This window comes from Streptomyces sp. NPDC058335, assembly GCF_042723915.1.
Lineage (GTDB): Bacteria > Actinomycetota > Actinomycetes > Streptomycetales > Streptomycetaceae > Streptomyces.
Genome location: NZ_JBHXHX010000022.1, coordinates 1 through 113,086 on the forward strand (window position 1 = coordinate 1; position 113,086 = coordinate 113,086).

General features: G+C 71.9%; 103 protein-coding genes, 1 tRNA gene and 2 pseudogenes (1 of these 106 cut by a window edge). 42 read left to right on the forward strand and 64 right to left on the reverse strand.

All coding sequences use genetic code 11. The features are described from left to right. Positions 1 to 40 precede the first annotated feature (40 nt). The 3 genes from ACFWJX_RS33195 to ACFWJX_RS33205 form a co-directional block, all read right to left on the reverse strand. Positions 41 to 853 (reverse strand): SAM-dependent methyltransferase, encoded by an 813-nt coding sequence (locus ACFWJX_RS33195; RefSeq protein WP_383250036.1) that lies wholly within the window; start codon positions 851 to 853, stop codon positions 41 to 43. A 101-nt stretch (positions 854 to 954) separates the two neighbouring features. Next, on the reverse strand, positions 955 to 1,230 hold the full coding sequence (locus ACFWJX_RS33200; RefSeq protein ID WP_086771366.1) for a DUF397 domain-containing protein: 276 nt from the start codon (positions 1,228 to 1,230) through the stop codon (positions 955 to 957). Beyond that, on the reverse strand, positions 1,231 to 2,091 hold the full coding sequence (locus ACFWJX_RS33205; RefSeq protein WP_383250037.1) for a helix-turn-helix transcriptional regulator: 861 nt from the start codon (positions 2,089 to 2,091) through the stop codon (positions 1,231 to 1,233). 228 nt (positions 2,092 to 2,319) lie between these two features. Between ACFWJX_RS33205 and ACFWJX_RS33210 the strand changes: the two are divergent. The 3 genes and pseudogenes from ACFWJX_RS33210 to ACFWJX_RS33220 all read left to right on the forward strand — a co-directional run. Continuing rightward, positions 2,320 to 3,039: pseudogene (locus ACFWJX_RS33210) on the forward strand (ATP-binding protein); the annotation flags it as partial. Between the two features lie 359 nt (positions 3,040 to 3,398). Beyond that, a complete protein-coding gene (locus tag ACFWJX_RS33215; protein ID WP_383250038.1) occupies positions 3,399 to 3,842 on the forward strand; it encodes a hypothetical protein in 444 nt (147 codons plus the stop codon). Between the two features lie 255 nt (positions 3,843 to 4,097). After that, on the forward strand, positions 4,098 to 5,972 hold the full coding sequence (locus ACFWJX_RS33220; protein WP_383250159.1) for an ABC transporter ATP-binding protein: 1,875 nt from the start codon (positions 4,098 to 4,100) through the stop codon (positions 5,970 to 5,972). A gap of 8 nt (positions 5,973 to 5,980) precedes the next feature. Here ACFWJX_RS33220 and ACFWJX_RS33225 read toward each other — a convergent pair whose 3' ends face one another. The 6 genes from ACFWJX_RS33225 to ACFWJX_RS33250 all read right to left on the reverse strand — a co-directional run bounded on the left by ACFWJX_RS33225 (position 5,981) and on the right by ACFWJX_RS33250 (position 11,839). Continuing rightward, on the reverse strand, positions 5,981 to 6,154 hold the full coding sequence (locus ACFWJX_RS33225; protein ID WP_355918309.1) for a hypothetical protein: 174 nt from the start codon (positions 6,152 to 6,154) through the stop codon (positions 5,981 to 5,983). A 157-nt stretch (positions 6,155 to 6,311) separates the two neighbouring features. After that, a complete protein-coding gene (locus tag ACFWJX_RS33230) occupies positions 6,312 to 7,001 on the reverse strand; it encodes a DUF899 domain-containing protein (protein ID WP_383250039.1) in 690 nt (229 codons plus the stop codon). Positions 7,002 to 7,112: 111 nt separating this feature from the next. Beyond that, positions 7,113 to 8,486: an amidohydrolase gene (locus ACFWJX_RS33235; RefSeq protein ID WP_383250040.1), complete on the reverse strand. Its 1,374-nt coding sequence runs from the start codon at positions 8,484 to 8,486 to the stop codon at positions 7,113 to 7,115. Positions 8,487 to 8,605: 119 nt separating this feature from the next. After that, positions 8,606 to 10,486 (reverse strand): FUSC family protein, encoded by a 1,881-nt coding sequence (locus ACFWJX_RS33240; protein WP_383250041.1) that lies wholly within the window; start codon positions 10,484 to 10,486, stop codon positions 8,606 to 8,608. 199 nt (positions 10,487 to 10,685) lie between these two features. Then, on the reverse strand, positions 10,686 to 11,453 hold the full coding sequence (locus ACFWJX_RS33245; protein ID WP_383250042.1) for a nucleotidyltransferase family protein: 768 nt from the start codon (positions 11,451 to 11,453) through the stop codon (positions 10,686 to 10,688). After that, positions 11,453 to 11,839, reverse strand: coding sequence for a hypothetical protein (locus ACFWJX_RS33250; protein WP_383250043.1), 387 nt, complete (start codon positions 11,837 to 11,839; stop codon positions 11,453 to 11,455). Before ACFWJX_RS33250 ends, ACFWJX_RS33245 begins: the two co-directional genes overlap by 1 nt. Positions 11,840 to 12,063: 224 nt before the next feature. Between ACFWJX_RS33250 and ACFWJX_RS33255 the strand changes: the two genes are divergently transcribed. Further along, on the forward strand, positions 12,064 to 12,381 hold the full coding sequence (locus tag ACFWJX_RS33255; RefSeq protein ID WP_383250044.1) for a hypothetical protein: 318 nt from the start codon (positions 12,064 to 12,066) through the stop codon (positions 12,379 to 12,381). A gap of 5 nt (positions 12,382 to 12,386) precedes the next feature. On the opposite strand, the gene ACFWJX_RS33260 is transcribed toward ACFWJX_RS33255, so the two are convergent. Continuing rightward, positions 12,387 to 13,106: an aspartate/glutamate racemase family protein gene (locus ACFWJX_RS33260; protein WP_383250045.1), complete on the reverse strand. Its 720-nt coding sequence runs from the start codon at positions 13,104 to 13,106 to the stop codon at positions 12,387 to 12,389. Positions 13,107 to 13,111: 5 nt separating this feature from the next. Next, on the reverse strand, positions 13,112 to 14,590 hold the full coding sequence (locus ACFWJX_RS33265; RefSeq protein WP_383250046.1) for an NCS1 family nucleobase:cation symporter-1: 1,479 nt from the start codon (positions 14,588 to 14,590) through the stop codon (positions 13,112 to 13,114). Between the two features lie 163 nt (positions 14,591 to 14,753). Between ACFWJX_RS33265 and ACFWJX_RS33270 the strand changes: the two genes are divergently transcribed. Next, positions 14,754 to 15,464 carry a GntR family transcriptional regulator gene (locus ACFWJX_RS33270; RefSeq protein ID WP_383250047.1) on the forward strand — a complete coding sequence of 237 codons (711 nt, stop codon included), beginning with the start codon at positions 14,754 to 14,756 and terminating at the stop codon, positions 15,462 to 15,464. A gap of 40 nt (positions 15,465 to 15,504) precedes the next feature. Here the strand turns inward: ACFWJX_RS33270 and ACFWJX_RS33275 are convergent, their stop codons facing one another. From ACFWJX_RS33275 to ACFWJX_RS33285, 3 genes are all read right to left on the reverse strand, one after another. Further along, positions 15,505 to 16,215: a uracil-DNA glycosylase gene (locus ACFWJX_RS33275; protein WP_383250048.1), complete on the reverse strand. Its 711-nt coding sequence runs from the start codon at positions 16,213 to 16,215 to the stop codon at positions 15,505 to 15,507. 44 nt (positions 16,216 to 16,259) lie between these two features. After that, positions 16,260 to 16,721 carry a DoxX family protein gene (locus tag ACFWJX_RS33280; RefSeq protein WP_383250049.1) on the reverse strand — a complete coding sequence of 154 codons (462 nt, stop codon included), beginning with the start codon at positions 16,719 to 16,721 and terminating at the stop codon, positions 16,260 to 16,262. Positions 16,722 to 16,807: 86 nt separating this feature from the next. Continuing rightward, positions 16,808 to 17,485, reverse strand: a complete 678-nt coding sequence (locus ACFWJX_RS33285) for a class I SAM-dependent methyltransferase (RefSeq protein ID WP_383250050.1) — start codon at positions 17,483 to 17,485, stop codon at positions 16,808 to 16,810. Positions 17,486 to 17,677: 192 nt separating this feature from the next. On the opposite strand from ACFWJX_RS33285, the gene ACFWJX_RS33290 reads away from it, so the two are divergent. Beyond that, a complete protein-coding gene (locus ACFWJX_RS33290) occupies positions 17,678 to 17,953 on the forward strand; it encodes a DUF6343 family protein (RefSeq protein WP_383250051.1) in 276 nt (91 codons plus the stop codon). Positions 17,954 to 17,964: 11 nt separating this feature from the next. On the opposite strand, the gene ACFWJX_RS33295 is transcribed toward ACFWJX_RS33290, so the two are convergent. The 4 genes from ACFWJX_RS33295 to rpsA form a co-directional block, all read right to left on the reverse strand. Then, positions 17,965 to 18,345 (reverse strand): tetratricopeptide repeat protein, encoded by a 381-nt coding sequence (locus ACFWJX_RS33295; RefSeq protein ID WP_073498261.1) that lies wholly within the window; start codon positions 18,343 to 18,345, stop codon positions 17,965 to 17,967. Positions 18,346 to 18,395: 50 nt separating this feature from the next. Next, positions 18,396 to 19,025 carry a dephospho-CoA kinase gene (coaE, locus tag ACFWJX_RS33300; RefSeq protein WP_383250052.1) on the reverse strand — a complete coding sequence of 210 codons (630 nt, stop codon included), beginning with the start codon at positions 19,023 to 19,025 and terminating at the stop codon, positions 18,396 to 18,398. A gap of 60 nt (positions 19,026 to 19,085) precedes the next feature. After that, the gene (locus ACFWJX_RS33305) at positions 19,086 to 20,024 is read right to left on the reverse strand and encodes a PAC2 family protein (RefSeq protein ID WP_383250053.1); all 939 of its coding nucleotides are present in this window, start codon (positions 20,022 to 20,024) and stop codon (positions 19,086 to 19,088) included. Between the two features lie 471 nt (positions 20,025 to 20,495). Beyond that, positions 20,496 to 22,007, reverse strand: coding sequence for a 30S ribosomal protein S1 (rpsA, locus tag ACFWJX_RS33310; RefSeq protein ID WP_383250054.1), 1,512 nt, complete (start codon positions 22,005 to 22,007; stop codon positions 20,496 to 20,498). 380 nt (positions 22,008 to 22,387) lie between these two features. Between rpsA and ACFWJX_RS33315 the strand changes: the two genes are divergently transcribed. Further along, positions 22,388 to 23,212, forward strand: a complete 825-nt coding sequence (locus ACFWJX_RS33315) for a class I SAM-dependent methyltransferase (RefSeq protein ID WP_383250160.1) — start codon at positions 22,388 to 22,390, stop codon at positions 23,210 to 23,212. A 126-nt stretch (positions 23,213 to 23,338) separates the two neighbouring features. Further along, complete coding sequence (hrpB, locus tag ACFWJX_RS33320) at positions 23,339 to 25,864, forward strand: ATP-dependent helicase HrpB (RefSeq protein ID WP_383250055.1); 2,526 nt, start codon at positions 23,339 to 23,341, stop codon at positions 25,862 to 25,864. On the opposite strand, the gene ACFWJX_RS33325 is transcribed toward hrpB, so the two are convergent. From ACFWJX_RS33325 to ACFWJX_RS33335, 3 genes are all read right to left on the reverse strand, one after another. Next, positions 25,854 to 26,846: a DUF3068 domain-containing protein gene (locus ACFWJX_RS33325; RefSeq protein ID WP_383250056.1), complete on the reverse strand. Its 993-nt coding sequence runs from the start codon at positions 26,844 to 26,846 to the stop codon at positions 25,854 to 25,856. The two genes, hrpB and ACFWJX_RS33325, sit on opposite strands and share 11 nt — an antisense overlap. Before the next feature lie 21 nt (positions 26,847 to 26,867). Further along, entirely contained in the window at positions 26,868 to 27,002 is a 135-nt protein-coding gene (locus ACFWJX_RS33330; RefSeq protein WP_383250057.1) for an SPW_0924 family protein, read from the reverse strand. 191 nt (positions 27,003 to 27,193) lie between these two features. Next, the gene (locus ACFWJX_RS33335; protein ID WP_383250058.1) at positions 27,194 to 28,972 is read right to left on the reverse strand and encodes a lytic transglycosylase; all 1,779 of its coding nucleotides are present in this window, start codon (positions 28,970 to 28,972) and stop codon (positions 27,194 to 27,196) included. Positions 28,973 to 29,311: 339 nt separating this feature from the next. Between ACFWJX_RS33335 and ACFWJX_RS33340 the strand changes: the two genes are divergently transcribed. Continuing rightward, on the forward strand, positions 29,312 to 30,148 hold the full coding sequence (locus tag ACFWJX_RS33340) for a DUF4184 family protein (RefSeq protein ID WP_383250059.1): 837 nt from the start codon (positions 29,312 to 29,314) through the stop codon (positions 30,146 to 30,148). Between the two features lie 15 nt (positions 30,149 to 30,163). Here ACFWJX_RS33340 and ACFWJX_RS33345 read toward each other — a convergent pair whose 3' ends face one another. Together ACFWJX_RS33345 and polA are read right to left on the reverse strand one after the other, a co-directional pair. After that, positions 30,164 to 30,541: a hypothetical protein gene (locus ACFWJX_RS33345; protein ID WP_383250060.1), complete on the reverse strand. Its 378-nt coding sequence runs from the start codon at positions 30,539 to 30,541 to the stop codon at positions 30,164 to 30,166. A 261-nt stretch (positions 30,542 to 30,802) separates the two neighbouring features. Then, a complete protein-coding gene (gene polA, locus ACFWJX_RS33350; protein ID WP_383250061.1) occupies positions 30,803 to 33,529 on the reverse strand; it encodes a DNA polymerase I in 2,727 nt (908 codons plus the stop codon). A 1,104-nt stretch (positions 33,530 to 34,633) separates the two neighbouring features. Between polA and ACFWJX_RS33355 the strand changes: the two genes are divergently transcribed. The 9 genes from ACFWJX_RS33355 to ACFWJX_RS33395 all read left to right on the forward strand — a co-directional run bounded on the left by ACFWJX_RS33355 (position 34,634) and on the right by ACFWJX_RS33395 (position 44,618). Then, positions 34,634 to 36,913 carry an FdhF/YdeP family oxidoreductase gene (locus ACFWJX_RS33355; protein ID WP_383250062.1) on the forward strand — a complete coding sequence of 760 codons (2,280 nt, stop codon included), beginning with the start codon at positions 34,634 to 34,636 and terminating at the stop codon, positions 36,911 to 36,913. 69 nt (positions 36,914 to 36,982) lie between these two features. Continuing rightward, positions 36,983 to 37,465, forward strand: coding sequence for a PaaI family thioesterase (locus ACFWJX_RS33360; RefSeq protein WP_383250063.1), 483 nt, complete (start codon positions 36,983 to 36,985; stop codon positions 37,463 to 37,465). A gap of 212 nt (positions 37,466 to 37,677) precedes the next feature. Continuing rightward, the gene (locus tag ACFWJX_RS33365; protein ID WP_383250064.1) at positions 37,678 to 37,998 is read left to right on the forward strand and encodes a hypothetical protein; all 321 of its coding nucleotides are present in this window, start codon (positions 37,678 to 37,680) and stop codon (positions 37,996 to 37,998) included. After that, complete coding sequence (locus tag ACFWJX_RS33370) at positions 37,989 to 38,627, forward strand: Tat pathway signal sequence domain protein (RefSeq protein ID WP_383250065.1); 639 nt, start codon at positions 37,989 to 37,991, stop codon at positions 38,625 to 38,627. The genes ACFWJX_RS33365 and ACFWJX_RS33370 overlap by 10 nt, the downstream gene beginning before the upstream one ends. Before the next feature lie 272 nt (positions 38,628 to 38,899). After that, on the forward strand, positions 38,900 to 40,126 hold the full coding sequence (locus ACFWJX_RS33375; protein ID WP_383250066.1) for a branched-chain amino acid ABC transporter substrate-binding protein: 1,227 nt from the start codon (positions 38,900 to 38,902) through the stop codon (positions 40,124 to 40,126). A gap of 109 nt (positions 40,127 to 40,235) precedes the next feature. Further along, the gene (locus tag ACFWJX_RS33380) at positions 40,236 to 41,168 is read left to right on the forward strand and encodes a branched-chain amino acid ABC transporter permease (RefSeq protein ID WP_383250067.1); all 933 of its coding nucleotides are present in this window, start codon (positions 40,236 to 40,238) and stop codon (positions 41,166 to 41,168) included. Between the two features lie 5 nt (positions 41,169 to 41,173). Then, complete coding sequence (locus ACFWJX_RS33385; RefSeq protein WP_383250068.1) at positions 41,174 to 43,000, forward strand: branched-chain amino acid ABC transporter permease; 1,827 nt, start codon at positions 41,174 to 41,176, stop codon at positions 42,998 to 43,000. A 5-nt stretch (positions 43,001 to 43,005) separates the two neighbouring features. Then, the gene (locus ACFWJX_RS33390; RefSeq protein ID WP_383250069.1) at positions 43,006 to 43,905 is read left to right on the forward strand and encodes an ABC transporter ATP-binding protein; all 900 of its coding nucleotides are present in this window, start codon (positions 43,006 to 43,008) and stop codon (positions 43,903 to 43,905) included. Continuing rightward, entirely contained in the window at positions 43,902 to 44,618 is a 717-nt protein-coding gene (locus ACFWJX_RS33395; RefSeq protein ID WP_383250070.1) for an ABC transporter ATP-binding protein, read from the forward strand. The genes ACFWJX_RS33390 and ACFWJX_RS33395 overlap by 4 nt, the downstream gene beginning before the upstream one ends. 83 nt (positions 44,619 to 44,701) lie before the next feature. Here ACFWJX_RS33395 and ACFWJX_RS33400 read toward each other — a convergent pair whose 3' ends face one another. Beyond that, positions 44,702 to 45,358, reverse strand: coding sequence for an ANTAR domain-containing response regulator (locus ACFWJX_RS33400; RefSeq protein WP_073499424.1), 657 nt, complete (start codon positions 45,356 to 45,358; stop codon positions 44,702 to 44,704). A gap of 102 nt (positions 45,359 to 45,460) precedes the next feature. On the opposite strand from ACFWJX_RS33400, the gene ACFWJX_RS33405 reads away from it, so the two are divergent. Beyond that, positions 45,461 to 45,533 (forward strand) — tRNA-Leu (locus ACFWJX_RS33405). A 105-nt stretch (positions 45,534 to 45,638) separates the two neighbouring features. Here ACFWJX_RS33405 and pyk read toward each other — a convergent pair. Further along, positions 45,639 to 47,075: a pyruvate kinase gene (pyk, locus tag ACFWJX_RS33410; protein ID WP_383250071.1), complete on the reverse strand. Its 1,437-nt coding sequence runs from the start codon at positions 47,073 to 47,075 to the stop codon at positions 45,639 to 45,641. A gap of 474 nt (positions 47,076 to 47,549) precedes the next feature. Between pyk and ACFWJX_RS33415 the strand changes: the two genes are divergently transcribed. Next, positions 47,550 to 49,355, forward strand: coding sequence for a bifunctional metallophosphatase/5'-nucleotidase (locus ACFWJX_RS33415; protein WP_383250072.1), 1,806 nt, complete (start codon positions 47,550 to 47,552; stop codon positions 49,353 to 49,355). A 61-nt stretch (positions 49,356 to 49,416) separates the two neighbouring features. Here ACFWJX_RS33415 and ACFWJX_RS33420 read toward each other — a convergent pair whose 3' ends face one another. The 5 genes from ACFWJX_RS33420 to ACFWJX_RS33440 all read right to left on the reverse strand — a co-directional run bounded on the left by ACFWJX_RS33420 (position 49,417) and on the right by ACFWJX_RS33440 (position 55,934). Continuing rightward, on the reverse strand, positions 49,417 to 50,835 hold the full coding sequence (locus tag ACFWJX_RS33420; protein WP_383250073.1) for a lysine N(6)-hydroxylase/L-ornithine N(5)-oxygenase family protein: 1,419 nt from the start codon (positions 50,833 to 50,835) through the stop codon (positions 49,417 to 49,419). Next, positions 50,832 to 52,190, reverse strand: coding sequence for a pyridoxal phosphate-dependent decarboxylase family protein (locus ACFWJX_RS33425; RefSeq protein WP_383250074.1), 1,359 nt, complete (start codon positions 52,188 to 52,190; stop codon positions 50,832 to 50,834). Before ACFWJX_RS33425 ends, ACFWJX_RS33420 begins: the two co-directional genes overlap by 4 nt. A 94-nt stretch (positions 52,191 to 52,284) precedes the next feature. Continuing rightward, positions 52,285 to 54,777 carry an aminopeptidase N gene (gene pepN / locus ACFWJX_RS33430; RefSeq protein WP_383250075.1) on the reverse strand — a complete coding sequence of 831 codons (2,493 nt, stop codon included), beginning with the start codon at positions 54,775 to 54,777 and terminating at the stop codon, positions 52,285 to 52,287. A 119-nt stretch (positions 54,778 to 54,896) separates the two neighbouring features. Further along, on the reverse strand, positions 54,897 to 55,421 hold the full coding sequence (locus ACFWJX_RS33435; RefSeq protein ID WP_383250076.1) for a two-component system response regulator: 525 nt from the start codon (positions 55,419 to 55,421) through the stop codon (positions 54,897 to 54,899). Between the two features lie 171 nt (positions 55,422 to 55,592). Further along, positions 55,593 to 55,934, reverse strand: coding sequence for a chorismate mutase (locus ACFWJX_RS33440; RefSeq protein WP_383250077.1), 342 nt, complete (start codon positions 55,932 to 55,934; stop codon positions 55,593 to 55,595). Positions 55,935 to 56,107: 173 nt separating this feature from the next. On the opposite strand from ACFWJX_RS33440, the gene ACFWJX_RS33445 reads away from it, so the two are divergent. Next, a complete protein-coding gene (locus ACFWJX_RS33445) occupies positions 56,108 to 57,004 on the forward strand; it encodes a hypothetical protein (RefSeq protein ID WP_383250078.1) in 897 nt (298 codons plus the stop codon). A 125-nt stretch (positions 57,005 to 57,129) separates the two neighbouring features. On the opposite strand, the gene ACFWJX_RS33450 is transcribed toward ACFWJX_RS33445, so the two are convergent. Both ACFWJX_RS33450 and ACFWJX_RS33455 read right to left on the reverse strand, forming a co-directional pair. After that, positions 57,130 to 58,035, reverse strand: a complete 906-nt coding sequence (locus ACFWJX_RS33450; protein ID WP_383250079.1) for an SDR family oxidoreductase — start codon at positions 58,033 to 58,035, stop codon at positions 57,130 to 57,132. 1 nt (position 58,036) lies between these two features. Then, positions 58,037 to 58,798, reverse strand: a complete 762-nt coding sequence (locus ACFWJX_RS33455) for an SDR family oxidoreductase (protein WP_383250080.1) — start codon at positions 58,796 to 58,798, stop codon at positions 58,037 to 58,039. A 53-nt stretch (positions 58,799 to 58,851) separates the two neighbouring features. On the opposite strand from ACFWJX_RS33455, the gene ACFWJX_RS33460 reads away from it, so the two are divergent. The 4 genes from ACFWJX_RS33460 to ACFWJX_RS33475 are packed head-to-tail and all read left to right on the forward strand — an operon-like array spanning position 58,852 to position 62,191. Continuing rightward, a complete protein-coding gene (locus ACFWJX_RS33460; protein ID WP_383250081.1) occupies positions 58,852 to 59,595 on the forward strand; it encodes an enoyl-CoA hydratase family protein in 744 nt (247 codons plus the stop codon). Continuing rightward, positions 59,596 to 60,432, forward strand: a complete 837-nt coding sequence (locus ACFWJX_RS33465) for a CoA transferase subunit A (protein WP_383250082.1) — start codon at positions 59,596 to 59,598, stop codon at positions 60,430 to 60,432. Then, entirely contained in the window at positions 60,429 to 61,148 is a 720-nt protein-coding gene (locus tag ACFWJX_RS33470) for a CoA-transferase subunit beta (protein WP_383250083.1), read from the forward strand. Before ACFWJX_RS33465 ends, ACFWJX_RS33470 begins: the two co-directional genes overlap by 4 nt. Further along, a complete protein-coding gene (locus ACFWJX_RS33475) occupies positions 61,148 to 62,191 on the forward strand; it encodes an NAD(P)H-dependent flavin oxidoreductase (protein WP_383250084.1) in 1,044 nt (347 codons plus the stop codon). Before ACFWJX_RS33470 ends, ACFWJX_RS33475 begins: the two co-directional genes overlap by 1 nt. Positions 62,192 to 62,368: 177 nt before the next feature. Here ACFWJX_RS33475 and ACFWJX_RS33480 read toward each other — a convergent pair whose 3' ends face one another. From ACFWJX_RS33480 to ACFWJX_RS33490, 3 genes are read right to left on the reverse strand one after another with little or no spacing between them, the layout of a single operon-like run. Then, complete coding sequence (locus ACFWJX_RS33480) at positions 62,369 to 63,526, reverse strand: acetyl-CoA C-acetyltransferase (protein ID WP_383250085.1); 1,158 nt, start codon at positions 63,524 to 63,526, stop codon at positions 62,369 to 62,371. A gap of 40 nt (positions 63,527 to 63,566) precedes the next feature. After that, on the reverse strand, positions 63,567 to 64,202 hold the full coding sequence (locus tag ACFWJX_RS33485; RefSeq protein WP_383250086.1) for a TetR/AcrR family transcriptional regulator: 636 nt from the start codon (positions 64,200 to 64,202) through the stop codon (positions 63,567 to 63,569). Between the two features lie 22 nt (positions 64,203 to 64,224). Further along, positions 64,225 to 65,016: an SDR family oxidoreductase gene (locus tag ACFWJX_RS33490; RefSeq protein WP_383250087.1), complete on the reverse strand. Its 792-nt coding sequence runs from the start codon at positions 65,014 to 65,016 to the stop codon at positions 64,225 to 64,227. Between the two features lie 48 nt (positions 65,017 to 65,064). Between ACFWJX_RS33490 and ACFWJX_RS33495 the strand changes: the two genes are divergently transcribed. After that, positions 65,065 to 66,204: an acyl-CoA dehydrogenase family protein gene (locus ACFWJX_RS33495; RefSeq protein ID WP_383250088.1), complete on the forward strand. Its 1,140-nt coding sequence runs from the start codon at positions 65,065 to 65,067 to the stop codon at positions 66,202 to 66,204. Next, on the forward strand, positions 66,204 to 67,145 hold the full coding sequence (locus ACFWJX_RS33500; protein WP_383250089.1) for an acyl-CoA dehydrogenase family protein: 942 nt from the start codon (positions 66,204 to 66,206) through the stop codon (positions 67,143 to 67,145). Before ACFWJX_RS33495 ends, ACFWJX_RS33500 begins: the two co-directional genes overlap by 1 nt. A gap of 39 nt (positions 67,146 to 67,184) precedes the next feature. Here ACFWJX_RS33500 and ACFWJX_RS33505 read toward each other — a convergent pair whose 3' ends face one another. The 4 genes from ACFWJX_RS33505 to ACFWJX_RS33520 all read right to left on the reverse strand — a co-directional run bounded on the left by ACFWJX_RS33505 (position 67,185) and on the right by ACFWJX_RS33520 (position 75,234). Next, positions 67,185 to 67,913: a vWA domain-containing protein gene (locus tag ACFWJX_RS33505; protein ID WP_383250090.1), complete on the reverse strand. Its 729-nt coding sequence runs from the start codon at positions 67,911 to 67,913 to the stop codon at positions 67,185 to 67,187. A gap of 156 nt (positions 67,914 to 68,069) precedes the next feature. After that, the gene (locus tag ACFWJX_RS33510; protein ID WP_383250091.1) at positions 68,070 to 69,533 is read right to left on the reverse strand and encodes a glutamate synthase subunit beta; all 1,464 of its coding nucleotides are present in this window, start codon (positions 69,531 to 69,533) and stop codon (positions 68,070 to 68,072) included. After that, positions 69,526 to 74,121, reverse strand: a complete 4,596-nt coding sequence (gene gltB / locus ACFWJX_RS33515; protein ID WP_383250092.1) for a glutamate synthase large subunit — start codon at positions 74,119 to 74,121, stop codon at positions 69,526 to 69,528. Before gltB ends, ACFWJX_RS33510 begins: the two co-directional genes overlap by 8 nt. A 381-nt stretch (positions 74,122 to 74,502) precedes the next feature. Beyond that, a complete protein-coding gene (locus tag ACFWJX_RS33520) occupies positions 74,503 to 75,234 on the reverse strand; it encodes a VIT1/CCC1 transporter family protein (protein ID WP_383250093.1) in 732 nt (243 codons plus the stop codon). A 295-nt stretch (positions 75,235 to 75,529) separates the two neighbouring features. On the opposite strand from ACFWJX_RS33520, the gene ACFWJX_RS33525 reads away from it, so the two are divergent. From ACFWJX_RS33525 to ACFWJX_RS33555, 7 genes are all read left to right on the forward strand, one after another. Then, complete coding sequence (locus ACFWJX_RS33525) at positions 75,530 to 76,534, forward strand: ADP-ribosylglycohydrolase family protein (protein WP_383250094.1); 1,005 nt, start codon at positions 75,530 to 75,532, stop codon at positions 76,532 to 76,534. A gap of 302 nt (positions 76,535 to 76,836) precedes the next feature. Then, the gene (locus tag ACFWJX_RS33530) at positions 76,837 to 78,126 is read left to right on the forward strand and encodes an ADP-ribosylglycohydrolase family protein (protein ID WP_383250161.1); all 1,290 of its coding nucleotides are present in this window, start codon (positions 76,837 to 76,839) and stop codon (positions 78,124 to 78,126) included. A gap of 8 nt (positions 78,127 to 78,134) precedes the next feature. After that, positions 78,135 to 79,337: an ADP-ribosylglycohydrolase family protein gene (locus tag ACFWJX_RS33535; RefSeq protein ID WP_383250095.1), complete on the forward strand. Its 1,203-nt coding sequence runs from the start codon at positions 78,135 to 78,137 to the stop codon at positions 79,335 to 79,337. Beyond that, positions 79,337 to 80,707 carry an ADP-ribosylglycohydrolase family protein gene (locus ACFWJX_RS33540; RefSeq protein ID WP_383250096.1) on the forward strand — a complete coding sequence of 457 codons (1,371 nt, stop codon included), beginning with the start codon at positions 79,337 to 79,339 and terminating at the stop codon, positions 80,705 to 80,707. Before ACFWJX_RS33535 ends, ACFWJX_RS33540 begins: the two co-directional genes overlap by 1 nt. Next, the gene (gene rbsK, locus ACFWJX_RS33545) at positions 80,704 to 81,597 is read left to right on the forward strand and encodes a ribokinase (RefSeq protein WP_383250097.1); all 894 of its coding nucleotides are present in this window, start codon (positions 80,704 to 80,706) and stop codon (positions 81,595 to 81,597) included. The genes ACFWJX_RS33540 and rbsK overlap by 4 nt, the downstream gene beginning before the upstream one ends. Beyond that, positions 81,594 to 82,835: a CaiB/BaiF CoA transferase family protein gene (locus ACFWJX_RS33550; protein WP_383250098.1), complete on the forward strand. Its 1,242-nt coding sequence runs from the start codon at positions 81,594 to 81,596 to the stop codon at positions 82,833 to 82,835. Before rbsK ends, ACFWJX_RS33550 begins: the two co-directional genes overlap by 4 nt. Next, entirely contained in the window at positions 82,832 to 83,653 is an 822-nt protein-coding gene (locus ACFWJX_RS33555) for an HpcH/HpaI aldolase/citrate lyase family protein (RefSeq protein WP_383250099.1), read from the forward strand. Before ACFWJX_RS33550 ends, ACFWJX_RS33555 begins: the two co-directional genes overlap by 4 nt. Positions 83,654 to 83,715: 62 nt before the next feature. Here ACFWJX_RS33555 and lgt read toward each other — a convergent pair whose 3' ends face one another. From lgt to hisI, 11 genes are all read right to left on the reverse strand, one after another. Beyond that, positions 83,716 to 84,729: a prolipoprotein diacylglyceryl transferase gene (gene lgt / locus ACFWJX_RS33560; RefSeq protein ID WP_383250100.1), complete on the reverse strand. Its 1,014-nt coding sequence runs from the start codon at positions 84,727 to 84,729 to the stop codon at positions 83,716 to 83,718. 82 nt (positions 84,730 to 84,811) lie between these two features. Next, on the reverse strand, positions 84,812 to 85,588 hold the full coding sequence (locus ACFWJX_RS33565; protein ID WP_383250101.1) for a thioredoxin domain-containing protein: 777 nt from the start codon (positions 85,586 to 85,588) through the stop codon (positions 84,812 to 84,814). A gap of 89 nt (positions 85,589 to 85,677) precedes the next feature. Next, a complete protein-coding gene (trpA, locus tag ACFWJX_RS33570) occupies positions 85,678 to 86,499 on the reverse strand; it encodes a tryptophan synthase subunit alpha (protein ID WP_383250102.1) in 822 nt (273 codons plus the stop codon). An 11-nt stretch (positions 86,500 to 86,510) separates the two neighbouring features. Next, entirely contained in the window at positions 86,511 to 87,794 is a 1,284-nt protein-coding gene (gene trpB / locus ACFWJX_RS33575) for a tryptophan synthase subunit beta (protein ID WP_383250103.1), read from the reverse strand. A 55-nt stretch (positions 87,795 to 87,849) separates the two neighbouring features. Further along, positions 87,850 to 88,101 (reverse strand): tryptophan biosynthesis modulator TrpM, encoded by a 252-nt coding sequence (gene trpM / locus ACFWJX_RS33580; RefSeq protein WP_383250104.1) that lies wholly within the window; start codon positions 88,099 to 88,101, stop codon positions 87,850 to 87,852. 20 nt (positions 88,102 to 88,121) lie between these two features. Next, positions 88,122 to 88,931, reverse strand: a complete 810-nt coding sequence (trpC, locus tag ACFWJX_RS33585; protein ID WP_383250105.1) for an indole-3-glycerol phosphate synthase TrpC — start codon at positions 88,929 to 88,931, stop codon at positions 88,122 to 88,124. Between the two features lie 185 nt (positions 88,932 to 89,116). Beyond that, a complete protein-coding gene (locus ACFWJX_RS33590) occupies positions 89,117 to 89,569 on the reverse strand; it encodes a DUF2752 domain-containing protein (protein ID WP_383250106.1) in 453 nt (150 codons plus the stop codon). An 83-nt stretch (positions 89,570 to 89,652) separates the two neighbouring features. Then, positions 89,653 to 89,910: an HGxxPAAW family protein gene (locus ACFWJX_RS33595; protein ID WP_383250107.1), complete on the reverse strand. Its 258-nt coding sequence runs from the start codon at positions 89,908 to 89,910 to the stop codon at positions 89,653 to 89,655. 157 nt (positions 89,911 to 90,067) lie between these two features. Beyond that, positions 90,068 to 90,718 carry a TIGR02234 family membrane protein gene (locus ACFWJX_RS33600; RefSeq protein ID WP_383250108.1) on the reverse strand — a complete coding sequence of 217 codons (651 nt, stop codon included), beginning with the start codon at positions 90,716 to 90,718 and terminating at the stop codon, positions 90,068 to 90,070. 103 nt (positions 90,719 to 90,821) lie between these two features. Beyond that, complete coding sequence (locus tag ACFWJX_RS33605; protein WP_383250109.1) at positions 90,822 to 92,300, reverse strand: anthranilate synthase component I; 1,479 nt, start codon at positions 92,298 to 92,300, stop codon at positions 90,822 to 90,824. Between the two features lie 11 nt (positions 92,301 to 92,311). Further along, on the reverse strand, positions 92,312 to 92,704 hold the full coding sequence (gene hisI, locus ACFWJX_RS33610) for a phosphoribosyl-AMP cyclohydrolase (RefSeq protein ID WP_383250110.1): 393 nt from the start codon (positions 92,702 to 92,704) through the stop codon (positions 92,312 to 92,314). Positions 92,705 to 92,786: 82 nt separating this feature from the next. Between hisI and ACFWJX_RS33615 the strand changes: the two genes are divergently transcribed. Next, positions 92,787 to 93,422: a TIGR03085 family metal-binding protein gene (locus ACFWJX_RS33615; protein ID WP_383250111.1), complete on the forward strand. Its 636-nt coding sequence runs from the start codon at positions 92,787 to 92,789 to the stop codon at positions 93,420 to 93,422. Between the two features lie 11 nt (positions 93,423 to 93,433). Then, positions 93,434 to 93,832, forward strand: a complete 399-nt coding sequence (locus ACFWJX_RS33620) for a VOC family protein (RefSeq protein ID WP_383250112.1) — start codon at positions 93,434 to 93,436, stop codon at positions 93,830 to 93,832. Between the two features lies 1 nt (position 93,833). On the opposite strand, the pseudogene ACFWJX_RS33625 reads toward ACFWJX_RS33620, so the two are convergent. From ACFWJX_RS33625 to hisD, 9 genes and pseudogenes are all read right to left on the reverse strand, one after another. Next, positions 93,834 to 94,193, reverse strand: a pseudogene (locus ACFWJX_RS33625) (MFS transporter); the annotation flags it as partial. Positions 94,194 to 94,334: 141 nt separating this feature from the next. Next, positions 94,335 to 95,090: an imidazole glycerol phosphate synthase subunit HisF gene (gene hisF / locus ACFWJX_RS33630; protein WP_383250113.1), complete on the reverse strand. Its 756-nt coding sequence runs from the start codon at positions 95,088 to 95,090 to the stop codon at positions 94,335 to 94,337. Next, complete coding sequence (locus ACFWJX_RS33635) at positions 95,087 to 95,500, reverse strand: RidA family protein (protein WP_383250114.1); 414 nt, start codon at positions 95,498 to 95,500, stop codon at positions 95,087 to 95,089. The genes hisF and ACFWJX_RS33635 overlap by 4 nt, the downstream gene beginning before the upstream one ends. Then, positions 95,497 to 96,222 carry a bifunctional 1-(5-phosphoribosyl)-5-((5-phosphoribosylamino)methylideneamino)imidazole-4-carboxamide isomerase/phosphoribosylanthranilate isomerase PriA gene (gene priA / locus ACFWJX_RS33640; protein WP_383250115.1) on the reverse strand — a complete coding sequence of 242 codons (726 nt, stop codon included), beginning with the start codon at positions 96,220 to 96,222 and terminating at the stop codon, positions 95,497 to 95,499. Before priA ends, ACFWJX_RS33635 begins: the two co-directional genes overlap by 4 nt. Continuing rightward, on the reverse strand, positions 96,219 to 96,869 hold the full coding sequence (gene hisH / locus ACFWJX_RS33645; RefSeq protein WP_383250116.1) for an imidazole glycerol phosphate synthase subunit HisH: 651 nt from the start codon (positions 96,867 to 96,869) through the stop codon (positions 96,219 to 96,221). Before hisH ends, priA begins: the two co-directional genes overlap by 4 nt. Continuing rightward, entirely contained in the window at positions 96,860 to 97,024 is a 165-nt protein-coding gene (locus ACFWJX_RS33650) for a hypothetical protein (RefSeq protein ID WP_170109940.1), read from the reverse strand. Before ACFWJX_RS33650 ends, hisH begins: the two co-directional genes overlap by 10 nt. Continuing rightward, entirely contained in the window at positions 97,021 to 97,614 is a 594-nt protein-coding gene (gene hisB / locus ACFWJX_RS33655) for an imidazoleglycerol-phosphate dehydratase HisB (protein ID WP_383250117.1), read from the reverse strand. The genes ACFWJX_RS33650 and hisB overlap by 4 nt, the downstream gene beginning before the upstream one ends. Further along, complete coding sequence (locus ACFWJX_RS33660) at positions 97,611 to 98,717, reverse strand: histidinol-phosphate transaminase (protein WP_383250118.1); 1,107 nt, start codon at positions 98,715 to 98,717, stop codon at positions 97,611 to 97,613. Before ACFWJX_RS33660 ends, hisB begins: the two co-directional genes overlap by 4 nt. Next, positions 98,714 to 100,054 (reverse strand): histidinol dehydrogenase, encoded by a 1,341-nt coding sequence (gene hisD / locus ACFWJX_RS33665; protein ID WP_383250119.1) that lies wholly within the window; start codon positions 100,052 to 100,054, stop codon positions 98,714 to 98,716. Before hisD ends, ACFWJX_RS33660 begins: the two co-directional genes overlap by 4 nt. A gap of 168 nt (positions 100,055 to 100,222) precedes the next feature. Here hisD and ACFWJX_RS33670 point away from each other — a divergent pair, with 168 nt between their 5' ends. The 4 genes from ACFWJX_RS33670 (at position 100,223) to ybaK (ending at position 104,288) form a co-directional block, all read left to right on the forward strand. Continuing rightward, a complete protein-coding gene (locus ACFWJX_RS33670) occupies positions 100,223 to 101,800 on the forward strand; it encodes an oxidoreductase (protein ID WP_383250120.1) in 1,578 nt (525 codons plus the stop codon). A gap of 171 nt (positions 101,801 to 101,971) precedes the next feature. After that, positions 101,972 to 103,018 carry a hypothetical protein gene (locus tag ACFWJX_RS33675; RefSeq protein WP_383250121.1) on the forward strand — a complete coding sequence of 349 codons (1,047 nt, stop codon included), beginning with the start codon at positions 101,972 to 101,974 and terminating at the stop codon, positions 103,016 to 103,018. 11 nt (positions 103,019 to 103,029) lie between these two features. After that, positions 103,030 to 103,770 (forward strand): LON peptidase substrate-binding domain-containing protein, encoded by a 741-nt coding sequence (locus ACFWJX_RS33680; protein WP_383250122.1) that lies wholly within the window; start codon positions 103,030 to 103,032, stop codon positions 103,768 to 103,770. Between the two features lie 17 nt (positions 103,771 to 103,787). Continuing rightward, complete coding sequence (gene ybaK / locus ACFWJX_RS33685; protein WP_383250123.1) at positions 103,788 to 104,288, forward strand: Cys-tRNA(Pro) deacylase; 501 nt, start codon at positions 103,788 to 103,790, stop codon at positions 104,286 to 104,288. 146 nt (positions 104,289 to 104,434) lie between these two features. Here the strand turns inward: ybaK and ACFWJX_RS33690 are convergent, their stop codons facing one another. From ACFWJX_RS33690 to ACFWJX_RS33705, 4 genes are all read right to left on the reverse strand, one after another. Continuing rightward, entirely contained in the window at positions 104,435 to 105,115 is a 681-nt protein-coding gene (locus ACFWJX_RS33690; protein WP_383250124.1) for a hypothetical protein, read from the reverse strand. A 34-nt stretch (positions 105,116 to 105,149) separates the two neighbouring features. Further along, positions 105,150 to 105,974, reverse strand: a complete 825-nt coding sequence (locus tag ACFWJX_RS33695; protein WP_383250125.1) for an ABC transporter permease — start codon at positions 105,972 to 105,974, stop codon at positions 105,150 to 105,152. A 79-nt stretch (positions 105,975 to 106,053) separates the two neighbouring features. Continuing rightward, positions 106,054 to 107,028 carry an ABC transporter ATP-binding protein gene (locus ACFWJX_RS33700; protein WP_383250162.1) on the reverse strand — a complete coding sequence of 325 codons (975 nt, stop codon included), beginning with the start codon at positions 107,026 to 107,028 and terminating at the stop codon, positions 106,054 to 106,056. A gap of 108 nt (positions 107,029 to 107,136) precedes the next feature. Next, positions 107,137 to 108,351, reverse strand: a complete 1,215-nt coding sequence (locus tag ACFWJX_RS33705) for an NYN domain-containing protein (RefSeq protein ID WP_383250126.1) — start codon at positions 108,349 to 108,351, stop codon at positions 107,137 to 107,139. 224 nt (positions 108,352 to 108,575) lie between these two features. Between ACFWJX_RS33705 and ACFWJX_RS33710 the strand changes: the two genes are divergently transcribed. Next, on the forward strand, positions 108,576 to 108,743 hold the full coding sequence (locus ACFWJX_RS33710; protein WP_383250127.1) for a hypothetical protein: 168 nt from the start codon (positions 108,576 to 108,578) through the stop codon (positions 108,741 to 108,743). 88 nt (positions 108,744 to 108,831) lie between these two features. Here ACFWJX_RS33710 and dnaE read toward each other — a convergent pair whose 3' ends face one another. Further along, positions 108,832 to 112,371 carry a DNA polymerase III subunit alpha gene (dnaE, locus tag ACFWJX_RS33715; RefSeq protein WP_383250128.1) on the reverse strand — a complete coding sequence of 1,180 codons (3,540 nt, stop codon included), beginning with the start codon at positions 112,369 to 112,371 and terminating at the stop codon, positions 108,832 to 108,834. Positions 112,372 to 112,575: 204 nt separating this feature from the next. On the opposite strand from dnaE, the gene ACFWJX_RS33720 reads away from it, so the two are divergent. Beyond that, on the forward strand, positions 112,576 to 113,086 hold the start of the coding sequence (locus ACFWJX_RS33720) for a DUF2252 domain-containing protein (protein WP_383250129.1). 839 nt of this gene lie beyond the right edge of the window; the window shows 511 of its 1,350 coding nt (coding positions 1-511); the start codon lies at positions 112,576 to 112,578; its stop codon lies beyond the right edge, outside the window.

Below are 113,086 nucleotides of genomic sequence, written 5' to 3' on the forward strand. Positions count from 1 at the left end.
CGTCACGCGCGCGTGACGCCCCCCCCGGCACACCAGGCACCTACGGCTTGCGTGCCACCGCCCCGTAGCCGGGGATGACGCCGTCCTCCTGGCCCGGCACCGGCTCGCCGAGTTCGGGGTGCCACTCGGGCACCACCGCGACCCCGGGTTCGACCAGTTCCAGCCCGTCGAAGAAGCGGCCGAACTCCTCGCGGGAGCGCAGCGCCAGCGTGACACCGGCCGCCTTGAGCTTCTCCGTGGCCGCCGCGGACTCCTCCGGGGTGAAGTCGGCGGTGGCGTGGGTCATCATCAGGTAGCTGCCCGAGGGGATTTCGGCCAGCAGCCGGTCGACGAGTTCGTGCGCCCCGTCCTCGTCGGAGACGAAGTGCAGCAGCGCGATCAGCGACAGCGCCACGGGCCGCTCGAAGTCCAGGATCTTCCGGGCGCCTTCGACGATGGTGGCCGGGTCGCGGACGTCCGCCTGAAGGTACTCGGTGACGCCCTCGGGCGTGCTGCGCAGCAGGGCGGCCGCGTGGGCCAGGACGATCGGGTCGTTGTCGCAGTACACGACGCGGGCGTCGGGCGCGACCCGCTGGGCGACCTGGTGGAGGTTCGGCTCGGTCGGGATGCCCGTGCCGATGTCGAGGAACTGCCGGACGCCGTTGCCCGCGAGCCAGCGCGTGGCCCGGTGCATGAACGCCCGGTTGACTCTGGCCATCACCGGGACACGGGGATCGAGCGCCAGCATCTGCCGGCCCATCGCCTCGTCCACGGGGTAGTTGTCCTTGCCGCCGAGGTACCAGTCGTACATTCGTGCGGGATGGGGCTTGCTGGTGTCGATCCCGACGGCGCCGGTGGGGTCCTGCCCGGTCATGAGGAACTCCATGAGCATGTGACACGAATAATGATCAAGTCAGTACCAACATAAGGAAGTCGAACAAAGAGTGCGCAGAAAGAAGGGACACGTGGGTCGGTTCAGGACAACAGGAAGTCCGCCTCTCCCGCCTTCGCCCCCTCGATGAAGGCCGTCATCTCGTCGGAGGTGTAGATCAGCGCCGGCCCGTCGGGGTCGGTGGACTGACGAACGGCGATCCGGCCGTCGGCGAGCTTCATGGCCTCCAGGCAGTTGCCTCCGTTGCCGCCGCTCCACGGCTTGTGCCAGCCCTCGCTGCCCAGTTCCCTCGCGGGCATGCCGTTGTAGATCCGCTGAGCGCGGCCACGCGGCCTGGTCGGGGACTTGATGCGTTCCATTCACAGCTCCTTGCGGAGATCCCGGAGGATCTCCTTCGTGCGATGTGCCGTAGCGGCCTGCGCCGCCATGCGGTCCATGACCTCGAGGTGGGTCGCCACCTCCGTGCGCGCGTCCAGGTAGACGGCGCCGGTCAGGTACTCGCTGTAGACCATGTCCGGAAGTTCGGGCATGGCGAATCGGAACAGCACGAAGGGCCCGTACGTGCCGGGGTGCGGCCCCGAGGAGAACGGGGCGACCTGCAGCGTCACGTTGGGCAGCTTCGTGGCGTCGAGCAGTTTGTCGATCTGCGCGCGCATCACCTCCGGGCCGCCCACCGGGCGGCGCAGCACGGTCTCGTCCATGACGACCCACAACCGGGGCGCGTCCTCACGGGTGAGCAGTCCCTGGCGTTGCAGACGCAGGTCGACGTGGCGCTCGATGTCCTCCGGCCGGGTCTGGCCGATGGCCCCGGACCTCAGCACTCCGCGCGCGTAGTCCTCGGTCTGCAACAGGCCGGGGACGAAGTGCGGTTCGTACTGGCGGATCAGGGCGGCCGCGCCCTCGAGGCTCACGTGCATCGAGAACCAGCCGGGCAGCACGTCGTGGAAACGCTGCCACCAGCCGGGTTTGTTGGCTTCCTCGGCGAGCTGGACGAAGCCCTCGGCCTCCGCGTCGGTGACGCCGTAGGCCTTCAGCAGCAGCTGGAGGTACGGGATCTTGAGGGAGACCTCGGCCATCTCCATACGGCGGACCGTGGCGGGTGCGACGCGGAGGATACGGGCGGCTTCCTCGCGCTTGAGCCCGGCGCGTTCCCGCAGGTCCAGCAGGCGCCGACCGAGGACGACCTGTCCCACCGTCGGCGCGGACCGCGGTTCGCTCACGCTCCACCTCCACGAAGAGCCGACCGACGGGTCACTTGGCCCGGCCGACCGGTCACGAAAGACTCCCGACAGCCCTGCGGCGCCACGCGAAGACCCGAATCGAAGATGCGTACGAATAAATACGGATCTCCGGTGATCCCAACTGGCGCCGCTCGATGTGCTGTTGCGAGCAGTGTGCCACGGCGCTTCACCGCGTCACACAGCACTCTGCATTTTTCAGAGTGACACTTGCCAAGTGTTCACGGCGGGGCGATAGTGGCAAGCGTGATTCCGTCCGCGCCCTTAGGAACAGACGCCGCCGCAGGCCACCCCCAGGGTCTCGGTGCTGGTGGGGGTATCCCCACTCGAGCGCATTCGAGCGTGGGGGAGGCCGGCCCCGACCGGGCCGCCGCCGAGCGCCGGTTCCGGTTCGAACTGGCCGCACACCCGGGTTCCCCGGCGCAGGCCAGACGCCTGGCACGGGCCCGGCTGACGGGCTGGTCGGTGTGCGAGGACACCTGCGACACGGCTGCCCTCGTCATATCCGAGCTGGTCACCAACGCCATCGTGCACACCGCGAGCGGCGTGGTCGTCTGCGAGCTGTACGACGGCGGCGACCTCGTGCGCATAGCCGTACGCGACGAGGGCTGCGCGCCCGGTGAACCGCACCCCTCGCCGCAGCGGCCCGACGAGGAACACGGGCGGGGCCTGTTTCTCGTCGACGCCCTCTGTCACTCCTGGGGCGCCCAGGAACACGGCCCCGGCCTGCTGGTCTGGGCGGACCTGCCCCGGCAGGCCTCCCCCGAGGACTCCGCGGAACCGGCTTCCTGCGGACATCCCGCCGAGCGGTGTCAGGACGCCGCCGCCGAACCGGCCCCCGCGCCCCGTGCCGACCTCGGCTGGGGCGCCCGCCCGAAGCCGGGCCCGGCCGACGGCTCGGACGACGAGGGCGAGACCCCCGCCGAGCAGGGCGATCACGGCGACGCGGTGCACGGTGGCCCCGGGCCCGTCGAGCAGGCCCCCAGGGCGCACCCCGCGGAAACCCACCCGTCCGGCCACACGCACCGGCCCCACCACACCGCCGCCGACGGCCGGGGCGACCCCCGGTCGAGCGGCCCCCTCGGCCGGCCCCCGCGTCTGTCCGACGGCCCTCTGTCCCGCGTGGCGCCGCAGTGGCACCGCGGCCCGGGAACCGGCGGGCCCTCGACCCCGGCCGACCACGCCGACCGCACCGACCACGCCCTCGACAGGACGAGCGGGGTGCCCGCCCGGCGCCCGCACCCCGGCACGGGGCCACCGGTCTTCACCCCGCGCGACCGGGACACTGCGTGAGGGCCGCCCCCGGCCGGATCGGGGTGCTCACCCTGGACACGCTGGTCCGTCTGGGGCGCGGCCCCGGCGGCGACACCCCGCGGGCCACGCACCGGCTCGCGGTTCCCGAGGGCATGACCGCCCCGCTGGGCTGCGACGCCGTCGCCGTACCGGCGCGGCTGGGCCCACTGGTCATGCCCCGCCTGCCGCGCGTGGGCTGCGTGTACGCCGACACGGCGCACTGGTGGTGGCTGGTTCCGTCGGACTCCGACTACGCACTGGAGTGGCCCGCCCCCGCGCAGTACACCACGGGTGCGATCGTGCCGGACTCCGCGCAGGTGCCCGGCCTCATCCACCGGCCGGACGGCACGCTCCCGTACACCCCGCCCATCCCCCTCTACCTGGCCCTGTGCCTCCTCACGGACACACCGCCCACCTGGTCCCGGCCGATCAGCGCGTGACCGCGCGCGCCCGCGCGCCCAGTACCCACCCCCGATCGACACCTACCGTCGTCGACGGCCCCGGGCGCACGCCCGCGCGCGGCGCCCGAGCCCGTCCCGCGCCCTGCCCTCCCGCAGTCCCGCCCGCGATAGTGGCCATCCGTCCACGATCGGGGGAGGCCGAGGGTGCGGAAAGTGCCGGAACAGAAGGGTCCTGACGAACGCGACGTCTCGGAGTCGGAGCGCCTGCTCTTCGGAGGCCCGCTCCGCTACGACATGGGCTGGAACCAGCACCGGGACGCCTTCCTGGAGCTGAACTTCCGGGCCATGGTGACCCGGCTGCCCTCCCTCCTCACCGCCAGTCTCCGGCTGGCCCGCGAGGCCGACCCGCGCGCGGCCCGGATCGTGGTGGCGGCCGAGCTGGGCCGGGGCGTGGCGCAGGCGGTGAGCCTGCTCGCGGTGAACACCGTGCTGGGCCGGCTGATCGCCGGCGGCCCGATCGAGGACCGGCTGCGCGGCGCGGCTCCCGCGCTGGCCGTCGTGGCCGCCGTCCTGCTCGTCGCGGTGGTGCTGCGGGCCGCGTCGACGTACGCCACCGGGCGCCTGGAGCCCAAGGTGGAGCGGGTGGCGACCGAGCGGTACCTGGAGCGGGCGGCCGCCGTGGAACTGGCCGCGATCGAGGACCACGCCTTCCACAAGCTGCTGGACACCGCGCAGTACGGCGCCCGGTCCAGCCGGTACATGATCAGTCACGCCACGCGCGTGGTGAACGCGATGATCTCGCTGATCGCTGCGGCCGGCGTGCTGACCGTCCTGCATCCGCTGCTGCTGCCGCTGCTGGCCACGATGACGCTGCCGAGCGCCTGGAGCGCCCTGACGAACGCGCGGCGCCGGTACGAGTCCTTCCACACGTGGGTGCAGCACGCGCGCGCGGGTCATCTGCTCGCGGGTCTGCTCACCGAGCCGGCGGCGGCGCCAGAGATCCGTGTCCACGGAGTCGGCCCGTTCCTGCTGCGGCACTTCCGGGCGATGTCGGAGACCGCGGAGGCGGAGCAGGCCCGCCTGGCCGGGCTCGCCGCCCGCACCGGCCTGTTCGCGGCGGCCTGGACGGGCCTTGCGACACTGGCGACGTACGCCACGCTCGGCGGGCTGCTGCTCACCGGGACGATGGCACTGGCGGTGGCCGGTACGGCCGTCATCGCGATCCGCAGTGGTTCGGCGAGCCTGAACACGCTGGTCGTGGAGGTCAACCAGCTCCACGAGGAGGCGCTGTTCGTGGGCGATCTGCAACGCCTGTACGTCGAGGCGGCCGAACGGGCGATCCCGGAGGGCGGCTGCGCCCTGCCGGAGGATCCGCGGGAGATCCGGTTCGAGAACGTCTCCTTCGGCTATCCGGGCGAGTCGGCCCGGCCCGCCCTCGACGACGTGACGCTCACCCTGCCGCTGGGCCGGATCATCGCGCTCGTCGGGGAGAACGGTTCCGGCAAGACGACCCTGGTGAAGCTGCTGGCGGGGCTGTACCGGCCGGACCGGGGGCGGATCCTGTGGGACGGCGTGGACGCGGCGGACGCCGACCGGCACCTGCTGGCCGAGCGCATCGCGATGGTGGCGCAGGACTTCAAACGGTGGCCGTTCACGGCCCGGGTCAACGTGGCCGTGGGCCGGTCATCGGCGCCGCTGACCGAGGAGCGGCTGGCCGGCGCGGTCGGTGAGGCGGGCGCCGAGGAGGTGGTCGCGGATCTGCCGCGCGGCCTGGACACACTGCTGGCCCGCAACTTCAGCGGCGGGCACGAGCTGTCCGGCGGTCAGTGGCAGCGGCTGGGCATCGCGCGGGCGGCGTACCGGCGTGGGCGCATCCTGATCGTGGACGAGCCGACGGCGGCCCTGGACGCGCGGGCCGAGCTGGAGGTCTTCGAGAAGATCCGCGCGCTGGCCGACGGCGGCCAGACGGTCGTACTGATCACGCACCGGCTGGCGTCGGTCCGGCACGCCGACCTGGTGCACGTCCTGGACGAGGGCCGGCTCGTGGAGTCCGGCACCCCGGACGAGCTGCTGGCCGAAGGTGGGGTCTACGCGGAGCTGTACGCGCTTCAGGCGGGGCAGTTCACGAGCCCGCCGACGGGCAGGGTGCACGCCTCGAAAGCGGGCTGACCGCTGCGTCAGTCGGTGGCCTCGCCGCCCCGCACGACCACCAGGAACGTGTCGGTCGCGAGGTCCATGACAACCTCGGCGGCCAGTCCCTCCATGCGCCGCGCCTGTGCGAACTCCTCCGCGGGCCACGACCCACGCGGCCCGCCCGCGGGAAAGCGTTCGAGCACTGTTCGCCCGTTCACCATCTCGCACCTCCGATAAGCGTTGTACCTGTAGGAGTTAACGCTGTTCGGGGGCGGAACGCCTCGGCCAGTGACGTGACTGAGACGTAGTTGACACAAGTTCAACGCAGAGTGTGAGTATCCGGTCACCTTCTGAACGCGCCGACTACGGTCCGCGTCAGAATTCGTACTCGTCGTGATAGCGGATGCGCTCACTACCGGCCGGGGCGCCGAGGCCCGACGCCCTCCCCTTGGGCTCCTCCCACTCCTCCTGGCGCCCGAGGGCCGTCAGGTCGAGCAGGCTGGTGGTCGAGCCGAGCCCGTCGAGCCCGCGCTCGTACGTCGAGTAGGTGTGGAAGACGCGGTCGCCGTCCCGCAGGAAGCAGCTGAGGCCCGGCCGCTCCACGAGTTGCCCGGATTGTTCCAAGGTGACCTCGAAGTCCCGGTTGAAGTCGTTGTCGTACGAGGAGTACCAGGGCAGCGTCCAGCCCATGCGCGCCTTGAACGGCAGGATCCTCGGGAAGGGCGCCCGGGAGACCACGGCGAACGACGTGCCGCGCGCCTTCAGATGGGCGAGGTGGCCGATCTGGTCGAGGAAGGCGGAACAGCTGCGGCAGCCGGCCTCCCATTCGGGCGCGAACATGAAGTGGTGGACGACGAGTTGGTGGCGCCCCTCGAAGAGGTCCAGGAGGCTCGCCTTGCCGTCGCCGCCGTCGAAGACGTACTCCTCGGCGATCTCGACCATCGGCAGTCGGCGTCGCTCGGCGTTGAGCGCGTCACGCGCGCGTGTCACCACCTTCTCCTTGACCAGCAGTTCCTCGCGCGCGGCGTGCCATTCCTCGCGCGAGACGATCTCCGGAAGCGACATGGGCCCCTCCTGTTGCAGCGGTCCGTTCCGGGTGGTGACCTGTGCCGTCGGCGGAACTCATCGCCGCCCCGCGAACTTTTTCCTTTCCGGGTTCTTCGGGTTCCGGGCTCCTCAGGTGTCGTACTCCTGGATGCGCCGGCCGTGGCCGCGGTCCACGAGGGCGGGCAGGCGCTCGGCCAACTCCTCGACGACCGCCAGGAGGTCGAGGGTGAGCAGCTCGCGGTCGCGCATGAGGATCCGTCCGTCGACGATCGTGGTGCGTACGTCGGAGGAGCGGGCGCTGTGGACGAGGGTCGCGGCGAGGTCGTGCACGGGCTGGGTGTGCGGCCCGGTGAGGTCGACGAGGACGATGTCGGCGCGCCGGCCGGGGGCGATACGGCCGATGCGATCCCCCAGGCCGACGGTCCGGGCGCTCTGCACGGTGGCGTGGTGCAGGGCCTGACGGGAGGTCAGCCAGCGGGGGTCGGCCTCGGTGGACTTCTGGACGAGCGCGGTGAGAGCCATCGACTCCCAGACGTCGAGGGAGTTGTTGGAGGCGGCACCGTCCGTGGCGAGTCCGACGGGCACGCCGATCTCGCGCAGCGCCCGGATGGGAGTCGTCGTGGGCCAGGCGAACTTGAGGTAGCCGCGGGGCGCGCTCGCCACGGCCGTACGGCCACGCGCGCGTGCGAGGACGGGAAGGTCTCGTTCCAGGATGCCGGTGCCGTGGGCGAGGAGGACGTCGGTGTCGAGGATGCCGGTGCGTTCCAGTACCTCGATCGGGGTGACCCCGTGCCGGGCGAGTCCGGCGTCCGTCTGGGCGCGGTTCTCGGCGGCGTGCAGATGGACGGGCAGGCCGTGGTCGCGGGCGAGTTCGGCGGTCGCGGCGAGGTCGGCGTCGGTGACCGTGTAGGGAGCGTGCGGCGCGAGGGCGGTGGTGATGCGGCCGTCGGCACCGCCACGGTGCCGCAGCGCGAACTCCAGCGAGGCCTCGCGGCCCGGGACGCCCTGCGAGGAGAAGTAGGCCTGCCCCAGATGGGCGCGCATGCCGCATTCCTCGACGACGGCGGCGACCGTGTCCATGTGGAAGTAGTGGTCGGCGAAGCAGGTGACGCCGCCGCGGATCATCTCGGCGCAGGCGAGGCGGGCACCCAGTTCGACGTCCCGCTCGGTGAGGTTGGACTCGACGGGCCAGATGACGTCGTTGAACCACTCCTCGGTGGGCAGGTCCTCGGCGAGGCCGCGCAGGGCGACCATCGGCGCGTGCGTGTGGCAGTTGACCAGCCCAGGCATCGCGACCTGGCCGCGGGCGTCGATCCGTTGGACGGCCGCGATCCCCGCCGCGTCGGCGGCGGTGGTGACGGCGTCGACCACCCCGTCCCGCACGACGACGGCGGCGTCCTCGCGGAAGGCGATCCGCTCCCGGTCGTCGTGCACGAGGACGGTGCAGTGGGTGATGACGAGATCGGCGGGGTCGTCCCGTCCGGGGGACGTCTGGGAGGACATCGGAGGGGGCGTCATCGCGTCAACGTACGACGCCGTGGTCCCGTCGCGTGAGCCTGGGCGCGCAGGGTGTCCGGAACCTTTCGCCCGGCCCCACCCGCAGCCTCCGTGAGGACCGCTGGTCACACCGCGACGGCGTGACCTGTGACGGCGGTCGGCAGTCCCACCCGCTCGCGATGGGCGGCCAGTTCGCCGAGGAGTTCGGTGAGCCGGTCGCTGTGACGGCGGTCGAGCCGGCCGGTGTCGTCGAGGTGGACGGCGGCTGCGGTGGCCGTGTCGACAAGTCGTTCGAGGAGGGCGGCGACCTCGTCGGTGCCCTCGGTGTGCCGGGCGAGGGCGGGCAGTTCGGCGGCCGAGAGGGCGATGGCGGCACGGGCCTCGGAGAGCGCCCGGTAGGCGTCGCGGCGCAGCGTCCAGCGGGCGGCGCGGTCGTCGGAGCCGTCCAGTACGTGCACGAGGTAGGCGTGCGCGGCGCCCGCGGCTGACGCGAGCCGGGCGCGCACGTGCCCGCCGCGCTCCCCCGGCATCGGCAGATGCCCGACGATCAGCACGAGCGCACAGGCCAGCAGCGTCTCGCCGATCCGCCCGACGGAGGCCTGGGGTTCCCCGCCGACCATGACGAGCGACAGGACGAGGACGGTGACGACGGCGGTCTGGGCGGCGAAGTGCCGGGTGGAGACGGGTATCAGCGCCCCGCAGACCGCGACCAGTGCCACCAGCCCCTGCGGGTGGGGCAGCACGGCGGCGAACCCGGCGAACAGCAACGCCCCGAGGACCGTCCCCGCGGCCCGGCACAGCACGCGCGAGACCAGCGGCCCGAGGTCGGGCTTCACCAGGAAGACGGCGGTGGCGGGCAGCCAGTACCAGTGCGTGTGCTGCCCGTACCAGTGGGAGTGGTGCAGTGCCTGGGCGATGGCGGCGCTGGCGCCGAAGCAGAGGGCGACCCGCAGCCCGTACTCCCGCCCACCGGCGCCGAACGCGGTCCGCAGCAGGTCACGGGCGCCGCGTCGGCGTGTGTGCAGGTCGGAACCGCTCCCCTGGTCGAAGGCGTGGGCGGCCTGGAGCAGGGCGTCGTCGAGGGCGCGCAGCGCGGGCGCGGACCGGGCGGGCGCGGGCAGCGGCCCGGTGGCCGCGCTCTCCCGTACGGCGGCGGCGAGTCGCCGGGGTCCTTCGGCGGCCCGGCCGGTGAGGGGTTCACCGGCCCAGGCGAGGGCGGTGGCGGCCTCGGCCAGGGGCAGGGCGGCGGCGTACTGGGCGTGCAGCCGGCGTTCGGCCGCGGAGCTGGCGTAGCGCCGCAGCCGGGGCCCGGCGAGGGCGTCCTGGGCGTGGTCGAGAGCGGCGGTGAGGGCGGCGCGGCGAGCGGTGGCGTGCTCGGTGCCCGTGGCGTCCAGGAGGGCGGCGACGGCCTCGTAGACGGCGGCCACGGCCGCCCGCTCCCCGTCGAAGCGGAAGTCTCCGGCCAGCGCGCCGGGGGTGGGCAGCGCGAGCCGCAGCACGATCAGCCATCCGGCGCCGGTGAGGAAGGCGAGGGCCCGCGCCCAGCCGCTGTCGGGCAGCGGCATCCCGGCGCCGATGGCCGCCGCGACGAGGAGTTGGGTCCCGCCCCCGGAGGCGACGGGCCCGATGGCGCTCATCCCGCCGGCCAGGAGGCCCAGCGCGGTGAGGACGAGTGTCAGCGCGACCGCGCCGACGTGGTCCCCGGCGTACGTCCCGACGAGGACTCCGGCCGCTCCGGCGAGCGCGGGCGCCCCGAGTCGCCGGACCGCGGTGCGCCGGCTGCCGGGCCGGTCGTTGATCCCGGCGAGCATGGCGGCGATGGCGGCGACGACCCCGAGGGAGGTGTGGCCCGCGAGGACGGCGGTGAGCAGCAGCGGCCCCGCGGCGAGCGCGCCGCGCACGACGGCGCTCCATGGGACGGGCCCCCGCTGGGCGCGCAGCGCGTGCGCGAGCCAGGGCGGCAGGGCGGGGAGTGTGCGAACGGCAACGGCGGAACGCGGGGACACAAAGCTCCGTTCGGACGAGGGCGGGGGTGTGCCATCGGGCGACGGTGGCCGGGGCTGGTGCTCGGGCTGTGTCTCCACGGTACGGGGCGATCTTGGAGAAGGTGGGACGGTCGCGTTTCGGGAAGGTGACACCTGGCCCGGATCCGGGGTTCTTTATGAACGCAACTGCTGGGGCGGCCTCCGCGGGAGCCGCGACCTCTCACGCGCGCGTGGCTTCGGCCGCCGCCACCGTCTCCTCGAAGAGGACACGGGCCCGGTCGAGCGCCTCCGGGACGCTGTCGTGGGCGATCTGGGCGACAAGGGCGTCCACGTCTCGCAGCCCGGCCCGCTCCAGCAGCCGCTTCTCGTTGGTCACCCACTCCCCGCGCGCGGCAAGGACGGCGTGTCCGGCCTGGGTGGCGGCGACGGCCAGAGCACCCGCAGCCTCCGTGCGGCGGTCCCGGTCCGCGTGGTGGGCGGCCGCGTAGGCGAGAGTGGCGTTCGCCGTGCCGTACCAGCGGTCGCACGCCGTCCGGCGGAGCCTGTCGGGGTACGCGGCCGGGCGCGGCAGCTCTCCGTGCAGTACGCGGTTGATCGCCAGCTCGGCGACGACCAGGTAGCTCGGGATGCCCGCGAGGTGGAACAGCAGCGGCTCCACGCGGAACCGGCCCCGCTCCGCGTCCGCCAGTTCGTGGGTGACGACGTCCAGGTCGCGGTAGTGGACGTCGACGCGCCGTCCGTCGATCGTCAGCCAGGCTCCGCCGTTGAAGACGCCGCCGCCCCACGCGCCGATCTCGGACACCTCGCCCTCCCAGCCGACGGCCCTGAGGTCGGCCGGGTCGAAGGCGCCCCGGTAGTAGACGGCAAGGTCCCAGTCGCTGTCGGGGCGGTGGGTGCCCTGCGCGCGGGAGCCGCCGAGGGCGACGGCGCGGACGCCGGGGAGGGCGGCGAGGCGGTCGGTGGTGGTACGGAGGAAGGCTGCGTCCATCAGAAGTCCCAGATGTTGCGGTGGCGATGGCGGGTCGGCGGGTGGACCAGGTCCTCGGCGACGTCGAGGAGGGCGCCTGGGGGGGCCGCTCGCAGACGGTTGCGGGCGGTCGTACGGAAGACGGCCAGGGCGGCGCGGGCACGCGACTCGTACGGGCCGTCGACTCCCGCGTTCAGGGAGCGCGGGTACGTGTGGGCGGTGAAGGCGCACCGGACGGGGACGGGACGCGGGCGGCGGCCCTCGCGCGGCGCGCGGGCCGACTCCTGGGTGGTGACACGCAGTTGGACGAGGCGGTGCCCGGAGCGCAGACCGGCCCAGCGGGTCGACCAGGGGGCCGGGTGGTGGTTGCGGTGTCGGGGGCGGATGTGGTGGACGGTGCGGGACATGGCAGACCTCCGGGGGCCCGCCGGGATTTCCGGCGCAGCCCGCTAGAAGTCCGCCGCCGTGAAACGGCCCAGATGCTTGGTGCGCATGGGAGGAAGGGTGCCTCCGCGGCCCGCGCCCGTCCAGCGGTTAATCGCGGCGGGGGCGGGACGGGGGCGATTGTCAGTGGGGCGCGTTTCAATGGGAGGTGTCGTCACAGAGCGTCACGACAGAAGGGTTACGGGGGATGGGGACTGTGAGGTTCGCGGAGGACGAGCGGCGGTACGTGTCGCTGGCCGGACTGAGGATGCGGGGGTGGACGGGAGCGCTGGTGCACCGGCTCCTGGGCCCTCCGGACCGGCTCAGCGTGGATCCCCGGGTGCGGGCCGCGCCGTATGTCCGCCTGTACCGCGTGGAGCGGGTGGAGGTGGCAGAGCGCGGCGAGGCGTTCCTGCGGGGGCATACGCGGCGGACAGGCGGCGCGGCACCGGGCCGAGGTCCGGACGGTCCGGACATCCCCGGTACCCCGGATGTCGCTGGTGTCCCGGAGGGAGAGGGGCCGTGAGTCGGTCAGTCCCGGCCCGCGCTCCAGGTCCGCCGCTTCGGCACCGGCTTCGCCAGGCTGCCCGCCCGGCTCGTCCGCAGGCCCATCGTCACGAGTGCCTCCGCCAGCTTCACCGCTGCGGCCACCCCGTCGACGACGGGGAGGCCCAGCTTCTCCCCCACCGTGCGCTGGAGTCCCGTCATCCCGGCGCAGCCGAGGAGGAGTACTTCGGCGCCCGCGTCCCGGGCCCGTTCGGCCGCGGCGAGGAAGGCGGCCTCCGTGCGGTCGGCGTCGCCGAGGTCGAGGACACCGAGGCCGGTGCCGACGACCGCGGCGCAGTTGCGGCCCACGCCGGCCAGTTCCAGGCTGTCCTCGATCTGGCCGCAGGACCGCTCCAGGGTGGTGACCACGCCGTAGCGGCGCCCGAGCAGACAGGCCAGGTGGGCGGCGGCCTCCGTGATGTCGACGACCGGTACGTCGACCAGTTCCCGTACGCCCTCGCGGCCGTGCTCCCCGAACCCGGCCATGACGACGGCGTCGTACGGCGGTCCGTCGTAGGTGCGCAGGGTGTCGAGGACGGCAGCGGCCGAGAGGTAGCTGTCCAGCCAGCCCTCCGCGGACTCGGGGCCCCACGCGGGAGTCAGGCCGGTCACGGTGGTGCCCGAGCCTGCGGCGGCACGGGCACCTCGTACGATCTCCGCGGTCATCTCCTGCGTGGTGTTGCAGTTGGTGACGACGATCCGCACGCTTCTCAGACCTCCACGGGCTTGTCGGGGGCGGCCGCCGGGGTGGCGTTCCGCTCGCTGCGGCACAGCAGCACGTACAGACCGGCCGCGAGCGCGGTGCCGATGAACCAGGAGTACGGCGCCACGTCGCTGAAGGGCTTCACCAGCGCGAGCACCGCCGCGACTCCCGCGGAGGGAAGGAACGCCCACAGCGCCTTCGGGTTGACGCCCCCGCGGTAGTAGTAACGGGACCCCGGGCGGGCGTCGAACAGCTCGTCCACGTCCACCCGGCCGCGCTTGACCCAGTAGTAGTCGACCATGATCACGCCGAACAGGGGGCCGAGGAAGGCGCCGAGGCCGCCGAGGAAGTAGTTGACGACGGTGGGGTTGGAGAACAGGTTCCAGGGGGTGACGACCAGCGCGGCGACCGTGCTGATCAGACCGCCGACCCGGAAGGTGATCTTCTGCGGCCAGACGTTGGCGAGGTCGTACGCCGGGGAGACGAAGTTGGCGACGATGTTGACGCCCATGGTGGCGACGGCGAAGGTCAGCGCGGCGACGACGAGCACCCAGGTGTTGCCGACCTTGGCGACGAGTTCCGCCGGATCGGTGATGGCCTCGCCGAAGACCTCCAGCGAGCCGGCGGTGACGATGACGGAGACGACCACGAAGGCGGTCGAGTTGATGGGCAGGCCCCAGAAATTGCCGCGCCGCACGGTCCTGTAGTCGGGCGCGAAGCGGGAGAAGTCGCAGAAGTTCAGCATCAGCGTGCCGTACGTGGCGAGGATCAGGCCGATCGCGCCGAACCACTGCCGCCACTGCTCGCCCACGGAGACGGGGTTCGGGGTGGAGGTGAGGGAGATCGTCCAGTCGGCCTCGGCGAGGACCCAGACGGCCAGCGCGATCATCACGAGCCAGATCGCGGGGCCGCAGAAGTCCTGGAACCTGCGCACCGACTCCATGCCCTGGGTGATGATCAGCGCCTGGATCAGCCAGAGCGAGAGGAAGGAGATCCAGCCGAGGGCGTCCAGTCCCAGGAAGGAGCTGTGCGTCCATGACTCCAGGCCCGGCCAGGCCGCCAGCAGCATCACGTTGACGGCGACGGAGGCGAGGTAGGTCTGGATGCCGTACCACATGATGGCGATCACGGCCCGGATGAGGGCGGGGATGTTGGCGCCCCACACCCCGAAGCTGATGCGGCTGACCACGGGGAAGGGCACGCCGTGGCGCTGGCCGATCTTCCCCATCCAGTTCATGCCGGCGTAGATGAGCACGAAGCCGACGAGGAGGGAGGTGAAGACCTGCCAGACGTTCATGCCGAGGACCAGCAGGCCGGCCGCGAAGGTGTAGTTGCCGAGGTTGTGGACGTCGGACATCCACAGGGCGAAGAGGTCGAAGACCTTCCAGTTGCGCTTGTCCGCGGGTGCGAGGTCTTCGTTGGTGAGTCGGGGATCGGGGACGAAGACTGGGGCGCCGGTGGCTTCGGCGCGGTCGGCGAGGGACACGGTGCCTCCTTGGGCAAGGGGACGGAGGAGGGCTGCGCGACCGGTGGGGGCCGCTCGACGCGTCGTTTGGTATACCAAACTGCGGTCATGGTCCCGCCGTCAAGCGTTCTGACCGATGTCCGCTCCGTTACGGCTCCGTAAAAGACCCCTGGCGTCGGCGAAAATGGCACCCATGAGCTCCCCGGCGAAGATCGAACCCCTCGGCGCGGTACGCGAACGCGTCCTGGCGACCCTGCGACAGGAGATCATCTCCGGCCTTCTGCGCCCCGGCGACCGGCTCGTCGAACGCGAGCTGGCCGAGCGGTTCGGCGTCTCCCGGGTCCCGGTCCGTGAGGCCATCCGCGCCTTGGTCGCCGAGGGCTTCGTCCTCTTCGAGACCCCGCGCAGGACCGTCGTCCGCCGGCTGAGCCCCACCGACGTCAAGGAACTCTTCGAACTCCGCGAGGCGTTGGAGGTCTACGCGGCCGGTCTCGCCGCGTCGCGGGCGACCCCGGAGGCCCTCGCCGAGCTGCGGGAGCTGCTCGACCAGGCGGCCGTGGCGACCCTCGCCCGGGACGCCGAGGCGATCACCGACATCAACACCCGCTTCCACGACCGCATCCTCGCCCTGGCCGGCAACAGCCTGCTGATCGCCGTCATGGAACCCGTCGACGGCCGGCTGCGCTGGCTCACGCGGCAGAACGAGGAGTGGCCCCAGCTCCTCACCGAACACCGCGGGCTGTACGAGGCGATCGCCTCCGGCGACCCCACCCGCGCCCGCACCCACGCCCTGCACCACGTACAGGCCAACTACCGCTCCACGGTGCGGCATCTCTTCGGGGACCAGCCCGGCCAGCCCGGCCAGCCGGACCATCCCGACCAGCCGTCCGCCTAGCCCCCCACCCCTCGGGCACAGCCCGGCGCGGCCCGGCCGGTCAGCGCAGTCCCGCCGCCGTCGCCGCCGTGCGCAGCACCTCCCGCAGCATCTCCGGGGTGAGGCGCCCGGTGAAGGTGTTGCGCTGGCTGACATGGAAGCAGCCGAAGACGTCCAGGCCGTCGAGCGGTACCCGCACCCCGTGCGCGAAGGCCGGCCGGGGCCGGGGCACGGTCCAGCCGGCCTCGGCGAACGCGGGCAGCGTGGCCTGCCAGCCGAACGCCCCCAGCACGACGGCCGCCCGCAACGTGGGCCGCAGCAGCCGCAGCTCCTGGACCAGCCAGGGCCGACAGGTGTCCCGCTCCCGTGGCGTCGGCTTGTTCGCGGGCGGCGCGCAGTGCACGGGAGAGGTGACCCGCACCCCGGACAGGGCGAGACCGTCGTCGGCGGACACGGAGGTCGGCTGCGAGGCGAGCCCCAGGTCGTACAGCGCCTGGTACAGCACGTCCCCGGAACGGTCGCCCGTGAACATACGCCCCGTGCGATTCCCGCCGTGCGCGGCCGGAGCCAGCCCCACGATCAGCAACCGCGCATCGGGCGGACCGAACCCCGGCACCGGCCGCCCCCAGTACGTCCAGTCGGCGAAGGCCGCCCGCTTCGTACGGGCCACCTCCTCCCGCCACTCGACCAGCCTGGGGCAGGCCCGGCACCCCGCGACCCGCCGGTCCAGGGCGGGAAGGGGGTCCGGGTCCAGAGGTTCGTCGGGGTCCATGGGTCCACGGTAGGGCGGGGCGGCCTGACCACGGAATCAGACGGTCACGGTGTGCGGCGCACCAGCCTCGGCGGGTCCTTCACGGAGTCCCGTCGGGCCCAGGCGATGAGGCCCAGCGGGACCAGCAGGATGAGCGGTGTCGCCGCGTTCTGCCCGTCGAGGGCGACGATCGTCACGATGAACGCCCCCACCATGAGCGCCCCCAGTGACAGCGCGGCCACCGACCGGAGCACCGGGATCAGCAGGGCGACCGCGCCTGCCAGTTCCAGGACACCGATGGCGTACATGCCGGTGTCGCCCCAGCCCAGCTTGTCGAAGCCCTCGGCCGCCGACGGGTGGGCGATCAGCTTCGGCAGTGCGCTCGCGACCCCGTAGAAGAGGGCGAGCAGCACCTCCAGCCCGCGCAGCGCGATGCGGGCCCGCCGACGCCCGGCGGTCAGGGTCTCGGAACCGGCGGAACCGGCGGAGGGGGCGGCGGAGGGGAGGGGTGCCGTGATCTCGGGCATGGAGGTCTCCTGGGGGAAGCGGTCCGTCGTGCTGTCGGAGAGTCAGACCGCTCCCCCACCGTGAACTCATCGCACTCCGCCGCACTTCATCGCTTCACCGCCCGCACCCAGGTCCCGTCCCCCGTCAGATACCGGTCCACCCTCAGCCCCGCCTCCGCCAACGCCTCCTCGAACTGTTCCTTGGTGAGCGACCGGGAACGGAAGGTCTGGGTCCATATCGCGTCCGGGAACACATACTCCGCGCGCACCGAGTCGACGCCGTCGCCGACGGGTTCGGCCGACAGGATCCTGGTGGTGAAGCCGCTCGGGTCGACCCGCTCCCGGGGCAGATCGGTGTGGTAGTCCTCGCCCTCCCGCTGGATCAGCACATACCCGCCCTCCGCCACATGCCGGACGCAGGTGCGGAGCATGCCGCGCCGGACCTCCTGGTCCCCGGCGTGGACGAGGAACGACGCGAGCATCACCACGTCGAAGGTCTCGTCCAGGTCCAGGTCCTCGATGGGGCTGCACACCGTGCGCGCCCCTCGGACGCGGTCGAGCATGTCCGCGGACTCGTCCACCGCCGTGACCGTGAACCCGCGCTCCAGGAGCGGATGGGTCATGCGGCCGACGCCGCTGCCCAGCTCCAGGATGCGCGCGCCCGCGGGCACGGCGGCGGCGATGATGTCGGGTTCGTCGCGCACCGGAAGTCGGCTGTACAGCTCGACCGCGCAGCCGTCCGGGGTGATGGCGCCGGGCCCCGTTCCCTGGTATCCCTCTCGCATTTCAAGCCTCATACCCGCCCAACGGCCCCCACCTGTACGGCCGTTCCCCCACCCGGATGGTTCATTCGTCTGAGTGAAGACACTCTTTTCGAAGAACGTGTTCGGGCGCACTGAACGCGAGCAGCATCCCAGCCCCGGACTCCCGGCCCCCGTGGAGAACGTCCGAACCGAGGAGTACGTTTCAAGAAGGAGATGATCCCGATGCGTACGGGCAGTGAGCCGGTGACAGCACGCAGTGCACTGAGGATGCGGCTGTGGCTGAGTGTGTGGGGCCTGCTCTGGGCGATCTTCGGGACGGTCGCGTTCACGCTCGTGGGGCGTCCGGGATGGGCGATCGCCTGTGGGCTGCTGTGGCTTGTGATCACCGCCGACCTGTCGAGGATCCTCAAGCATCTGCGCCAGGGACCCCACTATCAGCCGGGCCCCGACATCCCGCCGTACCGGCCGCCGGACCGGCGCGGCCCCTGAGCGCGAGGCCTTCAGGACTCGAAGCGTGCCGCCTTCAGGTACTGCGGGTTCGGGTCCAGCGCGGCGGCCAGCCGGAAGTGCCGCTTGGCCTGGTCGGCGCGGCCCTGTCGCTCGTAGGTGCGGGCGAGCGCGAAGTGGGCGAACGCGTTGTCCGGCTCACGCTCCAGGACGATCGTGAACTCCAGCTCGGCGGGCCGCAGTTGCGCGGCGGCGAAGAAGGCACGCGCGCGCAGCAGCCGGGCGGCGGTGTTCTCGGGATACGCGGCGATGACACCGTCGAGCAGCTTCACCGCGCCCCGCGGGTCCCGTGCGGCGAGCAGTTGCTCGGCGGCACGGAAGTCGATGACATGCGTCTCCGGACTGCGTCCGGTCGAACCGCTGGTATCGGGCACGGAAAATTCCTTCCCTCACTCGGAGCGTTCAACGCGCGCGACGAGGGCCGCTATTCCTCGGACCTCGCTCCCGACCCCTCGGCTGTCCGCGCCCGGAGGACCAGGTCGGCCCACACATCCCTCACGCGTCGCTCCAGGTCGGCCAGCGGTACGTCGTTGTCGATGACGATGTCGGCGATCTGCCGGCGCTGCTCACGGGTCGCCTGTGCGGCCATCCGGGCGCGGGCGTCTTCCTCGGTCATGCCCCGCAGCCGGACGAGCCGGTCGAGCTGGGTGGCGGGGTCGGCGTCGACCACGACCACGAGGTCGTACAGGGGGGCGAGCCCGTTCTCGGTGAGGAGGGGGACGTCGTGGAGGACGACGGCGTCCTCGGGGGCGGCCGTCTCCAGTTCGCGGGAGCGGGCGCCGACCAGGGGGTGCACGATCGCGTTGAGCGCGGCCAGCCTGTCGGGGTCGGCGAAGACGATCGAGCCGAGTTTCGGGCGGTCGAGGCTGCCGTCCTCGGCGAGGACGCCCTCTCCGAACGTCTCGACGACCGCCGCGAGACCGGGCGTTCCCGGTGCGACGACCTCGCGCGCGATGCGGTCCGCGTCGATCAGTACGGCGCCGCACGCGGCGAGCAGCCGGGACACCTCACTCTTGCCGGCGCCGATGCCACCGGTCAGGCCCACCTTCAGCATGACGGCAAGCTTAGGGTCTGCCGCCGGCACAGCCCACGGCAGACCCCGGGCGGAGGCCGCTCAGCCCTCGCCCTCCCGCTCGGCCAGAAACTTCTCGAACTCCCGCCCGATCTCGTCGGCGGACGGGATGTCGACCGGCTCGGCGAGCATGTTGCCGCGGGTCTCGGCGCCCGCGGCGGCGTCGTACTGGTGCTCCAGGCCCTGGACGAGGGCGGTCAGCTCCTCGTCGCCCTCCTGGATCTGGCGGTCGATCTCGGTCTGCGTGCGGTGCGCGTCCGTGCGCAGGGCGTGCGCGATGCTCGGCAGGACGAGTCCGGTGGCGGCCGTGATGGCCTCCAGGACGGTCAGCGCGGCGTCCGGGTACGCGGAACGCGCGATGTAGTGCGGGACGTGCGCGGCGACGCCCAGGATGTCGTGTCCGGCCTCCATGAGGCGGTACTCGACGAGGGCCTCGGCGCTGCCGGGAACCTGAGCCTCCTCGAAGGGGCTGCGCTGGCCCGGGACGAGGTCGGTTCGGTTGCCGTGCGGGGTGAGGCCCACCGGGCGGGTGTGCGGGACGCCCATCGGAATGCCGTGGAAGTTCACCGACAGGCGCACGCCGAGGCGCTCCACGATCTGCTTCACGGCCACCGCGAACCGCTCCCACTCGACGTCCGGCTCGGGGCCGGACAGCAGCAGGAAGGGCGCTCCGGTGGCGTCCTGGACGAGCCGGACCTCGATGGTCGGCTCCTCGTACTCGGTCCACCGGTCGCGCTGGAAGGTCAGCAGCGGGCGGCGGGCGCGGTAGTCCACCAGTCGGTCGTGGTCGAAGCGGGCGACGACCTGGTGGGGCAGCGAGTCGAGCAGCCGGTCGACGATCTGGTCGCCGGTCTCACCCGCGTCGATGTATCCGTCGAAGTGGTAGAGCATGACAAGTCCGGCCGACTCCTGGGCGAGCGCCATGTCGACGACAGCCAGCCCCTTCGGCTCCCATGCGTACAAACCCTGCGGATCAAGCACTTGGACCGCTCCTCCTCGTGTTCGTACTGCACAACGCCCCGCGGGACGTGGGCATTCCCGGCCCACGCCCCTGATCAGTGACTTCGTGCGGCCCTCGCACGACGGCCGGGTCAGGAAGCCAGCACGCGCGCGTGGAGGGCGGTCACGGCCCGGCGTGCGGAGGTGAACGCGCCGTGCTGCCAGGCGTCGGTGTGGCGCCGCCGGTGAGGCCGACGTTCCGCAGAGACGTCCGCCGACTCGTTCCCGACCCGTACTGAGCCTGTGCCATGACTGGGCTCCCCTTTCGATCTTGAACGAAGACCGGGGAAGCGTCCCAGTGCCGGGTTACGGCCCGTCAGCTACTCGGGTATCCCGCACGTTTCCTACCGGGCGCATCTGCGGGGAAGCCGCTCACCACCGTCCGGACAGCACTGAGGGCCCGCACCTCGAAAGGTGCGGGCCCTCAGTCATGAGCTAGTGCTCAGTGGGCGTTCAGCTCTGCCCACCGGCCAGCTTCTCGCGGAGCGCGGCAAGCGCCTCGTCCGAAGCGAGGGCACCAGAGGTGTCCGCACCCTCGGAGGAGTACGAACCGCCACCGCCGCCACCGCTGCCACCGGACGCGGCCGGAGCGGCAGCCTCGCCACCCTCGGCCTCAGCGGCAGCGTCGGCCTCGCGGGACTTGATGACCTGCTGCTGGTGCTGCTCGAAGCGCTGCTGCGCCTCGGCGTACTGGGTCTCCCACACCTCACGCTGGGACTCGAAGCCCTCGAGCCAGTCGTTGGTCTCGGGGTCGAAGCCCTCGGGGTAGATGTAGTTGCCCTGGTCGTCGTACGACGCGGCCATGCCGTACAGGGTCGGGTCGAACTCGACCGAAGCCGGGTCGGCACCGAAGGCCTCGTTGGCCTGCTTCAGCGAGAGGCTGATGCGACGGCGCTCGAGGTCGATGTCGATGACCTTGACGAAGATCTCGTCGTTGACCTGGACGACCTGCTCCGGGATCTCCACGTGGCGCTCGGCCAGCTCGGAGATGTGGACCAGACCCTCGATGCCCTCGTCCACGCGGACGAACGCACCGAACGGCACCAGCTTCGTGACCTTGCCGGGCACGACCTGGCCGATCTGGTGGGTGCGGGCGAACTGCTGCCACGGGTCTTCCTGGGTCGCCTTCAGCGACAGGGAGACACGCTCGCGGTCCATGTCCACGTCGAGAACCTCGACGGTGACTTCCTGGCCGACCTCGACAACCTCGGAGGGGTGGTCGATGTGCTTCCAGGAGAGCTCGGAGACGTGCACCAGACCGTCGACGCCACCCAGGTCCACGAAGGCACCGAAGTTGACGATCGAGGACACGACGCCGGAGCGGACCTGACCCTTCTGGAGGGTGGTGAGGAACGTCTGGCGCACCTCGGACTGGGTCTGCTCCAGCCAGGCACGGCGGGACAGGACCACGTTGTTGCGGTTCTTGTCCAGCTCGATGATCTTGGCCTCGAGCTCCTTGCCCACGTAGGGCTGGAGGTCGCGGACACGGCGCATCTCGACGAGGGAAGCCGGCAGGAAGCCACGGAGGCCGATGTCGAGGATGAGACCACCCTTGACGACCTCGATGACGGTACCGGTGACGATGCCGTCCTCTTCCTTGATCTTCTCGATGGTGCCCCAGGCACGCTCGTACTGAGCGCGCTTCTTCGAGAGGATCAGGCGGCCTTCCTTGTCCTCCTTCTGGAGAACGAGGGCTTCGATCTCGTCGCCGACGGCGACCACGTCGTTCGGGTCGACGTCGTGCTTGATCGAGAGCTCGCGGCTCGGGATGACACCTTCGGTCTTGTAACCGATGTCGAGCAGGACCTCGTCCCGGTCGACCTTCACGATGACGCCGTCGACGATGTCGCCGTCGTTGAAGTACTTGATCGTCTCGTCGATCGCGGCGAGGAAAGCTTCCTCGTTACCGATGTCGTTGACCGCAACCTGCGGGGTGGTGGCGGTGGTCTCGGTGCTGCTCGTCATGTGGGAAAGGGCTCCGGTACGGACAGAGAGTCGTAGGTACTGCTTACGCCGGGAGCCCGTTTCGCTCTGCAGAAGGCCGGACAGCCAAGGAAGCGCCTCACCGAAAACGGCTATGGCGCCTCGACAACCGAGGGGACATACATACAGATGCGAGCGCAACCTGCTACGTCTGAGGTGCGCAGGCCCGCAGCGCAACTTGTAGCATACGGGGGCAGCCGGGCAGGGTCAATGCGCGAAGGCGCACACCCGGGGCGGATCGCCCCAATCCCGGCACACAACCTCTCTTCCGAGGCCACGCAGGCCGCAGGAAGACCCTCTCGGGGACACCGTGACGGCGCCTCCCGAGGCGGGTTGGACGGAAGAGTACGACGAGGGAGCCGATCATCCAAGAGCCCGTATCGTCCGAGCCGGCGTTCGAGCCGGAGGCCACCCGCCGCGAGGCCGGCGTCGCGGAGAGCGCGCGCGCCAACCGTGGCTGGTGGGACCGCAACGCGGACGAGTACCAGATCGAGCACGGCACGTTCCTCGGCGACGACCGCTTCGTGTGGGGGCCCGAGGGCCTGGACGAGGTGGAGGCCGAGCTGCTCGGCCCGCCGGAGGACCTGAAGGGGAAGGCGGTCCTGGAGATCGGCGCCGGCGCGGCCCAGTGCGCGCGCTGGCTGGCCGCCCAGGGGGCCCGTCCGGTCGCCCTGGACGTCTCCCACCGTCAGCTCCAGCACGCGCTGCGGATCGGCGCGGCGTTCCCGCTGGTGTGCGCCGACGCGGCCGTCCTGCCGTTCGCGGACGGTTCCTTCGACCTGGCCTGCTCGGCGTACGGGGCGCTGCCCTTCGTCGCCGAGCCGGTGCTCGTGCTGAAGGAGGTGCGCCGGGTGCTGCGGCCGGGCGGGCGTTTCGTCTTCTCGGTGACCCATCCGATCCGCTGGGCCTTCCCGGACGAGCCGGGGCCCGAGGGCCTGTCCGTCGCCTCGTCGTACTTCGACCGCACGCCCTACGTCGAGCAGGACGACGAGGGCCGGGCGGTGTACGTCGAGCACCACCGGACGATCGGCGACCGGGTCCGTGACGTCGTGGCGGGGGGCTTCCGGCTGGTGGACCTGGTCGAGCCGGAGTGGCCGGTCTGGAACACGGCGGAGTGGGGCGGCTGGTCTCCGCTGCGCGGCGGCCTGATCCCGGGCACGGCGATCTTCGTCTGCGAGCGCGACTAGTCCGCCCATCGCATCTCCTTCCCTTCCTTTCCTTTCCTTGCACGCACGCGCGTATATGCGCGCGTGCGTGACCGCTTCTGCACGCGCGTGGCTGGGCGCTTCCCCTGGCGTACGACACTGGGTGGCGTGATCCGTTACGACGCCCTGGACGCCCTGCCCGTACGGGCCGCCCTGCCCGCGCTGCACGACGCCCTGGCCGGGCAGGGGACCGCCGTGCTGGCGGCGCCGCCCGGCACCGGGAAGACGACGCTGGTGCCCCTGGCGCTGGCCGGGCTGGTGGGCGAGGGGCCGGTGCGGCGGGTGGTCGTGGCGGAGCCGCGGCGGATCGCGGCGCGCGCGGCGGCCCGGCGGATGGCGTGGCTGCTCGGTGAGCGGACCGGTGAGAGCGTCGGGTACACCGTGCGCGGCGAGCGTGTCGTCGGGCGGCACACGCGCGTGGAGGTCGTCACCACAGGGGTGCTGCTCCAGCGTCTCCAGCGCGACCAGGAGCTGACCGGCGTCGACGTGGTGGTGCTGGACGAGTGCCACGAGCGGCACCTGGACGCGGACACGGCGGCTGCGTTCCTGTGGGACGTGCGCGAGACGCTCCGCCCCGAGCTGGGGCTGGTCGCCGCGTCGGCGACGACCGACACGGAGAGCTGGTCCCGGCTGCTGGGCGGTGCGCCGGTGGTCGAGGCCCACGGATCGTCGTACGACGTCGAGGTGGTCTGGGTGCCTCCGGTCCGGCCGGTACGGCCGTCGCACGGCATGTGGGTCGACCAGGCGCTGCTCGCGCATGTGGCGTCGGTGGTGCGGCGGGCGCTGGAGGAACGGTCGGGGGACGTGCTGTGCTTCCTGCCGGGGGTCGGGGAGATCGCGCGGGTCGCGGGGCGGCTCGGGGACCTGGACGGGGTGGACGTGCTCCAGGTGCACGGGCGGGCACCGGCGGCGGTGCAGGACGCGGTGCTGGCTCCCGGGGAGCGTCGCCGGGTGGTCCTGGCGACATCGGTCGCCGAGTCGTCGCTGACGGTGCCGGGCGTGCGGGTGGTCGTCGACTCGGGCCTGGCGCGCGAGCCGCGGGTGGATCACGCGCGCGGGCTGAGCGCGCTGACGACGGTGCGGGCGTCGGTCGCGGCGGGACGGCAGCGGGCCGGCCGGGCCGGGCGTGAGGCGCCGGGCGCGGTGTACCGGTGCTGGGCGGAGGCGGAGAACGCCCGCCTGCCGCGGTTCCCGTCGCCGGAGATCAAGGTGGCCGACCTGACGGCGTTCGCCCTCCAGGCGGCCTGCTGGGGCGATCCCGGGGCGTCCGGGCTGGCACTGCTGGACCCGCCGCCGGGCGGGGCGATGGCGGCGGCGGGCCGGCTGCTGAGGGCGGTCGGAGCGGTGGACGCGGCAGGCCGGGCCACGGAACGCGGGGTGCGGCTCACGCGGGCGGGGCTGCACCCCCGGCTGGGGCGGGCGCTGCTCGACGGCGCGACGCTGGTCGGGGCGGAGCGGGCCGCGGAGGTGGTCGCGCTGCTCAGCGAGGAGGCTCCGCGGGAGTACGGCGACGATCTCGCGGGGGCTCTGCGCGCCGCCCGGCGCGGCGGTGACGCGTACGCGGGTCGCTGGCGGACGGAGGTACGGCGGCTGCGGGCCGTGGCGGCGGAGTTCTCCGGCCCGGCCGAGGGGGCCGTCGCGGGTCCGTCCGCGCCGGCACGCGAGGACGGCCGGGTCGGTGTCGTCGCGGCCCTCGCCTTCCCGGAACGGGTCGCCAGGGCCGACGGCGGCTCGTATCTCATGGTGTCCGGAACGCGGGCCGAGATGCGGGACGGGTCGGCGCTGCGCGGTGCCCCGTGGATCGCGGTCGCCGTCGCCGACCGGCCGGTCGGCAAGGGGCACGCGCGCGTACAGCTCGCGGCGGTCGTCGACGAGGAGGTCGCCCGGTTCGCGGCCGGCACGCTGCTCGACACCCGCGAGGAGGTCCACTGGGCCGAGGGCGACGTGGTGGCGCGGCGGGTCGAGCGGCTCGGGGCCGTGGAGCTGGCGGCGCGGCCGCTGCGGGACGCCGACACCGGACTCGTACGGGAGGCGCTGCTCGAAGGGCTGCGGGAGGAGGGGCCGGGGCTGCTGCGGTGGTCGGCGGAGGCGCGGGGGCTGCGTCAGCGGCTGGCGTTCCTCAGGGCGCGTCTCGGGGAGCCGTGGCCGGACGTCTCCGACGCGGCGCTGCACGCGCGCGTGGACGAGTGGCTGGAGCCGGAGCTGAGCCGGGCCCGGCGGCGGGGCGACCTGGCGCGGATCGACGCCGGGAAGGCGCTCGCGCGGCTGCTGCCCTGGGCGTCCGGGGAGGCGGCGCGGCTGGACGAGCTGGCGCCGGAGCGGATCACGGTGCCGAGTGGGTCCGGAATCCGGATCGACTACGCCGACCCCGGACAGCCGGTGCTGGCGGTGAAGCTCCAGGAGATGTTCGGGCTCCAGGAGTCGCCGCGTGTGGCGGGGGTGCCGCTGCTGGTGCACCTGCTGTCCCCCGCGGGGCGGCCCGCGGCAGTGACCGCCGACCTCGCCTCCTTCTGGAAGGACGGCTACAAGGGCGTACGGGCGGAGCTGCGGGGCCGGTATCCCAAGCATCCGTGGCCGGAGGACCCGGCCGGGGCCGAGCCGACCCGGCACACCAACGCGCGGCTCAGGCGGTGACCGGTTCGGCGTCGGCGGCGGGGGTCGGCTCCGGGCCGGCGGGGCGTCGGCCGCGGGCCTCCACGTACAGCGAGAGGGCGAGGAGCAGGATGCCGAGGGCGAGGAAGCCCCAGGGCAGGTAGGACGTCATCAGCAGGACCAGGGTGCGGTTGGCGCCGACCAGGTCGACGGTGTGCTCGATGTAGTCCTCGCGCATCTTCACGTGGCCGGCGAAGGCCGTCACCTTGTCGCGGCCGCCGAGGAGGGTGCCGCCGCGCAGTTCCTCCTGGTGGATCTCCTCGCCGTAGACGGGTGCGCCGGTGACGGGTTCGACCCAGAACTTGCGGACGGTGGTGTACCAGCGGGTGGTGCCGGTCCCGGCGACGGTCTCGGGGGTGATCCCGGCGACGGGCATCGTCCTGGGCATGGGGACCTTGGTCCAGGGGATGGTCTGCTCGAAGTAGTAGACCTCCAGGCCGCGGAATCTCTCCGTGCCCTTGTAGTGGATGGGGGCGGTGACGCGGGCCTGTGCGTCGAAGTACTCGTAGTCGCGCTTCTCCGTGCGGAAGGGCCACTTGAACTCCAGGCCCTCGCGGCGGACGGGGGTGCCGTCGACCATCTCACCGGTGGCGTGGACGGGTTCCTGGGTGTGGGCGTCGAAGATGTAGCGCTCGGGGATGCGGGAGACCATCTTGCCGTCGGGCCCCTGGACGTAGGACAGGCCGTCCCAGACGACGACGTCGCGGCCCGCCGTCCGTTCGATCCTCTCCGACTCCTCCACGTTGCCCTTGAGGGTCTGCACGATGGTGACCTTGGGGACGGTGCGGGCGGTCATCGTGCCGTAGTCGAGGAGGGTGGCGTTCCGCGCCTCCAGGACCATGTCCTGGTAGGCGTTGGCGGGGACCTTGGCCAGGCGTGGGAAGGCGTACCAGCGCAGCAGCGGGGACAGCGCCGCGCAGAACACGGCGAGGGCGAGCAGGATCAGGCCGGCCTTGCGGCGCATGTCGGCCTCCCTCCCGGGCGGTTACGGGTGTGCGGGCACTGTCGTCAGCAGGGGTTTCGGGGAGGTCTCACCGGTCGGGGTGCCCAGGGCGGTGAGGGCGAGGACCAGGGCGAGCGCGACGGCGAGACCGGTCGCGGCGGCGATCAGGGCGCGCATTGCGAGGGCCTCCCGCGGAGGTCGGATGCTCCACCGGAACTGATGGATCGTCAGGTCCGGCACCGTAGCAACGGGCGGGCGAGATGAGAACAGGTCGCGCACCACCGACGGCGCCCCGCTCGCGGGGAGCGGGGCGCCGTCGGTGGTGAGGAGGTGGCACGGAGGCGGTGCGGACGTGGTGCCGAGGTGGGTTACGAGCCGGTCGTCGTCGACCCGGACGGGCTCGGGGAAGTGCTCTCCGAAGGGGTGCCGGAGGGGGTGTCGGACGGGGTCGGCGTGGGTGACGGGGCCGCTGTCACGGTCAGCTCGACCGTGAGGGTGGCGCCCCCCTCGGTCGTGACGCGCAGCAGGAACGTGCCGACGGTGTCGTCCGCGTACAGCTTCGGGAGCGTCAGCAGGCCGTTCTCGTCCGTGCGGAGGTCCGTCAGGGTGCGGACGGGATTGCCCGCGCCGTCCTTGAAGTAGGGGCCCTTGTCGTTCGCGGCCGGGTCACCGGCCGACTTCACGAGTGTGGCGGTGGCCGCGACCTTGTCCGCCACGGCGCCCTTGTAGGTGGCCTTCACCTCGACCCGGTCGGCGAACTCGCCGCCCGTGACGCAGGTCAGGGCGGCCGAACCGGTGCGGGCCAGGGCGTCGGCGGCACGCGCGGTGACCGTGGCCGAGTAGCTCACGGCAGCGACCGTACGGCCCACGACGGTGGCGCGGACCGTGAAGGCGCCGGTCTTCTCGCCCGCCCGGAGGGCGGGGGCCGTGGCGATACCCCGGCTGTCGGTGATGACCGCGGCCACGCGCTCGCCGCCCGTGAAGGTGGCGTCGGTGTCCCCGACGATCGTGAAGCGGACCCGGACCTTGGCCACGGCCGTGCCGGCCTTGGTCTCGGTGCGGGTGCTGATCCGGTCGCCGAACGCTTCGCCCGCCATGGCGGTGAGCTTCGCCGTGCCCGCGTCCTCCAGGTGGTGGACCGAGTCGGTCGGGGTCGTCGCGGGAGGCGTGGTGGCCGGCGGGGTGGTCGCCGGCGGGGGCGTGGCGGGAGGTGTGCTGGGCGGGGTCGTGCTGGGCGGGGTCGTCCGCGGCGGCGTGGGCGACGGGGACGGCGAGGTGGTCGTGCCGCCGCCGCTGTTCTCGTCGCTGCGGTTGTCCGGCAGGGTGCCGGTGCCGTCCGGGACCTCGTGCGTGCCCTTGCGGTAGTACTCCAGCCACGACACGACGGTGTTGTAGTAGTCCGTCGAGTTGTTGTAGCTCAGGATCGCGCTGCGCAGGCCGGCGTCGGTGGACATGTCCCAGCTGTAGCGGCACAGGTAGTGACCGGCGGCGAGCGCGGCGTCGTAGATGTTGTTCGGGTCCTTCGCGCCGTCGCCGTTCCCGTCACGGCCGGCCCACTCCCAGGTGGACGGGATGAACTGCATGGGGCCGACGGCGCGGTCGTGCGTGGTGTCGCCGTCGAAGGCGCCGTTGTCGGTGTCGCTGATGTTGGCGAAGCCGTTGCCGTCGAGGACCGGACCGAGGATCGCCGAGCGGGTCTTGCCCTCGGCGTCGACGTTGCCGCCGCGGGCGTGGCCGGACTCCACCTTGCCGATGGCGGCGAGGAGCTCCCAGGGCAGGTTGCAGCCGGGCTTGGATCCGGCGAGCGACGCCGCGGCCTTCTTGTAGGCGTCCAGGACGGTCGCGGGGATGCCGGCCTCCGTGGCGCCGGTGGCGGCCGGACCCGTGCCGGTGCTCTGGCTCGGCGCCGGGACGGGGCTGTTCAGCGGCGGCAGGTCGGTGTAGTACGGCGAGTTGCCGGTGGCACTCTCGTCGACGCCGGTCGCGGAGCCGGTGTCGGCGGACGGGGCGTCCGCGGCGGTCCGCCCGCCCGCGCCGTCGGCCGTGACGTCGGGTGCCTGGGAGGCGGCCAGAGCCGCGACCGCCAGTGCGGCCACGGTGGTGTTGACCGCACCCTTGCGCAGCCTGCTGCCGAAATGCGCCGACATGAAGTGAACCCCTCCCGTGGACACTCGAGCGCCCGTCTTCGCCTGTCTCGCCCGTCCCGTGGGACGCCCTGCGTCACTCGTCCCCTGAGGGACGATCAACCGGCCGCAAAAGGTGCTGTCACGGGCGGTTTGCGCCGATCTGTTCGGCTGTCCGACCACCATTCGTGCGGCGGCAGCCCAGGCGACCCTACGACAACTTCTTTGCGACCGGCACCCGTTCGAGCCCTCTGTTCACCACCCCGCCATGTGCCGTGGGGCGCCGGAAGCGTCCCGCATACTGGTCGGACCGTCGATGTTTCGAGCCGGCCGGTCCGGCAACACCCGTGCCGAGGAGCCTCGTTGCCGTTCACGCTGAGCCACGCGGCGGCCGTGCTGCCCGCCGTGCGCGCCGACGGTACCGGCCGCGGACGCCTGGTGCCGGCCGTCCTCGTCGCGGGGTCGTTCGCTCCCGACATGACCTACTACGCGGCGAGTGTCCTGTCCGGGGCGATGGAGTTCGGCGACGTCACGCACTCCTTCGCCGGTGTCCTCACCGTCGACGTGCTCCTGGCCTGGGCGCTGGTGGGGTTGTGGCTGCTGGTGCGCGAGCCGCTCGTGGCGCTGCTCCCACGGGCACGGCAGGGCCGTACGGCCGTCCTGACGCGCTGCGGGGCGCCACGCGCGCGTGTCCGGCCGTCCACGGTGGCGTGGTGGTACGCGTCCGCGGTCCTCGGCGCGCTGACGCACGTCGTCTGGGACGCCTTCACCCACCTCGACCGGTGGGGCATGCGGGTGTTCCCCGTCCTCGGCGAGACGATCGCGGGCTCACCGCTGTACTGGTACCTCCAGTACGGCGGTTCGGCCGTCGCGGCGGTGGTGATGGCCGCGTTCGTCACGCACGCACTGCGCCGGACCCCCGCCACCGAGCCGCTCGGCGTGCCGGTGCTGTCGGCGCGCGACCGCTGGTGGGCCGCGGGCCTGATCGGCGGCTGCGCCCTGACCGCGGCGGCCCGCCGGGTGCTCGGCTGGTGGGAGCACCGGGGACCGGGCGCCGAACCGTACGAACTGATCCCGACCCTGTGCTTCGGGGCGGGAGCGGGGCTGGTGCTGGGCGTCCTGCTGTACGCGGGCGGGGTGCGGGTGTGGCGGCGGGCGGGGGACGGTCTGCCGCAGCGGGACGAGGTGGGGGTCGGGTGAGCCGGGTCGCCCGGTTCAGCGCGCGCCGAAGCGGTCCGCGCCCGGTGTCGCGCTCGCCACGAAGACGGTGATACGGCGTCCCGCGCGCGCACCCCGCAGTCGGCGCAGGGCGCCGAGGGCGAGGGTCAGGTGGCCGCGGGCACGCTCGGCCCCGAGCCGCCAGGAGCCGTCCCGGCGGGTGACGTGGGCGACGGCCCGGCGCCGGAGACGTACGACCGGGTCGCGCAGTGCCGTGAGAGGGGTCCCGGGGACACGGGGCGTGCCCGCGCCGGGCGCGAGCGCGGGAAACGGTCGCCGGGACGACGTCCCGTCGGGGCCGGCCGACGTTTCGGCGCCGGCCGTGGCGTGCACGCGTGCGGGGGCCTTCCGGCGGTGAAGCAGGCGTATACCCATGGCCGCATCCTGGCGGGCGGGGACCCGCGAGGGCGCCTTCTCGGGGGCCACGCGAGTGAGGGCCCTTCGGGGGATGTACGGGGGGTGACGCAAGGAGGGCGAGTGACGGGTGCGTGACGGGGTGAGCGTCGGTGGCGCGGGGTGGTGGGGGCGGCGCGGGGTGGGGCGGCGCGGGCTCCGCGCGGGGTGAGGGAGGAAAGGGAAAGGGACCCCGCCTCTGTCGGCGGGGTCCCTTCGGGTCCGTTCGGCTTGGCCCCGGGGCTAGTGGGCTGCCGACTCCCAGTCGGGGCCCGCGCCCACCGAGACGTCCAGGGGGGCCCTCAGCTGAACCGCCCCCGCCATCTCGCGGCGGAGCAGCTCCTCCACGGCCGCCCGCTCGCCGGGAGCGATCTCCAGCACGATCTCGTCATGGACCTGGAGGAGCATGCGGGAGGTGAGCCCCGCCTTCCGCAGAGCAGCGTCGACCTTGAGCATGGCGATCTTGACGATGTCCGCCGCCGTGCCCTGGATCGGCGCGTTGAGGGCCATGCGCTCGGCCGCCTCACGGCGCTGACGGTTGTCGCTGTTGAGGTCGGGGAGGTAGCGGCGACGTCCGAAGAGCGTCGCCGTGTAGCCCGTCGCCCGTGCCTCCTCCACCGCCCGGCGCAGATAGTCCCGTACGCCGCCGAAGCGCTCGAAGTAGGCGTCCATCAGGGCGCGGGCCTCCCCCGCCTCGATGTTCAGCTGCTGGGACAGGCCGAACGCCGACAGGCCGTACGCCAGTCCGTACGACATCGCCTTGATCTTGCGGCGCATCTCCGCGTCCACGGCGTCCCGTTCGACGCCGAAGACCTGGGAGGCGGCCGTGGTGTGCAGGTCCTCGCCGGAGGTGAACGCCTCGATGAGGCCCTCGTCCTCGGAGAGGTGGGCCATCACCCGCAGTTCGATCTGGCTGTAGTCGGCCGTCATCAGGGATTCGAAGCCCTCACCGACGACGAACCCGCGACGGATGGCCCGGCCCTCGTCCGTGCGGACCGGGATGTTCTGGAGGTTCGGGTCCGTGGACGACAGGCGGCCGGTCGCCGCGACCGTCTGGTTGAAGGTCGTGTGGATACGGCCGTCGGCGGCGATCGTCTTGATCAGGCCCTCGACGGTGACGCGGAGCTTGGCCTGCTCACGGTGCCGGAGCATGATCACCGGCAGTTCGTTGTCCGTCTGGGCGGCGAGCCAGGCCAGGGCGTCGGCGTCCGTCGTGTAACCGGTCTTGGTCTTCTTCGTCTTCGGCAGGCCAAGCTCACCGAAGAGAACCTCCTGGAGCTGCTTGGGCGAGCCCAGGTTGAACTCGTGCCCGGCGGCGGCGTGCGCCTCCTTCACGGCCTGCTGGACGGCGCCCGCGAACATCTGCTCCATGGCCTCCAGGTGAGCCCGGTCGGCCGCGATGCCGTGCCGCTCCAGGCGGGCGAGGAGGGCGGAGGTGGGCAGCTCCATGTCCTGGAGGAGGTCCGCCGCGCCGACCTCTTCCAGCCGGCCCCGGAAAGCCTCGCCGAGGTCGAGGATCGCGCGGGCCTGCACCATCAGGGCGTCGGCCTCGGCGCTGTCGTCCGCGCCGAAGGCGAGCTGGCCGTCGGCCGCGGCCGACGGCGCCAGCTCCCGGCCCAGGTACTCCAGCGACAGCGCGTCCAGGTCGAAGGAGCGGCGGCCCGGCTTGACCAGGTAGGCGGCCAGGGCGGTGTCCATGGAGACACCGGCGACGCTCCAGCCGTGCTCGGCGAAGACCCGCATGGCGCCCTTGGCGTTGTGCAGGACCTTGGGGCGGTCCTCGGCGGCCAGCCAGGCGGCCCACGTGTTCTCGTCGGTCTCGTCCAGCTCCGACGGGTCGAACCAGGCGGCCGGTCCGCCCGCCGCGGCGAGCGCGACCTCGGCGACCGAGCCGGTGCCCAGGCCCCAGGTGTCCACGGTGGCCACGCCGAGGGGCTCGTCGCCGTGCTCGGTGAGCCAGCCGGTCAGCTCGCCCGTGCCCAGCACCGTGCCGTCCAGCGCCACGCCGGGCGCGACGACCGGGGCCGTCTCGGCCTCCTGGGCGCCCGGGTCGACGGCGAGCAGCCGCTCGCGCAGCGACGGGTTCCGGATCTCCAGGGTGTCCAGGATCATCGCCACGGCCGTGCGGTCGTACGGGGCGCGCTCGAGGTCGCGGACCGTGTTCGGCAGCTCGACGGTGCGGACCATCTCCGTCAGGCGGCGGTTGAGTTTGACGGACTCCAGATGGTCGCGGAGGTTCTGCCCGGCCTTGCCCTTGACCTCGTCGACCCGCTCGACCAGGTCCGCGAACGAACCGAACTGGTTGATCCACTTCGCGGCAGTCTTCTCGCCGACGCCCGGGATGCCCGGGAGGTTGTCGGACGGGTCGCCGCGCAGGGCCGCGAAGTCGGGGTACTGGGCGGGCGTCAGGCCGTACTTCTCGACGACCTTCTCCGGGGTGAAGCGGGTCAGCTCGGAGACGCCCTTCGTGGGGTAGAGCACCGTCGTGTGCTCGCTGACGAGCTGGAAGGAGTCGCGGTCGCCGGTGACGATCAGCACCTCGAAGCCCTCGGCCTCGGCCTGGGTGGCGAGCGTGGCGATCACGTCGTCGGCCTCGAAGCCGTCGACCGCGAACCGCGAGACGTGCATCGCGTCGAGCAGCTCGCCGATCAGCTCGACCTGGCCCTTGAACTCGTCCGGGGTCTTGGAGCGGTTCGCCTTGTACTCGGTGAACTCCTCGGAGCGCCAGGTCTTGCGGGAGACGTCGAAGGCCACCGCGAAGTGCGTGGGCGCTTCATCACGCAGGGTGTTCGCCAGCATCGACGCGAAGCCGTAGATCGCGTTCGTCGGCTGGCCGGTCGCGGTGGTGAAGTTCTCCGCGGGCAGCGCGAAGAACGCGCGGTAGGCCAGCGAGTGCCCGTCCATGAGCATCAGGCGGGGCCGGTCGGCGCCGGAGGTGTTCTCGGTCTTCTTCGATGCTGTTTCTGCCACGCCCCCGATCCTGCCACGCCCCACTGACACTCCGATCCACGTGTGCCTCCGGCGGCTGACCGGAGCCTCGTGGCCGCACGCCGCTCACGGCCCGTGAACGCCGCTGCCCGGCGCCGCCGATCCCCGCGGAACCCGACGGCGCCGGGCAGCGGGCAGCGCGGGCAGCATCGAGATGCCTGCGGCGGCAGCACGCGCCGCGCTCTCATCGGGCCGATGCAGCCGGACTCCGCCGAACCGGCCGAAGGGCGACGACGGCTCGGCAGCTTCTCCGCGACCGCAGCCCGCCCCGGCTGGTCCCCCACGGCCGGATCGGCAGCCCGCCGACCACACGGGGCACGGACACGGCCGGTGAACGCCCCCCGTACAGGTGCCACCGGACTCCGCCGAAGCCGAGGGCTGGGCAACGTCTGGCAGCCACGAGACGCTCGGCGGGACCGCCGCCGGCTGTCGCAGCACGCACCGCGCTCTCCCGGACCTGCGCCCGCCGAGGGTGACGGCGGCTCGGCAACTCCTCCGCGACCGCACCCCGCCCAGCCGGTCCCCCACGGCCGGATCGGCAGCCCGCCGACCACACGGGGCACGGGCACGGCCGGTGAACACCCCCCGTACAGGTGCCACCGGACTCCGCCGAACCCAAGGGCCGGGCAACGTCTGGCAGCCACGAGACGCTCGGCGGGACCGCCGCCGCCGGCTGCGGCAGCACGCACCGCGCTCTCCCGGACCTGCGCCCGCCGGAGGGTGACGGCGGTTCAGCGGCTTGTTGCCGACCGCTCCCGCCCCCGGCCGGTCGCCCCAGTCGGATCGGCCGCCCGCCGGGCACGGGCCGTCAGGCGCGGGCCCCCGCCGAGACGCCCGGCGGGACCGCCGCCCGCACGGCTACACGTGCCGCCCCCGCTGCGACGTTCGGCACCCCGACAGGGTCGCCGACGGCCCGCCTCCAGGGCTCCCGCCGCACCGGCGGCCCGCCGCGCGCCAGGTGCGGATCGGCCCACCGCCCTCCGCAACCATTGCTCCCGGCCCTCACCCGCCCGCGCATCTTTCCTGTCGGTGGCGCGTGCGAGGATCGGTGGGAGTGGTCACCCGTGTCAGTGAAGGAGCGCCGCGATGGCAACGAAGCCGCCCAAGGCCGACCCGGTTCAGGACGCGCCGCAGGTCGCCGAGCCGAAGCACGCGGCGGCGGGGTTGCCGGCCATCGGGCACACCTTGCGGATCGCGCAGCAGCAGATGGGCGTGAAGCGGACCGCGCTGACGCTGCTGCGCGTCAATCAGAAGGACGGCTTCGACTGTCCGGGCTGCGCCTGGCCGGAGCCGGAGCACCGGCACGCGGCGGAGTTCTGTGAGAACGGCGCGAAGGCGGTGGCCGAGGAGGCCACCCTGCGCCGGGTCACTCCGGAGTTCTTCGCCGCGCACCCGGTCGCGGACCTGGCCAACAGGAGCGGCTACTGGCTGGGCCAGCAGGGGCGGCTCACGCACCCGATGTACCTGTCCGAGGGCGGCGAGCGCTACGAGCCGGTCTCCTGGGAGCGTGCCTTCGACATCATCGCCGAGGAGATGGCCGCCCTGGCCTCCCCCGACGAGGCCGTGTTCTACACCTCGGGCCGCACGAGCAACGAAGCCGCGTTCCTGTACCAGCTGTTCGCGCGCGCGTGGGGCACCAACAACCTGCCCGACTGCTCCAACATGTGCCACGAGTCGTCCGGTTCGGCCCTCACGGAGACGATCGGCATCGGCAAGGGCAGCGTCCTGCTGGAGGACCTCCACAAGGCCGACCTGATCATCGTCGCCGGGCAGAACCCGGGCACCAACCATCCGCGCATGCTCTCCGCCCTGGAGAAGGCCAAGGCCAACGGCGCGCGGATCGTGAGCGTGAACCCGCTGCCCGAGGCGGGTCTGCAGCGCTTCAAGAATCCGCAGACCCCGCAGGGCATGTTCAAGGGCGCCGCCCTCACCGATCTGTTCCTCCAGATCCGCATCGGCGGCGACCAGGCCCTGTTCCGTCTCCTCAACAAGCTGATCCTCGAGACGGAGGGCGCGGTCGACGAGCGGTTCGTCGCCGAACACACCCACGGCTACGAGGGGTTCGCCGCGGCCGCCCGCGCCGCGGACTGGGACGAGACGCTCGCCGCGACGGGTCTCACGCGCGCGGAGATCGAAGAGGCCCTGCGCATGGTGCTCGCCTCGGAGCGCACCATCGTGTGCTGGGCGATGGGTCTCACCCAGCACAAGCACTCCGTGCCGACCATCCGCGAGGTGGTCAACTTCCTGCTGCTGCGCGGCAACATCGGCCGTCCGGGCGCGGGCGTGTGCCCGGTGCGCGGTCACTCGAACGTGCAGGGCGACCGCACCATGGGCATCTTCGAGCGCCCGGCCCCGGCCTTCCTGGACGCCCTGGAGCGGGAGTTCGGCTTCGCCCCGCCGCGCGAGCACGGCTTCGACGTCGTACGGGCGATCCGGGCGCTGCGCGACGGCGAGGCGAAGGTCTTCTTCGCCATGGGCGGCAACTTCGTGTCGGCCTCCCCCGACACGGAGGTCACCGAGGCGGCGATGCGGCGGGCCCGGCTGACGGTGCACGTGTCGACGAAGCTCAACCGCTCGCATGTCGTCACGGGCGCGCGTGCCCTGATCCTGCCGACGCTCGGCCGTACCGAGCGCGATGTGCAGGGTGGCGGCGAGCAGTTCGTGACCGTCGAGGACTCCATGGGCATGGTGCACGCCTCCCGGGGCCGGCTGGAGCCCGCGGGCGCGCAGTTGCTGTCGGAGCCGGCCATCGTGTGCCGGCTGGCGCGCCGGGTGCTGGGGGCGGACAGCCGGGTGCCGTGGGAGGAGTTCGAGAAGGACTACGCGACGATCCGCGACCGCATCGCGCGCGTGATCCCCGGTTTCGAGGACTTCAACGCGCGCGTGGCACAGCCTGGCGGCTTCACGCTGCCGCACGCCCCGCGCGACGAACGCCGCTTCCCCACGGCCACCGGCAAGGCCAACTTCACGGCCGCGCCGGTCGAGTTCCCGGAGCTGCCCGCCGGTCGCCTGCTGTTGCAGACGCTGCGCTCGCACGACCAGTACAACACCACGATCTACGGTCTGGACGACCGTTACCGGGGCATCAGGAACGGCCGCCGGGTCGTCCTCGTCAACCCGGAGGACGCCGGCACGCTCGGCCTGGCCGACGGTTCGTACGTGGATCTGGTCAGCGAGTGGCGGGACGGGGTGGAGCGGCGGGCGCCCGGCTTCCGGGTGGTGCTCTACCCGACGGCGCGGGGCTGCGCGGCTGCGTACTACCCGGAGACCAACGTCCTGGTGCCGCTGGACGCCACCGCGGACACCAGCAACACCCCGGCCAGTAAGTCCGTCGTCGTCCGTCTGGAACAATCGGCGACCGACTGAGCGTTTGCTCAGGCGGCACGGTCACCGTACCGGTCACGCCACTGGTCACGACGAACGGAGCAGGTCCCGATGGGCGAGCAGCAGCACGTGAAGTTCCCGCAAGAGGTCATCGACGAGTACGCGGCGCTCGGCGTCGACCTGCGCGCCCTCTTCTCCGCCGGGCACCTCGGCACCCGCATGGGGGTGCAGATCGTCGAGGCGTCCGCGGAGCGGGTGGTCGGCACGATGCCGGTCGAGGGCAACACCCAGCCCTACGGACTGCTGCACGGCGGCGCCTCGGCGGTGCTCGCGGAGACCCTCGGTTCGATCGGCGCCATGCTGCACGGCGGCAGCTCCAAGCTCGCCGTCGGCGTCGACCTGAACTGCACCCATCACCGGGGCGCCCGCTCCGGGCTGGTCACGGGCGTGGCCACACCCGTGCACCGGGGCCGGTCCACGGCGACGTACGAGATCGTGATCAGTGACGAGGCGGGGAAGCGGGTGTGCTCGGCGCGGCTGACCTGTCTGCTGCGGGACGTGAACCCGGGCGACGCGGCGCCGGCCGCGAGCTGACGCCGTCGACGGCCGTCCCCCGGCGCGCCGTCCGTCCCGTCACCGCCCCGTTGCCCGCCGACACCTCCGCGCCCTAGCGTCGGGGCATGGCAACGGGAGGGCCCCTCCGGCCGGGGGCGGCGCGACGGCCTTGCACGGCACGACGGCCGGGGGCGGCACGACGGTCCGGGGCCGCGCGGCGGCTGGGAACGGCCCTCGGGGCGGGCTTGCTGATGACGGCCTGCGCCGGTCCCGGGGCAGCGGGGGCGCGGAGCACTCCGTCGCCCACCGCCACTCCCCCCGAGGTGCTGTGCGCCCGGATCGTCGCGCACTGGTCGCGCGAGGTGCTGGACGGCGGCACGTACGGGGACTACCAGTCGATGGGCCTGTCCAACGGTCAGTTCGACATCCTTCGGTCGGTCGTGGACGCCGCGCGAGCCGCGAAGAAGCGGGAAGGCGCCCGCGCAGCAGTCGAGTTGATCGACCGTCAGTCGCGCGAGGGCTGTGCCGCCCGGTACCGCTCCGGCGGCCCAAGCTCGGGTCCGTGGCAGTGAGCGGCGGCGTCGGCCCCGTCGAGCCGGGCGAGGGCACGCGCGCGTGGGAGGCCGAGGAGGTTCCGGAAACCGGTGTTCCGCGCGGCCGGCCTGTCCTGTTCCACGGGCGGCACCGTCGCGCCGTACTCGGGGCGCTGGCGGCCGTTCTCCTCCTGGCCGCCGGCGGTCTGCTCTGGGCGACCCGGCCGCAGGCGCGTCAGCAGGCCGCCGTGAAGCCGCCTTTCCCGTCCCAGGTCGTCGACGTCGCGTATCTGGGGCCGCTCCCGGTGCCGCCGGGCAGCCGGCCGCGGACGTTCGCGCTGGAGGTGCTGCTCAATGTGGAGTCGGGTCCGCCGGTCACGACGACGCGGCTGGCGCAGCCGTACGCCGGGATCTTCCTGACGTCGGCGCCGCGAGCACCTTTCCGTACAAAAGCGGGTTCCGCCCGCAAGATCGTCATCACGATGCATGTGGCGGATTGCGGAAATGTGCCGGCGGATGCCGGACTGCCTTTCCTGGATGTAACTCTGCGTAATGCGCGCGCAATACAGGACCACAGCTTCATCCTTGGCTCCCGGTATGCCCAGGACCTCTCCCAGGCCCTACAAGTCGCCTGTAGCAACGAATCCGGTCATCACCAAAACGCCTGAGACGCCTGGAACGACCAGGGCCCGTCCTGCGGATTCTCAACATGCGGACAGGGCGAATCGGCCTGAATTCCACGGTTCCACCCCCTCAGTACCGCTCTGCATTACCTCGTGTCATAACAAGAGAGTCACATCATGGGCCAGAGCCTCCTCCGCGTTACCTTCACCCGTTTAGAGTCACGGCCAGTCACCGCGCAGCTGGAATACCCCTTCGGCCGCAGCGCTCGACTCGGCCTCTTCCAGGGGGGAGGGCCGCCCAGGGAAAGGACTGGAACGTGCGTCAACGTTCGCTTATCGCCATCACCGCTGCGCTGTCCGCGGGAGCACTCACCCTCACCGCCTGCGGCTCGCGCGACAGCGACGACAAGGGCTCCGACAGCGGCGGCACCACCGTCACCATCGGCGTCGACGCCCCGCTGACCGGCGACCTGTCCGCGCTGGGCCTCGGCATCAAGAACTCTGTCGACCTCGCCGCCAAGACGGCCAACAAGAAGAAGTACGTCGACGGCGTCACCTTCAAGATCGAGGCGCTGGACGACCAGGCGCAGCCCTCCTCGGGTCAGCAGAACGCCACCAAGCTGGTCGCCGACAAGTCCGTCCTCGGCGTGGTCGGCCCGCTGAACTCGTCCGTCGCCGAGTCGATGCAGAAGGTCTTCGACGACGCCAAGCTGGTCGAGGTCTCCCCGGCCAACACCAACCCGGCGCTCACCCAGGGCACCGACTGGCAGAACTCGAAGAAGCGCGTCTACAACTCGTACTTCCGCACCGCGACCACGGACGCCATCCAGGGCCCGTTCGCCGCGCAGTACCTGTTCAACGACGCGAAGAAGAAGAAGGTCTTCGTCATCGACGACAAGAAGACCTACGGCGCCGGCCTGGCCGCCACCTTCACCGAGGAGTTCAAGAAGCTCGGCGGCGCGGTCGCGGGCACCGAGCACATCAACCCGGACAGCAAGGACTTCTCGGCCATCGCCACGAAGGTCAAGAACTCCGGCGCCGACGTCGTCTACTACGGCGGCGAGTACCCGCAGGCCGGTCCGCTGAGCAAGCAGATCAAGGCCGCGGGCGCGAAGATCCCGGTGGTCGGCGGTGACGGCATCTACAGCGCCGACTTCATCAAGCTGGCCGGCGCCAGCGCCGTCGGCGACCTGGCCACCTCGGTCGGCGCGCCGGTCGAGGAGCTGCCCTCCGCCAAGGAGTTCGTGGCCAACTACAAGGCCGAGAACTACAAGGAGGCCTACGAGGCCTACGGCGGCTACTCCTACGACTCGGCCTGGGCGATCATCGAGGCCGTGAAGAAGGTCGTCGACGACAACGACGGCAAGCTTCCGGACGACGCCCGCGCCAAGGTCACCGCCGCCATGCAGAACGTCTCCTTCGACGGTGTGACCGGCAAGGTCTCCTTCGACGAGTTCGGTGACGCCACCAACAAGCAGCTCACCGTGTACGCCGTCGAGAACGGTGCCTGGAAGTCGGTCAAGTCCGGCACCTACACCGGCTGACCCACCCGCATCACATGAGCCGCGCGGGGCGCTGTTCCACTGGCGCCCCGCGCGGACTCACATCCGGACACATCCGTCGAAATCATCCGAACGTCTCGGAGGACATGCGGTGAACGAACTGCCGCAGCAGCTGGTCAACGGCCTGCTACTGGGATCCATGTACGGGCTGGTCGCCATTGGCTACACGATGGTCTACGGCATCGTCCAGCTCATCAACTTCGCCCACGGCGAGATCTTCATGACGGGCGCCTTCGGGGCTCTCTCCGTCTACCTCTGGGTACTGCCCAACGGCACGACCATGTGGATCGCCCTGCCGCTCATGCTCATCGGCGCCATGCTGGTCGCCTCCCTCGTCGCCGTCGGAGCGGAACGGTTCGCCTACCGCCCCCTGCGCGGCGCACCCCGGCTCGCCCCCCTCATCACCGCCATCGGCCTCTCCCTGGCCCTGCAGCAGGCGGTCTGGGCCTGGTACCCGGAGGCCACGTCGGCCCGCACCTTCCCCCAGATCGAGGGCGGCCCCTTCCACATCGGCGACGTCACGATCCAGACCGGTGACGTATTCCTGCTCGCCGCCGCCCCCATCAGCATGGCCGTCCTCGCCTACTTCGTCATGAAGACCCGCACCGGACGCGGCATGCAGGCCACGGCGCAGGACCCGGACACCGCCAAGCTCATGGGCGTCAACACCGACCGCATCATCGTGGTCGCCTTCGCCCTCGGTGCCGCCTTCGCCGCCATCGGCGGTGTCGCCTACGGCCTGAAGTACGGTCAGATCGACTACCGCATGGGCTTCATCCTCGGCCTCAAGGCCTTCACCGCGGCGGTCCTCGGCGGCATCGGCAACATCTACGGCGCCATGATCGGCGGCGTCGTCCTCGGTATCGCCGAGACCCTCGCCACCGCCTACATCGCCGACATCCCCGGCATGGACCAGTTCGGCAGCCAGTCCTGGGCAGACGTCTGGGCCTTCGTACTTCTCATCCTCGTACTGCTGTTCAGGCCACAAGGCCTGCTCGGCGAGCGCGTCGCGGACAGGGCGTGACACCGATGACCACACAGACCACCGCACCCGGGATCCCCAGCACCCCCGCCTCCGGGCCGGCCACCGGCCTCATCGGCATCCCGCCGCACCTCGGCCGCGCCCTCGCCACCGGCGGCGGCGCCCTCACCGTCGTCTCGGCCTTCCTCGCCTGGACCTGGACGGCCGCCTTCCCCGGCGACCTCACCGTCTACGGCTACCCCGGCGGCCTCCAGGTGCTCGCCCTCATCGGCGGCGCCCTCACCACACTCCTCTGCCTGTCGTCCTACGGCGTGAAGGGACTGCGCTGGCTCACCCCGGCCGGCGCCGACGGCGCGATCAAGTTCGCCGCCCTCGCCACCTTCGCCACCGTCTGGTACACGGTTCTGGCGATCACCGCCGACCTCGGCGGCGTCGTCAACCTGGAGCCCGGCGGCTTCGTCGCCGCCATCGCCTCGCTGGCCGGTCTCCTCGGCGCTCTCGCCCTCCCCTTCGAGCGGCCCGAGCCCGAACCCCACGACCCGGACGACACCGGCTGGGAGCTGTTCCGCCACCGCCTGCGCACCGGCCGGGACACCGCCAAGGCAGCCTTCGCCGGCGGCACCGCCCGCCCGGTCGGCACCCTGCCCTCCTACGCCGAGATCCTGATCATCGTCGCCGTCCTCGGCCTCGGCCTCACCGTCTTCACCTACGGCATCGGCACCGAGTACGACGAACTCTTCATCGGCTTCCTGATCACGGCCGCCTTCGGCTTCGCCGCGCTCAACAAGGCAGGGCTGGTCAGCCAGGCCTCCCAGATCACCGCCCGGCACCAGAACATCACCATCTGCGGCGCCTTCGTCGCAGCGGCGATGTTCCCCTTCACCCAGACCGACGACCAGTACGCAACCGTCGGCGTCTACATCCTGATCTTCGGCACCGTCGCCCTCGGCCTCAACATCGTCGTCGGCCTCGCCGGCCTGCTCGACCTCGGATACGTCGCCTTCCTCGGTGTCGGCGCCTACGCCGCGGCCCTGGTCTCCGGCTCCCCCAGCTCGCCCTTCGACGTGCACTTCCCGTTCTGGGCCGCCGTCCTGGTCGGCGCCGGCGCCTCGCTCGTCTTCGGCGTCCTCATCGGCGCCCCGACACTCCGGCTGCGCGGCGACTACCTCGCCATCGTCACCCTCGGCTTCGGCGAGATCTTCCGCATCACCGCGAACAACCTGGACGGCACGTCCGGACCCGACCTCACCAACGGCTCCAACGGCATCTCCTCCATCCCGAACCTCAACATCCTCGGGTTCGACTTCGGAGCCGAGCACGCCATCGCCGGCTTCACCATCGGCCGGTTCGCCAACTACTTCTTCCTGATGCTCCTCATCACCGCCGTCGTCGTCCTGGTCTTCCGGCGCAGCGGCGACTCCCGGATCGGCCGCGCCTGGGTCGCCATCCGCGAGGACGAGACCGCCGCCCTCGCCATGGGCATCAACGGCTTCCGCGTCAAGCTCATCGCCTTCGCCGTCGGCGCCTCGCTGGCCGGCCTGGCCGGCACCGTCCAGGCCCACGTCACCTACACCGTGACGCCCGAGCAGTACCTGTTCGCCGGTCCCATCCCGCCCAACTCGGCCTTCCTGCTCGCCGCGGTCGTCCTCGGCGGCATGGGCACCATCAGCGGGCCCCTCATCGGCGCGGCACTGCTCTTCCTCATCCCCAACAAGCTCCAGTTCCTCGGCGACTACCAGCTCTTCGCCTTCGGTCTCGCACTCATCCTGCTGATGCGCTTCCGCCCTGAGGGCCTCATCCCCAACCGGCGCCGCCAGCTCGAGTTCCACGAGGACGCGGAAGCACCCACCGTCCTCACGAAGGCAGGGGCCTGACCACGATGACCACCACCGACACCACCACCAAGACGGCACCTGTCGGCGAGACCGTCCTCGACGCCCGCGGTGTGACCATGCGCTTCGGCGGTCTCACCGCCGTCCGCGACGTGAACCTCACCGTCAACCGCGGCGAGATCGTCGGTCTGATCGGCCCCAACGGCGCCGGCAAGACGACCTTCTTCAACTGCCTCACCGGCCTCTACATCCCCACCGAGGGAGAGGTCCGCTTCAAGGGCAACGTCCTGCCTCCCCAGTCCTTCAAGGTGACGGCCGCCGGCATCGCCCGCACCTTCCAGAACATCCGTCTGTTCGCCAACATGACGGTCCTGGAGAACGTGCTCGTCGGCCGCCACACCCGCACCAAGGAAGGCTTCTGGTCCGCCATCCTGCGCGGCCCCGGCTTCCACAGGGCCGAGGCGGCCTCCCGCGAACGCGCCATGGAACTCCTGGAGTTCGTCGGCCTCCAGAGCAAGGCCGACCACCTGGCCCGCAACCTCCCCTACGGCGAACAGCGCAAGCTGGAGATCGCACGGGCCCTGGCCAGCGAGCCCGACCTGCTGCTCCTCGACGAGCCGACCGCCGGCATGAACCCGCAGGAGACGCGGGTGACCGAGGAACTCGTCTTCGCCATCCGCGACCAGGGCATCGCCGTCCTGGTCATCGAGCACGACATGCGATTCATCTTCAACCTGTGCGACCGCGTCGCCGTCCTCGTCCAGGGCGAGAAGCTCCTCGAGGGCGACAGCGCCACCGTCCAGGGCGACGAGCGCGTCATCGCCGCCTATCTCGGCGAGCCCTTCGAGGGAGCGCCCGGCGCCGAGGAGGTCGCCGAGGTCGAGGCCGCCGAGGCGCAGGCCGAGACCACGACGGACGCCGCGCCCGGCAAGGAGAACGACCGATGACCGCACTGCTCGAAGTCGAGGACCTCCGGGTCGCCTACGGCAAGATCGAAGCCGTCAAGGGCATCTCCTTCAAGGTCGAGGCCGGCGAGGTCGTCACCCTGATCGGCACCAACGGCGCCGGCAAGACCACCACGCTGCGCACCCTGTCCGGACTGCTCAAGCCGGTCGGCGGCCAGATCAAGTTCAACGGCCGCTCGCTGAAGAAGATCCCCGCCCACAACATCGTCTCGCTGGGACTCGCCCACTCCCCCGAGGGGCGGCACATCTTCCCGCGCATGACGATCGAGGACAACCTGCGGCTCGGCGCGTTCCTGCGCAGCGACAAGGCGGGCATCGAGAAGGACATCCAGCGCGCCTACGACCTCTTCGCCATCCTGGGCGAACGTCGCAAGCAGGCCGCGGGCACCCTCTCCGGCGGTGAGCAGCAGATGCTGGCGATGGGCCGCGCGCTCATGTCCCAGCCGAAGCTGCTGATGCTGGACGAGCCGTCGATGGGTCTGTCCCCGATCATGATGCAGAAGATCATGGCGACCATCGTGGAGCTGAAGTCCCAGGGCACGACGATCCTGCTCGTCGAGCAGAACGCCCAGGCCGCGCTGTCGCTCGCCGACCACGGCCATGTCATGGAGATCGGCAAGATCGTGCTCTCGGGCACGGGCCGGGACCTCCTGCACGACGAGTCCGTCCGCAAGGCGTACCTCGGCGAGGACTGAGCCCCAGCTCCGCCCGCCTGCGACGAGGCCCGCGCCCCCGGTTCGATCGGGGGCGCGGGCCTCGTCGCAGGCACGGGCGTCGGCTAGCCCTTGGACGCCTTCTTCTCGTCGGCGTCCTGGATGACGGCCTCGGCGACCTGCTGCATGGACATCCGCCGGTCCATGGACGTCTTCTGGATCCACCGGAACGCGGCCGGCTCGGTCAGTCCGTACTCCGTCTGGAGGATCGACTTCGCCCGGTCGACGAGCTTGCGGGTCTCCAGGCGCAGGGTGAGGTCCGCGACCTCGTTCTCCAGCTCGCGCAGCTCCGTGAAGCGGGAGACGGCCATCTCGATCGCCGGGACCACGTCGCTCTTGCTGAAGGGCTTCACCAGGTAGGCCATGGCACCGGCGTCGCGGGCGCGCTCGACGAGGTCGCGCTGGGAGAAGGCGGTGAGCATGAGGACGGGCGCGATGCGCTCCTCGGCGATCTTCTCGGCGGCGGAGATGCCGTCCAGCTTGGGCATCTTGACATCGAGGATGACCAGGTCGGGCTTGTGCTCACGGGCGAGTTCGACGGCCTGTTCGCCGTCACCGGCCTCGCCGACTACGGAGTAGCCCTCCTCCTCCAGCATCTCTTTGAGGTCGAGGCGGATCAGCGCCTCGTCCTCGGCGATGACGACACGGGTCGTCAGCGGAGGCACGTGCGACTTGTCGTCGTCGGGCGCGTCTACGGGCTGGGGCGACTCGGGGGCGGTCACTGGGGCTCCTTGTTCAGGGCAGGGGTGCTGCTGACAAGAGCCTACCCAGCTGCGGTAAGGTGGGGGCACGGCGGGTCGCCGTCGACCTTGGTTTTAAAGGGGGCCCCGGTAGCCCAGCGGTAGAGGCAATGGTCTCAAACACCATACAGCGTCGGTTCGAATCCGACCCGGGGTACTTTTCCTTGGTTTTCAAGCTAGTGAAAAAGAAGCGGATGTTGCCGGTCTGGTGAACATCCGCTTTCGCATTTCCGGGCCGCGAGGAACTCCCCGCCGCGCTCCCCTATTCGGGGTGGTCGTCCTCTCCGATGTGGTGGACGCGGACCAGATTCGTGGAGCCGGAAACTCCGGGGGGTGAACCGGCCGTGATCACCACCGTGTCGCCTTTCCGGCAGCGGCCGTATTTCAGGAGCAGTTCGTCGACCTGCTCGACCATCGCGTCCGTCGAGTCGACGTGCGGGCCGAGGAAGGTCTCCACGCCCCAGCTCAGGTTCAGCTGGGAGCGGGTCGCCGGTTCCGGGGTGAAGGCGAGGAGGGGGATCGGGGAGCGGTAGCGGGACAGGCGGCGGGCGGTGTCGCCGGACTGGGTGAAGGCGACCAGGAACTCGGCGCCCAGGAAGTCGCCGATCTCCGCGGCCGCCCTGGCGACGGCGCCGCCCTGGGTGCGGGGCTTGTTCCGTTCGGTCAGGGGCGGGAGGCCGGCCGCGAGGATGTCCTCCTCGGCCGCCTCGACGATCTTCGCCATGGTGCGGACGGCCTCCACCGCGTACTTGCCGACGCTGGTCTCGCCGGACAGCATCACGGCGTCGGTGCCGTCGATCACCGCGTTGGCGACGTCGGAGGCCTCCGCGCGGGTGGGGCGGGAGTTCTCGATCATGGAGTCCAGCATCTGGGTGGCGACGATCACCGGCTTGGCGTTGCGCCTGGCCAGCTTGATGGCGCGCTTCTGGACGATCGGGACCTGTTCCAGGGGCATCTCGACGCCGAGGTCGCCACGGGCCACCATGATCCCGTCGAAGGCGGCGACGATGTCGTCGATGTTCTCGACCGCCTGCGGCTTCTCGATCTTGGCGATGACGGGCAGCCGGCGGCCCTCCTCGTCCATGATCCGGTGGACGTCCAGGATGTCCCGGCCGCCGCGGACGAAGGAGAGGGCGATGACGTCGAAGCCGGTGCGCAGGGCCCAGCGCAGGTCCTCCTCGTCCTTCTTGGACAGGGCCGGGACCGAGACCGCGACTCCGGGCAGGTTCAGGCCCTTGTGGTCGGAGATGACGCCGCCCTCGAGGACGCGGGTGCGGACGCGCGGGCCGTCGACCTCGGTGACCTCCAGGCACACCTTGCCGTCGTCCACGAGGATGCGCTCGCCGGCCGACACGTCCTCGGCGAGGCCGGCGTACGTCGTCCCGCAGATCCGGCGGTCGCCCGCCACGCCTTCCTCGACGGTGACGGTGAAGACGTCCCCGCGTTCGAGGAGTACGGGCCCTTCCGCGAAGTGGCCGAGGCGGATCTTCGGACCCTGAAGGTCGGCGAGGGCGCCGACGCTGCGGCCGCTCTCGTCGGAGGCCTTCCGTACGTGGTGGTATCGCTCCTCGTGCTCGGCGTGGCCGCCGTGGCTGAGGTTGAAGCGGGCGACGTCCATTCCGGCTTCGACCAGGGATGCGATCCGGTCGTAGGAGTCGGTGGCGGGGCCCAGTGTGCAGACGATTTTCGCTCGGCGCATGAGTCGAGCCTAGGGCTTACCGGGCGGTAGCGAATTGGGAGGACATGGCGGCTCAACAACCTTTGGGTGAAGGGCCGTTGACAAGTGTCGAATTGTGCGGCCGACTGCTCCGATGAGCATCCGTATGGCGGCACGAATTCCTCGAACGGGTGAATTCACAGGCGCGGTGGAACCCTCGTGAATTGCGGTTGGAGGTCGAGGTGCTCGGGCGCACGCCCTCCGTGACGGCAGCGGACCTCCTCAACGCCCGGCACCCGAAGGCGCCCTGGGGTGCCGTGAGCGGCGGGCGTGGCCATACGCACCGGTGTGGAGCCGTTTGCCTGTTTATGGGGCCGGTGCCTCACAGGTCCGGTCACCAGATCGAAACCTCGGGGGTCTGTTGCCGTTCGCCGTGACCGGGTCAGAATCTACGCGCGTTCGTCTGCGCGCGTCCCTTGTCTACGCGCGTCATTGGTCGTTCCCGAGGAGCACAGCATGCCGTTGAACCGCCGGAAGTTCCTGAAGAAGTCCGCCGTGACCGGGGCGGGGGTGGCGATCGCGGGCGCGGCCGCGGCGCCGGCGGCGCAGGCGGCGGAGCCCAGGAAGCCTGCCAAGCCGGCCAAGCGGTACTCGCTGACCGTGCTGGGCACGACGGACCTGCACGGGCACGTCTTCAACTGGGACTACTTCAAGGACGCGGAGTACACGGACGCCAAGGGCAACGTGCAGGGCCTGGCGCGCATCTCGACCCTGGTGAACAGGATCCGCGAGGAGAAGGGCCGGGAGAACACGCTGCTCCTGGACGCCGGCGACACGATCCAGGGCACGCCGCTGACGTACTACTACGCCAAGGTGGACCCGATCACCGCCAAGGGCGGTCCGGTGCACCCGATGGCGCAGGCGATGAACGCGATCGGGTACGACGCGGTGGCGCTCGGCAACCACGAGTTCAACTACGGCATCGAGACGCTCCGCAAGTTCGAGGAGCAGTGCGACTTCCCGCTGCTCGGGGCGAACGCACTGGACGCCAGGACGCTGAAGCCGGCCTTCCCGCCCTACTTCATGAAGACGTTCTGCGTGAAGGGCGCGCCGCCGGTGAAGGTGGCGGTGCTGGGCCTGACCAACCCGGGCATCGCGATCTGGGACAAGGCGTACGTGCAGGGGAAGCTGACCTTCCCGGGCCTGGAGGAGCAGGCGGCGAAGTGGGTGCCGAAGCTGCGGTCGATGGGCGCGGACGTCGTCGTCGTGTCGGCGCACTCGGGCTCCTCGGGCACGTCGTCGTACGGTGACCAGCTGCCGTACGTCGAGAACTCCGCGGCGCTGGTGGCGCAGCAGGTGCCGGGGATCGACGCGATCCTGGTCGGGCACGCGCACGTGGAGATCCCGGAGCTGAAGGTCGTCAACGCCAAGACCGGGAAGACGGTCGTGCTGTCGGAGCCGCTGGCCTACGCGGAGCGTCTGTCGCTGTTCGACATCGAGCTGGTCTTCGCCAAGGGCCGCTGGAGCGTCGAGTCGGTGGCGGCGTCGGTGGTGAACTCCAACACGGTCGCCGACGACCCGAAGATCACCAAGCTGCTGTCCGACGAGCACGCCAAGGTCGTCGCGTACGTCAACCAGGTGGTCGGCACCGCGACCGAGACGCTGACGACGGTCGACGCCCGTTACCGGGACGCCCCGATCATCGACCTGATCACCAAGGTCCAGGAGGACGTGGTGAAGGCGGCCCTGGCGGGCACGTCGTACGCGTCGCTGCCGGTGATCGCGCAGGCCTCGCCGTTCTCGCGGACCTCGGAGATCCCGGCCGGCGAGGTGACGATCCGGGACCTGTCGAGCCTGTACGTGTACGACAACACGCTGGTGGCCAAGCTGATGACGGGCGCTCAGCTGCGGGCGTACCTGGAGTACTCGGCGGAGTACTTCGTGCAGACGGCGGCGGACGCGGCCGTGGACGTGGCGAAGCTGACGAACGCCGGTGGCCGTCCGGACTACAACTACGACTACGTGTCGGGGCTGTCGTACGACATCGACATCGCGCAGGCGCCCGGGTCGCGGATCAAGAACCTGACGTACGGCGGGGCGGCGCTGGAGGATGCCCAGCAGTTCGTGCTGGCGGTGAACAACTACCGGGCCAACGGCGGTGGCGCGTTCCCGCACGTGGCGTCGGCGCAGGAGCTGTGGGCGGAGTCGACGGAGATCCGGACGCGGATCTCGGAGTGGGCGACGGCGAAGGGTGTGCTGGACCCGAAGGACTTCGCGTCGGTGGACTGGAAGCTGACGCGGAACGGTACGCCGGTGTTCTAGGCGTCGGTGCGTGAGGGACGGTGGGGAAGCTCTCCCACCGTCCCTTCGTCGTTGTCGCGGGTCATCGGCCTTCGAGGAGGGGGGTGAGGGTGGACGGCTGCCGGGCCGGCGGGATGTGGGGCCGGGGGTCGAGGCCGAAGGTGGTGAAGGCGGTGCGGCGCGGGAGGGGGTAGTTCTCCTTGCCGGTGAGGGTGTTGAGGACGGTGGCGCTGCGCCAGGCGGCGAGGCCCAGGTCGGGGGCGCCGACGCCGTGGGTGTGGCGTTCGGCGTTCTGTACGTAGGCGTGGCAGCCGGTTCCGGTCACCGACGGGTCGAGGACGAGGCGGAAGTGTTCGTCGATGCGCGGGCGTTCGGCGCTGTCGCGGCGGAGGTAGGGGTCGAGTCCGGCGAGGATGCGGTCCAGGGGGCGTTCACGGTGGCCGGTGGCGAGGACGACGGCGTCGGTGGTGAGGCGGCTGCGGGTGTCCTGCCGGACGTGTTCGAGGTGCAGTTCGATCTTGGTGGTGGCGATCCGGCCCGCGGTGCGGACGCGGACGCCGGGGGTGAGGACGGCGTCGGGCCAGCCGCCGTGCAGGGTACGGCGGTACAGCTCCTCGTGGATGGCGGCGAGGGTGTCGGCGTCGATGCCCTTGTGGAGTTGCCACTGGGCGTCGACGAGGCGGTCGCGGGCGGATTCGGGCAGGGCGTGGAAGTAGCGGGTGTGGTCGGGGGTGAAGTGTTCGAGGCCGAGCTTGGAGTACTCCATGGGGGCGAAGGCCTCGGTGCGGCCGATCCAGTGGAGGCGTTCGCGGCCGGCCGGGCGGTTTCGCAGGAGGTCGAGGAAGACCTCGGCGCCGGACTGGCCGGAGCCGACGACGGTGACGTGGCCGGCGGCGAGGAGGGCGGCGCGGTGGTCGAGGTAGTCGGAGGCGTGCAGGACGGGGACGCCGGGGGCGTCGCTCAGGGGGCGCAGCGGATCGGGGACGTAGGGCTCGGTGCCGATGCCGAGGACGACGTTCCTGGCGTACGTACGGCCGAGGGCTGCGGCTTCGCCGTCGGCGTCGAGCTGGGTGAAGTCGACCTCGAAGGCGTCGCGTTCGGGGTTCCAGCGGACGGCGTCGACCTGGTGGCCGAAGTGCAGTGCGGGGAGACTGTCGGCGACCCAGCGGCAGTAGGCGTCGTACTCGGCGCGGTGGGTGTGGAAGCGCTCGGCGAAGTAGAAGGGGAAGAGGCGTTCGCGGGTCCGGAGGTAGTTGAGGAAGGACCAGGGGCTGGTGGGGTCGGCGAGGGTGACGAGGTCGGCGAGGAAGGGCACCTGGACGCGGGCGCCGTCGATGAGGAGGCCGGGGTGCCAGTCGAAGGTGGGGCGCTGCTCGTAGAAGACGGCGTCGAGTTCGGCGAGGGGCTGGGCGAGGGCGGCGAGCGAGAGGTTGCTGGGGCCGATGCCGATGCCGACGAGGTCGCGGGGGGTGTCGGGGGCCGGGTGGGGAGGGGTGTTCATGCGGGGGTGTGTCCTTCCACCAGTTGCAGGAGGGCGGCCTGGTCGTCGGGCCGGGTGTGGGGGTTGAGGAGGGTGGTCTTGAGCCAGAGCCGGCCGTCGGGGCGGGCCCGGCCGAGGACGGCGCGGCCTTCGGTGAGCAGGCGTCGGCGTATCCCGGCGACGGCCTCGTCGTCGGTACCCGTGGGGCGGAAGAGGACGGTGCTGAGGGTCGGGGTGTCGTACAGCTCGAAGGCGGGGTCGGCGGCGACCAGGGCCGCGAACTCCTGGGCGCGGGCGCAGACCTCGTCGACGAGGGTGCCGAGGCCACTGCGACCGAGGGTCTTGAGGGTGACGGCGATCTTGAGGATGTCGGGGCGGCGGGTGGTGCGCAGGGAGCGGCCGAGGAGGTCGGGGAGGCCGGCCTCGGTGTCGTCGTCGGCGTTGAGGTAGTCGGCGCGCTGGTGGAGGGCGGTGAGGTCGGCTGTGTCGCGGACGGCGAGGAGACCGGCGGCGGCCGGCTGCCAGCCGAGTTTGTGCAGGTCGAGGGTGACGGTGTGGGCGGCGTCGAGGCCGGCGAGCCGGGCGCGGTGGCGGTCGCTGAACAGGAGGCCGCCTCCGTAGGCGGCGTCGATGTGCAGCCGGGCGCGGTGGGCGGAGCAGCGGGCGGCGATGTCGGGGAGGGGGTCGATGAGCCCGGCGTCGGTGGTGCCTGCGGTGGCCGCGACGAGCAGCGGACCGGGCAGGCGGGCGAGTGCCTGGTCGAGGGCGAGGGGGTCGAGGGTGCCGGCCGGGGCCGGGACGACGACCGGGTCGGGCAGGCCGAGGAGCCAGGCGGCGCGGGGCAGCGAGTGGTGGGCGTTGGCGCCGTGCACGAGGCGTACGCCGGGACCGAGCCGCTCGCGGGCCAGCAGGAGGGCGAGGTGGTTGGACTCGGTGCCGCCGGTGGTGACGACGGAGTCCGCCAGGCCGGCCTCGGCGGCGAGTGCGCGGGTGACCAGCGCCTCCAGCTCCGAGGCCGCCGGGGCCTGGTCCCAGGAGTCGAGGGAGGGGTTGAGGACGGAGGCGGCCAGGTCGGCGGCGGCCGCGACGGCGAGCGGCGGGCAGTGCAGATGTGCCGCGCACAGCGGGTGCGCCGGGTCGGCGGAGCCCTCGGCGAGGACCCGGACCAGGGTGTGCAGGGCGGCCGGGTCCCCCTGCTCCGGCAGGACCTCGCCGACCGCCGCGCGCACGCGGGCGGCCACCGTGGCGGGGCCGCCCGTGGGCAGGGGGCCGCCGCGGGCGCGGGCACCGGCGTCCAGCGCGTCGAGGACCGTGGCGAGCAACGGCCGTAGCGCGTCCGTGCCTTCAGGGCCTGAGGCGAGGGGCGGCGTGCGCATGGGCTCCTCCGGAGGGCGGGGAGTCCCAGTTTGTCGGTGGTTGCGGCGGCGTGCCCTGGCTGGACGGGTTTTTGGACCCGAAAGTGGGAGGGGGCTAGGGGGTTCCGCCCTCCCTCACTCGCAGCGCCCTGGCCAGGTCGTCCAGTTGGTCCGCCAGCTTGCGGCGCAGGGACGGGGTCGGTTCGGCGTCGCGCAGGCAGGTTTCGCCGAGGGTCAGGTTCTCGGCGTCGACGGCGTAGGCGGGGAAGGCCCAGCGGCCGATGGCGTCCGCGATGGCGGGGCCGCGGCGGGCGGCCACGGTGACCGCGTCCTCGTAGAAGCGGGGCACGTACTGCCGTACCAGGTCGGCCTGTTCGGGTTGCCAGAAGCCCTGGGCGGTGGCGGTGAACAGGTAGTTGGACAGGTCGTCGCCGTCGAACATCGCGGACCAGGCCGTGCGCTTGGCCTCCTCGTCGGGCAGGGCGGCGCGGCAACGGGCGGCGCCCTCCTGACCATTGGCGGAGGGGTCGCGGTCCAGCTCGGCTGCGATGGCGGTCTCGTCGGTGGCGCCGAGGACGGCGAGCCGGGCGAGGACGCGCCAGCGCAGGTCGGGGTCGAGTTCGGGACCGCCGGGGACGGTGCCGTCTGCGAGCCAGGCGGTGATGGTCTCCGGGTGGGCGGCTACGTCGATGAAGTGGCGTACGGCGATCAGGCGCAGGCCGGGGTGGTCGCCGTCCTCGGTGCGGCGGATGAGGTCGCGGCACAGGGAGGACAGGGTCGCAAGGGCGGCGGGGCGCTCCTCGGTGGTGAGGTAGCGGTCGGCGACCTGGGCGGAGGCGAAGGCGAGTACGCCCTGGGCGAGGGCCAGGTCGGTCTCGCGCGGGAGGTGGGCGCGGGCGGTCTCCAGGTAGGCGCCGGGGGCGAGTTCGCCGTCGCGGACGGCGTCGCGCAGGGAGTTCCAGACGACCGCGCGGGTCAGCGGGTCCGGTAGCCGGGACAGGCTCGTGCCGACGGCCTCGGCGGACGCGGCGTCGAAGCGGACCTTGGTGTAGGTGAGGTCGCCGTCGTTGAGCAGGAGCAGCGCGGGGGGCTTGCCGATGGGCTGCGGCGCGCTCTGCGGGACGTCGACGTCGAGGCGTTCGCGCAGGGTGAGGCGGCCCTCGTCGTCGGAGAGGTCGTGGTCGTACAGGCCCACGGCGATGCGGTGCGGGCGGCTGCCGGTGTGCCCGACGGTGAGGGAGCAGGTGCCGGCCTCGGTGGTGACGGCCGGGGTCAGGGTGTCGACTCCGGTGGTGCGCAGCCAGGCGTCGGCCCAGGCGTGCACGTCGCGCTCGGTGGTGGAGGCGAGGGAGTCGATGAAGTCGGCGAGGGTGGCGTTGCCGAACCGGTGCCGTGCGAAGTGGGTGTTGATGCCGGCGAGGAAGTCCTTCTCGCCGAGCCAGGTCACCAGCTGGCGGAGGGCGGAGGCGCCCTTGGCGTAGGAGATGCCGTCGAAGTTGAGGAGCGCGGAGGCGGTGTCCCTGACGTTCTCGGGGGCGACGGGGTGGGTGGAGGGGCGCTGGTCGGCGTCGTAGCCCCAGGCCTTGCGGACGACGCCGAACTCGGTCCAGGTGTCGGTGAAGCGGGTGGCCTCGGCGGTGGTCTGGTAGCCCATGTACTCGGCGAAGGACTCGTTCAGCCAGATGTCGTCCCACCACCTGAGGGTGACGAGGTCGCCGAACCACATGTGGGCCATCTCGTGCGCGATGACCATGGCGCGGGTCTGGCGCTCGGTGTCGGTGACGGCGGAGCGGTAGACGAAGTCGTCGCGGAAGGTGACGAGGCCGGGGTTCTCCATGGCGCCGGCGTTGAACTCGGGGACGAACGCCTGGTCGTAGGAGTCGAAGGGGTAGGGCTCGTCGAACTTCTCGTGGTAGCGGTCGAAGCAGGCGCGCGTGACGTCGAGGATCTCGTCGGCGTCGGCGTCGAGGTGGGGGGCGAGGGAGCGGCGGCAGTGGATGCCGAAGGGCAGGTCGCGGTGTTCGGTGCGCACGGAGTGCCAGGGGCCGGCGGCGACGGCGACGAGGTAGGTGGAGATCGGCGGTGTGGGGGCGGCCCCCCAGCGGCCCTCGCCGAGGTGCTCGGTGATGCCGTTGGCGAGGACGGTCCAGCCTTCGGGGGCGGTCACCGACACCTCGAAGACGGCCTTCAGGTCGGGCTGGTCGAAGGCGGCGAAGACGCGCTGGACGTCGTCCATGAACATCTGCGTGTAGACGTAGGTCTCGCCGTCGGCGGGGTCGGTGAAGCGGTGCATGCCCTCGCCGGTGCGGGAGTAGCGCATGCTCGCGGTGATCCGCAGCTCGTGTTCGCCGGCGGCGAGGTTCTTCAGGGGCAGCCGGTTGTCGTCCAGGGTCCCCGGGTCGAGGCTCTCGCCGTCGAGGACGACGGAGCGCAGTTCGGCCGGCTTCAGCTCGACGAAGGTGTCGGCACCCGTGCGCGCGGCGAACCGGATCACGGTGAGGGACTCGAAGGTCTCGTCTCCGGTGGTCAGGTCCAGCGCGACGGTGTAGCGGTGGACGTCGAGGAGTTGGGCACGGGTCTGCGCTTCGTCGCGCGTGAGTACGGACATGCAGGCCATGCTGCCCGATGCCGCAGGCCGGGCACAGGGGCGGATCGGTACGCGCCGTTTGTCCCCCCGTTCGCGCGTGCGCCGGGACGGGATGATTCCGGTCCCGCACCGCACGGGCCTCAGGGAGCTGTGGGGGTCCTCGGGCCGGTCGCGCGGGCCTCGGCTTCGCGCTGGACGGGGACTCGGGTGTCCGGCCGTTCGGGGCTCAGGTCCCGCACCCGTGCCCGCAGCGCGCGTGTCTCCTCCTGGAGCGCGAGGTAGCGCTGGTGGGCGTCGTAGAGGTAGCGGACCTTGGTGCGCAGGGCCAGCGGGTCGACCGGCTTCATGACCAGGTCGGCGACGCCGAGGCCGAAGGCGGTGGAGGTCAGTTCCTGGTCGGGGCCGAAGCCGGTGAGGAGGATGACCGGGATGTGCTGGGTCTGTTCGAGACGCCGCAGGTAGCGGACCACGTCCAGGCCGCTGACGCCGGGCATGCGCACGTCGAGCACGAGGAGTCCGACGCGGCCGCGCAGCACCTGCTTGAGAGCTTCGTCGCCGCTGGTGGCGCGGGCTATCCGGTGGCCCAGGGGGGCCAGGACGTTCTCCAGCGCGTACAGCGTGTCCTGGTGGTCGTCCACGATCAGGATCTTGGCGTCCGGCGGCATGACCGACATCCCTCCCGCGATGGGACGACCAGCTTATGCGGAAACTTGACGCGCAGTGCCGGACAGCTGACGCGCGGTACCCGCCGACGCGCGTAGGGCGCGCGCCTCGGCGGGGTTCGGGGCTGCCGTGCGCGCAGGTGCCGGGCCCTGATCCGGACGAGACGCCCGAGGTCAGGCGGGGGTGCCGTGGACGGCGTCCTCGGCGATGCGCTCGTGGTGGCGGATCACCTCGCCGATGATGAAATTGAGGAACTTCTCAGCGAACGCCGGGTCCAGCTTGGCGCTCTCGGCGAGGGCGCGCAGTCGGGCGATCTGCCGGGCCTCGCGGGCCGGGTCGGCGGCGGGCAGCCGGTGGCGGGCCTTGAGGTGGCCGACCTGTTGCGTGGCCTTGAAGCGCTCGGCGAGCATGTGGACGACGGCCGCGTCGATGTTGTCGATGCTGTCGCGCAGCCGGGCGAGTTCCTCGACGACGGCGGGGTCGACGTCACCGGTTCCGGTGTTGCTGGTGGTCATGGGCGTTCACCCTAGTGCGTCGTGGTGCGGGGCCCGTCGCCGCGGGATGCCTGCCGCCGGGTCCACGTCCGGCGTTCGCCCGCCGGCTCCTCACCGGGCTCTCCTGCCGCCGGTTCCTCGTACAGTGGAAGCGGCCAGTGGAAGCGGCTGCACGGCGTCTTGGGGGTACGGGCGTGGCGAACGGCGGACCGGTCGAGCACGGCTATCCGCACCTGGACACGGTGCGGGACGCCGTCACCGCGCTGTACAGACGGCTGTCCCACGACACCGTCCACCAGTTCGCCACCAGCGTGGCCCCGGTGGACGTGGCGTTCTGCGACACCGACGACCTGCATCTCGGGGCGCAGCGGGTGGCGCGGGAGCTGGTGCGGCACTTCCGGCTGCCGGAGGCCCGGATGATCGTCGGGTTCCGGGAGATGGAGCACGCGGCGAACGTCGAACTGACGGCGGGGCCCGAGTACTTCATCGAGCTGAACGACCGGTTCCGTACCCATCGGCGGGACATCGGGGCGGCCCTGGCGCACGAGATCATGCACGTCTTCCTGCACCGGATGGACCTGGCGTTCCCCGGCACCCGCGACAACGAGATCCTCACGGACACGGCCACCACCTATCTGGGCGCCGGGTGGCTGCTGCTCGACGCCTACCGGGAGGACGCGTCCTCCTCGCAGAAGCTGGGGTATCTGACGCCGGAGGAGTTCGGGTACGTCCTGGCCAAGCGGGCGCTGGTCTTCGGCGAGGACCCGTCGACGTGGTTCACCAGCGCGCAGGCGTACACGGCGTACGTGAAGGGCAGGGAGCGGGCCCGTCTGGACGAGCGGCAGCCGCCGCTGACGGCCGCGGGGTGGGCGGGCCGGCGGCGCTACGCGCGTGACCGGCGGCACGCGCAGGAGGCCCCGGCCTCCGTCGGCCCGCCGAGCGCTCCGTACGCCTTCGTGCCGGACGGGCCGGGGCCGTTGCGGGTGACGTTTCCCTGTCCCACCTGCCTTCAGCGGATCAGGGTGCCGGTCCGGGGGCGGGTGCGGGCGCGGTGCGGGTTGTGCCGGACGGTGCTGGAGTGCGTCACGTAGATGATCGGCCGCCGGTGCCGGAGCGCGACACGTAGATGATCGGCCCCCGGCACGGGAGTGCGACACGTAGATGATCGGCCCCCGGCACGGAAGCGCGACACATAGACCGTCGGCCCCCCTGCCGCCTACGTCCCGTACACCCGCCCCGGCCGCTCCGCCTCGGCCAGCAGTCTGCGTACTCTCTCCCCCGCCTCACCCGGGGTCCATCGGGCCCCCTTGTCGGCCGTGGGGCCGGGGCGCCAGCCCTCCATGACGGTGATGCGGCCGGCCTCCGTCTCGAAGACGCGGCCGGTGACGCCGTCGCTCGCGGCGGAGCCCAGCCAGACGACCAGGGGCGAGACGTTCTCGGGGGCCATCGCGTCGAAGCCGGTGGCGGGCGCCGCCATGGTGGTGGCGAAGGCGTGTTCCGTCATGCGGGTGCGGGCCGCGGGGGCGATGGCGTTGACCTGGACGCCGTAGCGGGCGAACTCGGCGGCGGCGACCAGGGTCAGGGCGACGATGCCGGCCTTCGCGGCGCTGTAGTTGCCCTGTCCGACCGAGCCCAGCAGGCCTGCCCCGCTGCCGGTGTTGACGATCCGGGCGTCGGGGGTGCGGCCCGCCTTGGCCTCGGCCCGCCAGTGTGCGGCGGCGTGCTTGAGGGGGAGGAAGTGGCCCTTGAGGTGGACGCGTACGACGGCGTCCCAGTCGTCCTCGTCGAGGCTGACCAGCATCCGGTCGCGCAGGAAGCCGGCGTTGTTGACGAGGGTGTCGAGCCGGCCGTACGTCTCCAGGGCGGTCGTCACCAGGGATGCGGCGCCCTCGCCGGTGGCGATGTCGGCGGCGTGGGCGACGGCGTGGCCGCCCGCCGCGCGGATCTCGTCGGCGACGCGGGCGGCCGGGCTGTCGGGGTCCGGGGTGCCGTCGAGGCCGACGCCGAGGTCGTTGACGACGACCCGGGCGCCCTCGGCGGCGAACGCGAGGGCGTGGGCGCGGCCGAGGCCCCGGCCCGCACCGGTGACGACGACGACCCGGTCCGCGCAGATTCCGCTCATCTCATGACTCCTTCTGGGCGGGTACCTCCGCGGGTACGGCCGTGGCCGCGTCCAGGAACGCGGGCCGTTCCCCGCCGCCGTGGACGAGGAGGCTCGCCCCGCTGATGTAGGCGGCGGCGTCGGAGGCGAGGAAGACGGTGGCGGCACCGACGTCCGTCGGCTCGGCGAGGCGTCCGAGCGGGACGGTGCGGGAGACGGCCGCGATGCCGTCGGCGTCCCCGTAGTGGAGGTGTGACCGCTCGGTGCGGACCATGCCGACGACGAGGGTGTTGACGCGGACCTCCGGCGCCCATTCCACGGCCATCGAGCGGGCGAGGTGCTCCAGGCCCGCCTTGGCCGCCCCGTACGCGGCCGTGCCGGGTGAGGGGCGGCTCCCGCTGACGCTGCCGATCATCACGATCGAGCCCCGGGCACGGCGGAGGTGTCCGTGTGCGGCGAGGGACATGGTGAGGGGGGCGAGGAGGTTGAGTTCGAGGACGCGTACGTGCCGTTCGGCGTCGGCCTGGGCGAGCGGGCGGTGGGGGGCGCCGCCCGCGTTGTTGACCAGGACGTCCAGCCGGGGCAGTGCGGTGAGGGCGCGGCGGACGGCGTCACCGTCGCGCACGTCCAGCCGCATGAACTTCGTACCGGGTAAGGGGACTTCGGGTGGCCGGCGGGCGCAGACGAGGACCTCCGCACCCGCGGCCACGAGGGAGCGCGCGATCCCGGCGCCGACGCCCCGGGTGCCGCCCGTGACGACGGCGACCTTCCCGTCCAGCTCCATTCGCGCTACCTTCCGCCTAACAAACGTTTGGTGGAAAGGTAGCTGATGCTTCCATGGGTGTCTCCACCTCGTCCCCGGAAAAGGGGATTTCGTTGGTCACCGTCGACGTCCCGCCGGTGAACGCCCTCCCGGTGGACGGCTGGTTCGCGCTGGCCGACGCCGTGCGCGGGGCCGGCCGGGACCCTCGGGTGCGGTGCGTGGTGCTGGCCGCCGAGGGGCGCGGCTTCAACGCGGGCGTGGACATCAAGGAACTCCAGGCGGGGGGCGCGGGCGCGCTCGTCGGCGCCAACCGCGGCTGCTTCGCGGCGTTCGCGGCGGTGTACGAGTGCGAGGTGCCCGTCGTCGCCGCCGTGCAGGGCTTCTGCCTGGGCGGCGGCATCGGCCTGGTGGGGAACGCGGACGCGATCGTGGCGGCCGAGGACGCCGTCTTCGGGCTGCCCGAACTCGACCGGGGAGCCCTCGGCGCGGCCACTCATCTCGCCCGGCTCGTCCCCCAGCACCTCATGCGCGCCCTGTACTTCACCTCCCGCACGGCCAGCGCGGCCGAGCTGCACGCGCACGGCTCGGTGTGGAGGGTCGTACCGCGCGGTGAACTGCGTGCGGCCGCCATGGAGTTGGCGGGCGAGATCGCCGCCAAGGACGGGGAGCTGCTGCGCCTCGCCAAGGCCGCCATCAACGGCATCGACCCGGTCGACGTGCGCCGCAGCTACCGCTTCGAGCAGGGCTTCACCTTCGAGGCGAGCGCCCTCGGGGTGGCGGACCGGGTCCGTGACAGGTTCGGGAAGGAGGGGACGTAGGTGAGCGACAAGACGATGTCCGCCGACGAGGTGGCCGGCCGGCTGGCCGACGGCATGACCCTCGGCATCGGCGGCTGGGGCTCGCGCCGCAAGCCGATGGCCCTGGTCAGAGCGCTGCTCCGGTCCGGGGTCACCGATCTCACGATCGTCTCGTGCGGCGGTCCGGACGTCGGCATGCTGGTCGCCGCCGGACGGGTCCGCAGGCTGGTCGTCCCGTTCGTCACCCTCGACTCGATCCCGCTCGAACCGCACTACCGGGCGGCGCGCGAGCGCGGTGCCGTCGAGCTGACGGAGATCGACGAGGCGATGTTCATGTGGGGACTGCACGCCGCCGCGAACCGGCTGCCCTTCCTGCCGGTGCGGGCCGGGATCGGCTCGGACGTGATGCGGGTCAATCCCGGGCTGCGGACGGTGACTTCGCCGTACGACGACGGGGAGACGTTCGTGGCCGTGCCGGCGCTGCGCGTGGACGCCGCGCTGGTGCACGTCAACCGTGCCGACCGGCTGGGCAACGGGCAGTGTCTGGGCCCCGACCCGTACTTCGACGACCTCTTCTGCGAGGCGGCGGACAGGGCCTACGTCTCCTGTGAACGGATCGTGGAGACGGCCGAGTTGACCAAGAACGCGGCTCCGCAGACGCTACTGGTCAAGCGGCACACGGTGACCGGTGTGGTGGAGGCCCCGAACGGGGCGCACTTCACGTCCTGCGCGCCCGACTACGGGCGGGACGAGGCGTTCCAGAAGACGTACGCGACCACGCCCTGGCCCGAGTTCGCACAGCGGTACCTGGGCGGGGACGAGCGGGCCTACCGGTCGGCCGTCGGGGAGGGGGCATGACGGAGGTGACCCGCGCCGAGTACTGCGTGATCGCCTGCGCCGAGGCCTGGCGGGACGCGGGCGAGGTCCTCGCCTCCCCGATGGGCGTGATCCCCTCCGTCGGCGCCCGCCTCGCCCGCCGCACCTTCGCGCCGGACCTGCTGCTCACCGACGGCGAGGCGTTCCTGGTCGGCCCGGACGGCGCCGTCGAGGGCTGGCTGCCGTACCGGCAGCACCTGGCGCTGGTCACCGGCGGACGGCGGCACGTGATGATGGGCGCGAGCCAGATCGACCGGTACGGCAACCAGAACATCTCGTGCATCGGCGACTGGGCGAAGCCGAGACGGCAGTTGCTCGGGGTGCGGGGCGCGCCGGTCAACACCCTCAACAATCCGACCAGTTACTGGGTGCCGCGGCACTCGCGGCGGGTCTTCGTCGAGAAGGTCGACATGGTGTGCGGGGTCGGCTACGACCGTGCGGCCGACGCCCCCTACCACCGCATCCCGCGGGTCGTCTCCGACCTGGGCGTCTTCGACTTCGCCACCCAGGACCGGTCGATGCGGCTGGCCTCCGTCCACCCCGGCGTGACCGTCGCGCAGGTGAGGGAGGCGACCGGGTTCGCGCTCACGGTCCCGGACGAGGTGCCGCACACCCGTGAACCCACCGCGCTCGAGCTGGCGTTGATCCGGGACGTGATCGATCCGGCGGACACGCGGGCGCGTGAGGTCGGGCACTGATGGAGACGGCGCTGACCCGGCTGGTCGGGGTGCGGTACCCGATCGTGCAGACCGGGATGGGATGGGTGGCCGGGCCGCGCCTGGTCTCGGCGACGGCGAACGCGGGCGCCCTCGGCATCCTGGCGTCGGCGACCATGACCCTCGACCAGTTGCGCGAGGCGGTGCGCGAGGTGAGGTCCCGCACGGACGCGCCCTTCGGCGTCAACCTCCGCGCCGACGCGGCGGACGCCGGTGACCGGGTGCGGATCATGATCGAGGAGGGCGTACGGGTCGCGTCCTTCGCGCTCGCGCCCTCCGCCGGGCTCATCGCCGAACTCAAGGAGGCGGGTGTCGTCGTCATCCCGTCCGTGGGGGCCCGCCGGCATGCCGAGAAGGTCGCGGCCTGGGGTGCGGACGCGGTCCTCGTCCAGGGCGGCGAGGGCGGCGGGCACACCGGCGAGGTCGCGACGACGGTACTGGTGCCGCAGGTGGTGGACGCCGTGGACATCCCCGTCGTCGCGGCAGGGGGGTTCTTCGACGGGCGGGGCCTGGTCGCGGCGCTGGCGTACGGCGCGGCGGGGATCGCGATGGGCACGCGGTTCCTGCTGACGTCGGACTCGACGGTGCCGGACGCGGTGAAGGCCCGGTACCTGGCGGCGACGGTGAAGGACGTCACGGTGACGACAGCCGTGGACGGACTGCCCCATCGCATGCTCCGCACGGACCTGGTCGACTCCCTGGAGGGAGCGGGCCGTACGAGATCCCTGGCCCGCGCGGTCCGCCGAGCGGCCGGCTTCCGAAGGCTCTCCGGCCTCACCTGGCCCGCGATGATCCGCGAGGGCCTCACCATGAGACACGGCAAGAACCTGTCCTGGAGCCAGGTCCTGCTCGCCGCGAACACGCCGATGCTGCTGCGCGCGTCGATGGTGGAGGGACGTACGGACCTGGCGGTGATGGCCTCGGGACAGGTGGCCGGCGTGATCGAGGACCTGCCCTCCTGTTCGGAGCTGGTGGAGCGCGTGATGCGAGAAGCCAGACATGTCCTTCGCCTCCTGGACGCCTAGGAGGGACGTGTGGGAGATGTCCTGGGCGCCGGACGGCAGGACCACGTTCCACTACGTCGAACCCGTGCAAGACGGTGAGCCGCATGTCGTCTGGCACCGAATCGGCACCCGCTCGATCTTCGGACGCCCTTGAGCGCTGCCTGACGGGACCGCACGACACCGACACGGGCCCGCCCCTCACACCCGTTCGATGATCGTCACGTTGGCCTGTCCGCCGCCCTCGCACATCGTCTGCAAGCCGAACCGGCCGCCGGTGCGCTCCAGTTCGTGCAGCAGGGTGGTCATCAGCCGGGCGCCGGTGGCGCCCAGGGGGTGGCCGAGGGAGATCGCGCCGCCGTTGACGTTGACCCGGGCGGGGTCCGCGCCGGTCTCCTTCAGCCAGGCCAGGACGACCGGCGCGAAGGCCTCGTTGATCTCGACGAGGTCGAGGTCGTCGATGGACAGGCCGGTCTTCTTCAGGGCGTGCGCGGTGGCGGGGATCGGCGCGGTCAGCATGCGGATGGGGTCCTCGCCGCGCACCGAGAGATGGTGGACGCGGGCGCGGGGCCGCAGCCCGTGCTCGCGGACGGCGTGTTCGGAGGCGAGCAGCAGGGCTGCGGCCCCGTCGGAGACCTGCGAGGAGCAGGCGGCGGTGACGGTGCCGCCGTCGAGGACGGGTCTCAGCGCGGCCATCTTCTCCAGGGAGGTGTCCCGGCGCGGCCCCTCGTCGACGGCGGTCCTCCCCAGGGGCACGGTCTCCCGCGTGAAGCGGCCCTCGTCGATGGCCCGCAGCGCCCGCCGGTGGGAGCGCAGCGCGAACTCCTCCTGGTCCTGCCGGGTGATGCCCCACTTCGCGGCGATCATCTCGGCGCCGGCGAACTGGTTGACTGGCCGGTCGCCGTAGCGGGACCGCCAGCCCTCGCTGCCCGCGAAGGGGCCCTGGGTGAGGCCGAGCGGCTCGGCGGCCTGCCGGGTGGCGAAGGCGATGGGGATCTGCGACATGTTCTGCACGCCGCCCGCGACGACCAGGTCCTGGGTGCCGGACAGCACGGCCTGGGCGGCGAAGTGCACCGCCTGCTGCGAGGACCCGCACTGCCGGTCCACGGTCACGCCCGGCACCTCCTCGGGCAGTCCGGCGGCCAGCCAGCAGGTCCTGGCGATGTCCCCGGCCTGCGGTCCGACGGCGTCCAGGCAGCCGAAGACGACGTCCTCGACGGCGGCCGGGTCGATGCCGGACCGCGCCACGAGTTCCTTGAGCACATGGGCGCCGAGGTCGGCCGGGTGGACCCCGGCGAGCCCTCCCCCGCGCCGCCCGACGGGCGTACGGACCGCTTCGACGATATAGGCCTCGGCCATGGCGACTCCCCAGACTCCCCATCGGGTTACGTGCGTGCGGTTACGTGCGTACGGCGATCCCGTCCAGCACCATCGACAGGTACTGCCGGGCGATCTCCTCCGGGCTGTGCTGTCCGCCGGGCCGGTACCAGGAGGCGGCGACCCACACCGTGTCCCGGACGAACCGGTAGGTGAGACGGACGTCGAGGTCGGCCCGGAAGACCCGGGCGGCGACCCCCTGCTCCAGCGTGGACAGCCACGCCCTCTCGAACCTGCGCTGCGACTCGGCGAGGAACGCGAACCGTTCCTGCGCGACGAGCTGCCTGTTCTCCTTCTGGTAGATCGCGACGGCGGCACGGTGCCGGTCGATCTCCCGGAACGACTCGGTGACCAGGGCTTCGAGGGTCTCGCGCGGGCCGAGACCGGCGGCCAGGACGGTGTCGTAGCCGTCCCACAGCTCGTCGAGGAAGGTGCGCAGGATCTCCTCCAGCATCGATTCCTTGGAGTCGAAGTGGTAGTAGAGGCTGCCGGCGAGCATGCCCGCGTGGTCCGCGATCTTGCGGACCGTGGTGGCGTTGTAACCGTGCTCGGCGAAGACCTCGGCGGCGGTGTCGAGGAGTTCGCCGCGGCGGTCGCGCGCGGTGGTGGCCGCGGCGGGCTCGGCCGCGGTCACCTGGGACTTCTTCTTCGTAGGCACGCGCACATTGTCGCCCCCCGCCTCAGGCCCGCTGTCCGCTGACCGACACGACCTCGCCGGTCAGGTACGAGGAGTAGCCGGACGCGAGGAACACGATCACGTTGGCGACCTCCCAGGGCTCGGCGTGCCGCCCGAAGGCCTCGCGCGCGGTGAGTTCCTCCAGGAGTCCGGGGGACGTCACCTTCGCCAGGTGGGGGTGCATGGCCAGGCTCGGCGCGACGGCGTTGACCCGCGTCCCGTAGGCCACGGCCTCGACCGCCGCGCACCGGGTCAGCGCCATGACGCCCGCCTTGGCGGCGGCGTAGTGCGCCTGCCCGGCCTGGGCGCGCCAGCCGAGGACGGAGGCGTTGTTGACGATCACGCCGCCCCCGTCCCGGTCGCGGAAGTGCCGCAGGGCCGCCCGCACGCACCGGAACGTCCCCGTCAGGGTCACGTCCAGCACCCGGGACCACTGCTCGTCGCTCATGTCGGCCAGTGCGCACGTCCCGCCGAGCCCGGCGTTGTTGACGACGACGTCCAGGCGGCCGTGGGTGTCCACGGCAGCGTCGAACAGCCGGCGCACCTGGTCCTCGTCCGTGACGTCGCAGGGCACCGCCGCGACCGCCGCCGCACCGAACTCGGCGGCCAGCGCGGCCTCGTGCTCCTTGAGCCGCCGGGCATGGGCGTCGCTGATCAGGACCCGCGCGCCCTCCTCCAGGAAGCGCCGCGCGGTCGCGCCGCCGATGCCCGCACCGGCCGCGGCGGTGAGCACGGCGGTACGCCCGCGCAGCAGACCGTGTCCCGGCACGTACGACGGACTCTCGACGTCTGTCATGGCAGCACGCTAACCTACCAAACACTTGTTAGGGAAGGTGGTCGGGTCATGGATCTCGGGTTCACGCGGGACGAGGAGGCCTTCCGGGCCGAGGCCCGTGCCTGGCTCGCGGCACATGTGCCGGCCGCGCCGCCGCCCTCCCTGGAGACCGAGGAGGGCTTCGCCGCGCACCGCGCGTGGGAGGCCGAACTGGCCGCGGACCGCTGGTCGGTGGTCGACTGGCCGGAGCGGTACGGCGGCCGGGACGCCGGTCTGATCGGCCGGCTGCTGTTCGAGGAGGAGTACTACGCGGCGGGCGCCCCCGGCCGGGTCGGGCAGAACGGCGTGAGCCTGCTCGCCCCGACCCTCTTCGCCCACGGCACCGAGGAGCAGCGCGCCCGTGTCCTGCCGTCGATGGCGACCGGCGAGGTGGTCTGGGCGCAGGCCTGGTCGGAGCCGGAGGCCGGTTCGGATCTGGCGTCCCTGCGGTCCAAGGCGGTGCGCGCGGACGGCGGCTGGCTCCTGAGCGGCCAGAAGACCTGGTCCTCGCGGGCCGCCTTCGCCGACCGCGCCTTCGGCCTGTTCCGCAGCCACCCGGACGCCCCGAGACCCCATCAGGGGCTCACCTACGTCATGTTCGGCCTGCGCGCACCCGGGGTCACGGTCCGCCCGATCCGCCGGCTCGACGGCAGGCCGGCGTTCGCCGAGCTGTTCCTGGACGAGGTCTTCGTGCCCGACGAGGACGTGATCGGCGAGCCCGGCCGGGGCTGGCAGATCGCGATGGCGACGGCGGCCGACGAACGCGGGCTCACACTCCGCTCCCCCGGCCGCTTCCTGGCGAGCGCCGAGCGTCTGCGGGCCCTCTGGCAGGACCGGGGCAGCCCCGACTGGGCGCGGGAGAAGGTCGCCGACGCCCTGATCGGCGCCCGCGCCTACCAGTTGTTCACGTTCGCGGCGGCCTCCCGGCATCTGACGGGCGAGCCGCTGGGCCCGGAGTCCAGCCTGAACAAGGTCTTCTGGTCCGAGTACGACCTCGCGCTGCACGAGACGGCCCTCGACCTCCTGGACGGCGAGGGCGAGTCGGCGTCCACGGACTGGACCGAGCGGTACGTCTTCGCGCTGGCCGGCCCGATCTACGCGGGCACGAACGAGATCCAGCGCGACATCGTCGCCGAACGCCTGCTGGGCCTGCCGAAGGGACGCCGCTGATGCGCTTCCTCCTCGACCCCGAGCAGCGGGACTTCGCCCGCTCCCTGGACGCGCTGCTCACCGCCGCCGACACGCCCGCCGTGATCCGGGACTGGAGCCGCGGCGAGCACGGGCGCGGGCGTGCGCTGTGGAGCCGTATCGCCGAGGCCGGGGTGTTCGCGCTGGCGGTCCCCGAGGAGTACCAGGGGCTGGGTGTGCGGCCCGTCGAACTGGCGGTCGCCTTCATCGAGTTGGGACGCCACGCGGTGCCGGGACCGCTGGTGGAGACGGTCGCGGTGGCGTCGCTGCTGGCCGGCACCGGTCACGCGAAACGGTTCCTGCCCGGTGTCGCCGCCGGGGAGAGCCTGGCCACCCTCAGCCGCGAGGGCTCCCTCGCGCTGGACGGCGACGCGGCCACGCACCGCTTCTCCCTCTCCCCCGAAGGTCTTCGCCTGGCCCCCGGCCACGGTCCGGTGCGCGGCTCCCTCGACCCGGCCCGTCGCCTCACCCCGCTCCCGTCCGGCGGCGAACTCCTCGGCCCGCCCGCGCCGCACGCCCTGGCCCTGGCCCGTCTCACCACCGCGGCCCAGGCCCTCGGCATCGGCCTCGCCCTCCTCGACCGCACGGTCGCCCACGTCGGCCGGCGCACCCAGTTCGGGGTGCCCGTCGGGTCGTTCCAGGCGGTGAAGCACCGGCTGGCCGACGCGAAGATCGCGTTGGAGTTCGCCCGCCCCCTGGTCCTCGGCGCCGCCCTCACCATGGCCCCGGCCGACGTGGCCGCCGCGAAGGCCACCGCCTGCGAGGCGGCCTACACCACCGCCCGGACCGCGCTGCATCTGCACGGCGCGATCGGCTACACCGCGGAGTACGACCTGTCGCTGTGGTTCACCAAGGCCCACGCCCTGCGCACCGCCTGGGGCACCCCGCGGGAGTGCCGCGACGACGTCCTCGACGCCGCCTGACCCAGCCGCCTGACCCAGCCGCCCGACTCGGCCGCCGACTCAGCGGCCGGGGCCCACGATCCCCTGCGCCCGCGCCGCCACCAGCCACTTGGGGAACTCACCCACGAGACGGTCGTACAGATCCGCGTCCGACATCCTGCGCGGATCGGCGCCCGCGTGGAAGAAACCGGCGTTGTCGACGGCCCGCTTCTGCGGCACGGGCAGTTCGTCGAGCTTGCGCAGGAAGTCGAACTGCTTGCTGTCCTTGTCCCCGAAGCCGATGAACTGCCAGAACAGCGGCAGCGTCGACGCCTTGCACAGATAGCGCTCGGCGGCGAGCTTGTTGATCGGCCCGCCGTCGGTCTGGAAGACGACGAGAGCGGGCTCGCGGGAACCGCTGTCGAGATAGTGGTCGATGACGGCGTCCATCGCCAGGTGATAGCTGGTCTTCCCCATGTGCCCGAGACCGGCCACGATCCGGTCCACCCGCCCCTGGTGGTCGGCGAGCGCGATGTCGGTGACGGCGTCCACATCGGTGGAGAAGAACACCACCGGCACCCGCCCGTCGTCGTCGAGATGCGCCGACAGACCCAGCACCCGGTCCGCGAGCGCCTGCACACTGCCGTCCTTGTAGTACGGCTTCATCGACCCCGAGTAGTCCACGACCAGGTAGACAGCGGCCCGCTGCCCGTCCAGGCCGTGCTTCGTGAGGGACACCCCGGCGCTCTTGTACAGGCTGACCAGCGCGGGTGCCGTCTCCTGGACCTTGCTGAGACTGATCGCGACCATGGGCCACACCCTCCCACACCGGGACATGCGGCGGCGCCTGCCCGGTCGTCCGGTCGGGGACAGTGGGGCAGACGCCGTCTCGGGGGGTGTCCGGGGGGCTGGGCCCCCGGACATCCCGCCCGTACGCCTTTGTACGGGACGCTCGGTGACCGGCCGTCAGACCATCAGGGAACGGTCGGTCGGCCGGATCGGGGCCGGCAGGTCGCTGGCTCCGGTCAGGAAGCGGTCGACGCCGCGGGCGGCCGAGCGGCCCTCCGCGATCGCCCACACGATGAGGGACTGGCCGCGGCCGGCGTCACCGGCGACGTACACGCCCGGCACGTTGGTCTGGAAGTCGGCGTCGCGGGCGATGTTGCCGCGCTCGTCCAGCTCCAGGCCGAACTGCTCGACCAGCCCGTTCTCCCGGTCGGTGCCGGTGAAGCCCATGGCGAGGGTGACCAGCTGGGCGGGGATCTTGCGCTCCGTGCCCGGCTTCTGGGTCAGCTTGCCCTCGACGAACTCCACCTCGGTGAGGTGCAGCCACTGGACGTTGCCGTCCTCGTCGCCCTCGAAGTGGGTGGTGGAGACGGAGTAGACCCGCTCGCCGCCCTCCTCGTGCGCACTGGTGACCTTGTAGAGCATCGGGAACGTCGGCCACGGCTGGGCGACCGGGTTCCGCTCCTCGTTGGGGCGGGGCATGATCTCCAGCTGCGTGACCGAGGCCGCGCCCTGGCGGTGGGCGGTGCCCACGCAGTCGGCGCCGGTGTCGCCACCGCCGATGACCACGACGTGCTTGCCCTCGGCCGAGATGGGGGGCGCCACGAAGTCGCCCTCCTGCACCTTGTTGGCCAGCGGCAGGTACTCCATGGCCTGGTGGACGCCCTTCAGCTCGCGACCGGGGACCGGGAGGTCACGGGCGGTCGTGGCGCCGGCGGCGATGACGATCGCGTCGTACCGCTTCTTCAGGTCGGTGCCCTTGAGGTCGCGGCCGATCTCGATGCCCGTACGGAAGCGGGTGCCCTCCGCGCGCATCTGCTCGATACGGCGGTTGATGTGCCGCTTCTCCATCTTGAACTCGGGGATGCCGTACCGGAGGAGGCCTCCGACGCGGTCCGCGCGCTCGTAGACGGCGACGGTGTGGCCCGCCCGGGTCAGCTGCTGGGCGGCGGCGAGACCCGCCGGGCCCGAGCCGATGACCGCGACCGTCTTGCCGGACAGCCGCTCCGGGATCTGCGGGGCGACGTCACCGGTCTCCCACGCCTTGTCGATGATCGAGACCTCGACGTTCTTGATGGTCACGGCCGGCTGGTTGATGCCGAGCACACACGCCGACTCGCACGGAGCGGGGCACAGCCGGCCCGTGAACTCCGGGAAGTTGTTCGTGGCGTGCAGGCGCTCGGACGCCGCCGACCAGTCCTCGCGGTACGCGAAGTCGTTCCACTCGGGGATCAGGTTCCCCAGCGGACAGCCGTTGTGGCAGAACGGGATGCCGCAGTCCATGCACCGGCTGGCCTGCTTGCCGATGATCGGCAGCAGCGAGCCGGGGACGTAGACCTCGTTCCAGTCCTTGAGTCGCTCCTCGACCGGGCGGGACTTGGCGACCTCGCGGCCGTGGTGGAGAAAGCCCTTGGGATCAGCCATTGGTCGCCGCCTCCATCATCTTCTCGGTGATCTCGGTCTCGGTGAGACCGGCTCGCTCGGCGGCGTCCTTGGCGGCGAGCACTGCCTTGTACGTACTGGGGATGATCTTGCTGAAGCGTTCCACGGACGCGTCCCAGTCGGCGACCAGCTTCTCGGCGACCGTCGAACCGGTCTCCTCGGCGTGGCGGCGCACCACGTCGTGCAGCCATGCCTTGTCGGTGTCGTCCAGCTCCTCGATCGCGCCGAGGTTGCCGGAGTTGACGTGGTCGCGGTTCAGGTCGATCACGTAGGCGACGCCGCCGGACATACCGGCCGCGAAGTTGCGGCCCGTCTCGCCGAGGACCACCGCGTGACCGCCGGTCATGTACTCGCAGCCGTGGTCGCCGACGCCCTCGGAGACGACCGTCGCGCCGGAGTTGCGGACGCAGAACCGCTCGCCCGTCCGGCCGCGCAGGAACAGCTCGCCGCCGGTCGCGCCGTAGGCGATGGTGTTGCCCGCGATCACCGAGTACTCGGCGAGGTGGTCGGCGCCCCGGTCCGGGCGGACGATGACGCGGCCGCCGGAGAGGCCCTTGCCGACGTAGTCGTTGGCGTCGCCCTCCAGGCGCAGCGTGACACCGCGCGGGAGGAAGGCGCCGAAGGACTGGCCGGCCGAGCCGGTGAAGGTGATGTCGATGGTGTCGTCGGGCAGGCCCGCGCCACCGAACTTCTTCGTCACCTCGTGGCCGAGCATGGTGCCGACCGTGCGGTTGATGTTGCGGATCGCGACCTGGGCGCGCACCGGCTGGGCGTCGGTCGCGGAGTCCGCGGCCAGCGCGTCGGCGGCGAGCTTGATCAGCTCGTTGTCGAGCGCCTTCTCCAGGCCGTGGTCCTGCTCGACGACCTGGTGGAGGGAGGCGCCCTCGGGCAGCGCCGGCACGTGGAACAGCGGCTCCAGGTTCAGGCCCTGCGCCTTCCAGTGGTCGACGGCCCGCTCGACGTCGAGGACCTCGGCGTGGCCGACGGCCTCCTCGATCGAGCGGAAGCCCAGCTCGGCGAGCAGCTCGCGGACCTCCTGCGCGATGAACTGGAAGAAGTTCACCACGTACTCGGCCTTGCCGTTGAACCGGTCGCGGAGCACCGGGTTCTGGGTGGCGATGCCGACCGGGCAGGTGTCCAGGTGGCAGACGCGCATCATGACGCAGCCGGAGACGACGAGCGGCGCGGTCGCGAAACCGAACTCCTCGGCGCCGAGCAGCGCGGCGATGATCACGTCGCGGCCGGTCTTCAGCTGGCCGTCGGTCTGCACGACGATGCGGTCGCGCAGGCCGTTGAGCAGCAGGGTCTGCTGGGTCTCGGCGAGGCCCAGCTCCCAGGGGCCGCCCGCGTGCTTCAGCGAGGTCAGCGGAGAGGCGCCGGTGCCGCCGTCGTGACCCGAGATGAGCACGACGTCCGCGTGGGCCTTGGACACACCGGCCGCGACCGTGCCGACGCCGACCTCGGAGACCAGCTTCACGTGGATGCGGGCCTTCGGGTTGGCGTTCTTGAGGTCGTGGATCAGCTGAGCCAGGTCCTCGATGGAGTAGATGTCGTGGTGCGGCGGCGGGGAGATCAGGCCGACGCCCGGCGTCGAGTGACGCGTCTTGGCGACCCACGGGTAGACCTTGTGGCCGGGCAGCTGGCCGCCCTCGCCGGGCTTGGCACCCTGGGCCATCTTGATCTGGATGTCGTCCGCGTTGACCAGGTACTCGGAGGTCACGCCGAAGCGGCCGGAGGCGACCTGCTTGATCGACGAACGCCGCGCCGGGTCGTACAGCCGGTCCGCGTCCTCGCCGCCCTCACCGGTGTTGGACTTGCCGCCCAGCTGGTTCATGGCGATGGCGAGGGTCTCGTGCGCCTCCTTGGAGATGGAGCCGTACGACATGGCGCCGGTGGAGAAGCGCTTGACGATCTCGCTGACCGGCTCGACCTCGTCGACGGAGATCGGCTCCCGGCCCGAGCTGAAGCCGAACAGGCCGCGCAGCGTCATGAGGCGCTCGGACTGCTCGTTCACCCGGTCCGTGTACATCTTGAAGATGTCGTAGCGGTTGGCACGCGTCGAGTGCTGGAGGCGGAAGACCGTCTCCGGGTCGAACAGGTGCGGCTCGCCCTCGCGGCGCCACTGGTACTCGCCGCCTATGTCCAGCGCGCGGTGGGCCGGCGCGATGCCGCTGGCCGGGTAGCCCTTGGCGTGGCGGGCGGCGACCTCCTTGGCGATGACGTCGATGCCGACGCCGCCGATCTTGGTGGCCGTGCCGTTGAAGTACTTGGCGACGAAGGCGTCGTCGAGACCGACGGCCTCGAACACCTGGGCGCCGCGGTAGGAGGCGACGGTCGAGATGCCCATCTTGGACATGACCTTCAGGACGCCCTTGCCGAGGGCGTAGATCAGGTTGCGGATCGCCTGCTCGGGCTCCATGCCGTTGAGGAAGGTGCCCGCGCGCAGCAGGTCCTCGACGGACTCCATCGCCAGGTACGGGTTGACGGCGGCGGCGCCGAAACCGATCAGCAGGGCCACGTGGTGGACCTCGCGGACGTCACCGGCCTCGACCAGCAGGCCCACCTGGGTGCGCTGCTTGGTGCGGATGAGGTGGTGGTGGACGGCCGCGGTGAGCAGCAGCGACGGGATCGGCGCGTGCTCGGCGTCGGAGTGGCGGTCCGACAGGACGATGAGGCGGGCGCCGTTCTCGATGGCCTCGTCGGCCTCGGCGCAGATCTCCTCGATCCGTGCGGCCAGCGCGTCCCCGCCGCCGTGCACCCGGTACAGGCCGGAGAGGGTCGCGGCCTTGAAGCCCGGCATGTCGCCGTCGGCGTTGATGTGGATGAGCTTGGCCAGCTCGTCGTTGTCGATCACCGGGAAGGGCAGCACGACGGAGCGGCAGGACGCGGCGCTCGGGTCGAGCAGGTTGCCCTGCGGGCCGAGCGCGGAGCGCAGGGAGGTGACCAGCTCCTCGCGGATCGCGTCCAGCGGCGGGTTGGTGACCTGCGCGAACAGCTGGGTGAAGTAGTCGAACAGCAGCCGCGGGCGGGAGGACAGCGCGGCGATCGGCGAGTCGGTGCCCATGGAACCGATCGGCTCGGCGGCGGCCTTCGCCATCGGCGCGAGCAGGATGCGCAGCTCTTCCTCGGTGTAGCCGAAGGTCTGCTGGCGGCGGGTGACCGAGGCGTGCGTGTGCACGATGTGCTCACGCTCGGGCAGGTCGCTCAGCTCGATCTCGCCCGCCTCGAGCCACTCGGCGTACGGCTTCTCTGCGGCGAGCTGGGCCTTGATCTCGTCGTCCTCGATGATGCGGTGCTCGGCGGTGTCGACGAGGAACATCCGGCCGGGCTGGAGGCGGCCCTTGCGGACGACCTTCGCCGGGTCGATGTCGAGGACGCCGACCTCGGAGCCGAGGACGACGAGGCCGTCGTCGGTGACCCAGTAGCGGCCGGGACGCAGACCGTTGCGGTCGAGGACCGCGCCGACCTGGACGCCGTCGGTGAAGGTGACGCAGGCCGGGCCGTCCCAGGGCTCCATCAGGTTGGAGTGGAACTGGTAGAAGGCGCGGCGGGCCGGGTCCATGGAGTCGTGGTTCTCCCACGCCTCCGGGATCATCATCAGCACGGAGTGCGGCAGCGAGCGGCCACCGAGGTGGAGCAGCTCGAGCACCTCGTCGAAGGACGCCGAGTCGGAGGCGTCCGGCGTACAGATGGGGAAGACGCGGTCGATGCGCTCCTGGTCGCCGAAGAGGTCGGAGACGAGCTGGGACTCGCGGGCCGCCATCCAGTTGCGGTTGCCCTTGACGGTGTTGATCTCACCGTTGTGCGCGACGAAGCGGTACGGGTGGGCGAGCGGCCACGACGGGAAGGTGTTCGTCGAGAAGCGCGAGTGGACGAGCGACACGGCCGAGGCGAAACGGCGGTCGGACAGGTCCGGGAAGAAGGGCTCGAGCTGGCCGGTGGTCAGCATGCCCTTGTAGACGATCGTCCGCGCGGAGAGCGAGGGGAAGTAGACGCCCGCCTCGCGCTCGGCACGCTTGCGCAGCACGAACGCGCCGCGGTCGAGGTCGATGCCCTTCGAGACGCCGTCGGTCACGAAGATCTGGCGGAAGGCGGGCATCGTCGAGCGGGCGGTGGCGCCGAGGAGTTCGGGGGCGACCGGGACGTCGCGCCAGCCGAGGACCGTGAGGCCTTCTTCGGCGGCGATCGTCTCAATACGCGAGACGGCGTCCTGGAGGCCGTCCTCGGGCAGGAAGGCGATGCCGACGGCGTAACCGCCGGCCTCGGGCAGCTCGAACCCGGCGACCTCACGGAGGAACGCGTCGGGGACCTGGGTGAGGATGCCCGCGCCGTCGCCGGAGTCCGGCTCGGAGCCGGTGGCGCCGCGGTGCTCGAGGTTGCGCAGAACGGTCAGCGCCTGCTCGACCAGCGTGTGGCTCGCCTCGCCGGTGAGGTTGGCCACGAAGCCGACGCCACAGGCGTCGTGCTCGTTGCGGGGGTCGTACATACCCTGCGCAGCAGGGCGAGCATCCATGAAAGACCAGTTCTGGCCATTCGCGGAATGCTGGGACGGCTGGCGCGGCGTACGCATCGGCTCTCCCGTCGTCGTCTCAAGTGGCATATCTGCTGGCGAAGGGACGACGTTGGCCCTCTGCGTAGGTGCAAAATTTCGTGCAGGTTACATGATGGAGCGGTTCTCGGGAACCGGATACTCCGTTCCAACATGCGGACGCCGTGGGTGCCGGCGGGGTGCCGCACAAGCGGCTGAAAAGTATGTGGGGACCGAACCGGACACCATCGATCAGATCGGTGCCTGTCGGTCCGCGGGGCGGAGGGGGCGGCGTAGCCCACCCCGCGAGTGCGCCGCGAGCCTCATTGCCCACAGCGCTTACGGCTCATGCCCGGTGGTTAAGCGTTCGAAACCAGCGAGTAACGGCTACTTATGCGGCCCATCGCATAAGTAGCAGCCGATCTATCCTACGGCCGTTCCGAAGAAACTGCCCAGGGCGTACGTCACACCGGCCGCCGCACCACCGAGGACGAGCTGCCGCAGCCCGCTGTACCACCAGGTACGCGCAGTCACCCTGGACACCACCGCACCGCACAGGAACAGTCCGAGCAGCGCCAGCAGGACGGCCGGCCACAACACGGTCGCGCCGAGCAGATACGGCAGCACCGGCAGCAGGGCACCCAGCGCGAACGCGCCGAAGCTGGAAACGGCGGCCACCAGCGGGGACGGCAGATCGGAGGGGTCGATGCCCAGTTCCTCGCGAGCGTGGATCTCCAGGGCCTGCTCGGGGTCGCGCGACAGCTGGGAGGCGACCTGCCGGGCGAGACCGGGCTCGACGCCGCGGGCCTCGTAGAGCGCGGCCAGCTCGGCCTCCTCGTCCTTCGGGTGCTTTCTCAGCTCACGCCGCTCGACGTCGAGTTCCGCCTCGACGAGTTCGCGCTGCGAGGCGACGGAGGTGTACTCGCCGGCGGCCATCGAGAAGGCGCCGGCGGCGAGTCCCGCGAGCCCGGTCAGCACGATGGTCTGCCGCTCGACCGCCCCACCGGCGACACCGGTCATCAGGGCGAGGTTGGAGACCAGACCGTCCATCGCCCCGAAGACGGCCGGCCGCAGCCAGCCGCCGCTCACGTCCCGGTGCGTGTGATTGTCCCGGTGCGCCTCGTGCAGCGCCGCCTCGGTCTCGATGAGAGCCATGCCGATCTCCAGAAAAACGTCTGCGTGCCGCCCGGCGGTCGACCCGGACAGCCCTCTTTGGACTCATTCCATAATTTGACAAGAACCAGACTACGCCCGACCATTCCACCCCGCCAGCAAGGAAAGGCTGCGCTAACCTGCGGTTTTACCTTCGTTCGCTCATTCGATCGGGAGCCTGCACAGATGTCGACCGGGTGACATGACGGCTCCGGAGGCTCAGGTCAACCGCCGACGGTGGGACACATCCGCAAAGGGCTCCGCACCCGTGCGCGGCCCCCCGGAGGAGAGGCCCCGTATGGCATCGATCGTCTGCATGCCCCCGGTCCCGGCACCGGGTGACGCCACCGACCTCCGCGAACGGGCCCGCGGCGCACTGCTCGGCCTGGCCGTCGGAGACGCCCTCGGCGCACCGGCCGAGAACCTCAAGCCCTCCGAGATCCGCGCCCGCTGGGGCAGGGTCACGGGCTACGTCACCGACCGGCCGGCCGGCACCGACGACACCGAGTACGCCATCTTCTCGGGCCTGCTGCTGGCCCGGCACGGCTCCGCGCTGACCCCCGCCGACGTGGGGGCGGCCTGGCACACATGGATCGCCGACCGCGACGAGGGCCCCTTCCGCGGAGCCGGTTTCAGCGAACGCGGCACCCTGGAGAACCTCCGCCGGGGCCTGGCCGCACCCATCTCCGCCCAGCACCGGCACGCCTGGAGCGACGGCCTCGCGATGCGCGCCGCCCCCTTCGGCGTCTTCGCCGCGGGCCGCCCGGCCGAGGCGGCCCGCCTGGTCGCGATCGACGGCTCGGTCAGCCACGACGGCGAGGGCATCTACGGCGGCCAGGCCGTCGCGGCGGGCGTCGCTGCCGCGATGGCAGGAGCGCCGACGGTCGCCGTGGTCGCCGCCGCGCTGGCCGTGATCCCCGACGACTCCTGGACGGCCCGCTCCCTGCGCCGCGCGGTCGCGGTCGCCCACCGCGGCGAACGCGCGGTCCGCTCCGCCGTCGTCATCGGCGGCTATCCGTGGACCGACCTGGCCCCCGAGGCGGTCGCCCTCGCCTTCGGCGCGTACGCGTCGGCCGACGGCGACTTCGCCCAGTCCGTCCTCACGGCCGTCAACATGGGCCGCGACGCCGACACGACGGCCGCGGTGGCGGGCGCCCTGGCCGGCGCGACCCAGGGCGTCTCGGCGATCCCCCCGGACTGGGCGGCGGCCATCGGCCCGGCCCGCGGCAGCTGCCTCCCGTCGATGTCCGGCCACCACATCCTGGACGTGGCAGACCTCCTGGTACCGGGAGCGACTTCATGAGACCACCGGGCCCCTGGGCCGAGGGCACAACGGGCGGCCCGGCAACCCTGCCACCGACGACGGCCGACACCGACACCGACACCACGAACGGCACGCTCACTCCGAAGCCGACCGGCCCCCCGACCACCGACGACGCAGACGCCACGGACCACACACCCACAGCAAACCCGACCAGCCCCCCGACCACCGACGACAGAGACGCCACAGGCGGCACCACCACGGCAAAGCCGATCGGCCCGGCGACCGTCGACGACGGGAAGGCCACGAGCCGCACGGTCACGGCGGAGCCGACCGGTCCCGCAATCGGCCCTGCGATCGGTCCCGCAATTGGCCCCTCGATCGGCCCCTCGATCAGTCCCGCGGCCGCCGATGGCGGGGACCCCCCACAGGGGCCACCCGCACCCGGCATCGATGCCCGCACGGGCGGTGCGGGTGGGGGACACTCCCCGGCCGAAGGCGAAGCCGAGGCCGGGAGAGCCCTCCGCCGCACCGAGGGCCTCCTCCTCGGCCTGGCCGCAGGCGACGCCGCCGGCTGGCCCGCGGCCCGCCACCGCGCCGCCCGCATGCCGGAGTGGACCCGCCGCCTCACCCGCGAGCTGGACACCTTCGCCGAACAGAACGCGACGACCACCCTCCCCGTCCCCATCGCGCTCAACCAGCCCCCCGAACCCCTCCGCCTCGGCCCGTCCGACGACGCCGAATGGGCGGCTTTCGCCGCGGAGGCGGTCCTGCGGGCAGGCGACGACACCGTCCTCGGCGACCTCAGCCGGCAGCGTCGTATGCGCGCCGCCATCGACCTGACGTGGAACGCGATCGCCAGCGAGGTCGCGGCGGCGGCCGACCGCGCCCCCGAGGTGGAGTCGGCGGTCCTCCCCCTGCGCGCCCGCATCTCCGTCCGGGCCGGCCTCGGCAACCTGGCCACCGGTCTGCGCCCGCCCGCCACCGGCCACGACAACCCGCACTACTTCGACGACGCCGCCTGCATCCGCGCCTGCGTGCTCGCGGTGGCCCACCCCGGTGACCCCCGACTCGCCGCCGAACTGGCCGAATTCGACGCCCGTTACACCCAGGACGGCGACGGCGTGCACGGCGCCCGCGCGATGGCGGCGGCCCTCTCGCTGGCCCTGGCCGGCGCGGACACCGGAAGCTGCGTGGCCGCCGCGCTCGCCGAACTCCCCGAGGGCACGGAGATCGGCCGCAACGCCCGCCACGCGCTCGCCCTCGCCCGGACCGCGGAGAGCGCGTTCGCGCTGATCCCGCTGCTGGAGCACCAGATCGTCGACCACGTCTACAGCTACGGCATCGCCGCCGCCGAGACCGTCCCGGTCGCCCTCGCGCTGGCCACCGCCTCGGGCGGCCGTATCGGGGAGGCCGTACCGGCGGCGGCCTGCCTGTCGCGCGTCGCCGACTCCGCCCCCGCGCTCGCGGGCGCGCTGACCGGCGCGCTGGGCGGCGCGGCGTCGATCCCGGCGAGCTGGCGCGACGCCTGCCGCACGCTCTCCGGCTGCGCCCTGCCCCGCCTCACCGGCACCGACCTGGTGGAACTCGCCGAACTGCTGGAAGCCACACAACCGGCCACAGCAGGAGGATGATTCGGCTCATGACACCCAAAACAGAAGAAAGCGTCGGAAGGTCCGGGGGAACCCGGGAGAGGGAGACCCCCGGGGGCGCGACCCTGGAGGAACGCGTCACCGGCGCCCTCGTCGGCGCGGCCGTCGGCGACGCCCTCGGCGGGCCGGTCGAGGGCTACTCCCCCGACCAGATCCTCCAGCGTCACGGCGGCCGGGTGCACGGCATCGTCGGCCCCTGGAACGGTGACGACTGGCGCACGGCCCGTCCCATCGCGCCGTACCACAAGGGCGACGGCCACGTCACCGACGACACCTTGATGACCCACGCGCTGATCAGGGTCTACGCCAGGGTCCGCGACCACCTGGACGCGTACGCGCTCGCCGACCACCTGGTCCCGGACCTGATGACGAACCCGCGCTGGATCCCGGAGCTGGAGGCCGAGGCGCTCCCCCTCCAGCGCCTCTTCCTGGCGGAGAAGTGGCTGGTCACCAGGCTCCACTACGGTCATGTCGATCCGCGCGAGGCGGGCGTCGGCAACATCGTCAACTGCGGTGCGGCGATGTACATGGCCCCGGTCGGCCTGGTCAACGCGGCCGACCCCGCGGCGGCCTACGCCGAGGCGATCGACCTGGCGGGCGCCCACCAGTCGTCGTACGGCCGTGAGGCGGCGGGCGTCTTCGCGGCGGCGGTGGCCGCGGCCTGCGCACCCGGCGCGACACCCGATTCGGTGGTGACGGCGTGCCTGTCGCTGGCCAAGGACGGCACCCGCGCGGCGATCGAGCAGGTCTGCGAAGTCGCCGCCCGGCACCAGGACTTCGAGTCGGCGCTGGCCCCGCTCCGGGAGGCGGTGGCCCCCTACGACACCGTCGGCCCCGACTACCGGCAGCCCTCCCTGGCCGCCCGCCGCCCCTCCCGGCTGCACGCCATCGAGGAACTCCCCGTCGCCCTGGGCATGGTGGTGCTGGCCGGCGGCGACCACCGCCACGCGGTGCTGGGCGCGGTGAACTACGGCCGTGACTGCGACTCGATCGCGACGATGGCCGGCGCGGTGACCGGCGCCCTCGGCTCCCCCGTGCCGGACGAGTGGTCGAAGCGGGTCGCGGAGGCCAGCCGCCTGGACCTGTGGTCACCGGCGACGACCCTCACCGAGGTCGCCCGGGAGATCTTCGAGAAGGACGTCCGCCGCCGCAGGGCGCACGAGCGGGCGTTCGCCGGCCTCGGGGTCCGGTGATGCTCCGCCTGACCTGGGTGCAGCCGGAGGACCTCGTCGGCCATGAACTCCGGCAGGCGGCTCAGGACGGCCGCGAACCTTCGGCGGTCGCGGCCCGCTGGCGGGCGGCGGGCGGCCGGGAGGCCCCGGAACGGGCCGGCGCCTCCTCCCGGCCCGCGTCCCGCTATCTGCGCCTCCTGGCGGAGGATCTGCTGGACGAACTGGCGGACCTGCCGAACGCCTTGGCGGAGGACGAGCCGACGGACCTGCCGAAGATCAGGGCCGCCTGTCCGGCGTGGCCGGCCGAGCCCGCGGGCAGGCGTGGCCGGGCCCTCACCCCGGCCGCCCTGGAAGCCGCCTGGCTGGGCCGGGCAGTCGGCTGCCTCCTGGGCAAACCGGTGGAGAAACTCCCCCTCGACGCCATCCGCGCCCTGGCCGCCGCCGCCGGCAACCGGCCCCTCACCACCTACTTCACCGCGAGAGGCGTCCCCCCGGCCCTGCTGGACGCACACCCCTGGAACCGCCGCTCGGCGCAGACCTCACTCGCCGAGAACATCGACGGCATGCCCGAGGACGACGACCTCAACTACCCCCTCCTCAACCTCCTCCTGCTCCGGCGGCACGGCAGAACCTTCACCACCACCGACGTGGCACAGCTCTGGCTGGACGAACTCCCCGCCGGCCGCACGTTCACCGCCGAACGCCTCGCCTACCGCAACCTCCTCCGCGGCATCGAACCCCCGCACACCGCCCGCCACCGCAACCCCTTCCGCGAGTGGATCGGCGCCCTGATCCGCGCCGACCTGCACGGCTGGACCAACCCCGGGGACCCGGCCGCCGCGGCCGAGCAGGCACACCGGGACGCCACCCTCACCCACACCGCGAACGGCGTCTACGCGGCGATGTTCACGGCGGCCACCGTCGCCGCCGCCGCGACCGGCAGCCATGACATCCACGCCTGTCTGCGCACCGGCCTCACGGTCGTCCCACCCCGCTCCCGCCTGTTCCGAGCCGTCACCCACGCGATCGGACTCGCCCGCGAGCACCCCGACTTCGACACGGTCGTGGACCAACTCCACGCCACGCACGGCGCGACCCACCACTGGGTCCACGCCATCCCCAACACGGCCCTGATCGCCGCCGCCCTCACCCACGCCGACGGCGACTTCACCGGCTCCATCTGCCGTGCCGTGTCAGGGGGTTGGGACACCGACTCCAACGGCGCCACCGCGGGCAGCGTCGCCGCGCTCCTGGCCGGCGCCCCGGCCGCCCTCCCCGACCGCTGGACGGCCCCGCTCAAGAACCGCCTCGCCACCTCCGTCGCCGACTTCGACGGCACCGGCTTCGACACCCTCGCCCACCTCACCCACCGGGAGGCTGCACGCCCATGACCGACATCGTCGTGCTCGGCAGCACGAACATGGACCTCGTCGCCTACGTCGAGAAGGCCCCGCAGCGCGGGGAGACCGTGACGGGACGGGAGTTCCGTACGATCCCCGGCGGCAAGGGCGCCAACCAGGCCGTCGCCGCCGCCCACGCGGGCGGCACCGTCTCGATGATCGGCGCGGTCGGCAACGACGCCTTCGGCACCCGCCTGCGCTCCACCCTCGAACACTCGGGAGTGAACACCGACCATCTGCGCACGGTCGAGTCCCCCTCAGGCACCGCGCACATCGTGGTGGACGACGAGGGCGGCAACGCGATCGTCGTCGTCCCCGGCGCGAACGGCACCGTGGACCACCTCGTCCCCGGCGACGAGGTCCTCATCGCCTCCGCCGACGCCCTGCTGCTCCAGCTGGAGATCCCGCTCACGGCGGTCGTCGCCGGCGCCCGCGCGGCCCGCGCGCACGGCGTCCGTACGATCCTCACCCCCGCCCCCGCCCAGCCCCTCCCGTCCGAACTGCTCGCCGCCACCGACCTGTTGGTGCCCAACGAACACGAGGCCGCCGCGCTCACCGGCCGCACCGACCCCCGCGAGGCCGCCCTCGCCCTCCTCGACACCGTCCCGGAGGTCGTCGTCACCCTCGGCGCGGCGGGCAGCCTGTACGCGGCCCGCGGCACCGAACCCGTGACCGTCCCCGCCCCGCAGGTGACCGCCGTGGACTCCACCGGCGCGGGTGACACCTTCGTGGGAGCCCTCGCGGTGGCCCTCGGCGAGGACCGTCCCGTACGGGAGGCCCTGGCCTGGGCCGCCGCCGCGGCGGCGCTCTCGGTCCAACGGCCGGGCGCCTCCGCGTCGATGCCGTACCGCTCCGAGATCGAGAAGCAGTACACGTCATGACCGAAACGAACAGCGCCCGCACCGCTACCGGACCGAACGACGACGGCACCCGCGACGCGCCCCTGGACGGCCTGCGCGTCCTCGACCTGGCCACCCTCTTCGCCGGCCCCCTCGCCGCCACCATGCTCGGCGACTTCGGCGCGGAGGTCATCAAGGTCGAGCACCCGTCGAAACCCGACCCGTCCCGGGGCCACGGTCCCTCCAAGAACGGCGTCGGCCTGTGGTGGAAGCTCCTCGGCCGCAACAAGCGCGCGATCACCCTGAACCTGTCGAGGCCCGGCGGGCGCGCCACCCTGCTGCGTCTCGCCGCCACCGCCGACGTGATCATCGAGAACTTCCGCCCCGGCACCCTGGAGAAATGGGACCTCGGCTGGGAGGAACTGTCCGCGGCCAACCCGCGGCTGGTCCTCACCCGCGTCACGGGCTTCGGCCAGTTCGGCCCGTACGCCCACCGCCCCGGCTTCGGCACCCTCGCCGAGGCGATGAGCGGCTTCGCCTCCATCACCGGCGAACCCGACGCGCCCCCGACCCTGCCGCCGTTCGGCCTCGCCGACTCCATCGCGGCCCTGGCCACGGCGTACGCCGTCATGACGGCCCTCGCCGCCCGCGACCGCACCGGCGAGGGCCAGGTCGTCGACATGGCCATCATCGAACCGATCCTGACCGTCCTCGGCCCGCAGCCCCTCTGGTACGACCAGCTCGGATACGTCCAGGAGCGCACCGGGAACCGCTCCGCGAACAACGCCCCGCGCAACACCTACCGCACGGCCGACGGCACCTGGGTCGCCGTGTCGACCTCGGCCCAGTCGGTGGCGGAGCGCGTGATGCGGCTGGTCGGCCGCCCCGAGCTGATCGACGAGCCGTGGTTCGCGACGGGCGCCGAACGGGCTGCCCACGCCGACGTCCTCGACACGGCGGTCGGCACCTGGATCGCCGCCCGGACCCGCACCGACGTCCTCGCCGCCTTCGAGAAGGCGGAAGCGGCGATCGCTCCGATCCAGGACGTACGGGACGTGCTGACCGACCCCCAGTACCAGGCCCTCGACACCGTCACCACGGTCGACGACCCCGAACTGGGCCCGATCCGCATGCAGAACGTCCTGTTCCGCCTCTCCTCCACCCCCGGCGCGATCCGCTGGGCCGGCCGCCCGCACGGCGCGGACACCGAGGCGGTCCTCACGGAACTCGGCCTCACCCCGGCCGACCTGACGGCCCTGCGCACGGAGGGCGCCCTGTGACCTTCCCGCTCACCTGGCTGTACGTCCCCGGCGACCGCCCGCACATCGTCGCCAAGGCCCTCCGCTGCGGGGCGGACGTCGTCGTGATCGACCTGGAGGACGCGGTCGCCCCCGACCGCAAGGAATACGCCCGCGCGGCCACCGCCGAGCTGCTCTCTGAGGAACAGCCGGTCCCGGTCCACGTCCGGGTCAACGCCCTGGACGGCCCCCTCGCCACCGCCGATCTCCAGGCCGTGGCCGCCCTCCCCGGCGTCCGCGGCCTCCGCCTCCCCAAGGTGACGTCACCCGCCCAGATCACCCGGATCGCCACCCGCGTCGCGGAGCACGGCCCACGCCCGCTCTACGCCCTCCTCGAAACGGCCCTCGGCGTCGAACACGCCTACGCCATCGCCGCCGCCCACCCCGACCTGCGCGGCATCTCCCTGGGCGAGTCCGATCTGCGGGCCGACCTGGGCCTGCGGGCGGATGCGGGCCTCGACTGGTCCCGTTCGCGGGTGGTCGTCGCCGCGCGGGCGGCCGGCCTGGCCCCGCCGCCGCAGTCGGTCCACCCCGACATCCGCGATCTCGAAGGCCTGGCGTCGTCCTGCGCACACGGCCGCAGCCTGGGCTTCCTGGGCCGCTCGGCGATCCACCCCCGCCAGCTCCCGATCATCGAACGGGCCTATCTGCCCACGCAGCGGGAGATCGAGGAGGCGGAGACGATCGTCAAGGCCGCGGCGGCCGAGCCGGGCGCCCAGGCCCTGCCGGACGGACGCTTCATCGACGCGGCGGTGGTGGCGACGGCCCAGCGGACTCTGTCGCTGGCCCGCCGCGCCTGACGGTCACACGCGACGAGGGCGCCCGGAGATCCCGGGCGCCCTCGTCGTCGTAGAACCTGCCGTCAGCTCTTCTTGCCCGCCGACTCGGACTCGGACTCGGACTCGGACTCGGACTCGGACTCGGCGGGATCCTTCACGTCGTCCTTGCCGTGGCCCTTCCCTTCGGCCTCGCCCTCTTCCGCGGCGGCCTCCGGGGACTCGGTCTTCGCCTCGTCCTTGGCGTCGCCGTCGGCTTCGGCCTCGTCCGTGGAGGAGTCGTCCGCACCGGGTTCCACCACGGTCTCCCGCCCAGGCCGCTTCTTCGCCGAGAGCACGAGATACACCACGGCCAGCACGAACACGAACAGTGCGGTCCAGTTGTTCAGGCGCAGGCCGAGGATGTGGTGGGCGTCGTCGACCCGCAGGTACTCGATCCAGAAGCGACCGGCGCAGTAGGCGGCGACGTACAGCGCGAACGCCCGTCCGTGGCCCAGCTGGAAGCGGCGGTCGGCCCAGATGACGAGGAGGGCGACACCGATGCACCACAGCGACTCGTACAGGAACGTCGGGTGGTAGTAGCCCGGCACCCGGCCGTCCAGGGAGGACGTGATGTGCACGGCCCACGGCAGGTCGGTCTCCTTGCCGTACAGCTCCTGGTTGAACCAGTTGCCCCAGCGGCCGATCGCCTGTGCGAGGGCGATACCGGGCGCGATGGCGTCGGCGTACGCGGGCAGCGGGATGCCCCGGCGGCGGCAGCCGATCCACGCGCCCACGGCGCCGAGCGCGATGGCGCCCCAGATGCCGAGGCCGCCCTCCCAGATCTTGAAGGCGTCCACCCAGTCGCGGCCCTCGCTGAAGTACAGCTCGTAGTCCGTGATCACGTGGTAGAGCCGGCCGCCGATCAGGCCGAAGGGCACGGCCCAGACGGCGATGTCGGCCACCGTGCCGGCCCTCCCGCCCCGGGCCAGCCAGCGCTTGTTGCCGAGCCAGACGGCGACGAAGACACCGATGATGATGCAGAAGGCATAGCCGCGCAGCGGAATGGGGCCGAGGTGGATCACTCCGCGCGACGGGCTGGGAATGTAGGCAAGTTCCATGGCAAGGTCGACGCTACCGTGCCGGGCCGGGCCCACGGCGGGCAGCCCGGCTACGGCTCCATAACGGGCCGGTGAGCGGGGCTCACCCCTGGTCGGCCTCCTCCACCATTTTCTTCAGCTTGGCCGGCGTCATCGTCTGGTCCTGGTAGATGTTCTTGCCGTTGAACAGGACGGTCGGGGTGCCGGTGAAGCCGCCGCCGCGGAAGGCCTGGTTGGACTTGTCGACCCAGCTGTCGTGGGTGCCCTTCTCCACGCAGGTGCGGAAGGCGGGCGTGACGAGGCCGTCGACCTTGCCGGCGAGTTCGAAGAGCTTGTCGTGGTCGGCGAACGCGTCGTCGGTCTCCTCCGGCTGGTTCTCGTACAGCACGTCGTGATAGGCGGGGAACTTCCCGGCGTCCTGGGCGCAGGCCGCGGCGTTGGCCGCCGTGCGGGAGCCGCTGCCGCCCATGTTGCCGTCGATGATGGTGGCCAGGTGGTACTCCACCTTGAGCTTTCCGGCGTCGGTCAGCTCATGGATCGTCGAGCGGTAGGTGTCCTCGAAGGACTTGCAGGCCGGGCAGCGGAAGTCCTCCCACACGGTGAGCGTGGACCTGGCGCTCTCCTTGCCGACGGGGATCGCGAGGGCGTCCTTGCCCTGCGCGCCCGAGGGCGCCACGACCGGGCCCGCGCTGTCACCGCCGTCGTCCTTGCCGGCGTTCGCGGCGACGATGCCGATGACCGCGGCCAGGCCCAGTACGCAGACGACGCTCGCGGCGACGATCAGTGTCCGGCGCCGCCGCTGCGCGGCCTTCTGCTTCTCACGCTCGGCCGCCAGCCGCTCCCGGGCGGTGCGCTTCCTGTCACGATTCTTCTCGCTCACACCCCGGAAACGAACCGGGGAGGCGCCCAGCGCCTCCCCGGTCCCATGTCCACCCGTTCGAGTGACCGATTCTTCCCGTGCCGGGCGAGCTACGCCTGCCCGCGCACGCCCTTCGCCAGCTCGCCCGCGAGCGCGCGCACGGCCTCGACACCGGCCGCGTCGTCCGGGGCGTCGAGCATCCGCTTGACGAAGGCCGAGCCGACGATCACTCCGTCGGCGAAGCCGGCGACCTCGGCGGCCTGCCGGGCGTCGGACACGCCGAGGCCGACGCAGACGGGCAGTGCGGTGCCGGTCGCGCGGGTGCGTTCGACCAGGTCCTGGGCCTGCGCGCCCACCGACTCTCGGGTGCCGGTGACACCCATCAGCGAGGCGGCGTACACGAAGCCGCTGCCCGCCTCGGTGATCGTGGCGAGCCGCGCGTCCTGGCTGCTGGGCGCCACGACGAAGACCGTCGCGAGGCCGTGCTTCTCGGCGTGCTCCCTCCACAGCGCCGACTCCTGCACGGGCAGGTCGGGCAGGATGCAGCCCGCCCCGCCCGCCTCGGCCAGTTCGGCGGTGAAGCGCTCGACGCCGTAGCGGTCGATGGGGTTCCAGTAGGTCATGACGAGGACCGGCTTCCCGGTGGCCTCGTACGACTCCCGGACCGTGCGCATGACGTCCGCGATCCGCACGCCGCCGCGCAGTGCGATGTCGTCGGCGGTCTGGATGACCGGGCCGTCGAGGACGGGGTCGCTGTGCGGCAGACCCACCTCGACGATGTCGGCGCCGCCGTCCAGGACGGCCTTGATCGCCTCGATGCCGCCGTCGACGGTCGGGAACCCGGCCGGAAGGTAGGCGATGAGCGCGGCGCGCCCCTCGGCCTTGGCCGCGGCGAGGGTGTCCGACAGCAGCTGGCCCCTTTTGCTGTTCAATCCGGCCGCGCTCACTTGGCGTCCCCCTCGATCTCGGCGGTGGCGGTCGCGTCGGCGGCGACCTCGGCATCGGTGTCGTACAGGCCGAAGTAGCGGGCGGCCGTGTCCATGTCCTTGTCGCCGCGGCCGGACAGGTTGATGACGATCAGCCCGTCCTTGCCCAGCTCCGTGCCGACCTCCAGGGCGCCGGCCAGCGCGTGCGCGCTCTCGATGGCCGGGATGATGCCCTCGGTGCGCGACAGCAGCCGCAACGCCTGCATGGCGGCGTCGTCGGTGACCGCGCGGTACTCGGCGCGGCCGGTGTCCTTGAGGTAGGAGTGCTCGGGGCCGATGCCCGGGTAGTCCAGACCGGCCGAGATGGAGTACGGCTCGGTGATCTGGCCCTCGTCGTCCTGGAGGACGTAGGAACGGGAGCCGTGCAGGATGCCGGGCTCGCCGGCCGTGAGGGTCGCGGCGTGCTCGCCGGTCTCGACGCCGTGGCCGGCCGGCTCGCAGCCGATGAGGCGTACGTCCGCGTCCGGGATGAAGGCGTGGAAGAGGCCGATGGCGTTGGAACCGCCGCCGACGCAGGCGACGGCCGCGTCGGGCAGGCGTCCGGCGCGCTCCAGGATCTGGCGGCGGGCCTCGACGCCGATGACGCGGTGGAAGTCGCGGACCATCGCCGGGAAGGGGTGCGGACCGGCGACCGTGCCGAACAGGTAGTGGGTGCGGTCGACGTTGGCGACCCAGTCGCGGAAGGCCTCGTTGATGGCGTCCTTCAGCGTGCGGCTGCCGGACTTCACCGCGACGACCTCGGCGCCGAGCATGCGCATCCGCGCCACGTTGAGGGCCTGCCGCTGGGTGTCGATCTCACCCATGTAGATGGTGCATTCGAGGCCGAACAGCGCGCAGGCGGTGGCGGTGGCGACGCCGTGCTGGCCCGCGCCGGTCTCCGCGATGACACGCGTCTTGCCCATGCGCTTGGTGAGCAGGGCCTGGCCGAGCACGTTGTTGATCTTGTGGGAGCCGGTGTGGTTGAGATCCTCGCGCTTGAGGAACACCCGGGCGCCGCCGGCGTGTTCGGCGAACCGCGGCACCTCGGTGAGGGAGCTGGGCCGGCCGGTGTAGTGCACGAGCAGGTCGTCGAGTTCGCGGGCGAACTCGGGGTCGTGCTTCGCCTTGTCGTACTCGACGGCGACCTCGTCCACGGCGGCGACGAGGGCCTCCGGGATGAACTTGCCGCCGAACGCGCCGAAGTAGCCTTCGACGGTGGGGACTCGACCGTCCGGGTCGGGAATGAAGAACTCGCTGGGCATGCGGAAACCTCACGGTGAGTTGTGTGAAAGCCAGTCGCCGTGGGGGCGGGGATGATCAGTCGGCTGCGAGCCCGCTGTGGCTGGTCGCGCCCGCGTGGCCGAGTCGCAGATTCGGGCACTGCCCCGCGCCCCTGAAGGTCGGCCGCTGCCATCGCATGCCGTTGACCTGCCCCGGTTCGTCTCCGATGACGTACCGAACCCGGCGGCCGTGTACCCGCCTCGCGGGCGCACGGCATCCACGGGGGCGGCAGCCGCGCGCCAGGCGGGCGTACCGTTCCGTGGTCGTCAGGGAGGTCGTCGAAGTCATCGGGGCAACCTTACCGGCGGTCAGCCCCGGCCGTGCCGCAGTGCGGGGTGTTCGCCCGCCGCCACCAGGTCGGCGACCGCCGTCTTCGGGTCGCGGCCGGTGACGAGGGACTCGCCGACCAGGACCGCGTCGGCGCCGGCGTTGGCGTAGGCGATGAGGTCGTGCGGGCCCCGGACGCCGGACTCGGCGATCTTGACGAGGTGGTCCGGGATCTCGGGGGCGACCCGCTCGAACGTGCCCCGGTCGACCTCGAGGGTCTTGAGGTTGCGCGCGTTGACGCCGATCACCTTGGCGCCCGCGTCCACCGCGCGCTCGACCTCGTCCTCGTCGTGCACCTCGACGAGCGGGGTGAGGCCGATGGAGACGGCACGCTCGATCAGCGACTCCAGGGCCGACTGGTCGAGGGCTGCGACGATCAGCAGCGCGAGGTCGGCGCCGTACGCGCGGGCCTCCCAGAGCTGGTACGACGTGACGATGAAGTCCTTGCGCAGCACCGGGATGTCGACGCGCGCGCGGACCGCTTCGAGGTCGGCGAGCGAGCCGCCGAAGCGGCGCTGTTCGGTGAGGACGGAGATGACGGCGGCGCCGCCCGCCTCGTAGTCGGCGGCCAGTGCGGCCGGGTCGGCGATCGCGGCCAGCGCGCCCTTGGAGGGGCTGGAGCGCTTGACCTCGCAGATCACCTTGACGCCGTCGCCCCTGAGCGCGGCGACCCCGTCCTTGGCTGCGGGGGCCTTGGCCGCGCGCTCCTTGAGCTCGTCGAGGCTGACGCGCGCCTGCCGCTCCGCGAGGTCGGCACGGACTCCGTCGATGATCTCGTCGAGCACACTCACGCGAGCGGCCCCCTTCCAGACGGTTGACAGTTCCAGCGACCAGAGGAAATCGATGGTCACTGCGATGGTATCCGGAGGAGGCCGATCGCCTCGCATCCGGTGGAGGACGGTCCCTCCCTCACCCTCGAACCAGCTTCGCACGGCTCGGGCGGGAGGTGCTCCCGTCCTGGACGTTCACCAAGTGATCAAGGCTGCAACCACCCGCCGTACGGCAGGTTCCGGACAACCGTGAAGACCAGCAGCAATGCGCCCAGCGTCCACAGCTGGACGGGTCCGGGATCGATGCGGACCGGTCGGCCGCGCGCCACGCGGACCACCCAGACGGTCCACAGCACGGCGAAGCCCACGTAGGCCGCCACCGCCATCGCGTTGGCGTGCAGGGCGGTCACCAGGTCGCCGTGCGCGAAGGCGTGGGCGCTGCGCAGGCCGCCGCAGCCGGGACAGTGGAGGCCGGTGACCCGCAGCAGCGGGCAGACCGGGTAGTGGCCCGGCTCGTTGGGGTCGACGGCGGCCACGTACGCGAAGGCGCCGACGACGGCCGCGAGGATCCCGGCGGGCACCACGAGCCGGGCCAGGACGCTCGCGGGAGCGGGGGCGGGCGGCGTCACGCTGTGGCTGTCGGCGTTCACGCCTCGCATTGTGCCCCGCGACGGCCGCACGCGCGCGTGAGGGGCGGCCGGTGGTTGCGCACCGGCCGCCCCTCACCCGAGGTTCGCGGGGTTCAGCGCTCGGCGACGGCCGGCTCGCGCGTCGCCGTCGCCGTCACCTGGTGCACCGGATGGGCGTCCTTCGGCATGCCGAGGCCCATGGCACGCATGATGCCGCCGACGACACCGCCGAGGACGACGATCGCCATGCCGGCCCAGAAGCCGAGCGGCTCGGCCATCACCATGAACGCGCCCGCGACGCAGAAACCGATGAAGGCGATGATGACACCGGTCCAGGCGGCCGGGGTGTGTCCGTGGCTGCTGCCCGCCATGACTTGCTCCTCGTTGCTGTCTATGTGGCGTACGGGTCGTACGTGTCCGAGCCGGAGGCTCGTCGTCCATTGTCCCGTACGCGCACGCGTGCCAGGTCCTGGGGTCGCTTCCGTTCGAGTCTGGTTCACCACATCGGGAAACCGGACCGGGCGCGGATCAGGCCGGGCCCATGCCCGTGGGGTCCTCGCCGCGGTCCAGGGCCTTCCAGATGTCCTCGGGCCGGTCGGGGTCGACGACCGGGGCCTTGCGCCGGAGGCGGGGGGCGCCGTCGCGCTCGTAGCGGCCCGACATGGCCGGCCACAGGCGGCCGTAGCGCAGGGCGAGCAGGCCGGCCAGGAGGATCAGGGCGCCGCCCACCGCGGCGGCGTAGGGCCAGGCCGTGTGCGTGAGGGAGGCGACGGTCGCGGAGGTGTCGCCGGAGGCCTTGGCGGCCTTGTCGTCGAGCGCCGAGCTGTCGGAGGCCCCGAACAGCGCGGCGGCGACGATACCGGCGCCGGAGAGCGCGAGGAGGGCGGAGACCGCGAAGCGGCCCGCCCTGCGGACGGCGAAGACGGCGACCAGCGCGGCGAGGCCCACTATGGCGAGCGCCGCGGGGACGCCCGTGACGTCACTGCCCTTGGCGGTCAGGGGGAAGGCGCCGCCGGCCACCGTGGCCGTGCCCTCCGACCAGCGCTGCCGGGTCGCGAGCAGGGCCAGTGCCGCGCCCAGCGCGCCGCACATCAGGGCGAGCGCGAGGCTCCGGCGCCCGGACCGGGCGGGAGCGGCGGATTCGGAACGGGGAGGAGGAACAGCAGTCACGTACTCCACTATCGCCTGAACCCCGGGCGAACCGTCACCCGGGGCGCACGTGACACTCGTCCTACTCCGCTTCCGCTCCCACTCGCGCGCCGCTCCCCGCGCGTGAAGCGCCCTACCTGGCCAGTCGGTTGGCCGTGTGGACCGCGCGGAGCACGGCCGCCGCCTTGTTGCGGCACTCCTGGTCCTCGGCGACCGGGTCGGAGTCCGCGACGATGCCGGCGCCGGCCTGGACGTAGGCGGTGCCGTCGCGCAGCAGGGCGGTGCGGATGGCGATGGCGGTGTCGGAGTCGCCCGCGAAGTCCAGGTAGCCGACGCAGCCGCCGTACAGGCCGCGGCGGGAGGGCTCCAGCTCGTCGATGATCTGCATGGCGCGGGGCTTGGGGGCACCCGAGAGGGTGCCGGCCGGGAAGCAGGCGGTGAGGACGTCGAAGGCGGTGCGGCCCGGCGCGACCCGGCCCGTGACCGTCGAGACGATGTGCATGACGTGGGAGTACCGCTCGACGGACATGAAGTCGACGACCTCGACGGAGCCGGGCTCGCAGACCCGCCCCAGGTCGTTGCGCCCCAGGTCGACGAGCATGAGGTGCTCGGCGCGCTCCTTGGGGTCGGCGAGCAGCTCGTCGGCGAGGGCCTGGTCCTCCTGCGGGGTCGCCCCGCGGTGCCGGGTGCCGGCGATGGGGTGGACCATGGCCCGCCCGTCCTCGACCTTGACCAGGGCTTCCGGGGAGGAGCCCACGACGTCGAAGCCGTCGAAGCGGAACAGGTACATGTACGGCGAGGGGTTGGTGGCCCTGAGGACCCGGTAGACGTCCAGCGCGCTCGCCGTGCACGGTGTCTCGAACCGCTGGGAGGGGACGACCTGGAAGGCCTCGCCCGCGCGGATACGCTCCTTGACGTCCTCGACTGCCCGTTGGAAGTCGGGGCCGCCCCACAGGGCCGTGTACGCGGGGAGTTCGGAGGGGGGCAGGACGGCGGGCGGCTGGGCCACCGCGCGCGAGAGGTCCGCCTCCATGGCGTCCAGGCGGGCCACGGCGTCCGCGTAGGCCTCGTCCACGCCCGTCTCGAGGTCGTTGTGGTTGATCGCGTTGGCGATCAGCAGGACCGAGCCCTCCCAGTGGTCCATCACCGCGAGGTCGCTGGTGAGGAGCATGGTCAGCTCCGGCAGCTTCAGGTCGTCGCGCTCGCCGGGGCCGATCTTCTCCAGGCGGCGGACGATGTCGTAGCCGAGGTAGCCGACCATGCCGCCGGTGAAGGGCGGCAGGCCCTCCTGGTGGGGGGTGTGCAGGGCTTCGACGGTGGCGCGCAGGGCGGCCAGCGGATCGCCCTCGGAGGGGACGCCGACGGGCGGGGTGCCGAGCCAGTGGGCCTGCCCGTCGCGTGCGGTGAGGGTGGCCGCCGAGCGCACGCCGACGAACGAGTACCGGGACCAGGAGCGGCCGTTCTCCGCGGACTCCAGCAGGAACGTGCCGGAGCGCTCGGCCGCGAGCTTGCGGTAGAGCGCGACCGGGGTGTCGCCGTCTGCGAGGAGCTTGCGGGTGACCGGAACGACACGGCGGTCGGTGGCCAGCTTGCGGAACGTCTCGAGGTCCATGGCGGCTGACCTTACTGATCCGAGGCCGGTACGCCGGAATCGGCGTCCTTGAGGAGCACGTCGGCGTCGAAGCAGGTGCGGGCGCCGGTGTGGCAGGCGGCGCCGACCTGGTCGACCTTGACCAGCACGGTGTCGGCGTCGCAGTCCAGGGCGACCGACCTGACCCACTGGAAGTGGCCGGAGGTGTCGCCCTTGACCCAGTACTCGCGGCGGCTGCGCGACCAGTAGGTGCACCGGCCGGTCGTCAGGGTGCGGTGCAGCGCCTCGTCGTCCATCCAGCCGAGCATGAGCACCTCTCCGGTGTCGTACTGCTGGGCGATGGCGGGCAGGAGTCCGTCGGGGCTGCGCTTGAGGCGGGCGCCGATCTCCGGGTCTAGGCCGCTGGGCCGGGGCTGGCTGGTCATGGGGCCATTGTGCCGCGCGGCGGTGACACTCCCGGGCCGGTGTCCACTGTGCGGACCCGGCGGGCGGTCGTAGGCTGGCCACATGTCGACTTTCGCCAAGCGTGAACGGCTCCTTCTCGCCGACCTGTTGGAGACGGCGGGCCCGGAGGCGCCGACCCTCTGCGAGGGCTGGCGGACCCGCGACCTCGCCGCGCACGTGGTGGTGCGCGAGCGCCGGCCCGACGCGGCCGGGGGTCTCCTGATCAAGCAGCTCGCGTCGCGGCTGGACAGGGCGATGGAGGAGTTCGCCGCCAAGCCGTACGAGGAGCTGATCCAGCTGATCCGTACCGGCCCGCCGCGTTTCTCCCCCTTCCAGGTCAAGCAGCTCGACGAGGCGTCGAACATCGTCGAGTTCTACGTCCACGGCGAGGACGTCCGGCGGGCCCAGCCCGACTGGACGCCCCGCGAGCTGGACCCGGTCTTCCAGGACGCCCTGTGGTCGCGCCTGGAGCGCACGGCCCGGCTGATGGGCCGCGGTACGCCGACCGGCCTGGTGCTGCGCCGCCCGGACGGCCGTACGGCGGTCGCCCATCGCGGCACGCCGGTCGTCACGGCGACCGGCGAGCCGTCCGAGCTGCTGCTCCTCCTGTACGGCCGGCAGAGCGCCGCCGACGTGGAACTGGCCGGCGAGGAGGACGCCATCGCCACACTGCGGAGCGGCAAGCAGCTCGGCATCTGAGAGGACGCGCAGTGATCAAGGTCGCCATGACCAGCGTGTACGTCGACGACGTGGCCAAGGCCCACGCCTTCTACACGGACGTCCTCGGCTTCGAGACCCGCATGCACATGGACGTGGGCGGCGGCACGCTGTTCGTCACCGTGGGCGCGGCCGACGGTGCCCAGCAGGACATCCAGCTGTTGCTGGAACCCGGCCAGGGCCCCATCGCGGAGCCCTACCGCGCGGCCCTGCGACAGGCGGGCCTGCCCTGCATCGTGTTCTCCGTGGACGACCTCCGGGCGGAGTTCGAGCGGCTGAGCGGCCTCGGGGTGCACTTCGCACAGAAACCCCAGAAGCAGGGCCCGATGTACCTGGCCATCCTCGACGACACGGTCGGCAACTGGGTGCAGCTGACCCAGATGAAGGGGTAGCTCAGCTGGGGAGTTCCGCCTGGCGCAGAGGACGCGCACAGAGCACGACCACACCTCCGAGCCCGCACACCGCCGCGCTGACGACGAAGACCGGGCCGGTCCCCCAGACCCCGATGGCGGTGGCGGACAGCGGCATGCTGAGCGGCGCGAAACCGAGGCTGACCAGCCCCGAGACGGCGGTGACCCGACCCAGGCAGGCGGGATCGGTCTGCTTCTGCAGCAGAGCCCCGCACAGGGCCCCGCTGAGCCCGGCGAGCAGCCCGACGATCAGGGCGACCCCGACCGCGGCGGCCACGCCGGGCACGAAGGCGAGGGCGCCGGTCGCGACGGCCCCGGCGAGGATCGCGTACGCCGCCACCCGTACACGCTGTCGCCGACCATGGAGGAGGCGCAGGCGACGAGCCGGCGCAGGACGTTGCCGTCCCGGTGGGCGGGCCGGCCTCCTGCCCACGAGTAAGCCCCGATCACCAGGTGACCGGGGCTCACCTCGACGCCGTACGGGTCAGCGCACCGGGTGGCCCGCTTCCCGGAGGCCGTTCTTGACCTCGCTGATGCGCAGGTCGCCGAAGTGGAACACCGAGGCGGCCAGGACCGCGTCCGCTCCGGCCTCGATCGCCGGAGGGAAGTCGGAGAGCTTGCCGGCGCCGCCCGAGGCGATCACCGGGACCGACACGTGCTTGCGGACGGCCGCGATCATCTCCAGGTCGTAGCCGTCCTTGGTGCCGTCCGCGTCCATCGAGTTGAGCAGGATCTCGCCCGCGCCCAGCTCGGCGGCCCGGTGGGCCCACTCGACGGCGTCGATGCCGGTGCCGCGACGACCGCCGTGGGTGGTGACCTCGAAGGAGCCCGACTCGGTCCGGCGGGCGTCGACCGACAGGACCAGCACCTGGCTGCCGAACCGCTCGGCGATCTCCTTGATCAGCTCCGGGCGGGCGATCGCGGCCGTGTTGACCCCGACCTTGTCGGCGCCGGCCCGCAGCAGTTTGTCCACGTCCTCGGGGGCGCGCACCCCGCCGCCGACGGTGAGCGGGATGAACACCTGCTCGGCCGTGCGCCGCACCACGTCGTACGTGGTCTCGCGGTTGCCCGACGAGGCGGTGATGTCCAGGAACGTCAGCTCGTCGGCGCCCTCGGCGTCGTACACCTTGGCCATCTCGACCGGGTCGCCCGCGTCGCGCAGGTTCTGGAAGTTGACGCCCTTGACGACCCGGCCGTTGTCCACGTCCAGGCAGGGGATGACTCGGACCGCCAGGGTCATGAATCCACGGCTCCTCTATGTCCTCTGAATGCTTCGAGTTCCACGGAGACCAGGACCCGCGGATCGATGAACCCCTCCACGACCAGCAGGGTCGCGGCGGGGCGCACGGTGTCGAAGAGTTCCTTGTGGGCCCGGCCCACCTCGTCGACGTCCCGCGTATGCGCCAGGTGCATCCGGGTCCTGACCACCGAGCCGGGTCCCAGCCCGAACTCGGCGATCGCCTCCAGGGCGCTGGTGAAGGCCACCTTGGCCTGTTCGTAGGGGTCGCCCTCCCCGTACAGCACGCTGCCCTTGAAGGACGTCGTGCCCGCCACCAGCACCATGTCTCCCGCCGCGACGGCACGCGCGAAGCCGAACGTCTCTTCCCAGGGACTTGCGCTCTGCACGCGCCGTACGGCTTCGAACGTCATGACGCCACAGCCTCCAGTGCCTCTTCCAGGGTGAACGCCTTCGCGTACAGCGCCTTCCCGACGATGGAGCCCTCGACACCGAGGGGCACCAGGTCGGCGATGGCGCGCAGGTCGTCGAGGGAGGACACGCCGCCCGAGGCCACGACCGGCCGGTCCGTCGCGGCGCACACGTTGCGCAGCAGCTCCAGGTTCGGGCCCTGGAGGGTGCCGTCCTTGGCGATGTCGGTGACGACGTACCGCGCGCAGCCCTCCTTGTCGAGGCGCGCCAGCGTCTCGTAGAGGTCGCCGCCGTCCCTGGTCCAGCCGCGGCCGCGCAGGGTGGTGCCGCGTACGTCGAGACCGACGGCGATCTTGTCTCCGTGCTCGGCGATGACCTTGGCGACCCACTCGGGGGTCTCCAGGGCGGCCGTACCCAGGTTGACGCGGGTGCAGCCGGTGGCGAGGGCGGCGGCGAGGGTGTCGTCGTCGCGGATGCCGCCGGACAGCTCCACCTTGATGTCCATGGCGCCCGCGACCTCGGCGATCAGCGCGCGATTGTCGCCGGTGCCGAACGCGGCGTCGAGGTCGACCAGGTGCAGCCACTCGGCGCCCGAGCGCTGCCAGGCGAGGGCGGCCTCCAGGGGCGAACCGTAAGAAGTTTCCGTCCCCGACTCGCCGTGCACGAGCCGGACGGCCTGGCCGTCGCGGACGTCGACGGCGGGGAGGAGTTCGAGCTTGCTCACAGGGTTCCGATCCAGTTGGTGAGGAGCTGGGCTCCGGCGTCGCCGGACTTCTCGGGGTGGAACTGGGTGGCCCACAGCGGGCCGTTCTCCACGGCGGCCACGAACGGCTTGCCGTGCGTCGACCAGGTCACCGCGGGGGCCCGCATCGTGGGGTTCCGCACGTCGAAGGACCAGTCCTGGACGGCGTAGGAGTGCACGAAGTAGTAGCGCGCGTCCGCGTCCAGGCCGGCGAACAACTGGGAGCCGGCCGGGGCGTCCACGGTGTTCCAGCCCATGTGGGGCACGATCTCGGCCTGGAGCGGCTCGACCGCGCCGGGCCACTCGTCGAGACCCTCGGTCTCCACGCCGTGCTCGATGCCGCGCGCGAACAGGATCTGCATGCCGACGCAGATGCCCAGCACCGGGCGGCCGCCGGACAGCCGGCGGTCGATGATCCAGTCCCCGCGCGCGTCCCGCAGGCCCTTCATGCAGGCGGCGAAGGCGCCGACGCCCGGCACCAGCAGCCCGTCGGCGTTCATCGCCTTGTCGAAGTCGCGCGTTATCTCGACGTCGGCCCCGGTGCGCGCGAGGGCGCGCTCGGCGGAGCGGACGTTGCCGAAGCCGTAGTCGAAGACGACGACCTTCTTGGATGCGGTGGTCAACTCCACACCTCCAGCCTCATCACACCCGCGACCAGACACATCGCGGCACCGATGGAGAGGAGCACGATCAGGCTCCTCGGCATGTCCTGCTTGACGAAGGAGTAGATGCCGCCGGCCAGGAAGAGGCCGACGACGATCAGGATGGTCGACAGGCCGGTCACAGCGCGCCCTTCGTGGAGGGGAGGATGCCGGCCGCGCGCGGGTCGTGCTCGGAGGCGTAGCGCAGGGCGCGGGCCAGCGCCTTGAACTGGCACTCCACGATGTGGTGCGCGTTGCGCCCGTAGGGCACGTGCACGTGCAGCGCGATCTGGGCCTGGGCGACGAAGGACTCCAGGATGTGCCGGGTCATCGTGGTGTCGTACTCGCCGATCATCGGCGCCATCTTCTCGGGCTCGGTGTGCACGAGGTACGGGCGGCCGGACAGGTCTACGGTGACCTGGGCGAGGGACTCGTCCAACGGAACCGTGCAGTTGCCGAAGCGGTAGATGCCCACCTTGTCGCCGAGGGCCTGCTTGAAGGCGGCGCCCAGCGCGAGGGCGGTGTCCTCGATGGTGTGGTGGGAGTCGATGTGCAGGTCGCCGTCGGTCTTCACGGTCAGGTCGAACAGACCGTGCCGGCCGAGCTGGTCGAGCATGTGGTCGTAGAAGCCGACACCGGTCGACACGTCGACCTTGCCGGTGCCGTCGAGATTGATCTCGACCAGGACGGACGTCTCCTTGGTCGTGCGCTCCACGCGTCCGACACGGCTCATGAACCCTGCTCCTTCTTGATCTCACGGACCGCGTCGAGGAACGCGTCGTTCTCTTCGGGGGTCCCGGCGGTGACCCGCAGCCAACCCGGTACGCCGTTGTCGCGGACCAGAACGCCCCGGTCGAGGATCTTCCGCCACATCGCGTGGGCGTCCTCGAACCGGCCGAACTGGACGAAGTTGGCGTCGGAGGCGGTCACCTCGTAGCCGACCGCCAGCAGTTCGCTCACCAGCCGGTCCCGTTCCGTCTTGAGCCGCTCGACGTACTTGAGCAGCGTGCCGGTGTGCTCCAGGGCGGCCAGGGCGGTCGCCTGGGTGACGGCCGACAGGTGGTACGGCAGCCGGACCAGCTGGACGGCGTCCACGACGGCCGGGTGGGCGGCGAGGTAGCCGAGGCGCAGCCCGGCCGCGCCGAAGGCCTTCGACATCGTCCGCGAGACGACGAGATTCGGCCGACCTTCGAGCAGCGGAAGCAGCGAGGCGCCGTGGCTGAACTCGATGTAGGCCTCGTCCACGATCACCATGGACGGCTTCGCGGCCTGGGCGGCCTCGTACAGCGCGAGGACGGTATCGGCCGGGACGGCGGTGCCGGTGGGGTTGTTGGGGGTGGTGATGAAGACGACGTCCGGCCGGTGCTCCGCGACGGCCTTCTCGGCGGCCGCGAGGTCGATGGTGAAGTCCTCGTGGCGCGGCCCGGAGATCCATCCGGTGCCGGTGCCGCGCGCGATGAGGCCGTGCATCGAGTACGACGGCTCGAAGCCGATCGCCGTACGTCCCGGTCCGCCGAAGGTCTGGAGCAGCTGCTGGATGACCTCGTTGGAGCCGTTGGCGGCCCAGACGTTCGCCGGGCCGACCTCGTACCCGGAGGTGTCCGTCAGGTACTCGGCGAGCCGGGTGCGCAGCTCGACGGCGTCCCGGTCGGGGTAGCGGTTGAGGTCGCGGGCGGCCTCGCGGACGCGCTCGGTGATCCGCTCGACCAGCGCCTCGGGCAGCGGATAGGGGTTCTCGTTGGTGTTCAGCCGTACCGGCACGTCCAGCTGGGGCGCGCCGTAGGGGGACTTGCCTCGCAGCTCGTCCCGTACGGGGAGGTCGTCGATGCCTGTCACGTGCTCTCCGGTACCTTCCAGCCGAACCTTGCCTTGATCGCCGCGCCGTGCGCGGGCAGGTCCTCCGCCTCCGCCAGCGTGACCACGTGGTGCGCGACGTCGGCCAGCGCGTCCTTCGTGTAGTCGACGATGTGGATGCCGCGCAGGAAGGACTGGACGGACAGGCCGGAGGAGTGGCAGGCGCAGCCGCCGGTGGGCAGGACGTGGTTGGACCCGGCGGCGTAGTCGCCGAGCGACACGGGCGCCCAGGGTCCGACGAAGATCGCGCCCGCGTTCCGCACCCGGTCGGCGACCGCGGCGGCGTCGGCGGTCTGGATCTCCAGGTGCTCGGCGCCGTAGGCGTCGACCACGCGCAGGCCCTCGTCCATGCCGTCGACGAGGACGATCGCGGACTGCCTGCCCGTGAGGGCCGGGACGATCCGGTCGTCGATGTGCTTGGTGGCCGCGACCTGCGGCTCCAGCTCCTTCTCGACCGCGTCCGCCAGCTCGGCGGAGTCGGTGACCAGGACGGCCGCGGCCAGCGGGTCGTGCTCGGCCTGGCTGATCAGGTCGGCGGCGACGTGGACGGGATCGGCGGTGGAGTCGGCCAGGACCGCGATCTCGGTCGGGCCGGCCTCGGCGTCGATGCCGATCCTGCCGGTGAAGTAGCGCTTGGCGGCGGCGACCCAGATGTTGCCGGGGCCGGTGACCATGTTGGCGGGCGGGCAGGACTCGGTGCCGTAGGCGAACATCGCGACGGCGGTGGCGCCGCCGGCCGCGTACACCTCGTCGATGCCGAGCAGCGCGCACGCGGCGAGGATCGTCGGGTGCGGCAGTCCGCCGAAGTCGGCCTGGGCCGGGGAGGCGAGCGCGATCGACTCGACGCCGGCCTCCTGGGCCGGGACCACGTTCATGATCACGGAGGACGGGTAGACCGACCGTCCGCCGGGCGCGTACAGCCCGACCCGGTCGACCGGAACCCACTTCTCGGTCACGGAACCGCCGGGCACGACCTGTGTCGTGTGGTTCGTACGGCGCTGCTCGCGGTGGACGAGACGGGCGCGGCGGATGGACTCCTCCAGGGCCGCGCGCACGGCCGGGTCGAGTTCCTCGAGGGCGCGGCTGAGGGCCTCGGCCGGGACCCGGACCCGGTCGAGCCGGACGCCGTCGAACTTCTCGGCGAAGTCGATCAGTGCCGCGTCGCCCCGATGATGCACGGCCTCGCAGATCGGACGCACCTTCTCGAGGGCGGCCGAGACGTCGAAGTCGGCTCGGGGCAGCAGGTCGCGCAGTGCGGGTCCCTCGGGGAGGGCGTCGCCGCGCAGATCGATTCGGGCCAGCGAGAAATTTTGCAGCACGTGGTCAATTCTCTCAGACCGGAATCGGAGCCCGTCCGCGCGTATCAATGGCTGATACAGAACGTGGCCGGAAACGGAAGATCTCCCTCACGGTTAGCGTTCGGGGCGTCACTCACCGGGCATGAACGGGTGTGCGAAACATTGCGCGAGCGAAGGGACCTGAACAGCGTGACGGAAGGGGCCGGCATCCAGGCCGGAGACCTGCCGGACGACCTGACCGCCGCCGAGGCCGGCATGTGGCAGGCCTTCCGCAACGGCAGCGTGTACGACCTCAGCAGCGGGGACACCGTCGTCGACGACCCGCACGGCGGGCATCCCTGGGGCGAGGCCCGCACGGTACGGGCCCGGATCGTGGCCTGGCTGCTGCTGGACGGGCCGCCCGCGCTGGCCGGCCGGGTGTCCTCGCTCAAGCTGGTCGGCGTGCAGCTCAGCGGCAGCCTCGACCTGGCGGGGGGCACGGTCGAGCCGTACGTCGAGATGAGGCGATGCCGCTTCGAGCGCGACGTGCTGCTGCCCGAGGCGCGGGTGACGACGCTGCGCATGGTGGACTGCTCGGTGCCGCGGCTGGAGGCGGCCCGGCTCCAGACCGAGGGCGATCTGCACCTGCCCCGCTGCCGCTTCCACAACGGCGTCCGGCTCACCGACGCGCACATCGGCACCGACCTGCTGCTCAACATGGCGATCGTCTACCGCGACCGCACCGGCCGCTCGATCGCCGCCGACGGCATGACGGTCGGCCAGGACCTCCAGGCCGAGATGCTGGAGTCGCACGGCGAGCTGCGGCTGCGCAGCGCCAAGATCGGGGTCTCGCTGAGCCTGCGCGGGGCCCGGCTGACCAACCCGTACACCCGGTTCGCGCTGAACGCGCCCCAGCTGACCGTGGAACGCTCCCTCTACATGACCCCGGCCGGCCTCGGCGGCCAGGCGCTGAGCGGCACGACTCCCGCGCACGGGACCCGCGTCCAGCGCTTCGAGTGCCGGGGCGGGGTACGTCTGGACGACGGGCGGTTCGGGGACGCCGTCGACCTGGAGCGGGCCCGGTTCGCCTTCACCGACGACCAGGAGCTGTCGCTGCGCCGGGTGCAGACGCCCGAGCTGCGCTTCCTCGGGGAGAAGCCGCAGCGCGGCAAGGTGGTGCTGTCGGGGGCGCGGGTGGTCAACCTGGTGGACCGCGCCGAGGCCTGGCCGGGCCCCGGCAACCTGCACATGGGCGGTTTCGCGTACGAGAACCTGGTGCCGCAGGGCCCGTTCCCGCTGGCCGAGCGGCTGGGCTGGGTGGCCGCGGCGACCGCCGAGTACAACCCGGAGCCGTACGAGCGGCTGGCGGCGGTGCTGCGGGCCGGCGGGGAGGACGAGGACGCCCGCGAGGTGCTGCTCGCCAAGCAGCGCCGGCGCCGCGAGACGCTGCCGCCGGCCGCGAAGCTCTGGGGGTACGTGCAGGACTGGACGGTGGCCTACGGCTACCGTCCGGGCCGGGCGGCCGTGTGGATGGCGGTGCTGTGGGCGGCGAGTTCCCTGGCGTTCAGGCACGCGGACCATCCGCCCGTCAGCCGGGACGGGCACCCGCCGTGGAATCCGGCGCTGTTCGCCCTCGACCTGCTGCTGCCCGTGATCGACCTCGGACAGGGAGGCCAGTGGCGGATGCAGGGCGGCTGGCAGTGGGTGCAGACGGCGATGATCCTGCTGGGCTGGATCCTCGCCACGACGGTGGCGGCGGGAGCGACCCGGCTGCTGCGCCGCGGCTGAGGGCGGCCGGTGCCGCCGGTGGGGTCTGTGTGGCCCGCACGGCCAAAAGGTGACCTCCGGGAGCGGAACGCTCACCTTTTACCTGTCCTTGACCCGACGGCGTACAACTTTCCAGAGGTTCGTCACATCCCCTGGCGCATCGCCGACCCGCCGCTTTTCAATGGCAAAACCATGGCTCTGCTGCCCCCCTTCATCCGCGCCTCCCGGACGGCCGCGTCCCGGCGCGCGCGGACCGCCGCCGCCCCCCACCCCGCGACCGGCCTCGGGCTCCCCGCCGACGACGAGGTGCTCCTCGACGTGCCCGACGACCGCCTGGGCCCCGCGCTGGTCGCGGCCGGGCGGGGCACCTACGAGGCCGCCGCCGCCCTGCTGGCCGGCACGCGCGAGCGCGCCGAGTGGGAGCACCGCGACCGGTACGTCACCCGCCTCGCGTCCTTCGCGCACTCCCGCCCGGAGTGGTTCGAGGAGTGGCGGGCCGCCGCCCCGCACGCCCCGGACGTCCTGCTGGTGGCCGCCCAGCTCGCGGTGGGGCGCGCCTGGGGCTCGCCGGCCAGAGCCGAGCTGCTGCGTGAGGTGAGCCCGCTGATCACGGCCGCCGCGCAGGCCGACCACCGCGACCCGGTGCCGTGGCGGATCGCCCTGGACCACGCGCGCGGGTCGAACGCCGGGCACAAGTACTTCGGCGAGCTGTGGTCGGCCGCCGTCCGCCGCGCCCCGCACCACTACGGCTGCCATGTGGCCGCCAAGCGCTATCTGGCCGAGTCCTGGCACGGCTCCCACCGCGAGTGCTTCGACTTCGCCGACCGGGCGGCGCAGGACGCCCCGGCCGGCTCACTCGTCCAGGCGCTGCCGGTACGGGCCGCCTTCGCCTACCTCACCGACGGCTGCGGGCCCGAGGTGCCGCGCGAACGCCTCGACGCGGCCGCCGACCGCGCGATCGGGCTCTCCGGCCTCTTCCCGGGCTCCGACCCCTGGACGGCCGAGATCCGCAACCTCCTGACGTACGTCCTGGTCCGGCTCGGCCGCCGGGCGGACGCCCTCGCCCAGCTGCGCCTGATCGGCCCGTACGCCACGTCCTTCCCGTGGGGCCGGCTGTCGGACGACCCGCTGGGACACTTCCTGGCGGTGCGCGAGAACGTGTGCTCGGGGCCGTCCGAAGAACCCGCGGGACATCCACGGAATGGGCACGGGGAACGCGCGTACCCCGCGGACCACTAGGCTTCTGCGGCGTGACCACCGTCCGGCTGCCGCTCTTCCCGCTGAACACCGTCCTCTTCCCGGGACTGGTGCTTCCGCTCAACGTGTTCGAGGAGCGCTATCGCGCCCTGATGCGCGATCTGCTGAAAACCCCCGAGGAGGAACCGCGCCGGTTCGCCGTCGTCGCGATCCGCGACGGTCATGAGGTGGCACCGGCCGCCCCGGGCATGCCGGACCAGACGGCGCCGCTCCAACGGGGTCCCGCCGCCGGGTTCGGCGACGACCCGGTCAAGGCGTTCCACGCGGTCGGCTGCATCGCCGACGCGGCGACCGTCCGGGAGCGGGCCGACGGCACCTTCGAGGTGCTGGCGACCGGGACGACCCGGGTGCGGCTGGTGTCCGTGGACGCCTCGGGCCCGTTCCTCACGGCGGAGCTGGAGGAGCTGACGGAGGAGCCGGGCGACGAGGCGGGCGCGCTCGCGGAGGGCGTGCTGCGGGCCTTCCGCCAGTACCAGAAGCGCCTCGCGGGCGCCCGGGAGCGCTCGCTGTCCACCGGGGCGGACCTGCCCGACGAGCCGTCCGTGGTGTCGTACCTGGTGGCGGCCGCGATGATGCTCGACTCGCCCACCAAGCAGCGGCTGCTTCAGGCCCCGGACACCGCCTCCCGCCTGCGCGACGAGCTGAAACTCCTGCGCGCGGAGACGGCCATCCTCCGTAGCCTGCCCTCGCTGCCCGCGGCGGATCTGACCCGCGGGCCGACAAGTCTCAACTGACGCACGAGAAGGCCCTGATGGCGAAGAAGTCGAAGAAGCAGCAGTCCGGGGGCACGCCCGCGACCGTCGCCCTGACGGCGGCGGGCCTGGAGTTCACGGTCCACGCCTACGACCACGACCCGGCCCACCCGTCCTACGGCGAGGAGGCGGCCGAGGCCATCGGTGTCTCCCCCGACCGGGTCTTCAAGACCCTCGTGGCCGATGTGGACGGCAGGCTGACGGTCGCCGTGGTCCCGGTCGCCGGCTCACTGGACCTGAAGGCCCTCGCGGCGGCGGTCGGCGGCAAGCGCGCGGCCATGGCCGACCCGGCCCTGGCGGAACGCACCACGGGCTACGTCCGCGGCGGGATCTCCCCGCTGGGCCAGCGCAAGAGGCTCCCCACGGTCCTCGACGACTCCGCGGAGGCCCACGCCACGATCTGCGTCTCGGCGGGCCGCCGCGGCCTGGAGGTCGAGCTGTCCCCCACCGACCTGGCCAAGCTCACGGAAGCGGTCCTCGCGCCCATCGGCCGCCCGTAGACGCGGAGCGGGCCACCCCGGCGACGGCGGAGGGCCTGCCAGTGCCGTCACGGTCCGGGCGGGCGCCTGGCCGTCGTGCACGGGGCGCGGCGCCAGGTCCAGCTGTGGCGCCCAAAACGCGAGGACCGGCCCGGTGCGCCGACGCCCTACGCCAGCGGCGCCCCGTACGGGTCCTTCTGCACCGGCCCCTGTCCGAACGTCTCGGGGTCCCGCGGGCCGAACAGGGCCGTGAGGCCCAGGTGTACGAGCAGGGCGGCCAGGGACCAGGCCAGCAGCGCGCCCTTGGCGCTCAGCTTCAGCGGGGCCGAGAAGGTGACGCCCTTGCCCGCCGCCCTGGCCTGCGCGATGACGTCCTGTCCGGGGCCGAGCCACACGCCGATCCGCCACGCCAGCAGGGAGCCGAGCAGTCCGCCGAGGGCCAGCGCCACGACCAGTGGCACGCCTCCGCGCCGGCGCCAGGCGAACACGGCGGCGGCGCTCACGGCACCGCAGGCCATGGCCAGCAGGGCGAACGTGCCGTCCACGCCGACGGCCTGCTCGCCCTCGGTGTCCTTGAGGTAGACGACCCAGCTGTCGTCGGTGAGTTCCCCGACCAGCGGGACGCGCGGCGCCAGCCACACCCACAGCAGTCCCAGCACCACGCCGGTGATCGCGACCAGGACGGTGATCACGGCGGCTTCCCGCAGCTCCGTCTTCATCCCGGGCCCGTCCTGTCCGTGTCCGGCGTCGTGCGCGGCCGCCGTACCGGGGTACGCCCCGGGCGACGGCCAGGCGTCGTGCGGGGACGGTTCGTGCGGCGGCGGAGGAGGAGTCAGCGGTGCGGTCACCCTGACATCGTGCCAGGCCCGCCTGTGCCGTGCGTCATCGGACGGCGGCCCGGCGGTACGCCCAGGTGGCGACGGCCAGCGAGACCACACCGACCACGGCGCACACCGCGAGGTCGCCGAGCACGAACGCCCAGTCGGGGTTCGGCCGGAAGGTCCGCGCGAGGGCCTCCACGCCGTACGTCGACGGCAGCAGATCGCGGGTGAAGCGCACCGGTTCCGGCATCCGGTCGGGCGGCAGGACGCCGAGCAGCAGCGCCGCCGACATGCCCAGCTGGCCCAGCACGGTGGCCAGCTCCGGGCGCGGGGCGAGCAGTCCGAAGGCCGCGCCGAGCCCGGCCAGCGCGGCGCCGGACAGCGGGATGACCAGCGCCAGCACCCACAGGTGGGTCAGCGGCAGCCCGAAGAGCAGCGAGCCGAACACCGCGGTCACCAGCGTCCCCGGCACGGTGAAGGACGCGTACGCGCCCGCCGCGCCGAGCACCACGGCGGCGGGCGGCACCGGCAGCGTGGCGTAGTGGTCGAGGCCGCCGCTGGCCCGCAGCTGCCCGAAGTACTGCGCGAGGAGGTTCAGCGCGACGAAGGCGACGACGAGGACGGCCGAGCCGGCCACCACGGCCTCCGCCTCGCGTCCGCCCTCGACGACCCCGCGCATCATGATCAGGATGCCGACCGACTGGAAGGTCGCCACGAACAGCAGCGGGATACGGGCCACCCGCGCGCGGGACAGCTGCGCCCGGTACACGGCCGCCATCGAAGGCCACAGCCGCGCGCGCGGCGCCAGCTCGGCCGCTTCCCGGGCCGGCTGCTCGTCCACGGCCAGGGCGCTGCCCGGCAGAACCTCTGCGGGTACGACACTCACGTCGCGTTGCTCCTCTTGGGTCCGGTGGTCGCCCTGGTCGATGTCGCCCTGTTCGATACGGATGCGGGGACGATCCTGCTCACACCCTCACCAACCCCTGCCGGGCGGCCCCGCCCAGCGCCAGGTAGACGTCCTCCAGGCTCGGTGTGGCGAGGGTGAAGTCGTCCAGCGCGGCGAAGGCGGCCCCGCCGGTGACGGTGGCGACGACCGTACGGGCCTCCTCCGGGCCCAGCCGCAGGGTCCAGCGGCGCCCGGACTCCACGGCCCGCTCGCGCAGCGCGGCGACCTCGGGGACGTCCAGCGGTGCCCGCTCGCGCCACACCAGCTCGACCCGTACCTCGTCGGCGACCTGCTCCTTGAGCCCCGACGGGGTGTCGCAGGCGATGACCCGGCCGCGGTCGAGGACGGCGACCCGGTCGAGGACCGTCTCGGCCTCGATGACGTTGTGGGTGACGAGCAGCACGGTCGTGCCGCGCTCGGCGCGCCGCCGGTCCACCGCGGACCACACGGCGCGCCGGGCGACGGGGTCCATCCCGGTGGTCGGCTCGTCCAGCACCAGCAGCGGCCGCTCCCCCACCAGCGCGGTCGCGAAGCACGCCAGCCGCCGCTGTCCGCCGGACAGCTTGCGCAGCGGCCGCCCGGCGATCGGGGTGAGCCCCAGTTCGTCGAGCACGGCGTCCCGTTCGCGCCGGGCCTCGCGTACGGGGAGACCGCGCAGGCGTCCGGTGGTCTCGGCGGCGAGGGAGACGGTGAGTTCGTCGAGGGCGGTGGACTCCTGGCCGAGGTAGGCGAGGATGCGCGCGGCCCGTTCCGGGTGGCGCACGATGTCGTGCCCGAGGATCTCCACGCTGCCGGTGTCCGGCCGCATCAGCCCGGTCACCTGCCGGACGACACTGGTCTTGCCGGCGCCGTTGGGCCCGAGCAGACCGAAGATCTCGCCCCGGCGCACTTCGAGCCGTACGTCGTCGGTGGCGCGGACCTCGGGGGTCGCGGGAGTGCCGCGTCGGCCCCGGGACGCCGGATAGGTCTTGGTCAGTCCGCGTACGGCACACACGACCTCGTCCCGGTGCCGAATGGTCGTTGCCGCGCGCGTACTCACAAGGGACGAGAGTACGGGGTCGGCGGCCCCCGCTCTCCGTCGGGGGCGTCCAAAGTGCCCGGTTCAGTCCGCCGCGGGCGCCTGCTCGGCGTCGGTCCGTACGTCGATCTCGCGCCAGAACCCCGCCCGGATGGCGTAGCGGTCGTGCTCGTCGATCTGGTCGTCCTTGTGAGCGAGGAGGCCGAAGCGGGCCGCGTACCGCAGCAGCTCGCCGTCGATGCGGTGCGGGATGCGCGGATACATGCCGGACAGCTTCTGGAGATGGCCCTGGTCGCCGAGGCGCCCCATCCAGCGGCGGGCGAACACCTGGCCCACCTCGAACGGGTCGCCGCCGACGGTGGTGATGTCCTCCTCGCGGTCGGCCCACCGCTGCTCGGCCGTGGTGACCTGCGCGAGCGTCGGCATCGAGGCGACCTCGGGAGGCTCGGCGGCGGTGCCGGGCCGGTCGACCCACCCCTTGTCGGAGGACCAGCGCAGGGTCGCGGTGGCGGAGGGCTGGACGGCCTGGGCGCCGGGTGTGCGCAGGGCCGCGAGGTCCTTGGGGGTCGGGACGCCCTTGGCGGCGGGGACCCGCCCCCGGGTGCCGTTGTCGGCGGTGGCGGAGGGGTGCTCGCTCTGCTCGGCGGGCCGCTCGGACGTGGGTGCGAGGGTGGAATCGGGCAGCGGCGCGGAGAGGATGGCGGCGATCTCGGGCCGCGGCACGGGCGAGGGCGCGCAGACCCCGCCGAGATCCTTGGCGCGTACGGCCTTGGTGATCCACGTACGGTCCAGGACGCGCCGTTCGTCGGCCTCGGCGACCAGGTCCTCGGACTGGTTGTAGTCGCCGTCGGCGGCCTGTACGGCCCACAGGTGGACGGCGACGCCGTGCTCCTTGGCGGCCATCATGCCGGGCAGCAGGTCGCCGTCGCCGGTGACGAGGACGACGTCGGAGCAGGCGCGGTTGCGGGCCAGCTCGGTCAGCTCGGCGTGCATGGCGGCGTCGACGCCCTTCTGCGCCCAGCGGCCGTCGCTGCGGGTCAGCGCGCCCAGCCGGACGGTGACCCGGGGCATCACGCGCAGTCTGCGGTGTTCGGGCTGGGGGACGCGGTCGGGGGCGCCGTCGAACCAGTAGATCCGCAGCAGCGGCCGTTCGGTCTCGGATTCCGCCTGTTCGCGCAGGCCCTGGACGAGGGCGGCGTGATCGACGGTGATCCTGGATCTCGAGGGTTCTCCGGCGAGGAGACTCGCGGCGGCCCCCAGCAGATACCCGGCGTCCACCAGGACGATGCAGCGGTCCACACGACTCACCCTCTTCCCGGGAGATTTGCTTCGGGCCTGCTTCGAGTCTGCCCGACTGCGCGGGGGTTAACGGCCGGAACTCGATCTTCGGCGTGGCGTTTCGGGGCGGGACCCTCCGACGAACCCTGTCACCGACGGTAATTATCCGAAATGCGTCATAACTCAGCCTATGTGAATCTGATTCCGGCCCTGGCCCCTAGACCCCCAACAGGAGGCAGATCCCCATGGCCAAGAACAAGAACCGTGACCGCAAGCAGCCGCAGTCCGAGCGCATCCCGCAGTCGGCACCGCAGGCCACCCTCGAGCCGCAGGACGAGACGCGCTCCCCGCAGGTGACGCCCGGCGACCTCGCCCGAGGCAAGGGACGCGGCAAGCGCTTCGGCCACAACTAGCATCTGCGTAACGGGCCTTTGACGCCCTTGCACATGCATGAGGGGCGCACCCGGAGATCCGGGTGCGCCCCTTGCGTGTGTCCGCCGCTCAGCCGGCCAGGCAGGACGGGCCGAGCAGCACCTTCAGGTCGCCGAAGAGGGCCGGGTCGGGCTTGACCCGGTGCCGGTCCAGGCGCAGCACGGTCGTCTTCGTGGGGCCCTGGAGCTTGATCCGGACCTCGCTGTCGCCCCGGTGGTGGGTGAGGATCTCGCCGAGCCGGTTGATCATCGGCGGGGTGACCTTCACGGCCGGGATGGTGAGGACCACGGGCGCGTTGGTGCCCGCGTTGGACAGGTCCGGCACCTGGAGTTCCATCGCGACCAGGCGCGGCACGTCCTCCCGCTTGTCGAGGCGCCCCTTGACGAACACCACGGCGTCCTCGACGAGTTGGGTCGAGACCAGCTGATAGGTCGCGGGGAAGAACATGCACTCGATGGAGCCGGCGAGGTCCTCGACGGTGGCGATGGCCCAGGCGTTGCCCTGCTTGGTCATCTTGCGCTGGAGGCCCGAGATGATGCCGCCGATGGTGACGACCGCGCCGTCCGCGTGCTCGCCCCCGGTGAGCTGGGCGATGCCCGCGTCCGCCTTGTCGGACAGCACGTGCTCCAGGCCGAAGAGGGGGTGGTCGGAGACGTACAGACCCAGCATCTCGCGCTCCTGCGCGAGCAGGTACGTCTTGTCCCACTCGTCGGTGGTGAACTCGACGTCGAGGCCGAAGCCGGGCTCGTCGTTCTGCTCCTCGCCCATGCCGCCGAAGAGGTCGAACTGGCCCTCGGCCTCCTTGCGCTTGACCGCGACCACGTTGTCGATCATCGGCTCGTACTGCGCGGTGAGACCCTTGCGGGTGTGGCCCATCGAGTCGAAGGCGCCGGCCTTGATCAACGATTCCGTGGTGCGCTTGTTGCAGACCACCGCCTCGACCTTGTCGAGGTAGTCGGGGAAGGAGGAGTACTTCCCCTTGGCCTTGCGGGACTTGATGATCGACTCGACCACGTTGGTGCCGACGTTGCGCACGGCGGACAGGCCGAAGAGGATCACGTCGTCGCCCTGCGCGGCGAAGTTCGACTCGGACTCGTTCACGTTCGGCGGGAGCACCCTGATGCCCATGCGGCGGCACTCGTTGAGGTAGACGGCCGACTTGTCCTTGTCGTCCTTGACCGAGGTGAGCAGCGCGGCCATGTATTCGGCGGGGTAGTTCGCCTTCAGGTACGCCGTCCAGTAGGAGACGAGTCCGTACGCGGCCGAGTGGGCCTTGTTGAACGCGTATCCGGCGAAGGGGACCAGCACGTCCCACAGGGCCTGGATCGCCTCGTCGCTGTAGCCGTTCTTCTTGGCGCCGGCCTGGAAGATGGTGAAGTTCTTCGCCAGTTCGTCGGGCTTCTTCTTGCCCATCACGCGGCGCAGGATGTCGGCCTCGCCGAGCGAGTACCCGGCGATGATCTGGGCGGCCTTCTGCACCTGCTCCTGGTAGACGATCAGGCCGTAGGTGACCGCGAGGACCTCCTGGAGGGGCTCCTCCAGCTCCTTGTGGATCGGCGTGATCTCCTGGCGGCCGTTCTTGCGCTCCGCGTAGTTGATGTGCGAGTTCATGCCCATCGGGCCCGGCCGGTAGAGGGCCGAGACGGCGGAGATGTCCTCGAAGTTGTCGGGCTGCATCTGGCGGAGCAGCGAGCGCATCGGGCCGCCGTCGAACTGGAAGACGCCGAGGGTGTCACCGCGGCAGAGCAGTTCGAAGGTCTTGGGGTCGTCCAGCGGGAGGGCGAGCATCTCCAGGTCGATGCCCTTGTTGGCCTTCACCATCTTGATGGCGTCGTCCATGATGGTGAGGTTGCGCAGGCCCAGGAAGTCCATCTTCAGCAGGCCCAGCGACTCGCACTGGGGGTAGTCCCACTGCGTGATGGTCACGCCGTCGGTGTGCCGCACCCAGACGGGGGCGTGGTCGACGATGGGTTCGCTGGACATGATCACGCCGGCCGCGTGCACGCCCATCTGCCGGACCAGGCCCTCGACGCCCTTGGCGGTGTCGATGACCTTCTTCACGTCCGGCTCGTTCTCGTACATCGCGCGGATCTCGCCCGCCTCGCTGTAGCGGGGGTGCGAGGGGTCGGTGATGCCGTTCAGGTCGATGCCCTTGCCCAGGACGTCGGCGGGCATCGCCTTGGTGAGGCGGTCACCCATCGCGTACGGGTAGCCCAGCACGCGCGCGGAGTCCTTGATGGCGTTCTTCGCCTTGATCTTGCCGTAGGTGCCGATCATGGCGACCTTGTCGGCGCCGTACTTCTCGGTCACGTACCTGATCACCTCGACGCGCCTGCGCTCGTCGAAGTCGATGTCGACGTCGGGCATGGAGACGCGCTCGGGGTTGAGGAACCGCTCGAAGATCAGGCCGTGCGGGATCGGGTCGAGGTCGGTGATGCCCATGGCGTACGCGACGATCGAGCCGGCCGCGGAGCCACGGCCGGGGCCGACCGCGATGCCGTTGTTCTTGGCCCACATGATGAAGTCGGCGACGACGAGGAAGTAGCCCGGGAACCCCATCTGGATGATGACGTCCATCTCGTACTCGACCTGCTTCTGCCGGTCCTCGGGGATGCCGCCCGGGAAGCGGCGCTCCATGCCGCGGCGGACCTCCTCCTTGAACCAGCTGACCTCCGTGTAGCCCTCGGGGATGTCGAACTTCGGCATGAGGTTCTTCGCCTCGAACATGCCGGTCGTGTCGACCATCTCGGCCACCAGGAGGGTGTTGGCGCAGCCCTCCTGCCAGGCGTCCGAGGAGTCGATGGCGTACATCTCGTCCGTGGACTTCAGGTAGTAGCCGGTGCCGTCGAAGCGGAAGCGGTCCGGGTCCGAGAGGTTCTTGCCGGTCTGGATGCACAGCAGGGCGTCGTGGGCGGTCGCCTCGTGCGCGTACGTGTAGTGCGAGTCGTTGGTGACCAGCGGGGGGATGCCGAGCTTCTTGCCGATCTCGACCAGACCGTCCCGGACCCGGCGCTCGATCTCGATGCCGTGGTCCATCAGCTCCAGGAAGTAGCGGTCCTTGCCGAAGATGTCCTGGTAGTCGGCGGCGGCCTTCAGCGCCTCGTCGTACTGGCCGAGGCGCAGGCGGGTCTGGAGCTCGCCGGAGGGGCAGCCGGTGGAGGCGACGAGCCCCTCGGACCACTGGGAGATGGTCTCCTTGTCCATCCGCGGCCACTTCTGCAGCCAGCCCTCGGCGTACGCGTCCGAGGAGAGCTTGAAGAGGTTGTGCAGGCCGGTCGCGTTGGTCGCCCAGATCGTCTTGTGGGTGTAGCCACCGGAACCGGAGACGTCGTCGCGCTTCTGGTGCGGCTGGCCCCACTGGATCTTGCGCTTGTTGCGCCGCGACTCGGGGGCGACATACGCCTCGATCCCGATGATCGGGGTGACTCCGGCCTTCTTCGCGGAATGGAAGAAGTCGTACGCCCCGTGCAGGTTGCCGTGGTCGGACATGGCGATATGGGTCATGCCCATCTCGTTGCACGCGTCGAACATGTCCTTGAGCCGCGCGGCACCGTCCAGCAGCGAGTACTGGGTGTGGACGTGCAGGTGCGTGAACGGCGGCTTTGACACGGCATGGCCTCCAAGGGAAACAGTCGACGACGGGCTGGCGGACGGTCCGGGGGTCAGCGTCGAAGTCTATGCCTCGGCACTGACACCCGGCGGGCTCCCCCGCGTACCTTCACAGCGGGGGCCGCGGGCACTTTCGCACGCGGCCGCCCGTTGGAGACGACAGAAACGCTGTCGTACACATGAAGCACCAGGAGGCACCCCGCGATGTCGGTTCCGCAGCTCAACGAAGAGCCTCGCGGCGAGGAGATCCTCGCCGTCTTCGACACCGCCTTCGGCGAACTCCTGGCCGCGGACCCGGCCGCGTTCCGCGTGAAGTTCCGCAAGATGGCAGCCTCGGCGTTCGCGTTCTACCGGGGCACGGCGTGCCTCTTCTACCACGACCTGGACGCGGCGAGGAGCGGCCTCGGCGACGCCGACACCTTCACCGGGCCCTACCTGGACGACCGCACCTCGCGCGTGTGGATCCACGGCGATCTCCACGCGGAGAACTTCGGCACCTACATGGACTCCCAGGGCCGCCTGATCTTCAACGTCAACGACTTCGACGAGGCGTACGTCGGCCCCTTCATCTGGGACCTGAAGCGCTTCTCGGCCTCGATCGCCCTCGTCGGGTACGCGAAGGCGCTCAGCGACGACCAGATCACCGAGCTGGTGCAGGTGTACGCGGGCGCGTACCGCGGGCGGATCCGCGCCCTGGCCACCGGCGCCAAGCAGG

Excerpts from the sequence above, each read along its gene's own strand:
- ACFWJX_RS33395 (WP_383250070.1), top strand. The coding sequence starts at position 43,902 with ATGACCGCACTGCTCGAAGTCGAGGACCTCCGGGTCGCCTACGGCAAG.
- ACFWJX_RS33200 (WP_086771366.1), bottom strand. The coding sequence starts at position 1,230 with ATGGAACGCATCAAGTCCCCGACCAGGCCGCGTGGCCGCGCTCAGCGG.
- ACFWJX_RS33360 (WP_383250063.1), top strand. The coding sequence starts at position 36,983 with ATGGGCGAGCAGCAGCACGTGAAGTTCCCGCAAGAGGTCATCGACGAG.
- hisB (WP_383250117.1), bottom strand. The coding sequence starts at position 97,614 with ATGAGCCGTGTCGGACGCGTGGAGCGCACGACCAAGGAGACGTCCGTC.
- gltB (WP_383250092.1), bottom strand. The coding sequence starts at position 74,121 with ATGCGTACGCCGCGCCAGCCGTCCCAGCATTCCGCGAATGGCCAGAAC.
- ACFWJX_RS33675 (WP_383250121.1), top strand. The coding sequence starts at position 101,972 with ATGGCTCTGCTGCCCCCCTTCATCCGCGCCTCCCGGACGGCCGCGTCC.
- ACFWJX_RS33590 (WP_383250106.1), bottom strand. The coding sequence starts at position 89,569 with ATGCGAGGCGTGAACGCCGACAGCCACAGCGTGACGCCGCCCGCCCCC.
- ACFWJX_RS33290 (WP_383250051.1), top strand. The coding sequence starts at position 17,678 with ATGATCCCGATGCGTACGGGCAGTGAGCCGGTGACAGCACGCAGTGCA.
- ACFWJX_RS33355 (WP_383250062.1), top strand. The coding sequence starts at position 34,634 with ATGGCAACGAAGCCGCCCAAGGCCGACCCGGTTCAGGACGCGCCGCAG.
- ACFWJX_RS33255 (WP_383250044.1), top strand. The coding sequence starts at position 12,064 with ATGGGGACTGTGAGGTTCGCGGAGGACGAGCGGCGGTACGTGTCGCTG.
- ACFWJX_RS33195 (WP_383250036.1), bottom strand. The coding sequence starts at position 853 with ATGACCGGGCAGGACCCCACCGGCGCCGTCGGGATCGACACCAGCAAG.
- ACFWJX_RS33500 (WP_383250089.1), top strand. The coding sequence starts at position 66,204 with ATGCGCTTCCTCCTCGACCCCGAGCAGCGGGACTTCGCCCGCTCCCTG.
- lgt (WP_383250100.1), bottom strand. The coding sequence starts at position 84,729 with ATGGAACTTGCCTACATTCCCAGCCCGTCGCGCGGAGTGATCCACCTC.
- ACFWJX_RS33250 (WP_383250043.1), bottom strand. The coding sequence starts at position 11,839 with ATGTCCCGCACCGTCCACCACATCCGCCCCCGACACCGCAACCACCAC.
- ACFWJX_RS33275 (WP_383250048.1), bottom strand. The coding sequence starts at position 16,215 with ATGGACCCCGACGAACCTCTGGACCCGGACCCCCTTCCCGCCCTGGAC.
- ACFWJX_RS33605 (WP_383250109.1), bottom strand. The coding sequence starts at position 92,300 with ATGGACCTCGAGACGTTCCGCAAGCTGGCCACCGACCGCCGTGTCGTT.
- ACFWJX_RS33520 (WP_383250093.1), bottom strand. The coding sequence starts at position 75,234 with ATGGCTCTCATCGAGACCGAGGCGGCGCTGCACGAGGCGCACCGGGAC.
- ACFWJX_RS33460 (WP_383250081.1), top strand. The coding sequence starts at position 58,852 with ATGGGTGTCTCCACCTCGTCCCCGGAAAAGGGGATTTCGTTGGTCACC.
- ACFWJX_RS33245 (WP_383250042.1), bottom strand. The coding sequence starts at position 11,453 with ATGGACGCAGCCTTCCTCCGTACCACCACCGACCGCCTCGCCGCCCTC.
- ACFWJX_RS33635 (WP_383250114.1), bottom strand. The coding sequence starts at position 95,500 with ATGACGTTCGAAGCCGTACGGCGCGTGCAGAGCGCAAGTCCCTGGGAA.
- ACFWJX_RS33475 (WP_383250084.1), top strand. The coding sequence starts at position 61,148 with ATGGAGACGGCGCTGACCCGGCTGGTCGGGGTGCGGTACCCGATCGTG.
- ACFWJX_RS33505 (WP_383250090.1), bottom strand. The coding sequence starts at position 67,913 with ATGGTCGCGATCAGTCTCAGCAAGGTCCAGGAGACGGCACCCGCGCTG.
- ACFWJX_RS33415 (WP_383250072.1), top strand. The coding sequence starts at position 47,550 with ATGCCGTTGAACCGCCGGAAGTTCCTGAAGAAGTCCGCCGTGACCGGG.
- ACFWJX_RS33450 (WP_383250079.1), bottom strand. The coding sequence starts at position 58,035 with ATGAGCGGAATCTGCGCGGACCGGGTCGTCGTCGTCACCGGTGCGGGC.
- ACFWJX_RS33525 (WP_383250094.1), top strand. The coding sequence starts at position 75,530 with ATGGCATCGATCGTCTGCATGCCCCCGGTCCCGGCACCGGGTGACGCC.
- trpM (WP_383250104.1), bottom strand. The coding sequence starts at position 88,101 with ATGACTTCGACGACCTCCCTGACGACCACGGAACGGTACGCCCGCCTG.
- ACFWJX_RS33595 (WP_383250107.1), bottom strand. The coding sequence starts at position 89,910 with ATGGCGGGCAGCAGCCACGGACACACCCCGGCCGCCTGGACCGGTGTC.
- ACFWJX_RS33325 (WP_383250056.1), bottom strand. The coding sequence starts at position 26,846 with ATGCGCCGCAAGGCCGGCCTGATCCTGCTCGCCCTCGCCGTGTTCTGC.
- ACFWJX_RS33435 (WP_383250076.1), bottom strand. The coding sequence starts at position 55,421 with ATGCCGCCGGACGCCAAGATCCTGATCGTGGACGACCACCAGGACACG.
- ACFWJX_RS33615 (WP_383250111.1), top strand. The coding sequence starts at position 92,787 with ATGTCGACTTTCGCCAAGCGTGAACGGCTCCTTCTCGCCGACCTGTTG.
- ybaK (WP_383250123.1), top strand. The coding sequence starts at position 103,788 with ATGGCGAAGAAGTCGAAGAAGCAGCAGTCCGGGGGCACGCCCGCGACC.
- ACFWJX_RS33535 (WP_383250095.1), top strand. The coding sequence starts at position 78,135 with ATGACACCCAAAACAGAAGAAAGCGTCGGAAGGTCCGGGGGAACCCGG.
- ACFWJX_RS33495 (WP_383250088.1), top strand. The coding sequence starts at position 65,065 with ATGGATCTCGGGTTCACGCGGGACGAGGAGGCCTTCCGGGCCGAGGCC.
- trpB (WP_383250103.1), bottom strand. The coding sequence starts at position 87,794 with ATGCCCAGCGAGTTCTTCATTCCCGACCCGGACGGTCGAGTCCCCACC.
- ACFWJX_RS33710 (WP_383250127.1), top strand. The coding sequence starts at position 108,576 with ATGGCCAAGAACAAGAACCGTGACCGCAAGCAGCCGCAGTCCGAGCGC.
- ACFWJX_RS33470 (WP_383250083.1), top strand. The coding sequence starts at position 60,429 with ATGACGGAGGTGACCCGCGCCGAGTACTGCGTGATCGCCTGCGCCGAG.
- ACFWJX_RS33335 (WP_383250058.1), bottom strand. The coding sequence starts at position 28,972 with ATGTCGGCGCATTTCGGCAGCAGGCTGCGCAAGGGTGCGGTCAACACC.
- ACFWJX_RS33425 (WP_383250074.1), bottom strand. The coding sequence starts at position 52,190 with ATGCGCACGCCGCCCCTCGCCTCAGGCCCTGAAGGCACGGACGCGCTA.
- ACFWJX_RS33270 (WP_383250047.1), top strand. The coding sequence starts at position 14,754 with ATGGCACCCATGAGCTCCCCGGCGAAGATCGAACCCCTCGGCGCGGTA.
- pepN (WP_383250075.1), bottom strand. The coding sequence starts at position 54,777 with ATGTCCGTACTCACGCGCGACGAAGCGCAGACCCGTGCCCAACTCCTC.
- ACFWJX_RS33220 (WP_383250159.1), top strand. The coding sequence starts at position 4,098 with ATGGGCTGGAACCAGCACCGGGACGCCTTCCTGGAGCTGAACTTCCGG.
- coaE (WP_383250052.1), bottom strand. The coding sequence starts at position 19,025 with ATGCTGAAGGTGGGCCTGACCGGTGGCATCGGCGCCGGCAAGAGTGAG.
- ACFWJX_RS33510 (WP_383250091.1), bottom strand. The coding sequence starts at position 69,533 with ATGGCTGATCCCAAGGGCTTTCTCCACCACGGCCGCGAGGTCGCCAAG.
- ACFWJX_RS33550 (WP_383250098.1), top strand. The coding sequence starts at position 81,594 with ATGACCGAAACGAACAGCGCCCGCACCGCTACCGGACCGAACGACGAC.
- hisF (WP_383250113.1), bottom strand. The coding sequence starts at position 95,090 with ATGACCCTGGCGGTCCGAGTCATCCCCTGCCTGGACGTGGACAACGGC.
- ACFWJX_RS33235 (WP_383250040.1), bottom strand. The coding sequence starts at position 8,486 with ATGTCCTCCCAGACGTCCCCCGGACGGGACGACCCCGCCGATCTCGTC.
- ACFWJX_RS33345 (WP_383250060.1), bottom strand. The coding sequence starts at position 30,541 with ATGGGTATACGCCTGCTTCACCGCCGGAAGGCCCCCGCACGCGTGCAC.
- ACFWJX_RS33365 (WP_383250064.1), top strand. The coding sequence starts at position 37,678 with ATGACGGCCTGCGCCGGTCCCGGGGCAGCGGGGGCGCGGAGCACTCCG.
- ACFWJX_RS33390 (WP_383250069.1), top strand. The coding sequence starts at position 43,006 with ATGACCACCACCGACACCACCACCAAGACGGCACCTGTCGGCGAGACC.
- ACFWJX_RS33330 (WP_383250057.1), bottom strand. The coding sequence starts at position 27,002 with ATGCGCGCCCTGATCGCCGCCGCGACCGGTCTCGCCGTCGCGCTCGCC.
- pyk (WP_383250071.1), bottom strand. The coding sequence starts at position 47,075 with ATGCGCCGAGCGAAAATCGTCTGCACACTGGGCCCCGCCACCGACTCC.
- ACFWJX_RS33440 (WP_383250077.1), bottom strand. The coding sequence starts at position 55,934 with ATGACCACCAGCAACACCGGAACCGGTGACGTCGACCCCGCCGTCGTC.
- ACFWJX_RS33490 (WP_383250087.1), bottom strand. The coding sequence starts at position 65,016 with ATGACAGACGTCGAGAGTCCGTCGTACGTGCCGGGACACGGTCTGCTG.
- ACFWJX_RS33385 (WP_383250068.1), top strand. The coding sequence starts at position 41,174 with ATGACCACACAGACCACCGCACCCGGGATCCCCAGCACCCCCGCCTCC.
- ACFWJX_RS33480 (WP_383250085.1), bottom strand. The coding sequence starts at position 63,526 with ATGGCCGAGGCCTATATCGTCGAAGCGGTCCGTACGCCCGTCGGGCGG.
- hisI (WP_383250110.1), bottom strand. The coding sequence starts at position 92,704 with ATGACCAGCCAGCCCCGGCCCAGCGGCCTAGACCCGGAGATCGGCGCC.
- ACFWJX_RS33280 (WP_383250049.1), bottom strand. The coding sequence starts at position 16,721 with ATGCCCGAGATCACGGCACCCCTCCCCTCCGCCGCCCCCTCCGCCGGT.
- ACFWJX_RS33285 (WP_383250050.1), bottom strand. The coding sequence starts at position 17,485 with ATGCGAGAGGGATACCAGGGAACGGGGCCCGGCGCCATCACCCCGGAC.
- ACFWJX_RS33230 (WP_383250039.1), bottom strand. The coding sequence starts at position 7,001 with ATGTCGCTTCCGGAGATCGTCTCGCGCGAGGAATGGCACGCCGCGCGC.
- ACFWJX_RS33540 (WP_383250096.1), top strand. The coding sequence starts at position 79,337 with ATGCTCCGCCTGACCTGGGTGCAGCCGGAGGACCTCGTCGGCCATGAA.
- ACFWJX_RS33420 (WP_383250073.1), bottom strand. The coding sequence starts at position 50,835 with ATGAACACCCCTCCCCACCCGGCCCCCGACACCCCCCGCGACCTCGTC.
- ACFWJX_RS33455 (WP_383250080.1), bottom strand. The coding sequence starts at position 58,798 with ATGGAGCTGGACGGGAAGGTCGCCGTCGTCACGGGCGGCACCCGGGGC.
- rbsK (WP_383250097.1), top strand. The coding sequence starts at position 80,704 with ATGACCGACATCGTCGTGCTCGGCAGCACGAACATGGACCTCGTCGCC.
- rpsA (WP_383250054.1), bottom strand. The coding sequence starts at position 22,007 with ATGACGAGCAGCACCGAGACCACCGCCACCACCCCGCAGGTTGCGGTC.